The 82,617-nt window shown below is 67.1% G+C and carries 81 protein-coding genes and 1 tRNA gene; 31 read left to right on the top strand and 51 right to left on the bottom strand.

The window, feature by feature from the left end:
* Positions 1–94 precede the first annotated feature (94 nt).
* The gene (locus tag ASE86_RS08975; protein ID WP_056424868.1) at positions 95–802 is read right to left on the bottom strand and encodes a response regulator transcription factor; all 708 of its coding nucleotides are present in this window, start codon (positions 800–802) and stop codon (positions 95–97) included.
* Between the two features lie 157 nt (positions 803–959).
* Here ASE86_RS08975 and ASE86_RS08970 point away from each other — a divergent pair, with 157 nt between their 5' ends.
* Complete coding sequence (locus tag ASE86_RS08970) at positions 960–2,576, top strand: phosphoenolpyruvate carboxykinase (protein WP_056424865.1); 1,617 nt, start codon at positions 960–962, stop codon at positions 2,574–2,576.
* A gap of 140 nt (positions 2,577–2,716) precedes the next feature.
* Here the strand turns inward: ASE86_RS08970 and ASE86_RS08965 are convergent, their stop codons facing one another.
* From ASE86_RS08965 to ASE86_RS08955, 3 genes are read right to left on the bottom strand one after another with little or no spacing between them, the layout of a single operon-like run.
* Complete coding sequence (locus ASE86_RS08965; RefSeq protein ID WP_056424862.1) at positions 2,717–4,513, bottom strand: DUF885 domain-containing protein; 1,797 nt, start codon at positions 4,511–4,513, stop codon at positions 2,717–2,719.
* Positions 4,513–4,965 carry an NfeD family protein gene (locus ASE86_RS08960; RefSeq protein ID WP_056424859.1) on the bottom strand — a complete coding sequence of 151 codons (453 nt, stop codon included), beginning with the start codon at positions 4,963–4,965 and terminating at the stop codon, positions 4,513–4,515. The genes ASE86_RS08965 and ASE86_RS08960 overlap by 1 nt, the downstream gene beginning before the upstream one ends.
* Positions 4,962–5,939, bottom strand: coding sequence for an SPFH domain-containing protein (locus ASE86_RS08955; protein WP_056424856.1), 978 nt, complete (start codon positions 5,937–5,939; stop codon positions 4,962–4,964). The genes ASE86_RS08960 and ASE86_RS08955 overlap by 4 nt, the downstream gene beginning before the upstream one ends.
* 52 nt (positions 5,940–5,991) lie before the next feature.
* Here ASE86_RS08955 and ASE86_RS08950 point away from each other — a divergent pair, with 52 nt between their 5' ends.
* The 4 genes from ASE86_RS08950 to ASE86_RS08935 all read left to right on the top strand — a co-directional run bounded on the left by ASE86_RS08950 (position 5,992) and on the right by ASE86_RS08935 (position 10,292).
* Positions 5,992–6,804 carry an HpcH/HpaI aldolase/citrate lyase family protein gene (locus tag ASE86_RS08950; RefSeq protein ID WP_056424854.1) on the top strand — a complete coding sequence of 271 codons (813 nt, stop codon included), beginning with the start codon at positions 5,992–5,994 and terminating at the stop codon, positions 6,802–6,804.
* Between the two features lie 67 nt (positions 6,805–6,871).
* Positions 6,872–8,332, top strand: a complete 1,461-nt coding sequence (guaB, locus tag ASE86_RS08945) for an IMP dehydrogenase (RefSeq protein ID WP_056426909.1) — start codon at positions 6,872–6,874, stop codon at positions 8,330–8,332.
* A gap of 224 nt (positions 8,333–8,556) precedes the next feature.
* Complete coding sequence (locus ASE86_RS08940) at positions 8,557–9,735, top strand: RsmB/NOP family class I SAM-dependent RNA methyltransferase (protein ID WP_056424850.1); 1,179 nt, start codon at positions 8,557–8,559, stop codon at positions 9,733–9,735.
* Between the two features lie 35 nt (positions 9,736–9,770).
* A complete protein-coding gene (locus tag ASE86_RS08935) occupies positions 9,771–10,292 on the top strand; it encodes a hypothetical protein (RefSeq protein ID WP_200911498.1) in 522 nt (173 codons plus the stop codon).
* On the opposite strand, the gene rsmA is transcribed toward ASE86_RS08935, so the two are convergent.
* The 4 genes from rsmA to ASE86_RS08915 form a co-directional block, all read right to left on the bottom strand.
* The gene (gene rsmA, locus ASE86_RS08930) at positions 10,289–11,110 is read right to left on the bottom strand and encodes a 16S rRNA (adenine(1518)-N(6)/adenine(1519)-N(6))-dimethyltransferase RsmA (protein ID WP_056424847.1); all 822 of its coding nucleotides are present in this window, start codon (positions 11,108–11,110) and stop codon (positions 10,289–10,291) included. The two genes, ASE86_RS08935 and rsmA, sit on opposite strands and share 4 nt — an antisense overlap.
* Positions 11,107–12,072, bottom strand: a complete 966-nt coding sequence (gene pdxA / locus ASE86_RS08925) for a 4-hydroxythreonine-4-phosphate dehydrogenase PdxA (RefSeq protein WP_056426904.1) — start codon at positions 12,070–12,072, stop codon at positions 11,107–11,109. The genes rsmA and pdxA overlap by 4 nt, the downstream gene beginning before the upstream one ends.
* A gap of 40 nt (positions 12,073–12,112) precedes the next feature.
* The gene (locus tag ASE86_RS08920; RefSeq protein ID WP_056426900.1) at positions 12,113–13,492 is read right to left on the bottom strand and encodes a peptidylprolyl isomerase; all 1,380 of its coding nucleotides are present in this window, start codon (positions 13,490–13,492) and stop codon (positions 12,113–12,115) included.
* Between the two features lie 95 nt (positions 13,493–13,587).
* A complete protein-coding gene (locus tag ASE86_RS08915) occupies positions 13,588–15,828 on the bottom strand; it encodes an LPS-assembly protein LptD (protein WP_056424844.1) in 2,241 nt (746 codons plus the stop codon).
* A 153-nt stretch (positions 15,829–15,981) separates the two neighbouring features.
* Between ASE86_RS08915 and ASE86_RS08910 the strand changes: the two genes are divergently transcribed.
* The 3 genes from ASE86_RS08910 (at position 15,982) to ndk (ending at position 18,414) form a co-directional block, all read left to right on the top strand.
* Positions 15,982–17,460 (top strand): leucyl aminopeptidase, encoded by a 1,479-nt coding sequence (locus ASE86_RS08910; protein ID WP_056424841.1) that lies wholly within the window; start codon positions 15,982–15,984, stop codon positions 17,458–17,460.
* 10 nt (positions 17,461–17,470) lie between these two features.
* On the top strand, positions 17,471–17,911 hold the full coding sequence (locus tag ASE86_RS08905) for a DNA polymerase III subunit chi (RefSeq protein WP_056424837.1): 441 nt from the start codon (positions 17,471–17,473) through the stop codon (positions 17,909–17,911).
* Positions 17,912–17,991: 80 nt separating this feature from the next.
* Positions 17,992–18,414, top strand: a complete 423-nt coding sequence (gene ndk / locus ASE86_RS08900) for a nucleoside-diphosphate kinase (RefSeq protein ID WP_056424833.1) — start codon at positions 17,992–17,994, stop codon at positions 18,412–18,414.
* Between the two features lie 19 nt (positions 18,415–18,433).
* On the opposite strand, the gene ASE86_RS08895 is transcribed toward ndk, so the two are convergent.
* The 4 genes from ASE86_RS08895 to purM form a co-directional block, all read right to left on the bottom strand.
* Complete coding sequence (locus tag ASE86_RS08895; RefSeq protein ID WP_056424831.1) at positions 18,434–19,030, bottom strand: hypothetical protein; 597 nt, start codon at positions 19,028–19,030, stop codon at positions 18,434–18,436.
* On the bottom strand, positions 19,027–19,404 hold the full coding sequence (locus ASE86_RS08890; RefSeq protein ID WP_056424828.1) for an MmcQ/YjbR family DNA-binding protein: 378 nt from the start codon (positions 19,402–19,404) through the stop codon (positions 19,027–19,029). The genes ASE86_RS08895 and ASE86_RS08890 overlap by 4 nt, the downstream gene beginning before the upstream one ends.
* Entirely contained in the window at positions 19,401–19,949 is a 549-nt protein-coding gene (gene purN / locus ASE86_RS08885) for a phosphoribosylglycinamide formyltransferase (protein WP_056424824.1), read from the bottom strand. The genes ASE86_RS08890 and purN overlap by 4 nt, the downstream gene beginning before the upstream one ends.
* Positions 19,950–20,080: 131 nt before the next feature.
* Positions 20,081–21,169, bottom strand: a complete 1,089-nt coding sequence (purM, locus tag ASE86_RS08880; RefSeq protein ID WP_056424818.1) for a phosphoribosylformylglycinamidine cyclo-ligase — start codon at positions 21,167–21,169, stop codon at positions 20,081–20,083.
* A 102-nt stretch (positions 21,170–21,271) separates the two neighbouring features.
* Between purM and ASE86_RS08875 the strand changes: the two genes are divergently transcribed.
* The 4 genes from ASE86_RS08875 to ASE86_RS08860 are packed head-to-tail and all read left to right on the top strand — an operon-like array spanning position 21,272 to position 26,788.
* A complete protein-coding gene (locus ASE86_RS08875) occupies positions 21,272–22,519 on the top strand; it encodes a hypothetical protein (RefSeq protein ID WP_056424815.1) in 1,248 nt (415 codons plus the stop codon).
* A complete protein-coding gene (locus ASE86_RS08870; RefSeq protein WP_056424811.1) occupies positions 22,519–23,157 on the top strand; it encodes a hypothetical protein in 639 nt (212 codons plus the stop codon). Before ASE86_RS08875 ends, ASE86_RS08870 begins: the two co-directional genes overlap by 1 nt.
* Entirely contained in the window at positions 23,154–25,328 is a 2,175-nt protein-coding gene (locus tag ASE86_RS08865; RefSeq protein ID WP_056424809.1) for an RNA degradosome polyphosphate kinase, read from the top strand. The genes ASE86_RS08870 and ASE86_RS08865 overlap by 4 nt, the downstream gene beginning before the upstream one ends.
* The gene (locus ASE86_RS08860) at positions 25,325–26,788 is read left to right on the top strand and encodes a Ppx/GppA family phosphatase (protein WP_056424805.1); all 1,464 of its coding nucleotides are present in this window, start codon (positions 25,325–25,327) and stop codon (positions 26,786–26,788) included. The genes ASE86_RS08865 and ASE86_RS08860 overlap by 4 nt, the downstream gene beginning before the upstream one ends.
* A 1-nt stretch (position 26,789) precedes the next feature.
* On the opposite strand, the gene ASE86_RS08855 is transcribed toward ASE86_RS08860, so the two are convergent.
* Both ASE86_RS08855 and rnd read right to left on the bottom strand, forming a co-directional pair.
* Positions 26,790–27,068, bottom strand: coding sequence for an I78 family peptidase inhibitor (locus tag ASE86_RS08855; RefSeq protein ID WP_056424802.1), 279 nt, complete (start codon positions 27,066–27,068; stop codon positions 26,790–26,792).
* Entirely contained in the window at positions 27,068–28,243 is a 1,176-nt protein-coding gene (gene rnd / locus ASE86_RS08850; protein ID WP_056424799.1) for a ribonuclease D, read from the bottom strand. Before rnd ends, ASE86_RS08855 begins: the two co-directional genes overlap by 1 nt.
* Before the next feature lie 129 nt (positions 28,244–28,372).
* Here rnd and aspS point away from each other — a divergent pair, with 129 nt between their 5' ends.
* Positions 28,373–30,202 (top strand): aspartate--tRNA ligase, encoded by a 1,830-nt coding sequence (gene aspS / locus ASE86_RS08845; protein WP_056424794.1) that lies wholly within the window; start codon positions 28,373–28,375, stop codon positions 30,200–30,202.
* Between the two features lie 53 nt (positions 30,203–30,255).
* Here the strand turns inward: aspS and mazG are convergent, their stop codons facing one another.
* Genes mazG through ASE86_RS08795 form a run of 10 tightly spaced genes read right to left on the bottom strand, consistent with a single transcriptional unit; the run spans position 30,256 to position 39,300 of the window.
* Positions 30,256–31,005: a nucleoside triphosphate pyrophosphohydrolase gene (mazG, locus tag ASE86_RS08840; RefSeq protein ID WP_056424790.1), complete on the bottom strand. Its 750-nt coding sequence runs from the start codon at positions 31,003–31,005 to the stop codon at positions 30,256–30,258.
* 43 nt (positions 31,006–31,048) lie between these two features.
* Positions 31,049–31,660, bottom strand: coding sequence for a TIGR02281 family clan AA aspartic protease (locus ASE86_RS08835; RefSeq protein WP_056424787.1), 612 nt, complete (start codon positions 31,658–31,660; stop codon positions 31,049–31,051).
* Entirely contained in the window at positions 31,657–32,421 is a 765-nt protein-coding gene (locus ASE86_RS08830; RefSeq protein ID WP_056424784.1) for an MBL fold metallo-hydrolase, read from the bottom strand. The genes ASE86_RS08835 and ASE86_RS08830 overlap by 4 nt, the downstream gene beginning before the upstream one ends.
* Positions 32,418–33,200, bottom strand: coding sequence for a TatD family hydrolase (locus ASE86_RS08825; RefSeq protein ID WP_056424780.1), 783 nt, complete (start codon positions 33,198–33,200; stop codon positions 32,418–32,420). The genes ASE86_RS08830 and ASE86_RS08825 overlap by 4 nt, the downstream gene beginning before the upstream one ends.
* Positions 33,197–34,726 carry a methionine--tRNA ligase gene (gene metG, locus ASE86_RS08820; RefSeq protein WP_056424776.1) on the bottom strand — a complete coding sequence of 510 codons (1,530 nt, stop codon included), beginning with the start codon at positions 34,724–34,726 and terminating at the stop codon, positions 33,197–33,199. Before metG ends, ASE86_RS08825 begins: the two co-directional genes overlap by 4 nt.
* A 19-nt stretch (positions 34,727–34,745) precedes the next feature.
* Positions 34,746–35,699: a DNA polymerase gene (locus ASE86_RS08815; RefSeq protein ID WP_056424773.1), complete on the bottom strand. Its 954-nt coding sequence runs from the start codon at positions 35,697–35,699 to the stop codon at positions 34,746–34,748.
* On the bottom strand, positions 35,696–36,322 hold the full coding sequence (gene tmk, locus ASE86_RS08810; RefSeq protein WP_056424770.1) for a dTMP kinase: 627 nt from the start codon (positions 36,320–36,322) through the stop codon (positions 35,696–35,698). Before tmk ends, ASE86_RS08815 begins: the two co-directional genes overlap by 4 nt.
* Entirely contained in the window at positions 36,319–37,488 is a 1,170-nt protein-coding gene (locus ASE86_RS08805) for a D-alanyl-D-alanine carboxypeptidase family protein (protein WP_056426895.1), read from the bottom strand. Before ASE86_RS08805 ends, tmk begins: the two co-directional genes overlap by 4 nt.
* 26 nt (positions 37,489–37,514) lie before the next feature.
* The gene (locus ASE86_RS08800) at positions 37,515–38,291 is read right to left on the bottom strand and encodes an SPOR domain-containing protein (RefSeq protein ID WP_056424767.1); all 777 of its coding nucleotides are present in this window, start codon (positions 38,289–38,291) and stop codon (positions 37,515–37,517) included.
* On the bottom strand, positions 38,275–39,300 hold the full coding sequence (locus ASE86_RS08795) for a lytic transglycosylase domain-containing protein (RefSeq protein WP_082441765.1): 1,026 nt from the start codon (positions 39,298–39,300) through the stop codon (positions 38,275–38,277). Before ASE86_RS08795 ends, ASE86_RS08800 begins: the two co-directional genes overlap by 17 nt.
* A gap of 113 nt (positions 39,301–39,413) precedes the next feature.
* On the opposite strand from ASE86_RS08795, the gene ASE86_RS08790 reads away from it, so the two are divergent.
* Positions 39,414–39,503: transfer RNA gene (locus ASE86_RS08790), tRNA-Ser, on the top strand.
* 15 nt (positions 39,504–39,518) lie between these two features.
* Here the strand turns inward: ASE86_RS08790 and ASE86_RS08785 are convergent.
* From ASE86_RS08785 to rpsB, 13 genes are all read right to left on the bottom strand, one after another.
* The gene (locus ASE86_RS08785) at positions 39,519–39,854 is read right to left on the bottom strand and encodes a PilZ domain-containing protein (RefSeq protein ID WP_235524024.1); all 336 of its coding nucleotides are present in this window, start codon (positions 39,852–39,854) and stop codon (positions 39,519–39,521) included.
* Between the two features lie 62 nt (positions 39,855–39,916).
* Positions 39,917–40,147: a 50S ribosomal protein L31 gene (gene rpmE, locus ASE86_RS08780; protein ID WP_056424764.1), complete on the bottom strand. Its 231-nt coding sequence runs from the start codon at positions 40,145–40,147 to the stop codon at positions 39,917–39,919.
* Between the two features lie 133 nt (positions 40,148–40,280).
* The gene (gene fabZ / locus ASE86_RS08775; protein ID WP_414881266.1) at positions 40,281–40,742 is read right to left on the bottom strand and encodes a 3-hydroxyacyl-ACP dehydratase FabZ; all 462 of its coding nucleotides are present in this window, start codon (positions 40,740–40,742) and stop codon (positions 40,281–40,283) included.
* 20 nt (positions 40,743–40,762) lie between these two features.
* Positions 40,763–41,398: an OmpH family outer membrane protein gene (locus ASE86_RS08770; RefSeq protein WP_082441764.1), complete on the bottom strand. Its 636-nt coding sequence runs from the start codon at positions 41,396–41,398 to the stop codon at positions 40,763–40,765.
* Complete coding sequence (gene bamA, locus ASE86_RS08765; RefSeq protein WP_414881280.1) at positions 41,398–44,241, bottom strand: outer membrane protein assembly factor BamA; 2,844 nt, start codon at positions 44,239–44,241, stop codon at positions 41,398–41,400. Before bamA ends, ASE86_RS08770 begins: the two co-directional genes overlap by 1 nt.
* A gap of 32 nt (positions 44,242–44,273) precedes the next feature.
* Entirely contained in the window at positions 44,274–45,407 is a 1,134-nt protein-coding gene (locus ASE86_RS08760; RefSeq protein WP_056424748.1) for a M50 family metallopeptidase, read from the bottom strand.
* A gap of 10 nt (positions 45,408–45,417) precedes the next feature.
* On the bottom strand, positions 45,418–46,575 hold the full coding sequence (locus ASE86_RS08755; protein WP_056424745.1) for a 1-deoxy-D-xylulose-5-phosphate reductoisomerase: 1,158 nt from the start codon (positions 46,573–46,575) through the stop codon (positions 45,418–45,420).
* Positions 46,572–47,339 (bottom strand): phosphatidate cytidylyltransferase, encoded by a 768-nt coding sequence (locus ASE86_RS08750; protein ID WP_056424741.1) that lies wholly within the window; start codon positions 47,337–47,339, stop codon positions 46,572–46,574. The genes ASE86_RS08755 and ASE86_RS08750 overlap by 4 nt, the downstream gene beginning before the upstream one ends.
* 1 nt (position 47,340) lies before the next feature.
* Positions 47,341–48,039: an isoprenyl transferase gene (locus ASE86_RS08745; protein WP_056424738.1), complete on the bottom strand. Its 699-nt coding sequence runs from the start codon at positions 48,037–48,039 to the stop codon at positions 47,341–47,343.
* A 139-nt stretch (positions 48,040–48,178) separates the two neighbouring features.
* Positions 48,179–48,736 carry a ribosome recycling factor gene (gene frr, locus ASE86_RS08740; protein WP_056424735.1) on the bottom strand — a complete coding sequence of 186 codons (558 nt, stop codon included), beginning with the start codon at positions 48,734–48,736 and terminating at the stop codon, positions 48,179–48,181.
* Positions 48,737–48,738: 2 nt separating this feature from the next.
* Positions 48,739–49,467 carry a UMP kinase gene (gene pyrH, locus ASE86_RS08735; RefSeq protein WP_056424732.1) on the bottom strand — a complete coding sequence of 243 codons (729 nt, stop codon included), beginning with the start codon at positions 49,465–49,467 and terminating at the stop codon, positions 48,739–48,741.
* 115 nt (positions 49,468–49,582) lie between these two features.
* Positions 49,583–50,530 (bottom strand): translation elongation factor Ts, encoded by a 948-nt coding sequence (tsf, locus tag ASE86_RS08730; protein WP_056424730.1) that lies wholly within the window; start codon positions 50,528–50,530, stop codon positions 49,583–49,585.
* A gap of 88 nt (positions 50,531–50,618) precedes the next feature.
* Entirely contained in the window at positions 50,619–51,470 is an 852-nt protein-coding gene (gene rpsB, locus ASE86_RS08725; RefSeq protein ID WP_056424726.1) for a 30S ribosomal protein S2, read from the bottom strand.
* A gap of 312 nt (positions 51,471–51,782) precedes the next feature.
* Between rpsB and ASE86_RS08720 the strand changes: the two genes are divergently transcribed.
* Positions 51,783–52,010: a hypothetical protein gene (locus ASE86_RS08720; RefSeq protein ID WP_156347078.1), complete on the top strand. Its 228-nt coding sequence runs from the start codon at positions 51,783–51,785 to the stop codon at positions 52,008–52,010.
* On the opposite strand, the gene ASE86_RS08715 is transcribed toward ASE86_RS08720, so the two are convergent.
* The gene (locus ASE86_RS08715; RefSeq protein WP_056424717.1) at positions 51,955–52,779 is read right to left on the bottom strand and encodes a CDP-alcohol phosphatidyltransferase family protein; all 825 of its coding nucleotides are present in this window, start codon (positions 52,777–52,779) and stop codon (positions 51,955–51,957) included. The genes ASE86_RS08720 and ASE86_RS08715 overlap by 56 nt on opposite strands.
* Positions 52,769–53,515, bottom strand: coding sequence for a phosphatidylserine decarboxylase (locus ASE86_RS08710; protein ID WP_056424714.1), 747 nt, complete (start codon positions 53,513–53,515; stop codon positions 52,769–52,771). The genes ASE86_RS08715 and ASE86_RS08710 overlap by 11 nt, the downstream gene beginning before the upstream one ends.
* Before the next feature lie 212 nt (positions 53,516–53,727).
* Between ASE86_RS08710 and ASE86_RS08705 the strand changes: the two genes are divergently transcribed.
* From ASE86_RS08705 to ASE86_RS08695, 3 genes are all read left to right on the top strand, one after another.
* Positions 53,728–54,951, top strand: a complete 1,224-nt coding sequence (locus ASE86_RS08705; RefSeq protein ID WP_056424711.1) for an NADP-dependent isocitrate dehydrogenase — start codon at positions 53,728–53,730, stop codon at positions 54,949–54,951.
* Positions 54,952–55,105: 154 nt separating this feature from the next.
* Positions 55,106–56,878 carry a cation:proton antiporter gene (locus tag ASE86_RS08700; protein ID WP_056424708.1) on the top strand — a complete coding sequence of 591 codons (1,773 nt, stop codon included), beginning with the start codon at positions 55,106–55,108 and terminating at the stop codon, positions 56,876–56,878.
* Between the two features lie 91 nt (positions 56,879–56,969).
* Complete coding sequence (locus ASE86_RS08695; RefSeq protein WP_056424705.1) at positions 56,970–57,527, top strand: hypothetical protein; 558 nt, start codon at positions 56,970–56,972, stop codon at positions 57,525–57,527.
* Between the two features lie 49 nt (positions 57,528–57,576).
* Here the strand turns inward: ASE86_RS08695 and alaS are convergent, their stop codons facing one another.
* Both alaS and ASE86_RS08685 read right to left on the bottom strand, forming a co-directional pair.
* Complete coding sequence (gene alaS / locus ASE86_RS08690) at positions 57,577–60,219, bottom strand: alanine--tRNA ligase (protein WP_056424702.1); 2,643 nt, start codon at positions 60,217–60,219, stop codon at positions 57,577–57,579.
* Positions 60,220–60,284: 65 nt separating this feature from the next.
* Entirely contained in the window at positions 60,285–61,535 is a 1,251-nt protein-coding gene (locus ASE86_RS08685) for a M24 family metallopeptidase (protein ID WP_056424700.1), read from the bottom strand.
* Positions 61,536–61,611: 76 nt separating this feature from the next.
* Here ASE86_RS08685 and ASE86_RS08680 point away from each other — a divergent pair, with 76 nt between their 5' ends.
* A complete protein-coding gene (locus tag ASE86_RS08680; RefSeq protein WP_056424697.1) occupies positions 61,612–62,934 on the top strand; it encodes a dicarboxylate/amino acid:cation symporter in 1,323 nt (440 codons plus the stop codon).
* Between the two features lie 62 nt (positions 62,935–62,996).
* On the opposite strand, the gene ASE86_RS08675 is transcribed toward ASE86_RS08680, so the two are convergent.
* From ASE86_RS08675 to recA, 3 genes are all read right to left on the bottom strand, one after another.
* Complete coding sequence (locus ASE86_RS08675; protein ID WP_056426882.1) at positions 62,997–63,623, bottom strand: glutathione S-transferase family protein; 627 nt, start codon at positions 63,621–63,623, stop codon at positions 62,997–62,999.
* A 24-nt stretch (positions 63,624–63,647) separates the two neighbouring features.
* Positions 63,648–64,556 (bottom strand): class I SAM-dependent methyltransferase, encoded by a 909-nt coding sequence (locus ASE86_RS08670; protein WP_056424694.1) that lies wholly within the window; start codon positions 64,554–64,556, stop codon positions 63,648–63,650.
* 154 nt (positions 64,557–64,710) lie between these two features.
* Positions 64,711–65,781 (bottom strand): recombinase RecA, encoded by a 1,071-nt coding sequence (gene recA / locus ASE86_RS08665; protein ID WP_056424692.1) that lies wholly within the window; start codon positions 65,779–65,781, stop codon positions 64,711–64,713.
* Positions 65,782–65,960: 179 nt separating this feature from the next.
* On the opposite strand from recA, the gene ASE86_RS08660 reads away from it, so the two are divergent.
* Entirely contained in the window at positions 65,961–67,457 is a 1,497-nt protein-coding gene (locus tag ASE86_RS08660) for a M28 family peptidase (protein ID WP_235524023.1), read from the top strand.
* Here ASE86_RS08660 and ASE86_RS08655 read toward each other — a convergent pair.
* The 5 genes from ASE86_RS08655 to ASE86_RS08635 all read right to left on the bottom strand — a co-directional run bounded on the left by ASE86_RS08655 (position 67,447) and on the right by ASE86_RS08635 (position 70,460).
* Positions 67,447–67,725 carry a DUF1467 family protein gene (locus ASE86_RS08655; protein ID WP_056424688.1) on the bottom strand — a complete coding sequence of 93 codons (279 nt, stop codon included), beginning with the start codon at positions 67,723–67,725 and terminating at the stop codon, positions 67,447–67,449. The two genes, ASE86_RS08660 and ASE86_RS08655, sit on opposite strands and share 11 nt — an antisense overlap.
* A gap of 120 nt (positions 67,726–67,845) precedes the next feature.
* Positions 67,846–68,271, bottom strand: a complete 426-nt coding sequence (locus ASE86_RS08650; RefSeq protein ID WP_056424685.1) for an ExbD/TolR family protein — start codon at positions 68,269–68,271, stop codon at positions 67,846–67,848.
* Positions 68,272–68,303: 32 nt separating this feature from the next.
* Positions 68,304–68,780, bottom strand: a complete 477-nt coding sequence (locus ASE86_RS08645) for an ExbD/TolR family protein (RefSeq protein WP_056424682.1) — start codon at positions 68,778–68,780, stop codon at positions 68,304–68,306.
* A gap of 104 nt (positions 68,781–68,884) precedes the next feature.
* The gene (locus ASE86_RS08640; RefSeq protein ID WP_056424679.1) at positions 68,885–69,691 is read right to left on the bottom strand and encodes a MotA/TolQ/ExbB proton channel family protein; all 807 of its coding nucleotides are present in this window, start codon (positions 69,689–69,691) and stop codon (positions 68,885–68,887) included.
* Between the two features lie 85 nt (positions 69,692–69,776).
* Positions 69,777–70,460 (bottom strand): energy transducer TonB, encoded by a 684-nt coding sequence (locus ASE86_RS08635; RefSeq protein WP_056424676.1) that lies wholly within the window; start codon positions 70,458–70,460, stop codon positions 69,777–69,779.
* A gap of 240 nt (positions 70,461–70,700) precedes the next feature.
* Here ASE86_RS08635 and ASE86_RS08630 point away from each other — a divergent pair, with 240 nt between their 5' ends.
* The 8 genes from ASE86_RS08630 to ASE86_RS08595 all read left to right on the top strand — a co-directional run bounded on the left by ASE86_RS08630 (position 70,701) and on the right by ASE86_RS08595 (position 77,801).
* Entirely contained in the window at positions 70,701–71,540 is an 840-nt protein-coding gene (locus ASE86_RS08630; RefSeq protein ID WP_056424673.1) for a hypothetical protein, read from the top strand.
* A 62-nt stretch (positions 71,541–71,602) separates the two neighbouring features.
* The gene (locus tag ASE86_RS08625) at positions 71,603–72,130 is read left to right on the top strand and encodes a GNAT family N-acetyltransferase (RefSeq protein ID WP_056424670.1); all 528 of its coding nucleotides are present in this window, start codon (positions 71,603–71,605) and stop codon (positions 72,128–72,130) included.
* 22 nt (positions 72,131–72,152) lie between these two features.
* Entirely contained in the window at positions 72,153–72,791 is a 639-nt protein-coding gene (locus tag ASE86_RS08620; protein ID WP_056424668.1) for a phosphoribosylanthranilate isomerase, read from the top strand.
* Positions 72,788–74,017: a tryptophan synthase subunit beta gene (gene trpB / locus ASE86_RS08615; protein WP_056424664.1), complete on the top strand. Its 1,230-nt coding sequence runs from the start codon at positions 72,788–72,790 to the stop codon at positions 74,015–74,017. Before ASE86_RS08620 ends, trpB begins: the two co-directional genes overlap by 4 nt.
* Positions 74,018–74,231: 214 nt before the next feature.
* The gene (gene trpA / locus ASE86_RS08610) at positions 74,232–75,020 is read left to right on the top strand and encodes a tryptophan synthase subunit alpha (protein ID WP_056424661.1); all 789 of its coding nucleotides are present in this window, start codon (positions 74,232–74,234) and stop codon (positions 75,018–75,020) included.
* A complete protein-coding gene (gene accD / locus ASE86_RS08605) occupies positions 75,017–75,871 on the top strand; it encodes an acetyl-CoA carboxylase, carboxyltransferase subunit beta (RefSeq protein ID WP_056424659.1) in 855 nt (284 codons plus the stop codon). Before trpA ends, accD begins: the two co-directional genes overlap by 4 nt.
* A gap of 110 nt (positions 75,872–75,981) precedes the next feature.
* Entirely contained in the window at positions 75,982–77,304 is a 1,323-nt protein-coding gene (locus ASE86_RS08600; protein WP_056424656.1) for a bifunctional folylpolyglutamate synthase/dihydrofolate synthase, read from the top strand.
* Between the two features lie 74 nt (positions 77,305–77,378).
* Positions 77,379–77,801: a DUF6628 family protein gene (locus tag ASE86_RS08595; protein ID WP_056424653.1), complete on the top strand. Its 423-nt coding sequence runs from the start codon at positions 77,379–77,381 to the stop codon at positions 77,799–77,801.
* Here the strand turns inward: ASE86_RS08595 and ASE86_RS08590 are convergent.
* Positions 77,793–79,127, bottom strand: coding sequence for an AmpG family muropeptide MFS transporter (locus ASE86_RS08590; protein WP_056424650.1), 1,335 nt, complete (start codon positions 79,125–79,127; stop codon positions 77,793–77,795). The two genes, ASE86_RS08595 and ASE86_RS08590, sit on opposite strands and share 9 nt — an antisense overlap.
* A gap of 56 nt (positions 79,128–79,183) precedes the next feature.
* On the opposite strand from ASE86_RS08590, the gene ASE86_RS08585 reads away from it, so the two are divergent.
* Positions 79,184–80,308 (top strand): aromatic ring-hydroxylating oxygenase subunit alpha, encoded by a 1,125-nt coding sequence (locus ASE86_RS08585; protein WP_056424646.1) that lies wholly within the window; start codon positions 79,184–79,186, stop codon positions 80,306–80,308.
* A 34-nt stretch (positions 80,309–80,342) separates the two neighbouring features.
* Here ASE86_RS08585 and ASE86_RS08580 read toward each other — a convergent pair whose 3' ends face one another.
* Positions 80,343–80,774, bottom strand: coding sequence for a response regulator (locus ASE86_RS08580; protein WP_056424642.1), 432 nt, complete (start codon positions 80,772–80,774; stop codon positions 80,343–80,345).
* Between the two features lie 115 nt (positions 80,775–80,889).
* On the opposite strand from ASE86_RS08580, the gene ASE86_RS08575 reads away from it, so the two are divergent.
* Together ASE86_RS08575 and rsmD are read left to right on the top strand one after the other, a co-directional pair.
* Positions 80,890–82,128 (top strand): pseudouridine synthase, encoded by a 1,239-nt coding sequence (locus tag ASE86_RS08575; protein ID WP_056424639.1) that lies wholly within the window; start codon positions 80,890–80,892, stop codon positions 82,126–82,128.
* A partial coding sequence (gene rsmD, locus ASE86_RS08570; RefSeq protein WP_082441761.1) for a 16S rRNA (guanine(966)-N(2))-methyltransferase RsmD occupies positions 82,125–82,617 on the top strand: 493 nt, incomplete at its 3' end. The genes ASE86_RS08575 and rsmD, both read left to right, overlap by 4 nt.

The raw sequence follows: 82,617 nt of genomic DNA, 5'->3' as shown, positions 1-82,617 counted from the left end.
GCGCCACCAGCGGTGTAATCGCGGCCCGCCCCCTCCACCACCGCTTCGCGGCGGTCCCCCTCCCCGCGAGCGGGGAGGACAGCGTTCCCTGTCCTCACTCGTCCGAAAACCGATACCCGGCCCCATACAGCGTCTCGATCGCGTCGAACTCCGGATCGACCTCGCGGAACTTGCGCCGCACCCGCTTGATGTGGCTGTCGATCGTCCGATCGTCGACGTAGATGTCGTCCTGATAGGCCGCATCCATCAACTGGTTGCGTGTCTTCACGATGCCGGCCCGTTGCGCGAGCGTTTCCAGGATCAGGAATTCGGTGACCGTCAGCGTGACCGGGTTGCCGGCCCAGGTGACGCGGTGGCGCGCCGGGTCCATGACCAGCCGGCCGCGCGCGATCGGCACCTGTGCCTCCGCACCCTCGACCTCGGCGCCGACGGGGGCGCCTTCGGTTCGGCGCAGAATCGCGCGGATGCGGGCGATCAGCAGCCGCTGGCTGAACGGCTTGGCGATATAGTCGTCCGCGCCCATCGCCAGGCCCAGCGCCTCGTCCAGCTCGTCGTCCTTGCTGGTCAGGAAGATGACCGGGACCATCGATTTCTCGCGCAGCCGGCGCAGCAACTCCAGCCCGTCCATCCGCGGCATCTTCACGTCGAGCACCGCAAGGTCGGGGGGATTGTCGAGCAGCGCCTTCAGCGCGGTCTCGCCATCGGAGTAGACGCGGGTCAGAAACCCCTCGGTCTGCAGCGCGATCGACACCGAAGTCAGGATGTTCCGGTCGTCGTCGACGAGCGCGATCGTTGCGGTCATTCCGCAGCGTTAGTCGAGAAAAGCCGACGTCTCAACATTCGTGAATTTATGCCACCGCTGGCAGATTTGACCCGCCCGATACCCGCCGATAAGCGAGCCGCAACCGTCACATACGTATGCACCCGGCGGCAGTTCGGGGCATCGAGGAGATTATCAAGTGAGCGATCGCGTTCCCGACGCCGGCCTGGAGTCGCAGGGTATCGAAACCCGTGCTGACATCCACTGGAACCTCGTCACCGCCCGGCTGGTCGACGCCGCCCTTCGCCGCAACGAGGGCAAACTCAGCGCCGACGGGCCGCTGGTCGTCGAAACCGGCCCGCACACCGGCCGCTCCGCGCAGGACAAGTTCATCGTCCGCGATGCCGAGACCGAGAACACCGTCTGGTGGGGCAAGACGAACAAGGGAATGCTGCCGGAGCATTTCGCCGCGCTGAAGGAAGACTTCCTGACCGCGCTGCGCCGCCGCGAGGACCTGTACGTCCAGGACCTGTTCGGCGGCTCGCAGCCCGAGCACCGCGTGAAGGTGCGGGTCATCAACGAACTCGCGTGGCATAACCTGTTCATCCGCACGATGCTGGTGCGTCCCGAAGAGCACGAGCTGCGCGGCTTCGTCCCCGACTACACCATCATCGACCTGCCGAGCTTCCGCGCCAACCCGGCGCGTCATGGTACGCGCAGCGAAACGGTGATCGCGGTCAACCTGACCGAGAAGCTGATCCTGATCGGCGGCACGCGCTACGCCGGCGAAATGAAGAAGAGCGTCTTCGGCCTGCTCAACTACCTGTTGCCGACGACCGGCGTCATGCCAATGCATTGTTCGGCCAACATGGACGCCGACGGTTCGACCGCGGTGTTCTTCGGCCTCAGCGGCACCGGCAAGACGACGCTCTCGGCCGATCCCAAGCGCACGCTGATCGGCGACGACGAGCATGGCTGGTCGGACACCGCGGTCTTCAATTTCGAGGGCGGCTGCTACGCCAAGATGATCCGCCTGTCGGAGGATGCCGAGCCGGAGATCTTCGCGACCACCAAGCGGTTCGGTACCGTGCTAGAAAACGTCGTGATGGACCCCGTCACCCGCCAGCTCGACCTCGACGACGCCAGCCTCGCCGAGAATTCGCGTGGCGCCTATCCGATCGACTTCATCCCGAATTCGTCGGAAAAGAACATGGGCGGGGTGCCGAAGAACATCATCTTCCTGACCGCCGACGCTTATGGCGTGCTGCCCCCGATCGCGAAGCTGACGCCCGATCAGGCTATGTACCACTTCCTGTCGGGCTATACCGCGCGCGTCGCGGGCACCGAGATCGGCGTGACCGAGCCCGATGCGACCTTCTCGACCTGCTTCGGCGCGCCGTTCATGCCGCGTCACCCGAGCGTCTACGGCAATTTGCTGAAGGAGCGGATCGCTAAGGGCGGCGTCGATTGCTGGCTGGTCAACACCGGCTGGACCGGCGGCAAATACGGCATCGGCAGCCGCATGCCGATCAAGATCACCCGCGCGCTGCTCGATGCCGCGCTCGACGGCAGCCTGAAGGACGCCGAATTCCGTAAGGATGAGAATTTCGGATTCCAGGTGCCGGTGTCGGTGCCGGGCGTGGATGCAAAGATCCTCAACCCACGCGAAACCTGGCCGGATGCGGCGGACTATGACGCGACGGCGGCCAAGCTGGTCGGCCAGTTCGTCGAGAATTTCGCCCAGTTCGAGGCCCACGTCGACGAAGGCGTCCGCCAGGCCGCTCCGAAGGTCACGCGCGAGGCGGTCGCGGCGTAACGACAATCCTCCCCGGCACGGGGAGGGGGACCAGCCGGAGGCTGGTGGAGAGGGCGAGCCGCGAAGGCTGTATACGCGGAAAACCCCCTCCACCACCGGCTCTGCCGGCGGTCCCCCTCCCCGCGAGCGGGGAGGATTTTTCAGACCTTCCCGATCATCCGGTCGGTATCGCTCGCGACAATGCTCAGCGGTCGCGACCCACCGCCGACCACCATGTCGTTGAACGCCCGGTAATCGAACCGCGCGCCCAGCGCCGCCTTGGCCCTGTCACGCTGGCGATTGATCTCGCTATGCCCGACCTTGTAGCCGCACGCCTGGCCCGGCCAGACGCAGTAGCGGTCGATCTCGCTCGTCACGCCCTCGATCGTATCGCCGGTCGCCTCCGCGAACCATTCGCGCGCCGTGTCGCGGGTCCAGCGCTTCGCGTGGATGCCGGTATCGACCACCATCCGCGCCGCGCGGAACGCCATGGAGTCGAGGTAGCCCAACCGACCGGCGTCGTCGTCCGCATACACGCCGAGTTCGCCTGCCAGTTGCTCGGCATAAAGCGCCCAGCCCTCCTGAAACGCGCTGAACCCGCCACCGACCAGCGTGCCGAGCAGCGGCAGTTTCTGGTTGTATTCGCCCTGCCAGACATGACCGGGAATCGCCTCGTGATAGGTCAGCGTCGGCAGATTGTATTTCGTATGCCGCGCCGGATCGCGCAGGTTGATCCAGAACCGCCCCGGGATCGTCCCGTCGATCGACCCCGGCCCGCCATAGGCGCCCGGCGCGCCGATTTCCTCGGTAGGCGCGATCCGGCGCACCTCGACATTGCCGCGCACCAGCGCGTGGAACGCGCGGGGTAGGCGCGGGCGGATGTCGGCGATGCGGCCCTCGATGAACTTCAGTATCTGCGCGCGGCCTTCGTCCCCGCTCGCGAAGGTGAAGCGCGGGTCCTTGTTCAGCGCCCGCATCCGCGCGCCGACCGAGCCCTGCGTGAGGCTCATCGATCGCAGGATGACATCCATCTGGCGGTGATAGTCGGCATGCTGGCGCAAGCCTTCGGCATGGACCTGGTCCGGGGTCATCCGGGTGGTCGTCGCGGCACGCAGCGCCCAGGCGTAATAGGCATCGCCCTGCGGCAGTTTCCAAGCACCGGCGTCTGGCATGGCGAGCGGCCGGTGCGCCTTGAGCTCGGCGATCTGCCGCGCGAGCGCCGGCATGACGCCTCGCTCGACGATCCGCGTCGCCTGCGCCGTCCAGTCACCGGGGATGCCGGCGGTCTTCTTCGCCAGCGATGTCACGACCAGCATCTGCGCCGGCGCTTCCCCGCGCGTCAGCGTCATCGCACCCAATGTCTTGTCGAGGATGAAGTCGGGCGCGATCACGCCGCGCGCACGGTCGGCCTTCAGCCGCGCCGTCTCGCCGTCCAGTTGCTTCGACCAGGCGGCGAGCCGCGCCAGATAGGCCTCCGCATCGCCACGCGTCTTCACCGGATGATCGCCATCGAGGAATTTGGGCGTGTCGAGATAGCTGCCCATGTTCTGCGCGACGACATAGGGGCCGTTGCGCCACCCCGCGATCGACACGTCGCCATAGGGAAAGGCGAAGCCGTCCGCCGACGTGCGGTAGGCCGCCAGCGCGACCTCGGCCGTCCGCTTGTCCTGCGCGGCGCCGCTGCCATCGACGACCGCCTGCAATCGCGGGATCGCCCCGCCGACCCAGGCATGGACGCGCGCGACGCCGGCGGGGCCGGGATCGGACAATTGCCCGCGCAGGGCAGCCCGCGGGCCGGTATCGATGCCGAGCGACGTGGCGGTGTCGGGCGACAGCCGCAGCCATTCGTCGGCGAGCGTGTCGATCGTCGTCACCGGCGTCCTGGCGGTCGCGGGCAGGGCCGCCAGCAAGGTCGATCCGGCACTCGCGGCCAGCATGTCGCGGCGGGACAGGGTCATCAACGGGTCTCCGGCAAGGAAAGAGCTTCGACGATCAACGCAGTGTCGCGCACGCCGGTGACGCGCACGCGCGCACCGACGGGGACGTCCGGTCCGCTGGCGATCCATTCGCCGTCACCGACCCGCACCCGCCCGCGCCCGCCGTCGATCGCCTGGGTGACCGTCACCACTTCGCCCAGCAGCCGCGCGACGCGGTCGTTCAGCAACGGGTCGCTGCTGTCGGGACGGTTGTCGGTATACCAGCGCTTGCCCACCAGAACCGCGATCACCGACCAGGCGGTAAAGCCCAGCAACTGACCCCATAGCGGCAGGTCGGGGAACAGCAGCAGGAACACCCCGACGACCGCCGCGGCAAAGGCGAGGAAGACCAGGAACACGCCCGGCACGATCAACTCCGCACCGCCCAGCAGCAGCGCCGCGACCAGCCAGACCAGGCCGGGCGTGACGCTCATTCCTGCGGCCCCGAAACCCGCGGCACGGACGGTGTAGACTCACGCTTCGCTTGCGCCGCGACATTCTCACCCAGCGCGGCCTTCGCCAGCTCGCCGATCCCGCCCAGCGTGCCGATCAGCTGCGTCGCCTCGACCGGGAACAGGATAGTCTTCGCGTTCGGGCTGGTTGCGAACTTGCCCACCGCCTCGACATATTTCTGCGCGATGAAGTAATTGAGCGACTGGGTGCCGCCGTTCTCGATCGCTTCCGACACGACCTGGGTCGCCTTCGCCTCGGCCTCCGCCGCCCGCTCGCGCGCCTCCGCGTCGCGATAGGCCGATTCGCGGCGCCCCTCGGCCTCCAGGATGCGCGCCTGCTTCTGCCCCTCGGCGCGCAGGATTTCGGACGCTCTGCTGCCCTCGGCCTCCAGGATGTTCGCGCGCTTCTCGCGCTCTGCCTTCATCTGCCGGCCCATCGCGCTGACGATGTCGGCGGGCGGGCGGATGTCCTTGATCTCGACGCGCGTGATCTTCACGCCCCACGGCACCGTCGCATGATCGACCACCGACAACAGCCGCGCGTTGATCTCGTCGCGCTTCGACAGCGTCTCGTCCAGGTCCATGCTGCCCATCACGGTGCGCAGGTTGGTCGTCGTCAGCTGAAGCAGTGCGACGTAAAGGTCGGACACTTCGTACGCGGCCTTGGGCGCGTCGAGCACCTGGAAGAACACGACGCCGTCGGTCGAGACGATCGCATTGTCCTTGGTGATGATCTCCTGCCCAGGGATATCGATCACCTGCTCCATCATGTTCACGCGGCGCCCGACGCGGTAGAAGAAGGCGGGGTAGAAATTGAACCCCGGCGAGGCCGTGGTTGTGTAGCGGCCGAAATGCTCGATCGTGTACTGATACCCCTGCCGCACGATCTTGATCGACGCGAACAGGTAAAAGACGACGATCAGCAGCGCGACCAGGGCGGCGATGGTCAGTTCCATGTCGGCGATTCCCACTCCCGTTGAAGCCCATGAGGTAGCATAAGCGCTGCCCATGACCACACCCCGCCTTGCGCCGCGTTCGCTTCTGTTCCTGCCGGCGTCGAATCTGCGCGCGATCGCCAGGGCGCGAACGCTGGCCACGGACGCAGTGCTGCTCGACCTGGAGGATGCGGTCGCCGATGACGCCAAGGTGGCGGCGCGCGAAGCTGCCGTCGTCGCGGTCGGGGAGGGCTTCGCGGGCACGCTCGCCGCGATCCGGGTCAACGCGATCGATCATCCTGAACACGCGGCGGATGTGGCTGCCGTGGCCGGGTCTGCGGCCGACATCGTCGTCCTGCCGAAAGTCGAACATCCCGACGCCGCCGCCACGGTCGCCAGCGCCAGCGGCAAGCCGCTGCTCGCGATGATCGAAACCCCGCGCGGCGTATTGGCCGCGGCAGCGATCGCCGCGCAGCCCGGCGTGATCGGCCTGATCGCCGGCACCAACGATCTGCGAGCCACGCTGCGCCTGCCGCCGACCGCGCCGCGCGACAGCCTGAGCCACGCGCTGCAAGCCATCGTGCTGGCTGCCCGCGCGCACGACGCCTGGGCCTTCGACGGTGTGTACAATCGGCTGGCCGACGCGGATGGTTTTGCCGCTGAGGCGAGGATGGGGCGGGACCTGGGCTTCGACGGCAAGACGCTGATCCACCCGTCGCAGGTCGAATCCTGCAACGCCGCTTTCGGCCCGACATCGGACGAGATCGAGGACGCCCGTGCCCTGATCGCCGCCTTCACCGGCGGCGCCGAACGCTTCCGCGACCGGATGATCGAGGGGATGCACATCGACCAGGCGCGAGCTTTGTTGGCGCGCGCAGGGGACTAGCGCCCGTCACCCTGCTTGTTTACATGGCCCGCCAATTCTCGACTCGACCCAGATTGGCGCACCCATGATCGACATCCCCTACGGCCTGACCTTCGACGACGTGCTGCTGGTGCCGGCCGAGAGCGAAGTACTGCCGTCGATGGCGGACACGCGCACGCGGGTGACGCGCGAGCTGGCGCTCAACATCCCCGTGTTGTCGTCGGCGATGGACACCGTCACCGAAGAGGCGATGGCGATCATGATGGCGCAATTGGGCGGCATCGGCGTGCTCCACCGCAACCTGACGGTCGAACAGCAGGTCGCCGCCGTGACCGCCGTGAAGCGCTTCGAAAGCGGCATGGTCGTCAACCCGATCACGATCCGTCCCGAGGCGACGCTGGCGGATGCGCAGGCGCTGATGACGCGCCACCGGATCAGCGGTATTCCGGTCACCGAAACGTCGGGCAAGCTGGTCGGTATCCTGACGAACCGCGACGTGCGCTTTGCCGAGAATCCGAATCAGCCCGTCGCCGAACTGATGACGCACGAAAATCTGGCGACCGTATCGGTCGGCGTCAGCCAGGAGGAGGCGCGGCGCCAGCTCCACCAGCGCCGCATCGAAAAGCTGCTGGTGGTCGACGACGCCTATCGTTGCGTCGGCCTCGTAACGGTCAAGGACATCGAAAAGGCGGTGACCTATCCCAACGCGACCAAGGATGCCGCCGGGCGCCTCTGCGTCGCTGCCGCGACCACGGTCGGCGACAAGGGGTATGAGCGTACCGAAGCGCTGATCGACGCCGATTGCGATGTCGTCGTCATCGACACGGCGCACGGTCACAACAAGGATGTGGCCCGCGCGGTCGAGCGGGTGAAGGCACGCTCCAATCGTGTCCAGGTGATCGCCGGGAACGTCGCGACCGCGGAAGCCACCCGTGCGCTGATCGATGCGGGCGCGGACGGGGTGAAGGTCGGGATTGGTCCGGGATCGATCTGCACGACGCGGATCGTCGCCGGCGTCGGCGTGCCGCAGCTGACCGCGGTCATGAACGCTGCGGAGGAAGCCGCAAAGTCGGGCGTGCCGGTCATCGCCGATGGCGGCCTGCGCACCTCGGGCGACCTCGCCAAGGCACTGGCGGCGGGGGCCGCGACCTGCATGGTCGGCTCGCTGCTCGCCGGAACCGAGGAGGCGCCGGGCGAAACCTTTCTGTATCAAGGCCGTGCGTATAAGTCCTACCGCGGCATGGGAAGTGTCGGCGCCATGGGCCGCGGCTCGGCCGACCGCTATTTCCAGGGCGATATCAAGGATCAGCTGAAGCTGGTGCCTGAGGGGATCGAAGGCCAGGTCGCCTTCAAGGGATCGGCGCGCGAAGTCATCCACCAGCTGGTCGGCGGCATCAAGGCGGCGATGGGCTACACCGGCTCTGCGACCATTCCGGACCTTCAGCAGCGCGCGCAGTTCGTCCGCATCACCGGCGCAGGCCTGCGCGAAAGCCACGTCCACGACGTGACGATCACGCGGGAGGCCCCGAACTACCCGACGCGGGGGTGAGGCATCACGCTGCCCCTGCAAAGGCGCGAGCACGCGTTGTCGCAGGCGGAGGTCCGGCGATCATGGCAGCCGTACCAAACAAACCGCTGGCCAAGTTGGAAACGATTTGCTCCACGCGGAGGCATGACCAATCTGCACGCCGCCACGGCCGAAATTCTCCAAATCTCTCGCCCCGCGAAAAATGCGCATATGGGTGAGCTTCGTGAAGTTCGGAGTGTCGCAGCGTGACCCCCGCCGCCCGCACCCAGGCCGCGATCGAGCTGCTCGACGCGATCATCGTCGCCGCGCGTGACGGCGGTCCCGCGGCCGATACATTGATCGCCCGCTATTTCGCGCAGCGCCGCTACGCCGGGTCCAAGGACCGCCGCGCGGTCCGCGCGCTCGTCTACGACGCCATCCGCAGCGTCGGCGAGCGTCCCGTCAGCGGCCGGGCCGCGATGATCGCTCTCGTTAGGGACCTTCCGGAGCTCGCCGAAACCTTTGACGGCAGCGCGCATGGCCCGGCACCGATCGACGCGAAGGAGCCCGCCGCTCTCGCCGGCGTCGCTCCGGCATGGCTGGTCGATGCGCTGAAGCGGTCGGGGCTCGACCGCTTGCAACTGGCCGCGCTGCTCGACCGCGCGCCGCTCGATATTCGCGTGAACGCGTTGATGGGCTCGCGCGACGATGCGGTTGCGCTGTTCGAAGGGGCGGAGCCTATCGCCGGGACCGACAGCGGCCTGCGCCTGCCGGCCGACACCGCCGTCGAGCGGTCCGACGCCTTTACCGGCGGGCTAATCGAAGTGCAGGACGGAGGCAGTCAGATCGTCGCCACCGCCGCGCACGCAAAGCCGGGCATGACCGTCATCGACCTGTGCGCCGGGGCAGGCGGCAAGACGCTGGCCCTTGCCGCGCTGATGGCGAATGACGGACGCATCGTCGCGACCGACACCGACCGCGCGCGGCTCCAGCGGCTCCAGCCACGTGCCGATCGGGCGGGCATCACGATCGTCGAAACGCGACTGCTCGATCCCGGCCAGGAAGCGCAGGCGCTGGCGAATTTGCAGGCCGCCGCCGACGTCGTGCTGATCGACGCGCCGTGTTCGGGGACCGGCACGTGGCGGCGTAATCCCGAAGCGCGCTGGCGGCTGACATCGCCGCGGCTTGAAAGGCTGGTCGCGACGCAGGCGCGGTTGCTCGATCTCGGCGCGACGCTGGTGCAGCCCAGCGGATCGATCACATACATCGTCTGTTCACTGCTCGACGCCGAAGGTCGCGCACAGGTCGACGCGTTCCTTGCCCGCCATCCGGGCTGGGTGGCGGAGGCGCCGGAGGTCGGCACGCCGCACGGTGCGGGCGCGCGGCTGACGCCGGCCAGCGACGGGACCGACGGCTTTTTTGTCGCACGCCTCAGGGCTGCGTGATAGTTTTGCCCGCGATGATCGGGTGGGAGAGAGTGATGCGGTATCTTTCGGTCGCGGCGGCGGTGGGCCTGACCCTCGTGTCGCTGTCCACCTCGCTCCACGGCCAGCGCCGCGACGACCAGATCGACCCGCGCTCTGCTGCGCTGCTCGAGAAAGGTCGCGCGCTGAAGGCGGCCGGGAACCTGGCCGGGGCGACCGACATGGTCGAAACCGCACTAGTCGTCGATCCGCGCAACCGCCCCGGCTTCCTGTTGCTCGCCGAGATCGCTCGCGCGCAGAACCTGCCCGGTAAGGCGATCCGCCTGTATCGTGAGGCACTGCTGCTCGAACCCAACGACGTCGCCGCGCTCAAGGGGCAGGGCGAGGCGATGGTCCAGAAGGGCGCGGTCGAAAAGGCGAAGGAGAACCTCGCCAAGATCCAGAAGCTCTGCGCCGCGAAGCCATGTGCGGAGAGCACCCAGTTGTCGGCGGTGATCGCGAAGGGCCCGCCGGTCGTGTCGGCGACGGCGCAGGTCGCCAAGCAGGATGCGACCAAGGTGCCGGAGGCGAAGAACTAACCGAGCAGGCGCGCGACGGCGACGAACTCGGCGACGCTGACCGTCTCGGCGCGCCGGGCAGGATCGATCCCGACCTGCTCCAGTGCTTCGAGGGCACCGGGCACCGACTTCAGGCTTTGCCGCAGCATCTTGCGGCGCTGACCGAACGCCGCCGCCGTCAGTCGCTCGAGCGTAGCGGTCCGGACGCCATCGGGTGCTCGCGTTGGCACGATATGGACGACCGCCGACATGACTTTCGGCGGCGGCGTGAAGGCCGATCGGTGGACCGGCATCGCGATCCGCGCGGTCGATCGCCACTTGCTCAGCACCGCCAGCCGACCGTAATGATCGCTGTCGACCGGCGCCACGATCCGCTCGGCGACCTCCTTCTGGAACATCAGCGTCAGGCTGGCCCACCACGGCTCCCAGTCCGCCGTCAGCCAGCCGACCAACAGCGGCGTACCGATGTTATAGGGCAGGTTGGCGACAATATGCGGCCGGCTGGTAAACAGGCTGCGGTGATCGATCGCCATGGCGTCGCCCTCGACGACTGCCAGCTTGCCGGGATAGGCCGCCTCCAGTTCGGCGAGTGCCGGGATGCAGCGTCGGTCGCGCTCGATCGCGGTCACGCGGGCGCCGGCTGCCAGCAGCGCGCGGGTCAGGCCGCCCGGGCCCGGACCGATCTCCAGCACCTCGGCATCGGTCAGGTCGCCGGGAACGGCGGCGATCCGCGCGAGCAGCTGGCCGTCGAACAGGAAGTTCTGTCCCAGCGCCTTCGACGCAGCAAGGCCGTGGCGCGCGACGACGTCGCGCAGCGGGGGCAGGGCAGGTGTCGTCACGATTCGAGGCGGCGGGCCGCGGCCTCGCCGGCCAGTCGGATCGCCGCGATCGTCGCTCCGGCTTCGGCAAGCCCCTTGCCTGCGATGCCGAAGGCGGTGCCGTGGTCCGGCGAGGTGCGGACGATCGGCAGGCCGAGCGTCATGTTGACGCCCTCGTCGAAATGCAGCGCCTTCAGCGGGATCAGCGCCTGGTCGTGATAGAGGCACATCGCCGCGTCGTATCGCGCGCGGGCGCGGGCGTGGAACATGCTGTCGGCGGCGATCGGCCCGACCGCGTCGATGCCCTCTTCGACCAGCTGCGCGATGGCGGGTTCGAGCACGTCGATCTCCTCGCGTCCGATCGCGCCCGATTCGCCGGCGTGTGGATTGAGCCCGGCGAAGGCGAGCCGCGGCCGCTCGATCCCGAAATTGCGCTGCAGGCCGCGGACCGTGGCGCGCGCCTTGGCCAGCACCAGCTCGATCGTGATGAGGCCGGGCACCTCGGCCAACGCGACATGCGTCGTGATCGGCACCACCCGCAGCGTCGGGCCGGCGAGCATCATGACCGCATTCTCACGCGCGATGCCGCAGCGTTCGGCGACGAATTCGGTCTGGCCGGGATGGGTAAAGCCGATGCGGTAGAGCTCCGCTTTCGACACCGGCCCCGTCACCAGCGCCGACGCAGCGCCCGATCGCGTCACCCCGACCGCGACTTCCAGCGATTCGATCGCACAGCGCGCGCCATCGACATCGGGCTCGCCCGGCGTGATCTCGCCTGCGTCGGATACCGACAGCACCGGCAGTGCGTCGGCAAAGACCGCAGCAGCCTCGCCCGGCGCAGCAATACGAGCAACCGGTCCCGACCAGACGGCACTGATCGCGCGCACGTCGCCAATCGCGAAGAAGGCGGGCAGGACATGGCTGTCCCGCGCGTCCCATGCATTGGCGATCGTCTCCGGACCGATGCCGGCCGGGTCGCCCATCGATACGGCGATCGGCGCGGGGCGAACGCCCGCCACCACCTCAGCGATACTCGACGACCGCGTCGCGGCGAAGGTCGCGCAACATGCGCTGCGCCCGCAGATTGACGCGCTGGTCCTCCAGACGCGCCTGGATCTGCTCGGTCGTCGGCAAGTTCGCGGCCTTGGGATCGTCGCGACCGCACAGTACGAAGGCGCGCACGCCTTCCTTGGGATCGCCGAAGATCGGCGTCGACTGGCCGATCTGCATCTTCAGGATGACCTCCTGGAGCGCGGGCGGCAGCTCGCGCGCGCTGATCGAATCATTGTCGACGACCTCGGCACCGATCTCGTCGGCGATCTTGGCGACGCTGCCGCAGCCGTTGATCCGCTTCACTGCGGACGCCACAACCGACCCGCGCTGATTGGCTTGCGCCTCGCTAATGCCGGCAGGGAATTTCACGGTAAGCTGGCGCAGCGACAGCTTGGCGTCACGCGGATCGACGGTCAGCACCTGACGCTTGTCGACGAGGTACAGGATCGAATAGCCGCCCGGCACCTCGATCGGTCCGGCGATCTGACCGACCTGCAGGCCGGTGGCCGCCGTCTGCAATTCCTTGGGCAACACGTCGAGGCGCACCCAGTCCAGATCGCCGCCGACCGCCTTGGTCGAGGCGTCGGAAAAATTGCGTGCGAAATATTCGAACGGTGAGCCACCACGCATCTGCTCGATCATCTTGCGGCTCGCTTCGACCACTTCCTCTGCCGGACGCGACGCATCCACGCGCAGGAAGATTTCGGAGAGGTGGTATTCCTCGGTGCCCTTCGACGCTTCCAGACGGGCGAGGATCGCCTTGGCTTCGTCCTCGCTGACGTTGACCTGCGGCGTTACCTTCTTGCTGAGCAGACGGTTCCAGGCGAGATCACCCTCCAGCTGGCGCTTCAGCGCGCGGTCGGACGATCCCATGCCGCGCAGCAGCTTCGTCAGCTCGTCCGGCGACTTGTTGAAATTGCGCGCCACGCGGGCGTAGCTCGTCTCGATCTGCGCCTGCGGAATGGTGATGTCGTTGGCCTTGGCCTCCTGCACCTTCAGCGTATCGTCGACCAGTTCGCGCAGCATCTGCAGCTTGACCTGATCGACCTGATCGGCGGGCAGATTGACCTTGCGGCCATTCTGGATCTCGCTCAGGCCGATCGTCATCGCCATGCGCTGATCGACATCGGTGCCGGTCAGCACCGCGCCGTTGACGATCGCCGTCGGCTTGCGGACGTTGGGATCTGCCTTGCCGAATATCTGCAGGTTCTGCGGCAGGTTCAGCCCGGTCGAGGGGACCTGAGCATCCGGAACCGTCTGCGCTGCCAGCGTGCCGGCTGCGACCGTCGTCATCAGTACCGCGATCTGCGCGGCCGGGCGGCGGAGCCGCGCCAGGTGAGAAACCTTCATCACGTCGTTTCTGCTATCCCGTCATGCACCCACAGGCGCGAATGTAGAAGGCTCGCTATACACCAATTCCGGCTGAACCGTGGCTTACGCGAGAATCAGCGTCCCAAATTCTTGAACGACAACGTCAGGAGGTAACTGTTGCCTCGCCGCGCATCGCCGCGATCCTGATAGTCGCGCCGCCACGTAACGCCAAGCCTGAGGCAATCGTCTTCGTACGTCACGCCCAGCCGGTGCCGCACGGGGTCGAAGCCATCCGACTGCGACAACGGGTCCTCGGCGCGATCGGTCAGGTCCATCGTCGCTGATCCGAACACCGACCAGAAGCGCGCCACCTGCACGCGACCGCCGACACGCGCCTCCTCGCGATCTTGCAGATCCTCCAGCGACGCGTCGATATTGCGGTTGAGGCGAAGGTATCCGAGCAAGGCGTAGGTAGAGCGGGTGCCGATCGTCGCATCGACCTCGTTGCGTCGGACCGCGAATCCGTCCTTGTCGACCCGGTAACGATGGATCAGCGACACGAAATCGCGGAAACGAACGGTCGTGCGGCCGATATAGTCGGAGAAGCGATCCGACAGCCCGGTGCCATCGGGCAGGATCGAGGGGCGCTGCGACAGGCGATAGCTCTGGCCGATGTTCGCTTCCACCGACAGGCCCGGCAGGTCGAGCGCGTAGTCGGCGCCATAGGTGATCCGGGCGGTATCCTCGAATCGGTCGTAGCCGGGGAAGCGGTTGAGCGCGAAGAGGTTCGAATCCTCCAGTTCGACCGCCCGCGCATCCTCGTTCGGGATCGACAGGTTCGCGATCTTCGGGCTGGCGACGATCTGCGCGCGGGGCGTGAGCCGTTGCGTTCCGCCCAGGAAATTCCCGATCAGCGGCCATCGCACATCGACGGCGAGTGCACCGATCGCGCGGGTCGAGAAGCCTTCCTCGCCGCGGTAGCTGGCAACCGTCGTCGCCAGCACGTCGCGGGTGTTGTACAGGTCACCCCTGGCGAACGCGGTGAACGTAACTTCCTGGCCCCATCGCGTCAGACGCCGCAGATCCCAGCGCAGCGAGGCGAACGCACGCTGCGTATCCTGGCCCTCGGGCCGGGTCAGCGCCAGCGTATTGAGTTGCAGCAGCGCCTGTCCACCGAACAGCCCGCCGATGCGTCGGCGATAGTCGATCTCGGGCAGCGCGATCGGCTGCAGGCTCTGGTTCTCGGTCAGCCGCATCGTCTGCGTCGACCATCCGGCGATTGAGAAGTAGCTATCGGGGTCGATACGCTCGACTCGCACGGTCGAGCGCAGGCGATCGTCACGCGAGATGTCGTAGCGGCGCAGGAAGGTCTTGTCCGTGACCAGGCGGATCGATTCGCTGACGCTCCAGTTCGGGCTCAGCTGCAATCGGCCCGAACTGTCGAGATAGCCGCGGAACGCATATTCGGACGTTCCCGTGACACCGGAAATGCCGGGATCGTCACTCCGCCGGCTCGACGTAGCCCAGCCGGCGATGCGGAACGCACCCAGGCTGTTCAACTCGCGATACTCGGCCGACAGCATCGGCACGGTGGCGGTGAATATCCGCGGCGTGACGATCAGGTCACGGCTTTGGTCGATCTTGAAGAGATAGGGGAGGCCGATCTCCAATCCGTTGACGCGGCCCAGGCGGATGTCGGGCAGCAACAGCCCGCTTGCCGGGCGACCACCGATCGGATGCGAGAATGTCGGCAGTGGGATGGTCGGGAGGCCGAACAGCGACAGTCGCGCGCCCTTGTATTTGATACGCCCGGCATCCGGATCGTAGACCACGCGGACCGCGGTGATCTTCCAGACCGGTTCCTGGGGGCAGCCGGCGCTGTTGGTGACCGAACAGGGCGTGTAGGCGGCATCTTCGACCACGATCACGCCCCCGTCCTCGCGGCTGCCGCGCCGGGCCGCGATGCGACCGCCCTGTTCCAGGACGACCAGCATGTTCTCGATCACGCCGTCCTTCAGCGAATCGGTCAGTTCGATACGGTCGCCATAGGCCACGTCGCCGCCGGGATTGGTGACGGCGATGTTGCCGTTCGCGATGACCTGGCCGGTCTTGCGGTTCCACGTGACGGTGTCGGCCCGCAGCCGGTCGGCCTGGCGAAACATCCGCACATCGCCCTTCGCCGTGACGACGTCGTCCTCGAACTGGTATTCCAGCGTGTCGGCACTGAACTGGACCTGGTCGTCGGATGCGGGGAGCGCTGTTTCGGACGGCGGCGGCGCTGATACGACGCGGTCCTGCAAGTCCTGCGCACCGGCCGGGAACGCAGATAGTGCGAACGCCAGGGCACCGGTCGAGAGCAGGGCGGGACGCTTCACGAAATTCCAGTCTCCACACGGCCGCCCTCGGCCCAGTCTCGCGCCCTATCGCATCGCTTGGCGTCGCCCGCAATCGCCCTGCGATGCTTTGCGAAACATGCCGGCCGTGCCTAGATAGCACGGTATCGATCACAATATCCCGGACACTTTCGAATGCACGTGACCTTTGCCGCCTCCGCTCCCGACGATGCCGACGTCGTCGTCCTGCCGGTCGAAAAGGACGGCGTGGGCCGAGCGCGGCTGACCAGCCTGGACGACGCCGGGCGTGCGCTGGTCCTGGGCGGCGCGGCAGCGACGAAGTTCGATGGCGATGCCGGTGCGATCGCGGAATATGTCGTCACTGGCGAAAACGGCGTGCGGCGCGTCGCCCTGCTGGGCATCGGCGCCGGGGCCGATCGCGACTGGGACAAGGCGGGCGGAGCGTTGATCGCGCGCTATCTTGTCGGCGGCACGACAACGGTCGCGATCGATCTGTCGAGCCTCGACACGCCGCCGACCGCGCAGGCCATCGCCGGCCTCGCGGCGACCGCCACGCAGCGCGGCTGGCGGCATGACGTATACCGCACAAAGCTGACCGCCAAACAGAAGCCGAGCCTTACGTCGCTGACGATCGTCGGCGCGCCGGGCGACACCGACACCAGCTTCGCCGCGGTCGATGCAGTGACGCAGGGCATGGAACTGACCCGCACGCTGGTCGCCGAGCCCGCCAATATCCTGTATCCCGAGAGCTTCGTCGAGCGCGTGACGCAGGCGGTCGACGGTCTGGGGCTGGAGATCGACGTTCTCGACGAAGCGCAGATGCGCGACCACGGCATGGGCGCACTGCTCGGCGTCAGCCAGGGGTCGCGGCGCGAGGCGCGGTTGCTGGTGCTCAAATGGACCGGCGGTGGCGAGGGCGCGCCGACCGTGGCGCTGGTCGGGAAGGGCGTGACGTTCGATACCGGCGGCATCTCGATCAAGCCGGCCGGCGGCATGGAGGACATGAAGTGGGACATGGGCGGCGCCGGCGCCGTCGCGGGTGCAATGAAGGCGCTCGCCACCCGCAAGGCGAAGGCGAACGTCATCGGCGTCATGGGGCTGGTCGAGAACATGCCCGACGGCAATGCCCAGCGCCCCGGTGACGTCGTGACGTCGATGTCGGGCCAGACGATCGAGGTCATCAACACCGATGCGGAAGGGCGCTTAGTGCTGTGCGACGCGATCACCTGGGTCCAGCAGGCGCACAAGCCGGCGACCATCGTCGATCTGGCCACGCTGACCGGCGCGATGATCGTCAGCCTGGGCAATGAATATGGCGGCTTGTTCGCCAACGACGAGGATCTGGCCGGGCAACTGCTGTCCGCCAGCCTGGCGTCGGGCGACAAGCTGTGGCGCTTCCCGCTGGCCGATGCCTACGACAAGCTGATCGACAGTCCGATCGCCGACATGAAGAACGTCGGCCCCCGTGGCGCCGGATCGATCACGGCCGCGCAGTTCCTGAAGCGCTTCGTCGACGATGGGGTCAAATGGGCGCACCTCGACATTGCGGGCATGGTCTGGTCGGACAAGGACGGCACCAACTACGCCAAGGGCGCGACCGGCTACGGCGTCCGGTTGCTCGACCGCTTCATCCGCGACGCTTTCGAGCGCTGACGCCCGGTTCGTGCAGGTCGACTTCTACCATCTGCTCGCCAGCCCGCTCGAACGGGTGTTGCCGCGGATCGCCGAGCGGATGGTCGGCGGCGACGGGCGGCTGGTGATCGTCGCGGGGGACGAGCGTCAGCGCATGTCCCTCGATCGGCTATTGTGGACCTACGCGCCCGACAGCTTTCTGCCCCATGCACAGGCCGGGGGCGAGCGCGATGCGGACCAGCCGGTGTTGATTGCGGGCGATGCCGTCGCCGCCAACGGCGCGCGCAACGTCGCGCTCGTCGATGGCGTCTGGCGCGACGAAGCCCTGACCTTCGATCGCGCCTTTCATTTCTTCGACGACGACAGCGTCGGTGCGGCGCGGGTCGCGTGGAAGGGGCTGGCCGATCGCGAGGGCGTCGAGCGGCGCTACTGGAAGCAGGACGACGGCGGCAGATGGACGCAGGCGGCCTGACGGTTGCCAAGCGGGCGTGCCCCGACTAGGGCAGCGCCGCAATTCCACGCACCTCATAAAGACAGGAGCCCGTGACCATCATGGCCGCGAACCGTACTTTTTCGATCATCAAGCCCGATGCCACCCGCCGCAATCTGACCGGTGCGGTCACCAAGATGCTGGAAGACGGCGGCCTGCGTGTCGTGGCGTCGAAGCGCATCCAGATGACCAAGGAGCAGGCCGAGGGCTTCTATGCGGTCCACAAGGAACGCCCGTTCTTCAACGACCTGGTCAGCTTCATGATCTCCGGCCCGGTCGTCGTCCAGGTGCTGGAAGGCGAGAACGCCATGCAGCGCAACCGCGACATCATGGGCGCGACCAACCCCGAAAACGCCGAGCCCGGCACGATCCGCAAAGAACTGGCCGAGTCGATCGAGGCGAATTCGGTCCACGGGTCGGATTCGGACGAGAATGCCGAAATCGAGATCGCCTATTTCTTCAAGCCGGAAGAAATCATCGGCTGAATGACATGGGAAGGGGGGCTCAAACCCCCATCCACACGGCATCGAGGCGGCGCTGGTCGCCGCCCGATTGCCGCCGGACAAGTCCGCGCAAGACAAACGACCGGCCGCCGATCAGGCCGCCGGCTTCGGTTTGCCACAACAGATCGTATATCGCCGTTTCCGAGCGCTCGCCCGCATCCGCCGCGCAGGTCGCGGTGATCAGGACGGGGATGCGCCCATCGCGTCGATCGGAACCGCCGTCCGTCAGCTTCAACATCGGCTTTTCCAGCCAGGCCGTTTCGATCCGGTGGGTCGCAACGGTCGTCTGCGCATCCACGCCGATCGCGCTGGGGAAGCGGATTTCGGTCGATTCCAGCGAGCAGTCTGCGGGCGCCCGAAGCTCGACGCCGCTCGCATCGACCGCTGCGGTCGTCAGCGGTACCCGCTGGCGCTGGGCGGTCTGTTCGGCGCGCGTCGCCGCCTTGTCCGCGGCGGCATCCTGCCGATCCTGCCAGCCGCTCCAGAACGTCAGCCCTGCGATGACGACGCCCGCGACCGCCACGGCTTCACCGATCGAGATCCAGCGACGGCGGATCGCACGGGCCTCCGCCTTTTCGGCCGGCGTGTCGTCGCTCATCGCCCGCCGGCTTCGAGAAAGCGGCGCGGGGCGACCATTTCCCAGCTCTGCGCGACCCGGTCGCCGATGTGATCCCAGTCGGTGCCGGGAGCATCGGTCCGGATCGCGATCCAGCCCGAGGAAGCGAGATAGGCCGGCTTGAAATAGAGCGCAGGATCGGCGTCGATCAGCGCGTCCATCTCGTCGGCGCCGGTGGTCTTCACCAGCACGACGGTTTCGCCGTCGCCGTGATGATCGTGCCAAAAGTACGCGAAGAACTTGCCGCCTTCGACAAGGAAGCCGGGCGCACCGTGCGACAGGCGCTCCTCCGCACCGGGCAGGGCCAGCGTGATCGCGCGCAGCTTTTCGAGGTCGCCGTCCTGATCCGGGCTCATCGCTTCACGAACTCCGCGAGTGTCTTGGGATAGAGCGAATGCTCGACCCCCAGCACGCGTTCCGCCAGACTGTCGGGCGTATCGCCGGGCAGGATCGGGACCCGCGCCTGGCCGAGCACGTCGCCGGCGTCGAGCTCCGCCGTCACGACATGGACCGAACAGCCCGCCTCCGCGTCACCGGCCGCGATCGCACGGGCGTGGGTGTCCAGACCTTTGTAGAGCGGTAGCAGCGACGGGTGGATGTTGACGATCCGCCCTGCCCAGCGCGCAACGAAGTCGTCGGACAACAGACGCATATAGCCGGCAAGCGCGATCACCTCGACCCCGGCGCCGCGCAAGGCCGCGTCGAACGCCGCTTCGCGCTCCCCGCGTTTGCCGGAGTGGGCGAGGGTCGCGATGCCCTGTTCCGCGGCCCAGGCGAGGCCCGCGGCATCGGGCTTGTCGCTGGCCACGAGGACGACCCGGTATGCGTCGCCGCCCGCGCGGACGAGCGCCTGCATGTTCGAACCACGGCCCGAGATCAGGATACCGACCCGGGCCGTCATGGGCGGCAAACTTCGCGAACCTTACCCATGTGCGCGTAGAAAGCCTGTATAAAATTTCGCATGTTGGGAGCGATGGGCAGCATCATGGGAGCGGGCTGACAGGATATGTCCAACATTACCAGCCCGGTCCTTTAGGCGGCGTGGGTCGCGGACCAGGCGCTGCGGGCGCTCCAGGTTTCCGTCGAGCCCGTGACGGTGCACCCGCGCTCGCCCGCCCGCACGTCGCCGATGCGGACGACGGTTTCCCCCGCCGCGGTCAGGTTCGCTGCCACCGTGTCGGCATCGGCTGCGGCGACGATCACCGCCATGCCGATCCCGCAGTTGAAGGTCCGCGCCATTTCCTCGGGCTCGATCGACCCTTGCGCCTGGAGGAAGGCCATCAGTCGCGGTTGCGGCCAGGCGTCGGCATCGACGTGCGCGTGGAGCCCCTCGGGCAGGACACGCGGGATGTTCTCCAGCAAGCCGCCACCGGTGATGTGCGCCAGCCCATGGATGCGATGGCTGCGCAGTTCGGGAAGCAGCGGCTTCACGTAGATGCGGGTCGGTGCCATCAGCGCGTCGATCATGCGGACCTCGTGGTCGAAGGTCGCGGGGCGATCGAGCTTCCAGCCCTTGTCGGCAGCCAGCCGGCGAACGAGGCTGAAGCCGTTCGAGTGGACGCCCGAGGAGGCGAGGCCGAGGATCACGTCGCCTGTCGCCACGCTGTCGCCGGTCAGCAATTCGTCACGCTCGACCGCACCGACGCAGAAACCGGCGAGGTCATAGTCGCCGTCCGCATACATCCCCGGCATTTCGGCGGTCTCCCCGCCGATCAGCGCGCAGCCGGCCTGGCGGCACCCCTCCGCGATGCCGGCGATGACGCGGGTCGCGACCGTGTTGTCGAGCTTTCCGCTGGCGTAATAGTCGAGGAAGAACAGCGGCTCGGCGCCCTGGACGATCAGGTCGTTGACGCACATCGCGACCAGGTCGATGCCGACGCCGTCGTGCGCGTCATGCTCGATCGCGAGTTTCAGCTTGGTGCCGACGCCGTCGTTGGCGGCGACCAGCAGCGGGTCCTTGAACCCGGCCGCCCTGGGGTCGAACACGCCGCCGAAACCGCCGAGCGCCGCATCTGCGCCGGGACGGCGGGTGGATTTCGCAAGCGGCGCGATGGCGCGGACCAGCGCATTGCCCGCGGCGATCGAGACGCCGGCCTGTTCGTAGGTGTAGCTTTCGGTCACGACCTTACCCCTGCATCCGCTCGCCCTGAACGGGGATTTGGATGGTCCCGTAACGACAAGCCGCTTGGATTTCCACGCCCGCTTCGCCAAAAGGGCGCTCAAATGGTCAACCGCCGCATCCCCCGCGTCCTGGAATTCGGACTGGCGGCAGCCCTGCTCGCCGGTGCCGGCTATGTCTCCGCGCAGATCGAGGGCGAGGATCGCGGTGCCGCGCCGATCGACAGCTCCGGCGATTTCGAGGTCGGCGGAGTCACCGTCGACACCAGCGGCAAGACCGCGGAGGCCGCACGGCTGGCCGGGTGGCGGATCGCGCAGCGCAAGGCGTGGACCACGCTCAGCCAGCGGCTGACCGGCGCGAACGGCAGCCTGGCCGATGGAGCGCTCGATTCGATCGTCACCGGCATCGTCGTCGAGAACGAACAGATCGGCCCCGGCCGCTATATCGCGCGGCTGGGCGTGCTGTTCGACCGTGCCCGCGCCGGACAGATCCTGGGCGTCGCGACGACCTTTACGCGTTCGCCGCCGACCCTGGTCATTCCGGTCATGTGGTCGGGCGGATCGGGGCAGGTGTTCGAACGGACGACGCCCTGGCAACAGGCGTGGGCCCGCTATCGCACCGGCAACAGCGCGATCGATTATGTCCGGCCGGTCGGGACGGGATCGGACCCGTTGCTGCTGAACGTCGGCCAGACCGGACGGCGCGGGCGTGGCTGGTGGCGCACCGTACTCGACCAATATGGCGCCAGCGACGTGGTGATACCGGAAGTGCGGCTGTACCGCCAATATCCCGGCGGGCCGATCATCGGCGTCTTCACCGCGTTCCACGGGCCGGATCGCGAGCCGCTGGCGCGCTTCACGCTGCGCGCGCCCGACGGCAACGGGCTGAATGCGCTGCTCGATGCCGGCGTCGCGCGGCTGGACCAGGCGTACCAGACTGCCTCCCGGAGTGGTGCCCTGTCGCCCGACGTCATGCTGTCGCCGCCCCCGCAGCCCGAAGCGCTGCCGACGCCCGAGCCCACGCCGACGCCCGGCGCCGATCCGATCGGCGACATCATCGCCGCGACCGGCGGGCAGGCGATCCAGGTCCAGTTCGACACGCCGTCGGTCGGCGCGGTGACGAACGGCGAAGCGGCTATTCGCGCCATTCCCGGCGTATCCTCGGCCACGACCGCCAGCCTTGCGCTGGGCGGCGTATCGGTAATGCGGGTCGTCTATGCCGGCGACGCCGCTGCGCTGCGCACCGCGCTGGAAGCGCGCGGATGGAGCGTGCAGGAGGGCGGGGGAACGCTGCGCATCCGTCGCGCCGCCGCGCCCGACGCGCCGCTGGCCGTACCGTCGCCGGGGGGCTGATGCAGCAGCTCGACCTGCCGCTGCCGAAACCGGTCAATCCGCGGGCGGAGGAATTCCTGGTCGGGCCGTCCAACGCCCAGGCCGTTCACGCGATCGAACATTGGGGCACGTGGCCGGTCATGACCGCGCTGCTGGTCGGTCCGCGCAAATCCGGGCGCAGCCTGCTCGCCCGCGCATTCGTCGCCAAAACCGGCGGCACCGTGATCGACGATGCGCACCGATCGAGCGAATCGGACCTGTTCCACGCCTGGAACCGCGCACAGGGCGACCACCGCCCGCAATTGCTGGTCGCCGATCACGCGCCGCCTGCATGGGCGATCCGCCTGCCCGACCTGCGATCGCGGATCGCGGCATCCCCGCATCTGGTCGTCGATCATCCCGACGATGCGCTGGTCGGCGACCTGCTGCGATATCTGTTCGAGCGTCGCGACCTTGATGCGCGCGACGACGTGATCGCGTGGCTCGACCGGCGGCTGGAGCGCACCCATCTGGCCGTCCTGCGCGCGGTCGAGCGGATCGAGGAGGAGGCGGATCGTCGCCGTGTCCGCCGCCTGTCGGTTCCGCTGGCCCGCGCAGCGCTTGGCGGCGGGGGCTTTATCATCGATCCGTCACATGAAGCTGTCAGGGCGGTCGGATGACTCCGCCGCAGCCGACCCCGCCTTCGCCCGTCACGTCCGAACCGGCCCGGCCCGATGCCGAAAGCCGTTATTTCAATCGCGAACTGTCGTGGCTGGCGTTCAACCGCCGCGTGATCGAGGAGGCGTGCAACCCTGCACATCCGCTGCTCGAACGGCTGCGCTTCCTGTCGATCTCGGGCTCCAACCTCGACGAATTCTTCATGACCCGCGTCGCCGGGCTGATCGGGCAGCAGATCCGCGGGGTCGAGCAACGCTCCGCCGACGGCCGGACGCCGAAGCAGCAACTGAAGGCGATCGTGGAGGTGGGCGACGCGCTGGTCGATTCGCAGCAGGGCGTCTGGCGCGACCTGCTGGTGGCACTCGCCGAACAGGGCATCCGCATCGTCGACGGCACCCCGCTCGACGACGAGAGCGCGGCCTGGCTCTCGACCTATTTTCGCGAGCAGCTGTTCCCGATCCTGACCCCCCAGGCGCTCGACCCCGCGCATCCGTTCCCTTTCATCCCGAACGGCGGCCTGAGCGTCATCTTCGACCTCGTCCGCCTGTCCGATCAGGAACCGATCCGCGAGCTTGTCCTGCTGCCGGCGGGCGTCGCGCGCTTCGTGCGGCTGCCGGGCGAGGACTTCCGCTTCCTGACGATTGAAGACGTCATCAAGCGGTTCTCGGGTCAGCTGTTTCCGGGATATGAGGTCAAGGCCTCGGCCGCGTTCCGCATCCTGCGTGACAGCGATATCGAGCTGGAGGAAGAGGCGGAGGATCTGGTCCTCTACTTCCGCAGCGCCATCAAGCGCCGCCGCCGCGGCCGCGTGATCCGGCTGGAGATGGAAAGCGGGATCGATCCCGAGCTGGAACAGGTGCTGAAGGAGGAACTGGGCGGCGCCCGCGCGCTGCTGACCGAAATCGGCGGGTTCCTGGGGATCGGCAATCTGGCGAACCTGGTCGAGATCGAACGGCCCGACCTGCGCTTCCAGCCCTATGTCGCACGCTTTCCCGAACGCATCCGCGAATTCGGCGGGGATTGCTTCGCCGCGATCCGGGCGAAGGACATCATCGTCCATCATCCGTACGAAAGCTTCGATGTCGTCCTGGAATTCCTGAAGCAGGCCGCCGCCGACCCGGACGTGGTGGCGATCAAGCAGACGCTGTACCGCGCGGGCAAGCAGTCCGCCGTCATCAACGCGTTGATCGCCGCGGCCGAAGCGGGCAAGTCGGTGACCGCGGTCGTCGAGCTGAAGGCACGGTTCGACGAAGAACAGAATCTGCTGTGGGCCTCCGCCCTCGAACGCGCCGGCGTGCAGGTGGTCTACGGCTTCATCGACTGGAAGACCCACGCCAAGATTTCAATGGTCGTGCGGCGCGAAGGCGCGGGCTTCAAGACCTACTGCCATTTCGGCACCGGCAATTATCACCCGGTGACCGCGCGCATCTATACCGACCTCAGCTTCTTCACCGCCGACCCGCGGCTGGGGCGCGATGCCGCGGCGGTGTTCAATTACATCACCGGCTATGTCGAACCCGATTCGCTGGAGCTGCTGCACATCTCGCCGCGCGATCTGCGCCGCGAACTGTCGTCGCTGATCGATGCAGAGATCGGCCACGCGCTGGCCGGGCGGCCGGCAGCGATCTGGGCGAAAATGAATTCGCTGGTCGACCCCGCGATCATCGAGAAACTGTACGAGGCGTCGAACGCGGGCGTCGAGATCGACCTGATCGTCCGCGGCATCTGCTGCCTGCGACCCGGGGTGCCCGAGATGTCGGCACGCATCCGCGTCCGATCCGCGGTCGGCCGCTTCCTGGAGCACAGCCGCATATGGGCGTTCGCCAACGGCCAGGACCTGCCCAATGACGAAGCGAAGGTGTTTCTGTCGTCGGCCGACTGGATGCCGCGCAACTTCGACCGGCGCGTCGAGTTCATGTTGCCTGTACTCAATGAAACCGTCCACGATCAGGTGCTCGACCAGGTGATGGTCGCCAACCTGCTCGACACCGAACAGAGCTGGGAGCTGCAGCCCGATGGCCGTTATGTCCGCGTCGTGGCCGGCGCCAAGCCGTTCAACCTCCACCACTATTTCATGACCAACCCATCGCTGTCGGGTCGCGGCGCCGGCAAGGGGCGGCGGGGCAAGGTGCCGACGCTGTCGCTCGCGCGGCGCGGACGGCCCGCGGGATGACCCATCCGCGCCGGCTGGCGATCATCGACATCGGTTCCAATTCGATCCGCCTGGTCGTCTATCAGGGGGCGCGCCGCGTGCCGGCGCCGATCTTCAACGAGAAGGTGATGGCGGGGCTCGGGCGCTCGCTGTCGGAAACCGGCACGATCGATGCGGAAGCGTTCGCGCTGGCGCGCACCGGCCTTGCCCGTTTCGCCTGGCTGGTCCGCGAAATGAAGGTCGACGATGTCCGCACCGTCGCGACCGCCGCGGTACGCGATGCGAGCAACGGCGCAGACCTGCTCGCGGTGGCCGAGGGACTGGGCCTCGCCGTCGAGGTCCTGTCCGGAGAGGAGGAGGCGACCGCATCCGGCATGGGTGTGCTGTCGGCGATTCCCGACGCCGACGGCATCGTCGGCGACCTGGGCGGCGGCAGCCTGGAGCTGGTGCGGATCGTCGCGGGCACCGTCACCGACCGCGTATCGTTTCCGCTGGGCGTGCTGCGGCTCGCCGCGATCCGCGCGAAGGGCAAGTCGTCGCTCGACCGGCGCGTGGCCGATTTCCTGGCCGACACCGGCTGGGCGGGGCGGGGGAAGGGCCTGCCGCTCTACATGGTCGGGGGGTCGTGGCGGTCGCTCGCCAAGCTCGACATGGAGCTGAACGGATACCCGCTGCCGGTCATCCACGGCTATGCGATGACCGGCGACGAGGTCGCGCGGATCGGCCGGTCGCTCGCGCATCTCGACAAGGCGCGGATGAAGACGATCGCCGGTATCTCGTCCGCGCGCGCGCCGACGTTAAGCGATGCCGCAGCATTGCTGGGGATCCTGATGAAGCGGCTGGGTACGACCGCGGCGATCGCGTCGTCGCATGGCCTGCGCGAAGGCCTGCTGTATCAGCGCCTGCCGGCGGCGATCCGGGCCGAGGACGCGCTGATCGTCGCGGCGCGCGAGGAAGCGCGGGTCGCCGGCCGGTTCCCCGAACACGGCGACGTGCTGAATCGCTGGATCGCGCCGCTGTTCGCCGGCGACCCGGTCGAGCGTGCGCGCTTGCGTCATGCCGCCTGCCTGCTGGCCGATGTCGGTTGGCGCGCGAACCCGGAATTCCGCGCCGAACGCGGGGTCGAGATCGCGCTGCACGGCAATTGGGTCGCGATCGATGCGAAGGGCAGGGCGCTGGTCGCGCAGGCGCTGCATTCGTCGCTGGGCGGCGAATCGACCTCGCCCGATCCGCTCGGCCGCCTGGCGCCGCACGACGAACTGGCGGTCGCAGTGCAATGGGGGCTCGCGATGCGGCTCGGGCAGCGGCTGTCGGGCGGTGTCGCGGCGCCGCTGGATCGGACGCGGCTGTCGATCGATGAGGATGCGCTGCTGCTGCACGTACCCGCAGCCGATACCGCGCTGTACGGCGACACGGTCGAGAAACGCCACCGCGCGCTCGCCGCCGCGATGGGACGGCAGGCGCGTCTGGTGATCGGCTAGGTCAGCCGCACGCCACGCGGACAATCGTGTCGGCGGCATCCAGCGTGACGGTCACGCGCTGCGCGTCGAACTCCATCGTGACCATCTGTCCCGGACGGACCGCGCGCAGCGTCGCTGCCTTTGTCGCCATACGGACGTCCGCGGCGACCGCGTCGGAAAAGGCTCGACCGACGAAGGCCTGCGTGTCCGTAGTCACGCAAAGGGCGCCCATCGGCCCGACCGGCGGCTTCGGCATACAGGCGGTGAGCGGGATCAGCGCGGCGATAGCCAAGGCGCGCATCAGTCTTCCACGTCCGTCCGGGTCATCGCCAGCTTGCCGTCGCGGACGGTGAAGCCGAGCCGCCCTTCGACCAGGTCCAGCGCATCGCGGCCGAACTGCTCGAACCGCCAGCCCTGCAGGATCGACAGGTCGGTGCGCTGCCCGGCCGCCAGAGCCTCCAGGTCGTCCGAGCGGGCGAGCAGGCGCGCCGCGACGTTGATGTCCCGCGCGCGGATCTTCAGCAGCAGCTTCAGCAGGTCGGCGACCAGGCCGCCTTCCTTGCCCAGCGACGGCCCGCGATCGTCGCGGCTCGGCATCTCCGAGGGGGGAAGGGGGGTAGCATCCGCGATCGCCGCCATCAGCCGGCCGCCGATGTCATTGCCCGCCCAACTGGCCGACAGCCCGCGCACCTTGGACAGATCGCTCTGCTTGCGCGGTGGATTGCTGGCGATGTCGGCGATCGTCTCGTCCTTGGCGATGCGGCCGCGCGGCAGGTTCTTGCCCCGCGCTTCGGTCTCGCGCCACCGTGCGATCGCCTTCAGCCGGCCGAGCACTTCGGCCTTGCGGCTGTTGATCCGCACGCGCTGCCACGCGGCCTCGGGGTCCTGCCGGTAGTTCTCCGGGTCACCCAGCCGCTCCATTTCCTGGTCCAGCCAGTCGCCGCGGCCGGTCCGGCGCAGACGCTCGAGCATCTTGGGAAAGATTTCCGCCAGATGCGTCACGTCGGCGATGGCGTAGGTGATCTGGCGGTCGTCGAGCGGTCGGCGGCTCCAGTCGGTGAAGCGCGCGCCCTTGTCGACTTGGATGCCGAGATAGCTGTCGACCAGGTTCGAATAGCCGATCTGCTCGCCCTGACCCAGCGCCATCGCCGCGACCTGGGTGTCGAACAGCGGGAAGGGCGTCTTGCCGGTCAGGTTGTAGACGATTTCCAGGTCCTGGCCGCCGGCGTGGAAGACCTTCAGAACCTCGTCGTTCTCGGTCATCAGGTCGAGCAGCGGCTTCAGGTCGATACCGGGGGCCAGCGGGTCGATCGCCGCGGCTTCCTCGGTATTGGCGACCTGGATCAGGCACAGCTCCGGCCAGAAGGTGTTCTCGCGCATGAATTCGGTGTCGACCGTGATGAACGGCGACTGCGAAAGGCGGGTGCAGAGATTGGCGAGGGTGGCCGAGTCTTCGATCAACGGGTGAATATGCATAGGCCGGCGGCCATAGCCCCGCGCGCGCGGCTTGACAAAGGGGCGCGTGGAGGGGAGGGCGCCGGCTCTCCATTATGGCTTATTCCGGAACCGGGCAGATGCGCCGTTCCGGCTAGATCGAGACGAACCATGCACGCCTATCGCACCCACACTTGCGCCGCGCTTCGCGCCACCGATGTCGGCCAGACGATCCGTCTGTCGGGCTGGGTCCATCGCAAGCGCGATCATGGCGGCGTGCTGTTCGTCGACCTGCGCGACCATTACGGCATCACCCAGGTCGTCGCCGATGTCGACAGCGCGGCGCTGCCGATCCTGGAGGCCGCGCGCATCGAATCGGTCATCACCATCGACGGCGAGGTGAAGGCGCGAGCCGTCGGCACCGCGAACGCCAACCTGCCGACCGGCGAGATCGAGGTCTTCGCGCGCGGTGCGACCGTCCTGTCGGCTGCCGACGAACTGCCGATGCCGGTCGCGGGCGAGCAGGAATATCCGGAAGATATCCGCCTGCGCTACCGCTTCCTCGACCTGCGTCGCGAGACGCTGCACGCGAACATCGTGCGCCGGACCAAGGTCATCTCGGCGATGCGTCGCCGCATGGAAGACGTCGGCTTCACCGAATATTCGACGCCGATCCTGACCGCGTCGTCGCCCGAGGGCGCGCGCGACTTCCTGGTGCCCAGCCGCATCCATCCGGGCAAGTTCTACGCGCTGCCGCAGGCGCCGCAGCAGTACAAGCAGCTGCTGATGGTCGCCGGCTTCGACCGGTATTTCCAGATCGCACCGTGTTTCCGCGACGAGGACCCGCGCGCCGACCGCCTGCCGGGCGAATTCTACCAGCTCGACCTGGAGATGAGCTTCGTCACGCAGGAGGAAGTGTGGGAGACGATGGAGCCGGTCATCGGCGGCATCTTCGAACAGTTCGCCGATGGCCGCAGCGTAACGCCGTCGGGCGAATTCCCGCGGATTCCGTATGACGAAGCGATGCTGAAGTACGGCAGCGACAAGCCGGATCTCCGCAACCCGCTGATCATCACCGACGTGTCGGAGCATTTCACGCAAAGCGGCTTCGGCCTGTTCGAAAAGATCGTCGGGTCGGGCGGTGTTGTCCGCGCGATCCCGGCGCCGGGGACGGCGGACAAGAGCCGCAAGTTCTTCGACGACATGAACGAATGGGCGCGCAGCGAAGGCCATGCGGGTCTTGGCTACGTTACGCGCAAGGGCGGCGAGTTCGGCGGGCCGATCGCCAAGAACCATGGGCCGGAGAAGATGGAGGCGCTGTACGCGGCACTTGGTCTGGGGCCGGACGACGGGCTGTTCTTCGCCGCCGGCAAGGTCGAGGCCGCGGCCAAGCTCGCCGGTGCAGCGCGCACGCGCGTCGCCGACCAGCTCGCCCTGATCGAGCAGGGCGCGTTCCGCCTGTGCTGGATCGTCGATTTCCCGTTCTACGAATGGGATGAGGATTCGAAGACGGTCGACTTTGCACACAACCCGTTCTCGATGCCGCAGGGCGGGCTCGAGGCGCTGGAGAACCAGGACCCGCTGACGATCAAGGCGTATCAGTACGACCTGGTCTGCAACGGCTTCGAGATCGCATCGGGGTCGATCCGTAACCAGTCGCCCGAGCTGATGGTGAAGGCGTTCGAACTGGTCGGCCTGTCGAAGGCGGACGTCGAGGAGCGCTTCGGCGGCCTCTACCGCGCTTTCCAGTACGGCGCCCCGCCGCACGGGGGCATGGCGGCGGGCGTCGACCGCATCGTCATGCTGATCTGCGGCGCGCAGAACCTGCGCGAGATCACGCTGTTCCCGATGAACCAGCGTGCCGAGGACCTGCTGATGGGGGCCCCGAGCCAGGCGATGCCGAAGCAGCTGAAGGAACTGAGCATCAAGGTCGCCGAACAGGCAAAACCGGGCGTGACGGCTGGTGCACAGCCGGTCGCGGCGGTGGTCAGACCGGAGTAGGCGGGAAGGGTGCGCTCGCCTCGTGCTCCGGCGAAGGTCGGCGCACGGCGGCTTCAGCTCGCGGCCTTTTCACCGGCCTTGACCCGTTGCCACAGAGCTTCCTGCTCATCGAGCGACAGCTTGGCAAACGCATCGCCCGCGATGTTCTCCATCGCGCGGAATCGCCGTTCGAACTTGGCATTGCCCGCGCGCAGCGCGGCCTCGGGTTCGACGCCCAGCTTGCGCGCCCAATTGACGACCGCGAACAGCAGGTCGCCGACTTCTTCCGCGCGCTCGGCGTCCGACGCGGCCGCGACTTCGGCCAGCTCCTCGTCGATCTTGGCACGCGCGTCGTTCGGGTCGGTCCAGTCGAAGCCGACCCGCGCCGTGCGCTTCTGGAGCTTTTCCGCGCGGAGCAACGCCGGCAGGCCCAGCGCCACGCCGCCGATCGCGCTGGCATCGGCCTTGGCGGCGCGTTCCTCGGCCTTGATGACTTCCCACAGGTGATGGCCGCCATCGGTCGCGTCGCCGAAGATATGCGGGTGGCGGCGTTCCATCTTGTCGCTGATCGCGGCGACGACGTCCGGCAGCGCGAAGTGGCCGGCTTCCTCGGCAATACGCGCGTGAAACACGACCTGGAGCAGCAGGTCGCCGAGTTCGTCCTTCAGCTCGGCCACGTTGTTGCGGGCGATCGCGTCGGCGACCTCGTACGCTTCCTCGATCGTGTAGGGCGCGATGGTGTCGAATGTCTGCACCGTGTCCCATTCGCACCCGCGCTCCGGATCGCGGAGGCGGGCCATGATGGTCACGAGCCGCTCGATCATCGCACGTCCTTCAGTTCGATAATATACATTATGTAAAATAGTATCAGCTTTGCGGTGTGCGTTTGGGTTCGAGGATGAGCGTCCGCCCCTCGACCCGCCACGATCCCAGCCGCGACAGGAAGTTCATGCCCAGCACGTCAGTGTCTCCGAACGCCGGCGACACGACGACGCCCAGATCGGTCGTCTCCAGCGTGCCGAGCGACACGCGCTCAACCCGTGCACGCCGTGCGGTGATCGAGCCGTTGGCGGTGTTGATCACGACCGGAAAGCCGGCCGCGTTGGTCTCTATCCCGATCGCCCTGGCGCTCGCTTCCGAAACGGCGGTGATCGTCGCGCCGCTATCGACCAGCATCCGCTTCTCGACACCGTCCAGCGTTACGCGCGCCCAGAAATGGCCGTCCTCGCTCATCTGGATGCGTACCGTGTCACCGACGACGGTCTGGCCACCGATCCCGAGGCGCTCGCCGATGTCGGTGACGATCGGCGCGATGCGATCACGATTGGCAAAAGCCAGCGCCGCCAACGCGAAGATCATGATCCAGCCGAGCGCCGATCGTGCGATCTGCCCGAACGACAGCCGCCGCGCGGTCAGGCCGCTCAGGACCAGCACCAGCGCGCCGATACCCCATAGGAAGGACGCGCTGTCGTCGGTCACAACCGGACCTCCAGTCCGTCATAGCCGGGTTCGACCCCGGCGGGCAGCGTCTCGCACAGCGTCCGATAATCCATCGACTGATCCATATGGGTCAGAATGGCGCGCTTGGGCCGCAGTTCCGCGATCCAGCCGAGCGCCTGGTCGAGCGTCGGGTGGGTCGGGTGCGGTGCGCGGCGCAGGGCGTCGATCACCAGCACGTCGGCATCTTCATACAGGCTTCGCATATTATCGGTTAAGATATTGAAGTCGGTCGCATAAACGATCGCTGAACCATCATGCTCGAACCGCAGCCCCGCGCTCACGATGCTGCCGTGCGGCTGATCGGTCACGCCGATCGCGATCGACCCGATCGTCAGCCGATCGGACAGCAGTTCGCCGGCGATGGTCGAGGGATAGCCATCCCGGCCGTGGAAAGCATAGGCGAAACGCTGGCGGAGGCTGTCCAGCGTCGCCTCCCGCGCCAGCCCGCGCACCGGGACACGCTGGGCATGATAGACCTGCCGCAGGTCGTCTAGGCCATGGCAATGATCGGCATGATCGTGCGTCCAGATCACCGCATCGACCGCCGCCACGTCGGCCGCGAGCAGTTGTTCGCGCAGGTCCGGGCCTGTGTCGATGAGAATGCGCGAATCGTCGGTTTCAATCAGGATCGACACCCGCAACCGGCGATTGCGCGGCTCTGCGGGATCGCACGCGCCCCAGTCGTTGCCGATCCGCGGGACGCCCGAGGATGTGCCACAACCGAGAATGCGCAGTTTCACGGACGGAGCGTCTTGGCGAAGAGCGTGTGGAAATTCTCGCGGGTCCGATCGGCGAGCGTTTCGGGATCTTCGCCGCGCAGTTGGGCCAGGAACCGGCAGGTGTCGGCGACGTAGGCCGGCTCGCCGGTCTTGCCCCGATGCGGCACGGGCGCGAGGAACGGCGCGTCGGTTTCGATCAGCAGACGGTCGATCGGGAGCCGCGCGGCGGTTTCCTGCAAATCCCTGGCATTCTTGAACGTTACGATACCGGAAATCGAGATGTAGAAACCCATCGCGAGCGCGGCATCGGCAAAGGCGCCGCTGGCGGTGAAGCAGTGGATGACGCCGGGGTAGGCCCCCTTCCCCAGTTCGTCCTGCAGGATCGCGAGCGTGTCAGCCTCGGCATCGCGGGTGTGGACGACGATCGGCAGCCCTGTTTCGCGACAGGCGGCCAGATGCGCGCGAAAACTGGCCTGCTGCCGTTCGCGGTCGCTCTTGTCGTAATAATAATCGAGGCCGCTTTCCCCGATGCCGACGACGCGGCGGTGCGCGGCGCGGGCGACCAGCTTGGCGGTATCGACATGGGGGTGCTGGTCGGCCTCATGCGGGTGGATGCCGACCGTCGACCAGACGTCGGCTTCGGCTTCCGCGGTGGCGAGCACGGCGTCCCATTCGCTCTCGCGCGTGGCGATGTTGAGCATCGCCACGACGCCGGACGCACGGGCGCGTTTCAGCACGCTCTGCTGATCCTCCGCCAACCCCTTGTAATTCAGGTGGCAATGGCTGTCGGCGAGCCTCATCCCGCGGCGAGCTCCAGACGCGGAAACACCGGGCTGGGCGCCGTGAACGGCGTGGTCGTCGGGTCCCAATCGGCGAGCAGCGCGGCGTGATCGCGCTCCGTCACGCCAAGCTGATCGAGCACCGCCGCTGCGGACGTCGGGATGACCGGCAGGATGGTGATCGCCAGCCGCCGGATCGCATCGACCAGCGTGCAGAGCACCGCGTGCATCCGCTCCGGGTCGGTCTTGCGGAGCGCCCAGGGGGCCTGGGCGTCGATATAGGCGTTGCAGGCGAAAACGCCGCGCATCCACACCTCGATCCCCTGGCCGAGCGCCAGGTCGTCGAATTGCGCGACGAATTCGCGCGTCGCCGCATCGACTTCGGCGAGCAATTCGGCGTCGGCGGGATCGCTGCGTCCGGTCTCGAGCTGACCGCCAAGATTCTTGGCGATGAACGCCAGCGTGCGCTGCGCGAGGTTGCCGAAGCTGTTAGACAGGTCGGCGTTCGACCGCGTGACGATCGCTTCGTCGCTGAACGTCCCGTCCTGCCCGAAGCTGACGTCGCGGAGCAGGAAATACCGCAGCGGATCGACACCGTAGAGCGTCGCCAGCGCCATCGGATCGACGACATTGCCGACCGACTTCGACATCTTTTCCCCCCGGTTCAGCAGGAAGCCGTGGCCGAACACCTGGCGCGGCAGCGGCAGCTTGGCCGACATCAGGAAGGCGGGCCAATAGACCGCGTGGAAGCGAACGATATCCTTTCCGATCAGATGCAGGTTCGCCGGCCAGTATTTTGAAAACAGGGCGGTATCGTCCGGGTATCCGGCGCCGGTGATGTAGTTGGTCAGCGCATCGACCCAGACGTACATGACGTGACCCGGACTGTCGGGCACCGGCACGCCCCAGTCGAAGCTGGTGCGCGACACGCTAAGGTCGGTCAGGCCGCCTTCGACGAAGCGCAGGATTTCGTTGCGGCGGCTGTCCGGGCGGATGAAGTCAGGCTGCGACGCATAGAGGTCGAGCAACGGCTGCTGGTATTTCGACAGGCGGAAGAACCAGGTTTCCTCCGCGGTCCACTCGACCGGCGTGCCCTGCGGCGACAACTTTGTGCCGTCCTCGCCGACCATCAGTTCCTTCTCTTCGTAAAAGGCTTCGTCGCGGACCGAATACCAGCCCTCGTACCGGTCTAGATACAGGTCGCCGGCATCCGCCATCGCCCGCCAGATCGCCTGGCTGGCGGCATAATGCCCGGGCTCGACGGTACGGATGAAACGGTCATAACCGATATTCAACACGCCCGCCATCTCATGGAAATAGCCCGACATTTCGTCGGCCAGCGCGCGCACTTCGACTCCTCGGTCGCGCGCGGTCTTGACCATCTTCAGGCCATGCTCGTCGGTGCCGGTCTGGAAGCGGACGTCGCGTCCGGCCTGGCGCTGGAACCGCGCGATCGCGTCGGCGGCGATCATTTCATAGGCATGGCCGATGTGCGGACGGCCGTTGGGGTAATGGATCGCGGTCGTGATGTAATAGGGCTCGGACATGGGCGCTGCCCTAGCCAGTTCAGCGCGACCGCGCCAGCCGTGCGACATAGCCGCCCATCTCGAACGTGGTCGTCGCGGCGTCAAGCGACTGAGCGAGCGAGGCGCGGGCAAGATCGACCGCCGCGGCATAGGCATCCAGCGCCTCGCGCAGCCCTTCCCCGGTCAGCAACCGGGCGCGTTCGGCAATGAACGCGGGGACACGCTCCAGAAACGCCTCGTAGCGCGGCTGTGCCGCCTTCGGCGACAACGCCTTGGACAGTTTCACGCGCTGCCGGGTATCGACGTCACCATCCCCGGCAATCGTCTCCAGCGCCGTTTCGATCGCGGCAAGGTCCAGTCCGGCGAAGCGCAGCGCGCGGCCCGGCGAACCCGCCCCGGCGCGGATCAGCGCGGCCAGTTCCGCCTCGGTCGCCTGGGGGACGGCGTCGCGCAGGACGGTACGCATGTCGCCGTCCCCCAGCACGTCGAACCGGAGCAGCCGGCAGCGCGAGCGGATCGTCGGCAGCAATCGGCCGGGTGCGTGGCTGACGAGCAGGAAGATCGTGCCGGCCGGCGGTTCCTCCAGGCTCTTGAGCAGCGCGTTGGCGGCGGGGCGTTCGAGGTCGTCGATCGCGTCGATGACGATCACGCGGCGATCGGACATCGACGGCTTGATGCCGAGCATCGGCCCGAGAGCGCGGATCTGCTCGATCTTGATCGACCGCGCGGTGCCCTTCTCCGGCTTGTCGGCGTCGACCGGCAGCCGTTCGAGGACGCGGTAGTCCGGGTGCGCGCCCGCGGCGATCATCGCGGCGGTGCGGCCGGCGTGGTCCCCGGCCGCGCGGGCCAGCAAACGCTCGGCGGCGGCCTTGACGAAACTCGCCTTCCCCAGCCCCTCGGCACCCGTGACCAGCCATGCGTGGTGCAAGTTGCCTGCAACGTCGGCAGCCTCGATCGCGCCGCGCGCTGGATCGTTGCCGATGAGTGACGTCATGGCAGCAGGTCGGCGAGCGCCTCCAGCAGCCGATCGGTCACCACATCCGGCGTCGCCGCGGCGTCGACCAGCCGGACGCGGTCGGGCTCATGCCCGGCGATGCGGCGGAACTGCGCGGCGACGGCGGCATGGAAATCCGGCCCGCGCTGGGCGAAGCGATCGGCCGCACCCGCATCGCGCGCAGCGGCCCGTTCGGCGCCGTGTGCGGGATCGATCTCCAGCACCAGCGTCCGGTCGGGCAGCAGCCCCTTCGATCCGAAGCCGTGGAGCGCCAGGATCGCGGCATCGTCGATATCCTGCGCACCCTGATACGCGCGGGTCGAATCGATGAAGCGGTCGCAGATCACCCACTGCCCGGATTCAAGCGCCGGGCGGATGCGCTTTTCGACATGATCGGCACGCGCAGCGGCGAACAGCAGCGTTTCGCTGTGCGAGCTCCACCGCGACACGTCGCCGCCCAGCAGAAGCCCGCGGATCGCCTCAGCGCCCTCGCTGCCACCGGGTTCGCGGGTGACGACGACCGCCAGCCCGCGCGATTCGAGCGCGGCGGCGAGGGCGGCGGCCTGCGTCGACTTGCCCGCCCCCTCCCCGCCTTCCAGCGAGATGAACTTGCCCGCTGTCACGCGCCGAACAGCGACATCAGCCCGGCCCAGGCACGGCCGAAGAAGCCCGCCTCGGCGACATCGGCTTCGGCGACCAGCGGCATGGTCGAGGTCGGGCCGCCGTCGGTCTGGACGACCAGGTCGGCGATATGCTGGCCGGCCTTGATCGGTGCCTGGATGGGCCCGGAGTAGACGACCTTTGCCGTCATCTTCGGGTCGCTGCCGGCGGGAATCGTGATCTTCAGGTCGTTCGGCGCGACCAGGGCGACTTCGCTCTCGCTGCCGCCCTGCACGTCGGCGGTCGACACGCGCTTGCCCTTGGCGACGATCGGCTTGGCCTTCCACGCGCGGAAGCCCCAGTCCATGAATTTCACCGACTCGCTGATCCGCTCGTTGAAGCTGTTCAGGCCGGCGACGACCATGACCAGGCGGCGGCCGTTCTGCTCGGCCGAGCCGGTGAAGCCATAGCCTGCTTCCTCGGTATGGCCGGTCTTCAACCCATCGGCGCCGGCGACGCGGCCCAGCAACGGATCGCGGTTGGCCTGGGTGATGTCGCTGCCCGACCCCAGCGTCTTGCCCCAGGTGAACTGGCGCAGCGAATAGAAGCGCTTGTACAGCTGCGGGTGGTTCTTGATCGTGGCGTCGGCCAGATGCGCCAGGTCACGAGCGGTGACGTAAGTGACGCCGCCGTCCGGCCAGCCGTTCGACGTGCCGAAGTTGCTGTTCTTCAGCCCCAGCTCCGCCGCCTTCTTGTTCATCAGCGCGGTAAACGCTTCCTCGGTCCCGGCGATCTGTTCGGCCAGGACGACGCACGCGTCGTTGCCCGACAGGACGACGATGCCCTTCAGCAGATTGTCGACGCTGACCTGCTCGCCGGGCGACAGGAACATGGTCGAACCCGCCTGCGGCCCGTGCCACTTCTGCCACGTCTCCGGACGGACGGTAACCATCGTGTCGAGCTTCAGGTCGCCCTTCTTGATCAGGTCGAACGCGACATAGGCGGTCATCATCTTCGCCATCGATGCCGGCGGCATCCGGACGTCGGCGTCCTTTTCGAACAGGACCGCTCCGGTCGACAGATCCTCGAGATAGGCGACCCTGGCCGACGTCTGGAACGGCGGCGCCTGCGCGATGCCGGGTGTCGCCGCGAGGAGCGCGAAGATGGAGGCGAGAGCAGGAGCTTTCATCATGGGGCAGTCCAGTACGCTAGGAATCAGGGAAAACGGACGATCGTCGCGCCGGCATAACCGCGCCGGGCCGCATCGGCCTTGGCACGCTCTGCGGCGGGAAGGGTCGGATAGGGCCCGAGGCGGACACGCCAGACGGGCGGGCCGGCGATGACCGCGCCACCCAGCGCCCGGGCCAGCGTCATCGCACGGTCGGCGCTGGAGACGGCGGCAACCTGTACGGAATAGCCGGAGCGGACCACTGCGCCCGGCGCCACGACGGGTTCGGCAGACGCCGGACGGACGGCTGCGGGCTTGCGGGACGTGGCCGCACTCTTGCGCTCCGACGCCGGTGGCGTTGCCGGCACGGGAGTAGCGGGAAGTTTCTTGCGCAGCGCGGCGAGCAAGGCGGGCGGCGCATCGGGCCGCGGCTCCCCGGCGCGACCGGCACGCAACTGCGCGATATCCTGCGCCAGCGCGACGACGCGGCGGACGCGGACCCCGCCGGTCGCTCCGCCCAGCACCGCGGCGGCGTCGACCGACAGCATCGCGACCCGTCCCTCAGCGACCTCGCCATCGGCCACATTGGCGACGATCGTCCGGCCGGTGTCGAGTGCCGTCACTTCGGCATAGCCACCCGCCGGCAAACCGCGCGCGATGACGAAGATGCCGGGCATCTGCGCGACATCGGCGCGCCCGACGACATCGAAACGCGCTTCGCCCGCCGCGATCTGCGACGATCCGCGCGGGCCGTCACCGGGCGGCGGCTCCTGCGCGGTTACCGGCGCGGAAAGGATCAGGACAAGGCTAACGAGCGACTTCATCGGCGAGCAGCCCTACCGAAAGCGCATAGAAATTCGAGCAATTATAATCCAGGATCACGCGATAATTGCCGGTCAGCAGATACGCGGTGCGGCCGGGGCCGTCCGGCTCCATGACGGTCGCGAGCACGTCGTCTGTCGGCCACCCACCGTCCTGAGACACGATCCCCAGCCGTCGCCACTCGCCGATCGTCCGCCAGCGGCTGTGGCGATCGTGCACGCGCGGGCACCGCGGCGAAAGCGTTCGGTTGGTCATCCCGGCCCGGTCGAAGCCTGCTGGCAGCGTCACGGCAAAGCCCCAGGGCTGACCGGCGCGCCATCCCGCATTGACGAAATAATTGGCGATCGAAGCAAGCGTATCGGCCGGGTTCGACCAGATATCCGCCCGGCCATCGCCGTCGCCGTCGCGCGCCAGGCGCAGGTAGACCGACGGCAGGAATTGCGGATAGCCGAATGCCCCTGCCCAACTGCCCTTCAGCCGGTCGCGCGGGACGCCGCGGTCGATCATTTTCAGGGTCGCGATGAATTCGTCGGTGAACAGCTGGCGGCGGCGCCCCTCGTAGGCGAGGCTGGCCAGGCTGCGCGGCAGATCGAAATTGCCGGTGTAAGCGCCGTAATTCGTCTCGTGCCCCCAGATCGCGACCATGATCGATTCGGGCACGCCCGTCTCGCGCTCGATCCGTTCCAGCCGCGGGCGTTCGCGCTGATAGGCGGCGCGGCCACGGCCGATGCGTGCGGCATCGACATGCTGCGCCTTATACGGCGCGAAGTTCGGGATGGGCGCGTTCGGCGACGCTTCGGGCTGCTGCCGGTCGAGCTCGACGACACGCGGATTGAAGGTCAGCGATGCTGCGACGCTGTCGAAGGTCGCGGGCCTAACCCCTTCGGAAAGCGCCCGTCCGCGGATCGACTGGAGGAAACTCTGGAAGCCGACGTCATCCTGCGCGCTGGCGCCGGTCGCCAACAGCAACGTCGTGGCCACCAGCCCGCTCGCCAATTTGCGCCAACGCATACGCTACCCCCGTTTACCAAGGCGCGGTGATGCCACAGCCGGGCGCACAGGGGGAACCCCAAACATCCCGGCGCTTGCACAAATGGTCGCAACGGCTAAGGGGCAGCGAACCCGGAGGGATGGCCGAGTGGTTTAAGGCAGCGGTCTTGAAAACCGCCGTGGGTGGAAGCTCACCGTGGGTTCGAATCCCACTCTCTCCGCCACTTCGTCGCAAACGCTCAGGGCGTGACGAGCTGCTCGAACTGTCCGCGGTCGAGCGGAGATTGGAACTCGCAGCCCGCTTCGAAATCGTCGGACCAGCGTATGGTCGCGACGACAGGGCCGATCACCGGCAGCGTCAGCCAGATCATCGCGCCGGTCTTCAGCGCGGAATAGGTCTGGATGCGGGCACCGTGCACCGACAGGTCGGTAACCTTGCACAAGGTGCGGTCGAGGCCGCCGCGGCCGATCTTCGCATCGAGCGAAACCGGCGCGCGGGGCGTACGACGCCGGTCGGTCGAAACCGCCGGCTCGAATTCGGCATTGAACAGGACGGGTTCCAGGGGCGTCAACATGGGACCGCCCTTGTGGCACGCGACGGTTAACGCCGCGTTGACCTGCCCGCCCCTTCGCCGGCTTACTTCTTGCCGAGCGACAGACCGCCGAAGCGCTTGTTGAAGCGTGCGACTTGGCCGCCCTGATCGAGCATCTGGCCACGACCGCCGGTCCAGGCCGGGTGCGCCAGCGGATCGATGTCCAGCTGCATCGTGTCGCCTTCCTTGCCCCAGGTGGAGCGGGTTTCGAACACGGTACCGTCGGTCATCTGGATCTTGATCATGTGGTAATCGGGGTGCGTATCGGCCTTCATGGGTCTTGCTCCGGAAAATGGCTGGTTCCGACCAGCCTGAAAGGAAGGCGCGCCGTTACAGCGCGCCTGGGTAAAAGTCAAAGACGCCCCCCGTTCGTCCTGGGCTTGCCGAAGCACGAACAGAGGGTGGGATTTATGCGGCCTGCGGAGGGTCAGCAATCATTGCGGTGAACTCGCATTCGGCGGCCAGTTCCCCGTCGATCTTAGCCTTGCCGGCGAACTTGCAGACGCGCGCGCGCTTCTGGACGAATTCGACCTCAAGCCGGAGCAAGACGCCCGGCTCGACCGGCTTGCGGAATTTCACGCCGTCGATCGACATGAAATAGACGAGCTTGCCGGTCCCAGCGAGGCCCAGGCTCTCGACCGCCAGCACGCCGGCGGCTTGCGCCAGCGCCTCTACGATCAGCACGCCCGGCATGATCGGCCGGCCGGGAAAGTGCCCCTGGAAGAAGCCTTCGTTGATCGTCACCGCCTTGATGGCCGTGATCGACCGGTCGAGGATCAATTCCTCGACGCGGTCGACCAGCAGCATCGGATAGCGGTGCGGCAGTGCCGCCATGACCCGCGCGGTATCGAGCGGGCCATGGTTGGTCACGGCCGTGTCCGCCCCGTCGCTCATCGGCCGGTGGCGGGCCGGGTCGTGGCGGGTCGCGCAGACGTCGGAGCCGGCGTGGTGCCGGCGGCCGGAGCAGCGGCCTGTGCCGGTGCCGTCACGCTGACCGACGGCAGCGCGGTGTTCAGCGCGGCCAGAACGGCGTCGGTGATGTCGACGGCAGGGGCGTTGTAGAAGGTGTTGTTCTTGTCGACGGCGATCGTCGCACCGCGCTGGCTCGCGACCTGCGTGATGACCGGGCCCAGCCGTTCGCCGATCTGCTGGCGGACGTACGCCACGTTGCGCTGGAACGTCTGTTCCTGTGTCTGGACCTGCTGCTGCGCCTGCTGCTGACGCGTCTCGAACGTGCGGATGCGCGTCTGGAGCGCGGCATCCGGCGTGCCCTTGGCAGCGGTCACCGCGGTCTGGAGCGACTGCGCCTCGGTCTGGAGCGGCGTGCCAAGCTGCTGCGCCAGCGTCTGGAGCTGTGCGCGCTGCGCCTGGAGCTGGGTGTTCGCGGCAACGCACGCCGTGCACTGGCCAAAGATGCGATCGCTGTCGACGACGGCGATCTTGGCATCCGGCAGCGCCTGCGCAGCGGCCAGGTTCGGGATCATCGCGCTCGCGGCGAGAAGGGCGGTAGCAAAAACGGTCTTCATCAGAACTGAGTCCCTACGTTGAAGGTGAGAAGCTTGGTGTCGTCGCCCGGCTCCTTCAGCAGCGCCTTGGCCAGGTCGATGCGGAGGGGACCGAACGGGGAGTTCCAGTTGACGCCGATACCGACGGACAGGCGCGGTCGCGCCGAATCGCCGACGAAGCGTTCGAAGAAGGCAGGTGTCGGCGAACCCAGGATGGCGGTGTTGACCTGCGTGCCGACACACGGCCCGCCAAGCGTGGCGGAGCTGCCGACCGCGCAGGTCGTGGGCACGGCGGTTGCATCGAGCGCATTGGCGTACAGCTGACGGCCCTGCTCGTCCTTGGCATAGCTCTGGAAATCGAGCAGCGTCGGCGACCCGTCCGAGTTGAACCGCAGCGAGCCATCGGCATTGCGCGCCTGGGCGAACGCCGTCGTCGGCAGCGGGCGGGTCACGCCGAACAGTGCGCCGGCCTGAACGAAGATCGACGGACGCAGGCCCATTTCGCGTGCACCGGCGCCGAGCGGAATCTCGAGCTCCGCCTTGCCCAGATAATAGGCGCGGCCGCCCAGCGCGTCGTCGACGATCTGGTTGCGGTCGGTGACCAGTGCCTGGTCTCCGCCGGCAACCGTGCCGGTGTACGGGATGCGCTGCACGCGCGGACCGACGCCGCGGATGTCGAACCCGCGGAACTGCGGTTCGCCCAGATAGAAGCGGTCGACGATGCGGACAGGATCGATGCCCGGGCCACGGCTGTCCTCCAGGCTGTGGATGTAGCCGCCCTCGGCCGTCGTCGAGAAGATGAAGCCGCTGCGCCCGATACCCCAGTATTTCGCCGCGTTGACCACGCCGCGCAGGTACCGGACCTGACCGCCGAGACCGGCGAAGTCACCCGACAGCGACACGCGCTGGCCGCGCGTCGGGCGCAGGCGACTGTTCAGGCTGTCGAAGCTAAGCCCGAGGCCGACCGACGAGGTCAGGCGGTTGCCGACCGCCTCGCACAGATAGCGTCCGGCCTTGATCGGGTCGCAGACCCCGTTTGTGAAGTACAGCGCCGGGTCGAGCCCGACATTGTCCTGCGACAGGTTGTAGCGGCCCGACAGCGTCCAGAATTCGGTCAGCGGCACGCCGGTCGCGAGCTGGAAGCCGGTCGACACCTGCGAATAGGTCGTCGTCCGGTCGCCGCTCTGCGTCAGGTTGAACGCGTTGAGGTCGCGACGGAAGATCGTCAGGCCGAGCGCGACGTTCTTGTCGAACAGATAGGGTTCGGTGAAGCCCAGTTCGACCGCCTTCGAATAGCTCGAATAGTTGACCGAAGCGCGCAGGTCCTGGCCCTTGCCGCGGAAGTTGCGCTGGCGGATCGACGCCTGGATGATGAACCGCTCGAGGCTCGAGAAGCCTGCCGACAGCGACAGCTCGCCGGTCGCGCGTTCCTCGACATTGGCGTTCAGCGTGATGCGGTCCGGCGTCGAGCCGGGCTTCTGCTCGATCTCGAACTTGTCCTGGAAATAGCCGAGCGAATTGATGCGGTCGGTCGACCGCTTCACCAGGAAGGTGTTGAACGCGTCGCCTTCGGCCAGGCGCATCTCGCGACGGACCACGCGGTCCTGCGTCTGCGTGTTGCCGGTGATGTCGATCTTCTCGACATATGTCCGATTGGCTTCTTTGATCTTGAAGTTGATCGTCATCGTCAGGTTTTCGCGGTTGCGCTGGAATTCCGGCTCCACCTCCGCGAACGCGTACCCGAACAGGCCCGACGCCTCGCTCAGCGACTCGACCGAATCCTCGACCTTCTTGGCGTCGTACCAGTCGCCCTTCTTCATCGGCAGCGAGGCAGCCAGCGCGGTGTCGCTGAAGTCGCGGATGTCGCTGTCGACGGTCACGTCGCCGAACTTGTAGCGCGGGCCTTCCTCGACCACGTAGGTGATGATGAAGTCGCGCTTGTCCGGGGTCAGCTCGGCGACGGCCGAGATGACGCGGAAATCGGCATAGCCGTTGGTCAGGTAGAACTGGCGCAGCTTCTGCTGGTCATAGGCCAGGCGATCCTGGTCGTAGGAGGTGTTGGACGACAGCAGGGTCGTCAGTCGCGACTCCTTCGTCACCATTTCCTTGCGCAGCTTGCCGTCGTCGAACACCTCGTTGCCGATGATGTTGATCTGGCGGACCTTGGACTTGGGCCCTTCGCGGATTTCGAAGATCACGTCGACGCGGTTCTGGTCCAGGCTGACCATCTTCGGTTCGACCACCGCGGCGAAGCGGCCCTGGCGGCGATACAGCTCGACGATGCGCGCGACGTCGGCACGCACTGCGGTGCGCGTGAAGATCTGCCGCGGCTTAAGCTTCAGTTCCTTTTCGATCTTGTCGTTCTTCAGCCGCTTGTTGCCCTCCAGCACCACGCGGTTGATGATCGGGTTCTCGCGGACGCGGACGACCAGGTCGCCCGTCTCGACGCCGGCGATCGACACGTCGGCCAGCAGGTCGGACGCCAGCAAGTCCTTGATCGCCTGGTCGATCGTCTCGTTGGTGTAGTCCTGCCCGATCCGCAGCTTGGTATAGCTCAGGATCGTGTCCGGCTCGACGCGCTGCGAGCCTTCGACGCGGATGGTGCGGATCGTCCGCGTCACCGCGGGCGCCAGCACCGGCGCAGGCGCGGCCGCCGTCGTCGCGGCGGGCTGCCGGGTTGCGGCCGCCGGGGGCGTCGTCTGGGCCTGAGCCTGGGCGACCATCGGCACACCGGCCAGGATGGTACCGGTCAGCAGCGCGGCGGCGCCACGCACCGATGCTGTCGAGCGCTTGTTCGAAGTCACGTATCCACCCCAGTCGGAAAAATTTCTGCTCGACGGCAATCGCGTGCCGCCCTGCCCCATGCGGGTCAGCCGATCAAGTCGGCCCATCGGCTTTAGCCGACCAGCCCGGCTATACCGCGCCAAAGTCCAAAGGCGCCCAGGTCGTTGATCGTCACCAGGACCATCAGCGCCAGGATCGCGGCCAATCCGCCGCGAAACGCCCATTCCATCGCCTGCGGACTGACCGGCCGCCGACGTATCGCCTCGACCGCGTAGAACATCAGATGCCCCCCGTCGAGAACCGGAACTGGCAACAGGTTGATGAATCCCAGATTAATCGAGATGAGCGCCATCAGCGAAATGAACTCTGGCCACCCCAGCGTCAGCTGTTCGCCCGACACCTGCGCGATCTTCAGCGGCCCGCCCAGTTCCTGCAAAGACCGGCGGCCGGTTACGATCTGACCGATCGTGTCGACCATCATGCCCAGAATTTCGCCGGTACGCCGCACGCCAATGACGGGCGCCTCGACTACCGACACCGGCGACCATACGGGCGCCGACGGACCGATGCCGATCCGGCCGACCTTGTACTGATTGCCGAACCGGTCGCCCTCGCGGATCGTGCCGATGGTCAGCGGCACCGGGATCGTCCGTCCGTTGCGGACGATATCGACCGTCACGGTCTCGCCCGGACGCATCGCGGCGTACATCCGCAGATCGTCGAACCGATCGACCGACTTGTCGCCGATTTCGACGATGCGATCGCCCCGCGCCAGGCCGGCCTTCGCCGCGGCACTCCCCGCCTCGATCACGCCGACGACGGGCGGCGTCGTGCTCTGGCCATAGGCGAGCGCAAAGCCGCCCAGGATCAGGACCGCCAGGATCAGGTTGATCGCCGGGCCGGCCGCGACGATGATCGCGCGCTGCCACACGGGCTTCGCCTGGAACGTCTTCGCGCGTTCGGACGGTGGCAGTTGCAACCATTCGGCGGTCGGTTGCGATGCCGGGTTCATGTCGCCGGCGAACTTCACATAGCCGCCCAGCGGCAGCCAGCCGAACTTCCAGCGCGTACCGCGCGCGTCGGTGAAACCGGCGACTTCGCGGCCGAAGCCGATCGAGAATTCCTCCGCCTTCACCCCGAACCAGCGGCCGGCGATGTAGTGGCCGAATTCGTGAATGAACACGAGCGGCCCGAGCAGCAGGAGAAAGGCGCCGATGTAGAGGAGAAATCCGGGAGCTTCGGTCACGCAGCCAATCCTAAGCGGCTTTCGCCAGTACACGATCCCCTGCGATCCGTCGCGCCCCCGCGTCGACCTCAAGCACGGCATCCAGGGTGTCCGGCGCGCCCGGATCGTAGCTGTCCATCGTATCCGCCACGATTGCGGCAATTTCAAGAAAGCCGATCGTGCCCGCCAGGAAGGCCGCGACGGCGACCTCGTTCGCCGCATTCAGGATGGCCGGTCGCGCCCCGCCCGCCTCCAGCGCGGCGCGTGCCAGCGCCAGGGCGGGGAAGCGGACCATGTCGGCCGCTTCGAAATCGAGCCGGCCGATGGCGGCGAGATCGAGCGGAGCCATCGGTGTTGCCATCCGGTCCGGCCAGGCGAGTGCATGGGCGATCGGCACGCGCATATCGGGCGGCCCAAGCTGCGCCAGCAGCGAGCCGTCGACATATTCGACCAGGCTGTGAATCACCGACTGGCGGTGAACCAGCACGTCCAGCTGGTCGGGGCGGAGCGCGAACAGGTGCCTGGCCTCGATCAGCTCAAGCCCCTTGTTCATCATCGACGCCGAATCGACCGAGATCTTGGCACCCATCGACCAGTTGGGATGCGCGACCGCTTGTGCCGGCGTGATGCGGCGCATCTCGTCGAGCGATCGTTCGCGGAACGGGCCGCCGCTCGCAGTCAGGATGACGCGGCGGACACGGTCGCGGTTGGCGGGCTCCAGGCACTGGAAGATCGCATTATGTTCCGAATCGACCGGCAGCAGCGTAGCGCCGGTGCGGGCGACGGCCGCCATCATGACGTCGCCGGCCGAAACGAGCGCTTCCTTGTTGGCGAGCGCGACCGCCCTGCCCTGCTCGATCGCCGCCATCACCGGCTTCAGGCCCGCACAGCCGACGATCGCCGCCATGGTCCAGTCGGCGTCCATCGCCGCCGTCTCGGCGACCGCGGCGGGACCACCGGCGACTTCGGTATCGGTGCCGGCCAGCGCGTCGCGCAACGCCGGCAGGCAGGTCTCGTCCGCGACCACCGCTCGTTTCGCCCGCGTGCGGCGCGCGGCATCGGCGAGCTTGGCGACGTCGCAATTGGCGGTCAGCGCGATCACTTCGAACTGTTCCGGCGACCGTTCGATCAAGTCGAGGGTCGAGGTGCCGACCGATCCGGTCGCACCGAGGATAGTGACTGTCTTCATGCCACCCACGCCGTCACCTCGATCAGCAGCGCCGCCACGACCGCGACCGGAACAACGCCGTCGAGCCGGTCGAGCACACCGCCGTGCCCCGGCAGCAGATTGCTCGAATCCTTGACGCCCGCCCGCCGCTTCAACCAGCTTTCGTAGAAATCGCCGACCTGCGACAGCACCGACAGCAACGGGGTTATCATCACGAATCTGAACGGCAGACCCGCCCACACGTGCAGCGCGAACGCGAGCAGCGTGGCGGCGACCAGGCCACCGATCAGCCCCGCCCATGTCTTGTTCGGGCTGATCGACGGCGCGATCTTCGGTCCGCCGATCAAGCGCCCGGAGAAATACGCGCCCGTATCGGTCGCCCATACCAGCGACATCGCCCACAATGTCAGCAGGATGCCGTTCGGCTGAGCGCGCAGCAGCACCAGCGAGAACACCGGCAGCCCGAGGTATACGGCCCCCCACCCCAGCCCGCTGTTGCGCGTGGTCGCCGCGATGAAGAAGCCCGCGCCCGCGATCAGGCCCAGGACCAACGGGTCCGGCCCCGCCGCGATCGGCGACAGGATCGCCAGCGGCACCGAGACGGCAAATTGCGCGAGCCGACGCTGGCGCCTGTCGGCCTGGTGCAGGTCGGCCCATTCGCCCATCATCAGCACGCCCGCGACCACCGCGAGCAGCCAGAAGGCAAGGTCGCCCAGCCACAGCGCGAGACCCGCAAGCACCAGCAGGATGAGCGCGACGATCGTCTTGCGACCCAGATCCCTCATGTCACAGCCCCCCGAACCGGCGTTGGCGCTGCGCAAAGGCGGCCAGCGCATCGGCGAGCGCGGTGCCGTCGAAATCGGGCCACAGCGTGTCGACGAACAGCAGTTCGGCGTATGCCGCCTGCCACAGCAGGAAATTTGACAGGCGCTGCTCGCCCGACGTGCGGATCAGCAGGTCGACCGGCGGCAAGGCGCCCGATTGCAACGACCCTTCGAACAGCGCCTCGTCGATCGTGTCGGGGTCCAAGTTGCCGGCCACGGACGCGATCGCCAGGTTACGGGCGGCGGCAGCGATTTCCGCCTGCGCGCCGTAATTCAGTGCGATGACGACGGTCGGCCCCGGATTGCCCGCTGTCTGCGCGACGGCGTCATCGATGAGTTCGACCAGATCGGGCGCCAGTGCGCGGTAGGCACCGATGATGTGCAGCCGTACGCCTTCGCGGTGGAATTCCGCCAGATCCTCGCGGATGAAGCGGCGCAGCAGGCCCATCAGGTCGCCGACCTCCTCGGCCGGGCGCCGCCAGTTCTCGGAGGAAAAGGCGTAGAGCGTCAGTACCTCGATGCCCTGCTCGCGCGCGGCCCGCGCGACCTTGCGCACCGCCTCGACCCCCTTTCGGTGGCCGGCGATGCGCGGCAGGAACCGGGCCTTCGCCCAGCGGCCGTTGCCGTCCATGATGATCGCGACGTGGCGGGGTAGGGTCATCGGGCCATACCACCACAGTTCGCCCTGAGCTTGTCGAAGGGCCGTTCTTCGATACGCCCGCTAATCTCTCGCAGCACGAAGTACGGTGCTTCGACAAGCTCAGCACGAACGGGGAGAGCACGGGACGCGCCAAATGGCGTCACTTGCCCAGGATTTCCTTTTCCTTCGCCGCCGCCGCCGCGTCGATGTCGGCGATGGTCGCGTCGGTCAGCTTCTGGACCTCGGTTTCGTGGCGCTTGCGCTCGTCCTCGCCGAAGACGCCCTTCTTCTCGTCCGTCTTCAGCGCGTCCATGCCGTCGCGACGGACGTTGCGCGCAGCGATCCGGGCGTTCTCGGCGTATTTGCCCGCGAGCTTCGCAAGTTCCTTGCGACGCTCCTCGGTCAGGTCGGGGATCGGCAGGCGCAGCGTCTGGCCATCGACGATGGGGTTGAGGCCGAGACCCGCCGAGCGGATCGCCTTATCGGCCGGGCCGACGTTCGACTTGTCCCACACCTGCACGCTCAACAACCGCGGCTCGGGCGCCGAGACGGTCGCGACCTGGTTCAGCGGCATGTGACTGCCATAGACCTCGACCGTCACCGGATCGAGCATGTTGACCGACGCGCGGCCGGTCCGCAGACCGATGAGGTCGCTCTTCAGCGCTTCGACCGAGCCAGCCATGCGGCGTTCGAGGTCGGACTTGTCATAGGCGGCCATGATTACTTCTCCTGAGCGGCTTGAACGACCGTCGATGTGCCGTCGCCTGCGAGGACGCGGGCGAGGTTGCCGCGTTCGCGGATGTTGAACACGACGATCGGGATATTGTTGTCGCGGCACAATGCCACGGCGGACGCATCCATCACCTTGAGATTGTCGGAGAGGACACGATCGTAACTCACGGTCGGATAACGGGTCGCCGTCGCCACCTTCTTCGGATCGGCATCATAGACGCCATCGACCGACGTGCCCTTGAACAAGGCGTCGCACTTCATCTCGGCAGCCCGCAGCGCCGCGCCCGAATCGGTGGTGAAGAACGGCGAGCCAACGCCGGCCGCGAAGATCACGATGCGCCCCTTCTCCAGATGCCGCTCGGCGCGGCGGCGGATGAAGGGTTCGCAGACACTCGCCATCGGGATCGCCGACTGGACCCGGGTCTGAACGCCGATCTGCTCCAGCGCGTTCTGCACCGCGAGCGCGTTCATCACGGTCGCGAGCATCCCCATGTAATCGCCGGTTGCGCGATCCATGCCGCGCGCGGCGCCTGAGATACCGCGAAAGATGTTGCCGCCGCCGACGACGATGCACAGCTCATAGCCCTGCGCGCGCACATCGGCGATTTCGGCCGCAACGCGGGCGATGACGTCAGGATCGATCGACAGGCCACCGTCGCCCATCAGCACCTCGCCCGACAGTTTCAGCAAAACGCGCTTAAATCGGGGCGTGGTCATGGGTGCGGAACAACTCGTTACGATAGATACAGAAGCGGCGCGGACCCTAGGAGGGCCGCGCCGCTTTGCCAACTCTTATCCCTCGCACTCGCGCGCGGGCGGAAGGGACGAGGCGTTACTTCGTGATGCCGGCCGTCGCCGCCACTTCGGCAGCGAAGTCGCTCTCTTCCTTCTCGATGCCTTCACCGAGCTGGAAGCGGACATAGTCCTTCAGCTTGATCGTCGTGCCGACATCCTTGCCCGCCTTGGCGATCACGTCGGCGACCGGCGTCTTGCCGTCCATCACGAACAGCTGGCTTAGAAGCGCGTTCTCCTTACGGTACTTCGCCACATTTCCTTCGACACGCTTTTCCATGATGTCGGCAGGGATGGCCTTACCCTTTTCCGCCACCTCCGCGGCGATTTTCTCACGAGCAATTCCGCGCTCACGCTCAAGGATCTCTGCGTCGAGACCCGTCTCGTCGAGCGCAAGTGGGAAGGCTGCCGCGATGTGCATCGCGACCTGCTTGCCCAGCGGCTCGAGAACGTCGGCACCCGCATCCGATTCGAGCGCGACGAGCACGCCGATCTTGCCCATGCCGGGGACGGCGGCGTTGTGGACGTAGGGCACGACCGCGCCCTGCGACACTTCGAGCACGCGCACGCGGCGCAGCGACTGGTTCTCGCCGATGGTGGCGATGTTATTGGTCAGCGCTTCCTCGACGGTGCGGCCGGACGGGGTCTTGGTGGCCTTCAGCGCGTCCATGTCCTCGCCGTTCTCCAGTGCCAGCTGGGTCACTTCGCGGACGAACGCCTGGAACTGGTCGTTCTTGGCGACGAAGTCGGTTTCCGAGTTCACTTCGACCGCAGCACCCTTGGTGCCGGCAACGGCGACGCCGACCAGACCCTCGGCCGCAGTGCGGCTCGACTTCTTGGCGGCAGCGGCCAGGCCCTTGGTGCGCAGCCAGTCCATGGCGGCGTCGACGTCGCCGTTGTTCTCGGCCAGCGCCTTCTTGCAGTCCATCATGCCCGCGCCGCTCTTCTCGCGCAGGTCCTTGACCATCGAAGCCGTGATGTCGGCCATATCGAATTCCTTGACTGAGTTACATACGAACGCGGCGGAACAGAGCGTGTGTGCGCCCTGCCCCGCCGATGTTACGGTTCAGCGACGCTTACGCGTTGGCGGGCTGCTGCTCACCTTCGGCGGCGGGCACGTCGGCAGCGGGCGCTTCAGCGGCAGCCGGGGCAGCCTGCTGCTCGACGATCGGATCGCTCGACAGCGCTTCCTCGGCCGGAGGCGTGTCCATCGCGCCGATGTCGACGCCGCGCTTGGCCTGGCCCTGCTGGTTGCCGCGGGTCGCCGCGATGGCGACGGCTTCGCAGTACAGGCGGATCGCACGGCTCGCGTCGTCGTTCGCCGGCACCGGGAAGGCGATGCCGTCCGGGCTGACGTTCGAATCGAGGATCGCGACGACCGGGATGCCCAGCGTGTTCGCTTCCTTGATCGCCAGCTCTTCCTTGTTCGCGTCGATCACGAACATGATGTCCGGCACGCCGCCCATGTCCTTGATGCCGCCCAGGCTCAGCTCCAGCTTGTCACGCTCGCGGGTCAGCTGCAGCACTTCCTTCTTGGTGAGGCCGGCGGTGTCGCCCGACAGCTGCTCGTCCAGCGCCTTGAAGCGCTTGATCGACCCCGAGATCGTCTTCCAGTTGGTGAGCATACCGCCCAGCCAGCGGTGGTTGACGTAATACTGGCCGGCCTTGCGCGCCGACTCGGCGATCGGATCCTGCGCCTGGCGCTTGGTGCCGACGAACAGCACCTTGCCGCCACCGGCAACGGTCGAGCTGATGAAGTCGAGAGCGCGCGCGAAGAGCGGAACGGTCTGCGACAGGTCGAGGATGTGCACGCCGTTGCGATCGCCGAAGATGTACGGCTTCATCTTCGGGTTCCAGCGGTGCGTCTGGTGGCCGAAGTGCGCACCCGATTCGAGCAATGCGTGCATGGAGACGACGGGAGCCGCCATAGGATGTGTCCTTTCCGGTTAAGCCTCTGGGAAGCGATGACCGGCCGTTTGATGCGCTAAAAGCGCCGGCGGGCACCGGGTTATGTGCTTCCCATGCGGGGTTGAGGCGGCGCGCTTAGTCGAAAATGAAACAGGACGCAAGCGCCCCTAGCGGAACAAAAGGGGATTGACAGGTGGAACACGAGCGGAACATATTGGCATCGTCGAGTGAACATCGACGGTGTTCCGGTGTTTTTGGAACAACCTATGTAATCAAGCGTCTGGATTCATTGAGTTTCGGGTCAACGAAGCTCGGCAGGGAGCCTGAGGGTGATGGCAATTCTCTCCTACGCTATGTTCGGTGTGGCACTGGCCGCTTCGGTTTGGACGATCTGGGCCACCATCGCGCCGAACTATGCGCGTATCGTCGATCTGCTGGTCAATGGCCCCGTTGCCATGCCGACACGGCTTGCCGCGGTGCCGGCGCGCAGCAATCTGCGCAACGTCAGGGTGCTGGCGGTAGCGGCGTCGCCGCGATCGCCGCAGCGCGCTGCCGCCTGATCTTCGCGTACGACCGGACGCTGAACGGCAGCGTCAGCATGTAAAGGATCGTGGCGACGCTCAGTGTCTGCCACGGGGCAGAGATTACGGCGGCCCCGACCGCAACGATCACCACGATCGCCTCGAACCGGATATTACGGCGCAGCTTCAGTGACGACCAGCTGTAGGTCGCAAGGCTCGACACCATCAGCACCGCGATCAGCGCGATCCAGGGCGCCATCAGCCACGGCGATCGCAGCCACGGCAGATCGGTGACGAACCACAGATACATCGGCAGCAGCGCCAGCGCAGCACCGGCGGGAGCCGGGACGCCGGTCAGGAACCCCGCCGACTTGTGCGGCTGCTCGGTGACATCGATCTGGGCGTTGAAGCGCGCCAGACGCAGCGCGGCGAAAACCGCGTAGACCAAAGCGCAAATCCAGCCGATCCGCGGCTCGGCTTGCAACGACCAGAGATAGATGACGATCGCCGGCGTCACGCCGAAATCGATCGCGTCGGCGAGCGAATCGAGCTCGGCACCGAACCGGCTTTCCCCCCGCAGCAGTCGCGCGATCCGTCCGTCGATCCCGTCGAGCGCCGCCGCGACCATGATGAACACGACCGAGCGCTCCCAGTCGCCACCGATCGCGTAGCGGATCGCCGTCAAGCCGGCACACAGCGCCAGCGCGGTAACGGCGTTGGGGACCAGCGCGCGCAGGGGAATACCCCGATCGGCACGGTTGCGGCGCCTCAGCCCGAACCGCGGCTCGCGGCCGAGGTCACTGGGCAACGCCGACCGCCCTCTGTCCGCCGACCCGGCCGAGGATCGTCTCGCCCGCGACTGCCCGTTGCCCGAGCGCTACCTGCGGCTCGCACCCCTCGGGCAAATACACATCGACCCGGCTGCCGAAGCGGATCAGGCCGATACGCTGGCCGACCGCAACGATGTCGCCGACCTTGGTAAAGGTCATGATGCGACGCGCGACCAGCCCCGCAATCTGCGTGAAGCCGACCTTCGTGCCATCCGCGTCCTCGACCACGAAGTGCTGGCGCTCGTTTTCGTCCGATGCCTTGTCGAGATCGGCGTTCAGGAACTTGCCCGAGATATAGACGACCTGACGGATCGTGCCCGAGATCGGCGTGCGGTTGATGTGCACATCGAACACCGACATGAACACCGACACGCGCACCAGCGGCGCCTCGCCCAAGCCCTGCGGCCCGGCCAGCTCACGCGGCACGGGGACCCGCTCGATCATCGTGACCAGGCCGTCGGCCGGCGAGACGATCAGCCCCTCACCCTGCGGCGTGGTGCGGACGGGGTCGCGGAAGAACGCGGCGACCCAGATCGTCAGGCCGATGAACGGCCACGCCCAGAACCATCCCCCAAGCCACAGCGCCAGCAGCGCGAGGCCGCCGGCGATGACCGTATATTTCCGCCCCTCGGGATGGACGCTCGGAAAACGCCATTTGACGGTCGTCGTGACGGGGAGGCCGCCGGGGCCTTCGGGCTTGCGAAGCGAAGTCATTACCGCTCGATTAGACGCCGGAACATACGCTGACAACGTCGGATGACGTCGGACGATCCGGTATCGCGCCGGGATCAGTCGCATCTGACGCGAGCAGCATGGACGTCTGACCCCGCAGGCCAAGCCAATGACACCGCTCCGACAGACGGTTGATCCCCGCCGCCCCCTCCCCTAGACGCGCCTCAAACCCTCGTTTGAAGGACGACCAAAGCATGGCGAAGATCAAGGTGAAGACGCCCGTCGTGGAGATCGACGGCGATGAAATGACGCGGATCATCTGGGAATGGATTCGCGAGCGCCTGATCAAGCCATACCTCGACATCGACCTGAAATATTACGACCTCTCGGTCGAGAAGCGTGACGAAACCAACGACCAGATCACGGTCGATTCGGCAAACGCGATCCGGGAATATGGCGTCGGCGTGAAGTGCGCGACGATCACGCCCGACGAGGCGCGGGTCGAGGAATTCGGCCTTAAGGAGATGTGGAAGTCGCCGAACGGCACGATCCGCAACATCCTGGGCGGCGTCGTCTTCCGCGAACCGATCGTCATCAGCAACGTGCCGCGCCTGATCCCGGGCTGGACCAAGCCGATCGTCGTCGGCCGCCACGCGTTCGGCGACCAGTATCGCGCGACCGACTTCAAGGTCCCCGGTGCGGGCAAGCTGCGCATGATCTGGGAAGGCGAGAACGGCGAAAAGATCGAGAAGGAAGTGTTCAACTTCCCCGCCGCCGGCGTCGCGATGGGGATGTACAACCTCGACGATTCGATCCGCGACTTCGCGCGCGCGTCGTTCAACTACGGCCTGAACCTGAAGTGGCCGGTGTACCTGTCGACCAAGAACACCATTTTGAAGGCCTATGACGGCCGCTTCAAGGACCTGTTCCAGGAAGTGTTCGAAGCCGAAGGCTTCGCCGAAAAGTTCAAGGCCGCGGGCATCGTCTACGAACACCGCCTGATCGATGACATGGTCGCGTCGGCACTCAAGTGGAGCGGCGAATTCGTCTGGGCGTGCAAGAACTACGATGGCGACGTCCAGTCGGATCAGGTCGCGCAGGGCTTCGGTTCGCTGGGTCTCATGACCTCGGTCCTGCTGTCGCCCGACGGCAAGACCGTCGAGGCGGAAGCCGCGCATGGCACCGTCACCCGGCACTATCGCCAGCATCAGCAGGGCAAGGCGACGTCGACCAACCCGATCGCGTCGATCTTCGCCTGGACCGGCGGCCTGAAATTCCGCGGCAAGTTCGACGACACGCCCGACGTGACGCGCTTCGCCGAGACGCTGGAAAAGGTCTGCATCGAGACGGTCGAGAGCGGCCACATGACCAAGGATCTCGCCATCCTGATTGGCCCGGACCAGCCGTGGATGACCACCGAGCAGTTCTTCGAGGCGGTGCGTCAGAACCTCGAGACGAAGATGGCCAGCTGGCAGTAAGCCCACCCGGTCATTGTAAGCAATCAGTGCAAATCGCCATCACGCCCCGGTCGCCCAGCGCAGCCGGGGCTTTTTGCATGATCCGCATCGCATCGTGGCATAAGTCACGCCAACGCGGGTGACAGGCGTAACGATCGCCGCCTAAGGTTGCGACATGGCGCTCAACCTCGGCAATCACCAATTCTCCGACGCGCTGGTCATCCTCGGCGCTGCGGGGATCGTCATCCCGGCCTTTGCGCGGTTTCGCATCAGTCCGGTCATCGGCTTCATCCTGGTCGGCATCCTGGTCGGCCCGGCCGGGCTCGGCACGCTCATCCCCGATGCGCCGTGGCTCTATTATCTAACGATCAGCGACCCTGAATCGATCGAGCCCTTCGCCGAGCTCGGCATCATCCTGCTGCTGTTCTCGATCGGGTTGGAATTGTCGTTCAAGCGGTTGTGGACGATGCGCCGACTGGTGTTCGGGCTGGGCGCGTTCGAGCTGCTGGTCGCGGCTGCCATCATCGCGGGCGGGCTGCACGTGCTGGGACAGGCATGGTCGGGATCGATCGGCCTGGGCCTCGCGCTCGCGCTGTCCTCGACGGCACTGGTCCTGCCGCTCGTCGGTGCGGCGAGTCAGGTCGGGCGGCCGGCATTCGCCATGCTGCTGTTCGAGGACCTCGCGCTGGTCCCGATCATCTTCGCGCTGGGCGCCATGGCGCCGACCGCGGGAGCGGACGGATGGGCGAACCTCGGCACCGTCGCCCTGCGCGGCGCGATTGCCGTCGCGGCTTTGTTTATCGCCGGGCGTTTTGTCCTGCCCAGGCTGTTCGCGCAGGCCGCGCGGACCAAGAACCCCGAGCTGTTCCTGGCGGCGAGCCTGTTGATCGTCATCGTCGCAAGTCTCATCACCACCGCCGCCGGCCTCTCACCGATCGTCGGAGCGCTGCTCGCCGGGCTGCTGATCGCCGAGACCGAGTATCGCGAAGAGGTCGAGGTGATGACCGAGCCCTTCAAGGGCCTGGCGCTCGGCGTCTTCCTGCTGACGGTCGGGATGCGGCTGGACGTGCAGTTGATCGCGGCCAACTGGCCATCGCTGCTCGCCGCCATCGTCGGTGTCATGGCGGTGAAGATCGTCGTCACCACCGGCGTGCTGAAATTCACCGGCACCCGCACCGGGACTGCGGCGGAAACCGGCGTGCTGATGTCGAGCCCGTCCGAAACGACGCTGATCGTGCTGGGCGTCGCGACGCAGGCGGCGTTGATTCAGCCCTCCACGGCGGCGTTCTGGACGACGGTGACTGCCATCGGCCTGACGATCACGCCGCTGCTGGCAAAGGCCGGACAGGGTATCGCACGGCGGATCGACCGGCAGGAGCGTGTCGCCGACCCGGATGTCGATGCGGAACGCCCGGGCACCGTCATCATCGGCTTCGGCCGTGTCGGGCGCACGGTCGCCGACATGCTGCGTGTCCACGGCAAGCCCTTCGTTGCGGTGGACGCGGACATCGACGGGGTGAACGCCGCGCGCAAGGACGGCTATCCGGTCATCTTCGGCGACGTCGCGCGGTCCGAAATGGTCGACCGCCTGCGGCTGGGCCATGCCGATGCGCTGATCCTGACGATGGACGATCCCGTCCTGACCGTCAGCCTGGCGCGCCGTGTCCGGGCGTGGGTGCCCAACCTGCCGATCATTGCCCGCGCCCGCGACGCCGCCCACGCCGCGGAGCTCTACAGGGCCGGCGTCACCGATGCGGTGCCCGAGACTCTGGAGAGCTCGCTCCAGCTGTCGGAGGCCGTGCTGGTCGACATCGGCGTCGCAATGGGCCCGGTCATCGCTTCGGTCCACGAAAAGCGCGACGAGATGCGCCAGCAGATCAAGGCCGCCGCCGACCTCGACCGCGAACCGCGCATTCGTCGCGTCCGGCGGACGGGGGAGCTCGGCTGAACGCGCGCGTCAGTCGCGGTTCAGTCAGGAAACCCTATCCGGTTCCGGATCGTTACTCCCGCGATCCAACCACCAGAACCGGAGATTACGCATGAAGTTTATCGCGACCGCCCTGCTGATCGGCACCGCCGCGGCGCCGGCCGCGCTGGCCCAGACCGCACCGACGACGCCTGCGCCTGCGACGCCTGCTCCCGCCGCTCAGGCCGCGCCAAAGGGTCCGGCCGTCGGCGTGACCGTAAAGGACACCGCGGGTGCCGACGTCGGCACGATTGAGGCGATTAATGCCGATCTGGCCGTCATCAACACGGGCACGAACAAGGTCAGCTATCCGCTGAACGCGATGACGCCGACCCCGACCGGCCCGATCATCGCGCTAACGAAGGCGCAGCTCGACGCAAGCTTTGCCGAACAGCAGGCAAAGGCCGCAGCCGAATTGCAGACGCGCCTGGCCGCCGGGACCGAGGTCTTCGCCCGCGATGGTTCGACCAAGCTGGGCACGATCAAGGCCGTGGACGCAGAATTCGTGACGCTGACCACGACCGCGGGCAAGGACGTACGCCTGCCGAAGGGTGGCTTTGCGACCGGCAAGGTCGGGCTGGTCATCGGCATGACCGCGCCCGAATTCACCGCCGCGACCGCCGGCGCATAACGCCTATCGCTTTCCCTCTCCCGCACCGACGGGAGAGGGATTTGCGACGTCAGCCCGCCAGCGCTGCCCGAACCGCGTCCAGTGCTGCGGCTGCCTTGTCGCCATCGGGCCCGCCGCCCTGTGCCATGTCCGGGCGGCCGCCACCGCCCTGTCCGCCGACCGCCGCCACTGCGGCCTTAACCAGATCGACCGCATTCAGCCGGTCCTTCAGATCGTCCGTCACGCCGACCGCGACCGTCGCGCGTCCGTCGTTGACCGCGACCAGCGTCGCGACGCCCGACCCGATCCGCGCCTTCGCGTCATCGACCGCGCCGCGCAGGCCCTTCGCCTCGAAGCCGTCGAGCACCTGACCGACGAAAGCGACACCATTGATCGTCTCTGGTCCGGCTGCATCGGCTTTGCCGCCGCCACCCAGCGCCAGAGCTTTCTTCGCTTCCGCAAGCTCGCGTTCCAACCGGCGCTTTTCCTCCACCAGGGTCGCGACACGTGCCGGCACCTCGTCCGGCGACGCCTTTAGCGCAGCCGCGGCTTCCTTCAGCTTGTCGTCGCGCGACTGAAGGTAGCCGCGCGCAGCCTCGCCCGTCAGCGCCTCGATCCGGCGAACACCCGAACTGACTGCGCTTTCGCCGACGATCTTCAGCAGGCCGATCTCACCGAGCGCATTGACGTGGGTGCCGCCGCACAGTTCGACCGAATAGGTCTTGCCGCCGTCCTCGGTCCCCATCGACACGACGCGGACCTCGTCGCCGTATTTCTCGCCGAACAGTGCCATCGCACCCATCGCGATCGCGTCGTCGGGCGTCATCAGGCGGGTCGTCACGACGGTGTTCGCACGCACCTGCGCGTTCACCTGCGTCTCGACGTCGCTGAGTTCGGCCGACGACATGCTGTTCGGATGCGACACGTCGAAGCGCAGCCGGTCGGGCGACACGAGCGACCCCTTCTGCGCGACGTGGCCACCCAGGCGCTGGCGCAGCGCCTCGTGCAGCAGGTGCGTCGCCGAGTGGTTGGCGCGGATCTGCGCGCGGCGGGTACGGTCGATCGCGAGGCGAACCGTGTCGCCGACCTTCAGCGTACCGCTCTCAATCGTCGCGACATGGCCATGGAGCTTGCCGACGTGCTTCTGCGTGTCCGTTACGGTCGCCGACACGCCATCGCCGATGATCGTTCCGGCATCGCCGACCTGCCCGCCGCTTTCGGCATAGAACGGCGTCTGGTTGACCAGAACCTCGACCGTATCGCCGGTCGCGGCGCTATCGACGCGGGCACCGTTCTTGACGATGGCGATGACGTGCCCCTCGCCGACGTCGCTCGCATAGCCGGTGAATTCGGTCGCGCCCGCTTCGGCGATGTCGAACCAAACCTCGTCGGATGCCTTGGCGCCCGATCCCTTCCAGGCGGCACGCGCGGCGGCCTTCTGCTCCGCCATCGCAGCATCGAATCCGGCGCGATCGACCGCAATGCCCTGCGCCCGCAGTGCGTCCTCGGTCAGGTCATACGGGAAGCCGAAGGTATCGTAGAGCTTGAACGCAGTCGCGCCGGGCAGCGTGCTCCCCTCGCCCATGTCACCTGTCGCCTCATCCAGCAGGCGCAGGCCGTTCGCCAGCGTGCGACGGAAGCGGGTTTCCTCCTGCAACAGCGTCGCTTCGATCAGCGGCTGCGCGCGGACGAGTTCAGGGTACGCCCCGCCCATCTCGGCGACCAGGCTGGGCACCAGGCGGTGCATCAGCGGGTCCTTCGCGCCCAGCAGGTGCGCGTGGCGCATGGCGCGGCGCATGATGCGGCGCAGGACATAGCCGCGTCCTTCGTTGGCCGGCAGTACACCGTCCGCGATCAGGAAACCCGCCGATCGCAGATGGTCGGCGATAACACGGTGGCTCGCCTGGGTGTCGCCTGAGGTCGCGGTCCCGGTCAGCGCGCCGCTCTCGGCGATCAGCGCCTTGAACGTGTCGGTGTCGTAATTGTCATGGACGCCCTGCAGAACGGCGGCGACGCGCTCCAGCCCCATGCCGGTATCGATCGACGGGCGCGGCAGGTCGCCGACGATTACGTCCGCTTCCTGTACGAACTGCATGAAGACCAGGTTCCAGATCTCGACGAAGCGGTCGCCGTCCTCTTCCGGCGAACCCGGGGGACCGCCCCAGATGTGATCGCCGTGGTCGTAGAAGATTTCCGAACACGGCCCGCACGGCCCGTCCGACCCCATCGCCCAGAAATTATCCTTGGTCGGGATGCGAATGATCCGTTCTTCCGGCAGGCCCGCGATCTTCTTCCACAGGTCGAACGCCTGATCGTCGGTGTGGTAGACGGTCGCGGTCAGCCGGTCCGCGGGCAGCCCCCATTCCTTCGTCAGCAGCGTCCACGCGTGCTTGATCGCCTGCTCCTTGAAATAATCGCCGAACGAGAAATTGCCGAGCATCTCGAAGAACGTGTGATGCCGCGCGGTATAACCGACGTTGTCGAGATCATTGTGCTTGCCGCCCGCGCGCACGCACTTCTGCGACGAAGTCGCCGTCGAATAGGGGCGGCTTTCCAGACCCGTGAACACATTCTTGAACGGCACCATGCCGGCATTCACGAACATCAGCGTCGGGTCGTTCTGCGGAACGAGCGGCGCCGAGGGCACGATCTGGTGCCCGGCCTTGCCGAAATAGTCGAGGAACGAGCGGCGGATGTCGTTGGTCGATGTCATGGGCGAAGCGCTTAGGCGAGCACAGGGCCGCACTCAAGCGGTCGCACGCACGGCTGCCTTCGCCATCACACCGGCGCGTCGATCGATGCCGGCGGCTCGCTGAACCATTTCGGCCCGGCGGCGGTCATGTGGAAGCAATCCTCCAGGCGCACCCCGAACTTGGCCGGCAGGTAAAGGCCGGGTTCGTTCGAGAAGCACATGCCGGGCGCGAGCTTCGTCGTTTCGCCGTGGACCAGATTGACCGGCTCGTGCCCGTCCATGCCGATGCCGTGGCCGGTGCGGTGCGACAGGCCGGGCAGGCGGTAGCGCGGGCCATAGCCCTTGGCTTCGTAGCTTGCGCGGACCGCATCGTCGACGCTGCCTGCGGTTGCACCGATGCGCGCGGCGGCAAAGGCGGTCGCCTGACCCGCGCGGACGTCGTCCCACACCCGGCGGACAGCGGCCGACGCGCTGCCTTTCACGAAAGTCCGCGAGACATCGGACTGATAGCCCTGCACGGTGCAGCCGCAGTCCATCAGCACGACCGAGCCGGCGCGGACCACCTGCGGCTTGCGCGTGCCGTGAGGGAGGGCGGCGGCTTCGTCGACCAGCACCAGCGAGAATTCGGGGCTGCCGCCCAGCTTGCGGGTCGCCGCGCTCATCATCGCGCCGACGTCGGCACCGGTCATGCCGACCTCGACCCGCGGCACGGTGAAGCGGTACGCCGCGATCGTCACGTCGGTCGCCGCCTGCATCAGCGCGATCTCGGCCGGGGTCTTCATCATCCGGCAGCCGCGTACGACCGGGTTCGCCGAGACGAGCCGCGCGTTCGGCAACGCCCGCTTCAGCCCGTCGACCGCGAAATAGCGGACGGTTTCCTCGATCCCGATCGGACGGGTGTCGAGCCGCCGCTCCTTCAGGAAGCCCGCTACCAGCTTCAGCGGGTCTTCGTCCTCCTGCCAGACGCGCACCTCTGCCGGCACGGCGAGCGATTCGCGCACCGACGGCTCCTCGAAGAACGGGGTCACGACCAGTGCCTCGCCTTCGACCGGCAGCACCGCCGCGGTCAGCCGCTCGCTGCGCCCCCAGCGGACGCCGGTGAAATAGATCAAGCTTGATCCCGGCTCGATCAGTACCGCCCCAATGCCGTTTGCGCGCATCAGCGCCTGCGCCCGGGCGATGCGGTCGGCGCGTTCCGCCGCCCCGATCGGCGCGGTTCCGGTCGTCAGATCTCGCAGTTGCGACAGGTCGGGTTCGGCGGCGCGGAGCAGCCCCGGGCGGACGAGAAGCGGCAGCGCGGCGGCGCCGGCGACAAGGCTACGACGGTTCAGGATCATGGTTCGCGACGATAGGGTGCTTGACCGCGCGGTCGCAATCCCCTTCCCTATACGGCACTTCCGCAGGAGAGATTCTTTGGCCAAGCGGCTGACCTATTACATTCTCGGCGCGCTGATCGCGGGCATCGCCTGCGGCCTGGTGCTGAACGCGATCTTCGACGGCAGCGCTGCGGGCGCGGAGACGTTGAAGTCGATCGCCTATTATCTTTCGGTCGTGACGACGGTCTTCCTTCGCCTGATCAAGATGATCATCGCTCCGCTCGTCTTCTCGACGCTGGTCGTCGGCATCGCGCACATGGGCGACACGGCGGCGCTCGGCCGTGTCGGCCTGCGGTCGATCCTGTGGTTCATCGGCGCCAGCCTGTTGTCGCTGACGCTCGGCCTCATCCTGGTGAACCTTTTCCAGCCGGGTCTCGGCCTCGGCATCCCGATCCCGCCGGCCGATGCGGCGAGCGGCGTCGACAAGGCCGCGTTCGATTTCAAGAATTTCGTTGCGCACGTCTTCCCGGCCTCGGGTATCGAGGCGATGGCGAACAACGAGATTTTGCAGATCGTCATCTTCTCGGTCTTCATCGGCGTTGCGATCACCGCGGTCGGCGAAAAGGCCGCCCCGCTGGTCAAGGGGATCGAGGCGCTGGTGCAGGTCATGCTGCAGGTGACCAACTACGTCATGCGCTTCGCCCCGTTCGCGGTGTTCGCGGCGGTGACGGCGACGCTGGCGGAGCGCGGCCCCGAAATTCTCGGCACGCTCGGCTATTTCATGCTGACCTTCTACATCGCGCTCGGCCTGCTGTGGTGCCTGCTGATCGGCATCTGCTACCTGCTGGTCGGCAAGCGGACCGGATTACTGGTGAAATACATTCGCGACCCGCTGCTGCTCGCGTTTACCACCGCGTCGTCGGAAGCGGCCTACCCGCGGACGCTGGAGGCGCTCGACAAGTTCGGCGTGCCGCCGCGGATCGCCAGTTTCGTCCTGCCGCTCGGCTATTCGTTCAATCTCGACGGCTCGATGATCTACATGACCTTCGCGACGATGTTCATCGCGCAGGCCTACGGCATCGAGATGACGCTGACGCATCAGATCACGATGCTGCTGATCCTGATGATCACGTCGAAGGGCATCGCCGGTGTACCGCGCGCCAGCCTGGTCGTGATCGCCGGCACGCTGTCGTTCTTCGATATTCCCGAAGCCGGACTGCTGCTGATCCTGGCGATCGACCACTTCCTCGACATGGGACGCTCCGCGACCAACGTCGTCGGCAATGCCGTGGCAGCGACCGTTATCGCCAAGTGGGAGGGCGATCGCCTCGATCCGATTGAAAGCCCGGTGGTCGATGCGCCCAGGGCGCCGGCCGGTCATGGGCCGGCGGACGATGTCGACAGCTTCCGCAAGATCTAGAGGGGGAGCCTCCCCCTCTCCTTCGCCCTGAACCGTCGGGACCGGCGGTCAGGGCGTCTTGCTTAAGCGTAGGCGTAGGGTCCCCCGGCTGCCAGCGCCTGCTGGTACGCCGGACGGGCGTGGATTTTCTCGAGCCACGCGATCGTCGCCGGGCGGCTGGCATCCAGCCCGGCGCGGCTGCGTGCGGCCTCCAGCGGGAAGCTCATCATGATGTCGGCGGCGGTCATCGTGTCGCCGGCGAACCACGGCCGGCGGGCGAGTTCGCGCTCGACCCAGTCGAGGTGGATATCGATCATCGGCTGGATACGCTTCTGCGCGCGCTTGCCGAGGAACGGGATGCGTCCGAGCACCAGCTTCAGCAACAGCGGCGGCATCAACGACCCTTCGGCATAGTGCAGGAAATGGCGGTAATGCTGCACGCCGTCGCGGTGTGCCGGGGCCCCGAGCTTCCCATCGGCCTTCTCGACCAGATATTCAACGATCGCGCCGGTTTCCGCGACAGTGCGGTCGCCATCGGTCAGGATCGGCGACTTCCCGAGCGGATGCACCTGCCGCAGTTCGCTGGGCGCAAGCATCGTCATCGGGTTCCGCTCGTAGCGCTTGACCGTATACGGCAGCTCCAGTTCCTCAAGCAACCACAGCACCCGCTGCGATCGACTGTTCTCAAGGTGGTGGACGGTAAGCGTCATCGGCATCCTCTCATGGTTTCATAGTCAGGCTGTCGCCGACCATATCCAGGCTGCGGCAGGAAAGTCGACCACATCGCCGGTGCGGTAGCGATCGATGACGGCACGCAGGCGATCGACCGATGCCGCCCGCTCCGCCCCGGCTTGCATCCGCAACGCCGACGCCGCCGGGCCGATCCGTTGCAGCATATCGAGCGCGTCGCCGACCGGGTCGTCGCCTTCTCCCGCGCGATAGACGAAATCGACCGGCGCGGCCTGCCCGTCGCGCCATCCGGCAGCGCTGAGGATCGAAGCAACCCGGCTGCGATCGGAAAAGGCGAACGGACCCGGGCCACTGCCGGGGACGGCGATACCCAGCGCCCGTGCCGGTGCCGCGGCGAAGGCGTTGTCGATCCAGTCGCGGAAACAGGAGAAGACAAGGCGTGCGCCGGGCGCCGCGACTTGGCGAAGAGTCGCGAAAGCGGCGACAGGGTCGTCGAAGAACATCACGCCGTGGCGGGAACAGAGCAGGTCGAACGGCGCATGTGCTGTCGCAAGGTCGAGGGCGTCACCGACGAGGAAGGTGATCGAAGCATCGTCCTCTCCGTGCCTCCGCGCCGTCGCCAGCGCGGGGGTGTCAGACGAGTCGCCCGCTGTCCTCGGCGTTCGCCATCGCGGTAACGCGGGGGATGCGCGGCGGTCGTTGGCGACGGCGACCAGCGATGGCGACAGGTCGATGCCGACGATCACCGCCTCCGGGCGCGCGGTCGCGAGCGCAAGGCTCGTCCCGCCTGCCCCGCAACCGACGTCCAGCGCGCGGAACTGCCCGCCGGGAGCCGCCACCGCGATCGCGGCGTCGAGGTGGCGCGACAGGTCGGCGAAGCTCCGGTCGGTGCGGCGCCACTCGTCGGCCCAGACATCACCGACCCGGCCGGTCCAATCCTGCGCGCTGGTCAAGTCATCCCTTCCAAAGTTGAAGAAGTTGAGACGTGCGACGCCCGTTCAGGCCAACACCCCAAAAAGTGAAAGGGCCCGCCGCTACCGGCAGGCCCCATCATGACGCGCATCTGCCCGGCGACCGGCCGGGCGCTGCGGTGACCGGCAGGACCGATCAGACATCGTCCTCGGCATCGGGGCCGGTCATCATTTCCTCGGCGACCTTTTCGGTGCGCTGGCGAATAGCCTTTTCCAGACGCTCGGTGAGTTCCGGATTGTCCTTCAGGAACGTCTTAGAATTCTCACGACCCTGGCCGATGCGGATGCTGTCGTAGCTGAACCACGCACCCGACTTCTCGACCAGCCCCGCCTTCACGCCAAGGTCGAGGATCTCGCCGATCTTTGAAATGCCTTCACCGTACATGATGTCGAATTCGACCTGCTTGAACGGCGGCGCAACCTTGTTCTTCACCACCTTCACGCGGGTCGCGTTGCCGATGATGTCGTCCTTGTCCTTGATCTGCCCGGTGCGGCGGATGTCGAGGCGGACCGAGGCGTAGAATTTCAGCGCGTTGCCGCCCGTCGTCGTCTCCGGATTGCCGTACATCACGCCGATCTTCATGCGCAGCTGGTTGATGAAGATCACCATGCAACGCGAACGGCTGATCGAGCCGGTCAGCTTGCGCAAACTCTGCGACATCAGGCGCGCCTGCAGGCCGACGTGGCTGTCGCCCATCTCGCCCTCGATTTCGGCACGCGGCACCAGCGCGGCTACCGAATCGACCACCAACACGTCGATCGCGTTGGAGCGGACCAGCGTGTCGACGATCTCCAGCGCCTGCTCGCCGGTGTCCGGCTGCGACACGATCAGTTCGTCGATATTGACGCCCAGCTTCTTGGCATAGACGGGATCGAGTGCGTGTTCGGCATCGACGAACGCCGCCGTGCCGCCGTTCTTCTGCGCTTCGGCAATGACGTGCAACGCCAGCGTCGTTTTGCCCGACGATTCGGGGCCATAGACCTCGATCACGCGCCCGCGCGGCAGGCCGCCGACGCCGAGCGCGATATCGAGCCCGAGCGAGCCGGTCGAGATCGCCTCGACCTGCATCGTTTCCTTCTGGCCCAGCTTCATCGCCGAACCCTTGCCGAACGCGCGGTCGATCTGCGCAAGGGCGGCGTCGAGCGCCTTCTGCCGATCCGAATTGGTTGCCATGCTGTTGTCGATGACCTTCAGGTTCGCTGCCATGTGATGAGGCTCCACCGCTAGGGCATCCAATCGCCCTGTTCAACGCTACACCACGCATGTACCACATACGTTCCTGTGGAACAAGTATGGAACATCGATTTTCTTTGTTCAATCCGAACGCATCCGCCAGACAGGGCGCCCACCCCTGTTCGGACCCGCCCCTGTTCGGAGACGCCACCGTGTCGATCGCCGCCGTCATTGCTCCCCTGCTGCTTCAGGCCGCACCGGTCGCCGTCGATCCCGACACGCGCGCGTGGTGGGCGCTGACGACGACGCTGTCGAGCGATGCGATGGACGGCCGCGATGTCGGCAGCCCCGGGCACGAAGCCGCAGCCAGACTGGTCGCCGCCCGGCTGGCCAAGGCCGGCGTTCAACCGCTGGGCGAGGCCGGCGGCTGGATGCAGCCGGTGCCGATGGAGGAGATGGCGATTTCGCGCGCGACGATCACCGCCGGCGGCCGTCCGCTCCGCTTTTTGCACGATCTTTATGCGGCACCGGGGCAGGTGCCTGCGGCGATCGATTATCCCTTGTCGTATCGGGGATATTGCGCGCCCGACATGTTGGGCGATGTGCGCGGTCGCATCGTCCTGTGCCACGGATCGCGGCGACCGGGGATGCCGTCGCCCGCCGAGCGCATGGAAGCGCTGCGCAAGGCGGGTGCCGAGGGGCTGATCACCATCGCCGATCCGGGCTTTACCGTCGAGCCGCCGCGCTGGCCCTATGCCTACGCGCGGGCAATCCGATTGCGCGGCGGGTCGGACGTCCCGGCATCGCTGCCCCAGATGACACTGCGCGCTGGTGCGCTGGCCACGGTGCTCGCCGGGAGCGGCCGCGACGCCGCCGCATTGATCGCCGCAGGCAGCGCCGGGCGCCCCCTGCCCGCCTTCGACCTGACCACGAACCTCTCCGCGCGGTTCACACTGACGCAGCGCAGTCTCGGCGCGTCGAACGTGCTCGGCATCCTGCCCGGCAGCGATCCGGCACTGGCGGACCAGGCGATCGTGCTTACCGCGCACCTTGATGGTTACGGGCATGGCACACCCGTCGATGGCGACGGGCTGTATAACGGGACACTCGACGATGCCGCCTATGTCGCGCTGTTGGTGCGACTGGCCGAGCGGCGCGGTGGCACGGGCTTTCGCCGGCCGATCGTATTCGCGATCGTGACGGGCGAGGAGAAGGGGCTGCTGGGCACCCGCTGGTTCCTGGATCACCCGCCGATTCCGCGCGCGCGCATGGCGGCGAACATCAACCTGGACCAGTTGCGGCCGATCTTTCCGCTGAAGCTGCTGACGGTCCACGCCGTGGATGCGACGACGCTGGGCGACGATGCGCGCGCGGTCGCCGCCGGGATGGGCATCGCCGTGCAATCCGATCCGGAGCCCGAACGCAACCTGCTGCGCCGATCGGATCACTGGCCGTTCCTGCAGGCCGGCGTGCCCGCGACCAGCTTCGTGTTCGGCTATCGCCCGGGCAGCGAGAGCGAGCGCATCTATCGGCAGTGGTACGTCACCGGCTATCATACCCCGAAGGACGATCCCCGCCAGGCGATCGACTGGCAGGCGGCCGCGGATTTCAACCGCTTCTTCTACACCCTGGTCGAGCGCGTCGCCGACCAGCCCGCGGCGCCGGCGTGGAAACCGAGTGGCCGGACGCAGCTGGGACTCACCCCGTAGCGTTTTCGCCGCTCGTCCAGTCGAGCATGTCGGGCGTCACCCAGCCATTGACGTAGTTCAGGTAATAGATGCCGAACAACACCGTCGCCACGACGGTGACGCGCAGCGCGATGCGGGCGGCGGGAAACTGATGCGGCGCGCTGTCGGCTTGCCCTGGGATGCGCGCGCCCTCGACCTCGTCCGTCGTCCGCACGTCGAAGGGGAGGACCAGGAAGACGGAGAACGCCCAGAACAGGACGTAGATGGCCAGGGCGGATGTCCAACGCATGGTGCCGTCCCTAGAGCGGAATCGCGACGTTGCCCACAATCGTCACGTGCGTCGTGGGCATAAAAAAAGGGGCGGCCGCAGCCACCCCTTCTTCGGCATCGCGCCGCGCAACCGATAAGATCAGAATGCGGTGCGATACTGTTCGTTGCCGACGAAGCCGAGCTTCGACACATTCGCGCGCTTGATGATCGCGAGAACCTGATCGACCTTCTCGTACCGTGCCTGCGGATCCGGACGGAAATGCAGTTCCGGCTGCGGTGCCATCACGACCGTGCGGTCGAGATACTGGCGCAGCGTGACTTCGTCGATCGGGGCGCCGTTCCAGTAGGTCGAGCCCTGCGGATCGATCGTGAGCGTGTTCTTCTCCGAATCGATCAAAGGCTGGTTCTGCTGCGAATTCTGCGGAAGGTCGACCTTCACAGCATGCGTCTGGATCGGGATCGTGATGATGAACATGATGAGGAGAACGAGCATGACGTCGATCAACGGCGTCGTGTTCATTTCCATCATCGGCTCGCCGTCGTCCTTGCCGCCGCTCATAGCCATATCAAAATACTCCTAGACTGGTCGCGCACGGCTTACTGGCGAACCGTGCCGGTGCCGGCTGGCGGTTCGGAAATGAAGCCGACCTTGGCATAGCCCGCCGACTGCATCGTGTAGACCGCGCCGCCGATGCACCGGTACGGCGTGTTCACGTCGCCGCGGATGTGTACTTCGGGAATGTCGTCGGGCGTAATGCTCGATCCCAGACGATCGACGACGCCCTTCAGCTTGGTGACACCACGATCGAGCAGTTCCTTGCTGGTCACCGGGGTCATGCCCCAGACGACCTGGCAGGTATCGCCGCTGCCGGTAACCGACAGCAGGACGTTCTCGGGCTTGGTCGTCGTCGGCTCGTACGCCACCTTCGGCAGCGTCAGAGGGATCGACTGGATCACGACCGGAACCGCGATCAGGAAGATGATGAGGAGCACCAGCATGACGTCGACGAGCGGCGTCGTGTTGATGTCCGACATGGGGGTGGAGTCTTCACCGCCACCTGCACTCATCGCCATTGCGAGATTTTCCTATTCTACTTGGCCCCGTCGCGGCCCCGTGCGGGCCCGGTCCGGGTGATCCGGGGTCGCACGGCATCCGCCACGCGACCCCGGTGACACGCTTACGCCTTGGTCTGAACGCCACCGGTCTGGCCGGCGGTCGTCGTCGCTGCCGGCTTCACCGGAGCGGCGGGCTTGGCAGGCGCACCCTTGGCGGCCGACGTCGGACGAACCGCGCCGTTCGATGCAAGGAAGCCGAGGACGTCGTTTGAGAAGGCCGACAGATCCTCCTGGATCGTCTTGTTGCGACGCTGCAGCCAGTTGTAGGCAAGCACCGCCGGAACGGCGACGGCCAGACCCAGCGCGGTCATGATGAGAGCCTCACCGACCGGGCCGGCGACCGCGTCGATCGACGCCTGACCGGCGGCGCCGATCTTGATGAGCGCGCGATAGATGCCGATAACCGTACCGAACAGACCGATGAACGGCGCGGTCGCGCCGACGGTCGCGAGGAAAGCCAGGCCGGTGCCGAGCTTGGCGTTGATCGCCGCTTCCGAGCGCGCGAGCGAGCCGTGCAGCCAGTCATGCGCCTCGACCGGGTCGGTCAGCTTGGTGTGCTGGTCCTGCGCCTGCAGGCCGTCGTCGACGATCTGGCGATAGGCCGAGTTCTTCTCGAGCTTGGCGGCGCCTTCGCGCAGCGAGGTCGAGTTCCAGAAGCCGGTGCGAACGCGCTTGGCCTGGTTGATGACCTTCTGCTGCTCGAACAGCTTCGTGAACATGATGTAGAACGAAACGATCGAGAAGGCGCAGAGGATGAGGAACACGGTCCAGGCGATCGTGCCGCCCTGTTCCAGTGCCGCCCAAAGGCCGTACGGGTTTTCGCCCGCTGCCGCGCCCTTGGTTGCCGCGGCGAGAATGGTGGTGATCATTGCTCGGTTGGTCCTTTTACGAAAAGCGTATCTGAATGAGAATTCGAGGTGGATCGGCCGGTGCGCGATCGCACCGGCGCGGTCCTTACTGTTCCAGCTGCCACTTCACCGGCAGCGTGAAGGTCGACGCAACGGGGTTACCCGAGTCGTCCTTTGCCGGCGTGAAGCGAACCCGACTGCGCGCGATCCGGCACGTGGTATCGTCGAGATCGCGGTTGCCGCTCGACGATGTCACGCGGCAATCGGTCACGCGACCGTCGACGCCCACGGTCAGCGCGGCGACCACACGACCCTCCGCACCCTCGCGGCGCGCGGTGGGCGGGTAGTTGTCCGCACCGAAGAACTGACCCGGATTTCCCTTCAGACCAGCCTTCTGGCTGATCCGCGGCGGGGCCGGCGGTGCAGGCGGGGCCGGCGGTGCGGGCGGCGCAGGCGGAGCCGGCGGCGGCGCGGTGTAGGCCGGCGGCGGCGTCGTCTGTGCCTGCATCACCACCGGCGGGGCGACCGTCTGAACGATCGGCGGCGGGGTGACGAGGACCGGCGGCGGCGGAGTCGACGGCTGGTCCGGCGGCGGCGGCGGCGGAGGCACCTCCTCCGGCGGGGGCGGCGGTTCCTCGACCTCGAACGTCGTCAGCTTTTCCTGGGTCTTCTTGATGTACTGATAAGCAAGGCCTGTCACAAAGGCGTAGCCTATCACGGCGTGAATCAGGGCGACGATGACTAGCGCCACCACCCTGCTCCCGCTCATATTCTTGTCAGCGTAGGCCATTCAGCTACGAAACTCCCTCATGACTGACTGAGGCGGGCGGCGGCATGCACGCGATGTCTGCGTCCTCTACCACTGCCTACCTTCTGCCGCAGACGTTATGCCATCGCGCGACAGGGCCATGTGGCTCTATCACATGGTTCCCATGGTGCAAACGCTTTGTCGGGCGCAACAAACATACGGACGAAAAAGGACAAACTTATTTCTGTATCGTTCAGGGCTCTCGCGCTAACGCTTTCGATCATGCCGACCCGTATTCCCGCTCGCACCGCGATCGCGCTCATTCTGGCTGTATCTGCCGCATTTCCGACGCAAAGTGCCCAGATCGTGGCACCCGTCGGACAGCCCGCCGCGCCGTATGCGGCGGTCGCCGGTCGCGTGCTCGAAGCCCCATTGTTGATCGATGCGACGATCCGCGATGCGCAGAAATTGAAACCGGCCGAAGCGCTCGATGTCCGTCCGGGATTCGTGCGCTTCTATGTCGTCGCCGATGTCGGCGCGCTGATTCGCGGACCCGCGCAGGTGTCCGCGCAGGTTGCCTATCTCGCCGATCTGCCGCTCGACGCACGCGGCAAGGCGCCCAGGCTGAAAAAAGCGCGCGTGCTGCTGTTCGCGCGTGGCGTGCCCGGCCGCCCGGGCGAGATCCAACTGATCGGCGCGAACGGCCAGCAGCCGTGGACGCCCGCGCTCGACGCCCAGGTCCGCGGGATCGCGCGCGAAGTGGTCGCCACCGACGCCCCGCCCGAGATTCGCGCGGTCGGGAATGCCTTCCACGTCGCCGGGTCGCTGCCGGGCGAAGGCGAGACGCAGATCTTCCTCACCACCGCCGACGGCCGCCCGGTGTCGCTGTCGATCCTGCGCCGCCCCGGCGAGCAGCCGCGCTGGGCCGTTGCGCTGAGCGAGATCGTCGACGAGGCCGCCGCCCCGCCGCCGCGCGACACGCTGCTGTGGTACCGCCTCGCCTGCGGCCTGCCGCAGACCCTTCCCGACCGGTCGGTCGCGGCGATGGAGCCGGCCGATGCAGCGATCGCGCGCGAAGACTATGCCTTCGTGCTGTCCGCGCTGGGACCCTGCACCCGCTGAATCGGCGCGCGCGCTCGTCGGGACTTGCAGCGCGCAGCGCGGCGCAACATCCTGACGGCATCATGTGGAACCCCCTGGCGATTCGCGGCACGTCCTTCGCCGAACTGACCCATCTGCACCCGGTGATCGAGCGGGCCTATCGCGGCGAGACGGCGCGGCGCGGGTGGACGCACGAGGCCGATCTGCTGAACGGCCCGCGCACATCGTTCGACGTGCTGACCGCGATCCTGGGCGATTCCCGCCAGCGACTGCTCTCGGCTTGGCTCGGCGCGCGCGCGGTCGGGTGCGTCGCGGTGGCCGACCGAGGCCGCGGGCTCGCCTATCTCGGCCAGTTGTGCGTCGAGCCCGAACTGCAAGCCGCCGGCATCGGCCGACGCCTGATCGTCGCGGCTGAACGGACCGCCGCGGCCGCGTTCGGCGCCGACCGGATCGAGATGACCGTCATCGAGAGCCGCGCCGAACTGATCGCCTATTATCTGCGGCGCGGGTACCGCGTGACCGGTGAGACACGCGACTTTCCCATTCCACTAGACCCGCCGCTCTTCATGACGGTTCTCGAAAAGCCGCTGCCGGTGCTTGCCCGCGGGTGACGGGCGCGGCATTGGCGCCACCATGTCGGTCACTGCCAAGATCTGCGGCCTGTCTACGCCGGACACGCTGGATGCCGCCGTCCGCTACGGCGCGCGGCACATTGGGCTCGTCTTCTTTCCGCCCAGCCCGCGCGATGTTGATTTCGACCGCGCTCGGGGGCTTGCGGCCCGAGTCCCCGGCCATGTCGGCGTTGTCGGCGTGTTCGTCGATCCGGACGATTCGCTGGTCGACGCGGCGGTATCGGCGGGTGCGCTCGACGTCCTGCAACTGCACAGGACCGCGCCAGACCGCGTCGCCGCGCTGAAGCGCCGCACCGGGCTGGAGACGTGGGCGGCCGTCGCTGTCAAGACGCGTACCGATCTCGCCGCGGCGCGCGGCTTCGTCGGCGCCGCCGACCGTATCCTGTATGATGCCAAGACACCCGAGGGCGCGGCGCTGCCCGGCGGCATGGGCCTGCGCTTCGACTGGGCGTTGCTCGACGGCTACAGCCATCCCCTGCCCTGGGCGCTGTCGGGCGGGCTCGATCCGGACAATGTCGCCGCCGCGGTCGGTCGTACCGGGGCCACCTTGGTCGATGTATCCTCCGGCGTCGAAAGCGCGCCCGGCGTGAAGGATGTGGACAGGATCGCGCGCTTCCTCCAAGCGGTTCTGCACTTATGAACGCTCCAAATTCCTTCCGCGCCCAGCCCGACGATCGCGGGCATTTCGGTGATTACGGCGGCCGCTATGTCGCCGAAACCCTGATGCCGCTGATCCTGGACCTGGAGCGCGAATATCGTGCGGCGCAGGTCGATCCGGAATTCGCCGCCGAATTCGACGACCTGCTCGAACATTATGTCGGCCGCCCGAGCCCGCTCTATTATGCAGAGCGGCTGACCGAAGCGCTGCGCGAGAGCGCGCCGGAGGGCAAGGGGGCGGAGGTCTGGTTCAAGCGCGACGAGCTGAATCACACCGGCGCGCACAAGATCAACAACTGCATCGGCCAGATCCTGCTGGCCCGCCGCATGGGCAAGACACGGATCATCGCCGAGACGGGTGCGGGCCAGCACGGCGTCGCCACCGCCACCGTCTGCGCGCGCTTCGGCCTGCCCTGCACCATCTTCATGGGCGCGAAGGATGTCGAGCGGCAGGCGCCGAACGTGTTCCGCATGAAGCTGCTGGGCGCCGAGGTCCGGCCAGTTAAGTCGGGTGCGTCGACGCTGAAGGACGCGATGAACGAGGCGCTGCGCGACTGGGTCGCCAACGTTCACGACACCTTTTACATCATCGGCACCGCGGCCGGCCCGCATCCGTACCCTGAACTGGTCCGCGATTTTCAGAGCGTGATCGGCCGCGAGGCGCGCGAACAGATGCTGTCGCGCACAGGGCGCCTGCCCGACCTGCTGGTCGCGGCGATCGGTGGCGGGTCGAACGCGATCGGGCTGTTCCATCCGTTTCTCGACGACGCCGACGTTGCGATGCTGGGCGTCGAGGCGGCGGGTGAAGGCCTGGAGCTGAAGCACGCCGCGAGTCTCGCCGGCGGTTTCCCCGGCGTGCTTCACGGCAACAAGACGTATCTGCTCCAGGACGACGATGGCCAGATCGCCGAGGCGCATTCGATCTCGGCGGGCCTCGATTATCCGGGCATCGGGCCGGAGCATAGCTGGCTAAAGGACATCGGCCGCGTCGAATATACGTCCATCACCGACACCGAAGCGCTCGACGCCTTCCAGCTGCTCTGCCGCACCGAAGGCATCATCCCCGCGCTGGAGCCCAGCCACGCCATCGCCGCCGTCACCAAACGCGCGCGCGAAATGAACCGAGACCAGGTGATCCTGGCGAACCTGTGCGGACGCGGCGACAAGGACATCTTCACCGTCGCCGAGGCGCTGGGAGTCGAGATGTGATCCTAGACGCGCTGAAATGGGTTGCTTGGTTTGGCATGGCTGTCGGCCTGACATTTCTGCTCTGGAGCGCTTTGAGCCAGTTTTCGATGCTCAACCGGACGACGGTTTTCGGATATTCAATCGCTTGGATTGTGGCATTTTGGACTTCGCTGGCGATGGCATCATTGATTCAGCGAAAAGTTTCTTGGTTAAGACCGCGGGGAGTGCGTCCAATATGACCCGTCTCTCCGCTGCATTCGCGCGCGGCCCCGCGCTCGTCACCTTCGTGACGGCGGGCGATCCGTTCGCCACCGCGACGCCCGCTATCCTCGACGCGCTCGTCGCCGGGGGCGCGGACGTGATCGAGCTCGGTATGCCGTTCACCGATCCGATGGCCGATGGCCCGGCGATCCAGGCGGCAAACATCCGGAGCCTCGGCGCCGGGACGACCACCGCCGACATCTTGGGCATCGCCAAGGATTTCCGCGAGCGGCACCCGGACGTACCGCTGGTCCTGATGGGCTATGCCAACCCGATGCTGCGTCGCGGGCCAGCGTGGTTCGCCGCCGCGTGCGCCGGCGCCGGCGTGGATGGCGTGATCTGCGTCGACATTCCGCCGGAGGAGGATGACGCGCTGGGGCCGGAGCTTCGCGCCAAGGGCGTCGCCCCGATCCGCCTCGCCACGCCGACCACCGATGCCGCGCGCCTGCCGGCAGTGCTCGATGGCGCGAGCGGGTTCCTTTATTATGTCTCGGTCGCCGGCATCACCGGGCTGCAGCAAGCCGCGCAATCGTCGATCGAGGATGCCGTCGCCCGGCTAAAGGCGGCGACCGATGTGCCCGTCGCAGTCGGCTTCGGCGTCCGCACGCCCGATCAGGCTGCCGCCATTGCCCGCGTCGCGGACGGCGTCGTCGTCGGCTCCGCGATCGTCGAGCTGGTCGCGCAGCACGGCGCGGATGCCGCCGAACCGGTACGCGCCTATATCGCCACCCTGAAAACCGCCATCAACAAGGCTGCATCATGAGCTGGATCGACCGCGTCCGCAACGCGATCCCCTTCGTCACCAAGCGCGAGACGCCCGACAATCTCTGGCACAAGTGCAAGGGCTGCGGGCAGATGGTGTTCGTGAAGGAGCTGGAGGAGAACCAGCACGTCTGCCCGAAGTGCCAGCATCACGAGCGGATCGGCGGGCGCCTGCGATTCGACTATCATTTCGACGAGGGTAGCTGGACCGTGCTGCCCAACCCGAAGGTCGCCGAAGACCCGCTGAAATTCCGCGATTCGAAGCGCTATACCGATCGCCTGAAGACTGCGCGTGCCGACACCGGCGAGCAGGATGCGTATCTGAATGCGGTGGGCACGATCGACGGCCACCGCGCGGTCGTCGGCGTGCAGGACTTCGCCTTCATGGGCGGATCGATGGGGCAGTTCGTCGGCGAAGCCTTCGTCGCCGGCTGCGAAGCCGCGATCCGCGAATCGGCGCCGTACATCGTCTTTACCGCCAGTGGCGGCGCGCGGATGCAGGAGGGCATCCTGAGCCTGATGCAGATGCCGCGCAGCACCGTGGCGATCGAGATGCTGCACGATGCCGGCCTGCCCTACATCGTCGTGCTGACCGACCCGACCTCCGGCGGCGTGATGGCAGCCTATGCAATGCTGGGCGACGTCCAGATCGCCGAGCCCAATGCGACGCTGGCGTTCACCGGCCGCCGCGTGATCGAAAGCACGATCCGCGAGAAGCTGCCCGAGGATTTCCAGACGAGCGAATATTACCGCGACCACGGGCTGATCGACATGGTCACGCATCGCCACGAGCTGAAGGAAACGCTCGGCAAACTGGTCGATTACCTGGCCGGTGCGAAGATGGCTGCCTAACTTCCTTCGTTCGCGCTGAGCCTGTCGAAGGGCCGTACTTCGATAAGCCCGCGATGTGCCAGCGGCACAAAGTACGGTGCTTTGACAAGCTCAGCACGAACGGTAGTTCGATGGACCACGCCACCTCCACCTCCCCCGCCGTGCAGGCGCAGCTCGACCGGCTGACGATGCTGTCGCCCGGCGCCGATGTTCTCGGCCTGGGCCGCATCCGCGCACTGCTCGACCGGCTCGGCAATCCGGAAGCGCGCCTGCCGCCGGTGTTCCATGTCGCGGGGACCAACGGCAAGGGTTCGACCTGCGCGTTCCTGCGCGCAGCGCTGGAGGCGGAAGGCTACTGCGTCCACGCTTATACATCCCCCCACCTCGTCCGCTTCAACGAACGCATCCGTGTGGCCGGCACGCTGATAACGGACGATGATCTCGCCCCCCTTCTCGCCCGCGTGCTCGACGTGGCGGACGGGATCGGCGCAAGCTTCTTCGAGGTCACGACCGCGGTGGCGTTCGTGGCCTTTGCCGAGACTCCGGCCGACGCCTGCGTGATCGAAGTCGGCCTCGGCGGGCGGCTGGATGCGACCAATGTCATCGACGATCCAGCCGCTTGCGGCATCGCGCAACTGGGGATCGATCACCAGGCGTTCCTCGGCGACACCCTGGCGGCGATTGCGCGCGAAAAAGCAGGGATCGCCAAGCGTGGCCGCCCGCTGGTGACGCTCGATTATGGCGCCTCGATCAACGACGTGGTCCGCGGCGCGGCGACGGAGGCAGGCGCAGATCTGCTGGTCGAGGTGCGTGCGTGGCGGTTCGGCGTCGATGCGACGCGGCGCCAGATCGTCCACGACTGGCCGGCGGGTGCAGCCACCATCACGACGCCGTGGCCGTTGCTGCCGGGCGATCACCAGGTCATGAACCTCGCACTGGCCATCGCCATGCTGCGATCGCAGGACCACATTACCGTGTCGACCGCGGCGTTCAAGGCGGCTGCGGCCAGCGCGCGCTGGCCGGCGCGGATGCAGCGGCTGGCGGATGGGCCTCTGATGCGGCGCTTGCCCGCCGACACGCCGGTCTGGCTGGACGGCGGGCATAACGAACCGGCGGCGCATGCCGTCGCCGAAGCGCTGCGCACGATGGCGGCCGGGGCAAAGGTCGACCTGGTCGTCGGGATGCTCGCCAACAAGGATGCGACGGGTTTCCTCGCGCCGATCCTGCCGCTCGCCCGCTCGCTGACCGGCGTGCCGATCCCCGGCCACGACCATCATCCGCCCGAAGCCTTGGCAGAGATCGCCCGGTCCGCGGGGATTCCGGCGCGCACTGCGGCTGACATGCCCGCGGCGTTCGACCGACTGGCGCAAGCCTCGACACAGGCGGTCGCCGTGCTCGGCTCGCTCTATCTCGCCGGTGATGTGCTCGGTAGAAACGACGAACTGCCGGACTGACTATTATTGCGATTGACTATCAATAGCGCACTGGCGAACATGGTGGAGATGTTCTCAACGAGAGTCGCGCTGCCATGACCACGACCCACGCCTTCACCATCCTGCCGCAACGCCAGCCCGACGACGCGGCTCCGAGGCTGCTGCTGTTCGCCTTCCGCCAGATGGGCGCGCACGGACTGGAGGATGCGGCAGCCGTCCATGCGTTCGTGACGGCGTTTGGCAAGGATTTCCGCCGGCCGCTCGTCCTGCTGCGCACGCTGATGGTGGAACTGTCGCAGGCGGCACAACGCCCGTTGCAGATCGCCCCGTGGTGCTGCGGACGGATGACCGGATGCGAGGGCGCGGTGCTCGCGATCCTTAGCAAGGCGTTGACCAACGACGCCGCCGCCGAGCTGCTGCTTGCCGACCTGCTCGGTACGCGGGCGGCGGCAGGACCGCTGGCGACGGCGACCGCGCTGGCGGTCGCGTTTGCCGACCTGGGGATGCCGCTAGGCTGAGCCGCCGGCGCGGGCGTCGCCCTCTCCATCGGTGCCGGCGGTGCCGATCGACCGGTCGATGATCCCGCTGCTGGCCATCCACCAGAACAGCAGTACGCCCGGCAACGCGACGAGCGTGGTGATCCAGTAGAAGCCCGCCCAGCCGAACGCATCGACCAGGTCGCTGGCGACCGCCACGTTCAAGAACCGTCCGACGATGCTGGCCGCCGAGCTGATGAGGGCATATTGCGCGGCGGTGAAGCGCAGGTCGCACAGCGCCGAGAAGTAGGCGATCACCGTCACGCTGCCGATGCCGCTGGCGATGTTCTCGAACGTCATCGCAGCCGCCAGGATGGCGGTGCTGTGCCCCGCATTCGCCAGGATCGCGAAGCTGGCGTTCGATACCGCCATCAGTACCAGGCTGAGCAGCACCGACCGCTTCAGGCCCATCCGCGCGTACAGCACGCCGCCGATGAAGATGCCGATGAGGTACGCCCAGAAACCGATGCCGACATCGAACAGCGCGATCTCGTCATTGGTGAAGCCCAGGTCATCGAGCAGCAGCCGCAGGACGAGCTGGCCGAGCGTGTCGCCGATCTTGTGGATCAGGATGAAGACCAGCAGCAGGAGCGCGCCCGACCGTTTGAAGAATTCCACGAACGGTCCGATGATCGACGCCCAGATCTCACCCATACCGCGGCGCCCGGTGGGTTCGCGGTGGCGATCGGGCTCGCCGAACAGCAGCGCGACGCCGATCGCCGGCAGGGCGAACAGCGCGCAGATCAGGTAGGACAGATTCCAGCCGACCCGTGCGGCGAGGACCAGCGCAAGGCCGCCGGTCAGCACCGATCCGACGCGCCAGCCGTACTGGATCATGCCCGACCCGACGCCCAGCTGATACGGCTTCAAAATCTCGATGCGATAGGCGTCGATGACGATGTCATAGGTCGCGCCGGCTGCGCCGACGATGATCGCCGCGACGACGGTCGCCCACAGCTGCGTCGCCGGATCGACCCGCGCGAGATTGGCGACAGCCGCCATCGTCAACACCCCGGCGAAGATCATCCACGACACGCGCTGGCCCAAGCGCCCCAGGATCGGCAGGCGCACGCCGTCGACCATCCACGCCCACAGCGGCTTGAAGTTGTAGACGAGGAACGCGAGCGTGAAGGCGGTGATCGTCTTCTTGTCGATATTGCTCTGGGCGAGCCGTGTCGTCAGCGTCGCGCCGATCAGCGTGAAGCACAGTCCCGACGAGATGCCGAGGAAGAAGGTCGCGAGCGGCGCGCGTTCGAAATAGGGGCGGATACCGCCCCACTTGCTACCCGCTTCGCCGACACTCGCCATACTTGCTCCCACGCCCCAAAGGCGCGACACTAGCTCAAAATCGCGGGAGAGGAAGGGTGAACGCACCGACCGAGGGGCAACGTGCGCTTGCGGCACGACTGGCGGCGGGCGGCGACTGCGCCGATGCCGTCACCTATGTCGCCGCGGCCGCCTATACCGACCCCGGGCGCCATTTAGCCGAGCGTACCACGATCTTCGAGCGGGTGCCGCTGGTGATTGCGCCGTCTGCGCTGCTGCCCGACCGCAACATGGCGGTGCCGCATGACGGGTTCGGCAAACCGCTGCTCATCACCCGCGACGCAAGCGGGGACATCCACGTCTTCCTGAACGTCTGTCGCCACCGCGGCACGCGGCTGGTCGAGGGGGAAGCGTGCGTGAAGGCGCCGCGGCTGGTCTGCCCCTACCACGCCTGGGCCTATGCGACCGACGGGCGGCTGGCGGGCGTCCCGCGGGGCGACAGTTTTCCTGGGCTAGACAAGGCGGCCTATGGCTTGCACGAATTGCCGTCGCGGGAGATCGGCGGGCTGATCTGGTTCGCGTTCGACGCAGGGGCGGACTTCGCCGATGCCGAGGCTCTGGCGCCAGATTTCGCCGCGTTCGACCTCGCCGGCCATCACCTGTTCCGCCGCCGGACCCACGACGTGCCGTCGAACTGGAAGCTGGTGATGGACGCGTTCCTTGAGAGCTATCACCTCTCGCGCCTGCACGCCGACACGATCGGCAAGTTCTTCAAGGATGGCGTCGCCGCGGCGGACACGATCGGGGTGCACCAGCGCTCGGCCGTCGGGCGCGCGGCGGAGGATGCAGCGCTCGGCGCCAGCGACTGGGCGGTGCTGCGTGGGGCGATCACCTTCACCTACCAGATGTTTCCCGGCACCGTGCTCGCCGCGAGCCCGGACTATATCAACCTGATGGTGCTGATGCCGCAGTCGGAATCGCGCGTGCTGGTCGAAAATTTCATGCTGATCCCGGAAGCGCCCGCGACCGACAAGGCGCGCGAGCATTGGGAGCGGAGCTGGGCCCTGCTCGACGGCGGGGTATTCGGCGCCGAGGATTTTCGCGCGGCGGCGCTGTGTCAGCAGGGGCTGGCCTCAGGCTCGCTCGATCGGATCACGCTCGGCGGCCTGGAACACGGCATCCGCGTGTTTCACGACCAGATCGAGGCGCGGTTGGGCGACTGAATCGTGCGATCCTTCACCAGCGCCGTGAAGCGGTTCAGGCCACGGTCGCGAACAGGCTGAAGCTCGACGGAAGCCGCTTCGGCGTCTTGCCGTCCATCACCGTCTCCAGCGCGTGGATCGCGGACAGCAGGTCGCGCTGCGCATAGGGCTTGGCCAGGCACCCGACCGCCAGCGCGCGCGCTTCACCCGGGCAGTTGCCGGTCACGAATACGACCCTGATGTCGCGATCCGCCGCGGCCTGCGCGACGCTCACTCCGCTGCCGTCGGACAGGTTCACATCGACCAGCACGAGGTGGATGTCCTCGCCGCTTTCGATCATCGCGCGGGCATCGGCGACCGTATCGAACGTGCCGACGATCTCGAACCCCTCGCTTCCCAGGAAATGCTCGGTATCGAAGGCGACGAGCGGCTCGTCCTCAACCACGAGGATACGCGTGATCCGACGCTCCTTTTTCCCGAACAGCATGGCCCTCGTTTCCGTCCGGTGTCGGACACTGATTACGAACCCGTAACGCACCACACCGAAAGGCGACGCAAAGTTTTTTTGTCAGCGTGCGCCGGCTTACGCTAAGGCATGATCCGTGCAGACTTCAGGACAAAAAGAGCAGCAGCGCATCGCCAAGCTGCTGGCCCGCGCCGGCGTCGCGTCGCGCCGCGAGATCGAGCGGATGATCGCCGAGGGGCGGATCGCCATCGACGGCGTAACGGTGGAGACGCCGGCGACGCTCCTCACCTCGCTGCGCGGCGTGACCGTCGATGGCGACGCGGTGAAGGATGCCTCGCCCGCCCGGCTGTTCCTGTTCCACAAGCCGGCCGGCACGCTGACCGCGGCGGTCGACTATAACGGCCGCAAGACGATCTACGACGTGCTGCCGAAGGATCTGCCGCGGCTGATCCCGGTCGGGCGGCTTGACCTCAATACCGAAGGCCTGCTGCTGCTGACGACCGACGGCGAATTGAAGCGCCAGCTGGAACTGCCCGCGACCGGCATCGAGCGCTCTTATCGCGCGCGCGCCTATGGCGACGTGACGCAGGAGCAGCTTGAGGACCTGATCGAGGGCGTCGAAGTGGACGGCGTCCGCTATGGCCCGATCGACGCCAACCTCGAACGCCGCACCGGTGCGAACGTCTGGGTCGAGATGGTGCTGACCGAAGGCAAGAACCGCGAAGTCCGCCATGTGCTCGAATATCTTGGACTCCAGGTCTCGCGCCTGATCCGCACGCGCTACGGCCCGTTCGTGCTCGGCGACCTGCCCGTCGGCGGGATCGGCGAAGTGCGTCAGGTCGACCTGATCCAGTTCCGCGCCAGCCTGAAGGGCAACAAGGCGAAGGCGGTCGAGGAAGCGCGCAGCAATCCGGTCGCGGTCAAGCTGCCGCAGCCGAAGCCCGTCCCGCAGCCGGATGCGGAAGTCCCTGCCCCCCGACCGGTGCGGAAGCCGCCGGTTGAGCGTCGCGTGACGCTGGCGCGACAAAACCGCCGGGAGGACGAAGCGACCGCTTCCCCCGCCCCCAGGCCAACCCGTGCTCCGACGCAAGCCGGAGCGGTGGCCGCTGCCGGTCGTCGATCGCCAGCGCCGCGGCCTTCACCGGAGCACGAGCAAGGTGGACGGAGCAGTCGACCGCACCGCGGCCGCACCGAACGCCCGGCCAAGGCCTACGAAGGCCGCGAGACCCGCGACGAACTCGCCACCGCCCGCCCGCGCACGCCGCGGACCGATGGCGAGCAGGCCACCGCCGGCTCCCGTCCGAAGCGTGGCGCCGGCTGGGCCAAGGCCAAGCCGAAGGCGCGTCCCGGCAAGCCCCGGAAGCCCCGCGCATGAGGATCATCGCCGGAGAGTGGCGCGGCCGGCCGCTTGCTGCGCCCACGGGCGACGCCACCCGCCCCACCGCCGACCGCACGCGCGAGGCGCTGTTCTCGATGCTGCAAAGTCGTGTCGGCAGCTTCGAAGATCTGGCGGTCGCCGATCTGTTCGCGGGGTCGGGCGCGCTGGGGCTGGAGGCCCTGTCACGCGGCGCCGCATCGTGCCTGTTCGTCGAACACGACCGCGCCGCGCTCGATGCGCTGAAGGCGAACATCGCCAAGCTGGGGGCGAAGGGAACCGAGGTGCGCGCTTCGTCCGTGCTGGCGCTCGGCCCGGCGCGCGCCCCCCTCGACCTGATCATGATGGACCCGCCCTATGCCAGCGGCGCCGGCAATGTCGCGCTCGACAAGCTAGCGCGGCTGGGTTGGACGACACCGGCGACTTGGGTCAGCATCGAGACGGGCAAGACCGAGGACGTCGATGTCGCGGGCTTCACGATCGAGACGG

It is taken from the genome of Sphingomonas sp. Leaf33 (assembly GCF_001421785.1).
In the GTDB taxonomy this organism is placed as follows: domain Bacteria; phylum Pseudomonadota; class Alphaproteobacteria; order Sphingomonadales; family Sphingomonadaceae; genus Sphingomonas.
The sequence above is the reverse complement of the archived record's forward strand: the minus strand, read 5'-3'. Positions and strand labels throughout refer to the sequence as shown.

Bases quoted from the DNA above. Each gene is read 5' to 3' on its own strand.
- ASE86_RS08975 (WP_056424868.1), bottom strand. From the start codon at position 802: ATGACCGCAACGATCGCGCTCGTCGACGACGACCGGAACATCCTGACT.
- ASE86_RS08965 (WP_056424862.1), bottom strand. From the start codon at position 4,513: ATGACCCTGTCCCGCCGCGACATGCTGGCCGCGAGTGCCGGATCGACC.
- ASE86_RS08960 (WP_056424859.1), bottom strand. From the start codon at position 4,965: ATGAGCGTCACGCCCGGCCTGGTCTGGCTGGTCGCGGCGCTGCTGCTG.
- ASE86_RS08955 (WP_056424856.1), bottom strand. From the start codon at position 5,939: ATGGAACTGACCATCGCCGCCCTGGTCGCGCTGCTGATCGTCGTCTTT.
- ASE86_RS08950 (WP_056424854.1), top strand. From the start codon at position 5,992: ATGACCACACCCCGCCTTGCGCCGCGTTCGCTTCTGTTCCTGCCGGCG.
- ASE86_RS08935 (WP_200911498.1), top strand. From the start codon at position 9,771: ATGCGGTATCTTTCGGTCGCGGCGGCGGTGGGCCTGACCCTCGTGTCG.
- pdxA (WP_056426904.1), bottom strand. From the start codon at position 12,072: ATGGGCGACCCGGCCGGCATCGGTCCGGAGACGATCGCCAATGCATGG.
- ASE86_RS08920 (WP_056426900.1), bottom strand. From the start codon at position 13,492: ATGAAGGTTTCTCACCTGGCGCGGCTCCGCCGCCCGGCCGCGCAGATC.
- ASE86_RS08910 (WP_056424841.1), top strand. From the start codon at position 15,982: ATGCACGTGACCTTTGCCGCCTCCGCTCCCGACGATGCCGACGTCGTC.
- ndk (WP_056424833.1), top strand. From the start codon at position 17,992: ATGGCCGCGAACCGTACTTTTTCGATCATCAAGCCCGATGCCACCCGC.
- ASE86_RS08895 (WP_056424831.1), bottom strand. From the start codon at position 19,030: ATGAGCGACGACACGCCGGCCGAAAAGGCGGAGGCCCGTGCGATCCGC.
- ASE86_RS08890 (WP_056424828.1), bottom strand. From the start codon at position 19,404: ATGAGCCCGGATCAGGACGGCGACCTCGAAAAGCTGCGCGCGATCACG.
- purN (WP_056424824.1), bottom strand. From the start codon at position 19,949: ATGACGGCCCGGGTCGGTATCCTGATCTCGGGCCGTGGTTCGAACATG.
- ASE86_RS08875 (WP_056424815.1), top strand. From the start codon at position 21,272: ATGGTCAACCGCCGCATCCCCCGCGTCCTGGAATTCGGACTGGCGGCA.
- ASE86_RS08870 (WP_056424811.1), top strand. From the start codon at position 22,519: ATGCAGCAGCTCGACCTGCCGCTGCCGAAACCGGTCAATCCGCGGGCG.
- ASE86_RS08865 (WP_056424809.1), top strand. From the start codon at position 23,154: ATGACTCCGCCGCAGCCGACCCCGCCTTCGCCCGTCACGTCCGAACCG.
- ASE86_RS08860 (WP_056424805.1), top strand. From the start codon at position 25,325: ATGACCCATCCGCGCCGGCTGGCGATCATCGACATCGGTTCCAATTCG.
- ASE86_RS08855 (WP_056424802.1), bottom strand. From the start codon at position 27,068: ATGCGCGCCTTGGCTATCGCCGCGCTGATCCCGCTCACCGCCTGTATG.
- rnd (WP_056424799.1), bottom strand. From the start codon at position 28,243: ATGCATATTCACCCGTTGATCGAAGACTCGGCCACCCTCGCCAATCTC.
- aspS (WP_056424794.1), top strand. From the start codon at position 28,373: ATGCACGCCTATCGCACCCACACTTGCGCCGCGCTTCGCGCCACCGAT.
- mazG (WP_056424790.1), bottom strand. From the start codon at position 31,005: ATGATCGAGCGGCTCGTGACCATCATGGCCCGCCTCCGCGATCCGGAG.
- ASE86_RS08825 (WP_056424780.1), bottom strand. From the start codon at position 33,200: ATGAGGCTCGCCGACAGCCATTGCCACCTGAATTACAAGGGGTTGGCG.
- metG (WP_056424776.1), bottom strand. From the start codon at position 34,726: ATGTCCGAGCCCTATTACATCACGACCGCGATCCATTACCCCAACGGC.
- ASE86_RS08815 (WP_056424773.1), bottom strand. From the start codon at position 35,699: ATGACGTCACTCATCGGCAACGATCCAGCGCGCGGCGCGATCGAGGCT.
- ASE86_RS08805 (WP_056426895.1), bottom strand. From the start codon at position 37,488: ATGAAAGCTCCTGCTCTCGCCTCCATCTTCGCGCTCCTCGCGGCGACA.
- ASE86_RS08800 (WP_056424767.1), bottom strand. From the start codon at position 38,291: ATGAAGTCGCTCGTTAGCCTTGTCCTGATCCTTTCCGCGCCGGTAACC.
- ASE86_RS08795 (WP_082441765.1), bottom strand. From the start codon at position 39,300: ATGCGTTGGCGCAAATTGGCGAGCGGGCTGGTGGCCACGACGTTGCTG.
- ASE86_RS08785 (WP_235524024.1), bottom strand. From the start codon at position 39,854: ATGTTGACGCCCCTGGAACCCGTCCTGTTCAATGCCGAATTCGAGCCG.
- rpmE (WP_056424764.1), bottom strand. From the start codon at position 40,147: ATGAAGGCCGATACGCACCCCGATTACCACATGATCAAGATCCAGATG.
- ASE86_RS08770 (WP_082441764.1), bottom strand. From the start codon at position 41,398: ATGAAGACCGTTTTTGCTACCGCCCTTCTCGCCGCGAGCGCGATGATC.
- bamA (WP_414881280.1), bottom strand. From the start codon at position 44,241: ATGGGGCAGGGCGGCACGCGATTGCCGTCGAGCAGAAATTTTTCCGAC.
- ASE86_RS08755 (WP_056424745.1), bottom strand. From the start codon at position 46,575: ATGAAGACAGTCACTATCCTCGGTGCGACCGGATCGGTCGGCACCTCG.
- ASE86_RS08750 (WP_056424741.1), bottom strand. From the start codon at position 47,339: ATGAGGGATCTGGGTCGCAAGACGATCGTCGCGCTCATCCTGCTGGTG.
- ASE86_RS08745 (WP_056424738.1), bottom strand. From the start codon at position 48,039: ATGACCCTACCCCGCCACGTCGCGATCATCATGGACGGCAACGGCCGC.
- frr (WP_056424735.1), bottom strand. From the start codon at position 48,736: ATGGCCGCCTATGACAAGTCCGACCTCGAACGCCGCATGGCTGGCTCG.
- pyrH (WP_056424732.1), bottom strand. From the start codon at position 49,467: ATGACCACGCCCCGATTTAAGCGCGTTTTGCTGAAACTGTCGGGCGAG.
- tsf (WP_056424730.1), bottom strand. From the start codon at position 50,530: ATGGCCGACATCACGGCTTCGATGGTCAAGGACCTGCGCGAGAAGAGC.
- rpsB (WP_056424726.1), bottom strand. From the start codon at position 51,470: ATGGCGGCTCCCGTCGTCTCCATGCACGCATTGCTCGAATCGGGTGCG.
- ASE86_RS08720 (WP_156347078.1), top strand. From the start codon at position 51,783: ATGGCAATTCTCTCCTACGCTATGTTCGGTGTGGCACTGGCCGCTTCG.
- ASE86_RS08710 (WP_056424714.1), bottom strand. From the start codon at position 53,515: ATGACTTCGCTTCGCAAGCCCGAAGGCCCCGGCGGCCTCCCCGTCACG.
- ASE86_RS08705 (WP_056424711.1), top strand. From the start codon at position 53,728: ATGGCGAAGATCAAGGTGAAGACGCCCGTCGTGGAGATCGACGGCGAT.
- ASE86_RS08700 (WP_056424708.1), top strand. From the start codon at position 55,106: ATGGCGCTCAACCTCGGCAATCACCAATTCTCCGACGCGCTGGTCATC.
- ASE86_RS08695 (WP_056424705.1), top strand. From the start codon at position 56,970: ATGAAGTTTATCGCGACCGCCCTGCTGATCGGCACCGCCGCGGCGCCG.
- alaS (WP_056424702.1), bottom strand. From the start codon at position 60,219: ATGACATCGACCAACGACATCCGCCGCTCGTTCCTCGACTATTTCGGC.
- ASE86_RS08685 (WP_056424700.1), bottom strand. From the start codon at position 61,535: ATGATCCTGAACCGTCGTAGCCTTGTCGCCGGCGCCGCCGCGCTGCCG.
- ASE86_RS08675 (WP_056426882.1), bottom strand. From the start codon at position 63,623: ATGACGCTTACCGTCCACCACCTTGAGAACAGTCGATCGCAGCGGGTG.
- recA (WP_056424692.1), bottom strand. From the start codon at position 65,781: ATGGCAGCGAACCTGAAGGTCATCGACAACAGCATGGCAACCAATTCG.
- ASE86_RS08655 (WP_056424688.1), bottom strand. From the start codon at position 67,725: ATGCGTTGGACATCCGCCCTGGCCATCTACGTCCTGTTCTGGGCGTTC.
- ASE86_RS08650 (WP_056424685.1), bottom strand. From the start codon at position 68,271: ATGGCTATGAGCGGCGGCAAGGACGACGGCGAGCCGATGATGGAAATG.
- ASE86_RS08645 (WP_056424682.1), bottom strand. From the start codon at position 68,780: ATGGCGATGAGTGCAGGTGGCGGTGAAGACTCCACCCCCATGTCGGAC.
- ASE86_RS08640 (WP_056424679.1), bottom strand. From the start codon at position 69,691: ATGATCACCACCATTCTCGCCGCGGCAACCAAGGGCGCGGCAGCGGGC.
- ASE86_RS08635 (WP_056424676.1), bottom strand. From the start codon at position 70,460: ATGGCCTACGCTGACAAGAATATGAGCGGGAGCAGGGTGGTGGCGCTA.
- ASE86_RS08630 (WP_056424673.1), top strand. From the start codon at position 70,701: ATGCCGACCCGTATTCCCGCTCGCACCGCGATCGCGCTCATTCTGGCT.
- ASE86_RS08625 (WP_056424670.1), top strand. From the start codon at position 71,603: ATGTGGAACCCCCTGGCGATTCGCGGCACGTCCTTCGCCGAACTGACC.
- ASE86_RS08620 (WP_056424668.1), top strand. From the start codon at position 72,153: ATGTCGGTCACTGCCAAGATCTGCGGCCTGTCTACGCCGGACACGCTG.
- trpB (WP_056424664.1), top strand. From the start codon at position 72,788: ATGAACGCTCCAAATTCCTTCCGCGCCCAGCCCGACGATCGCGGGCAT.
- trpA (WP_056424661.1), top strand. From the start codon at position 74,232: ATGACCCGTCTCTCCGCTGCATTCGCGCGCGGCCCCGCGCTCGTCACC.
- accD (WP_056424659.1), top strand. From the start codon at position 75,017: ATGAGCTGGATCGACCGCGTCCGCAACGCGATCCCCTTCGTCACCAAG.
- ASE86_RS08600 (WP_056424656.1), top strand. From the start codon at position 75,982: ATGGACCACGCCACCTCCACCTCCCCCGCCGTGCAGGCGCAGCTCGAC.
- ASE86_RS08595 (WP_056424653.1), top strand. From the start codon at position 77,379: ATGACCACGACCCACGCCTTCACCATCCTGCCGCAACGCCAGCCCGAC.
- ASE86_RS08590 (WP_056424650.1), bottom strand. From the start codon at position 79,127: ATGGCGAGTGTCGGCGAAGCGGGTAGCAAGTGGGGCGGTATCCGCCCC.
- ASE86_RS08580 (WP_056424642.1), bottom strand. From the start codon at position 80,774: ATGCTGTTCGGGAAAAAGGAGCGTCGGATCACGCGTATCCTCGTGGTT.